The 115,343-nt window shown below is 35.9% G+C and carries 102 protein-coding genes, 1 other RNA gene, 1 pseudogene and 1 riboswitch (2 of these 105 cut by a window edge); of the genes and pseudogenes, 67 read left to right on the top strand and 37 right to left on the bottom strand.

What is annotated here, in order from left to right; all coding sequences use genetic code 11:
• The 7 genes from DEX24_RS02470 to DEX24_RS02440 form a co-directional block, all read left to right on the top strand.
• A protein-coding gene (locus DEX24_RS02470; protein ID WP_109304817.1) for a lyase family protein crosses the window boundary here: on the top strand, positions 1 to 919 show its 3' portion. The gene continues 443 nt to the left of window position 1, outside the view; the window shows 919 of its 1,362 coding nt (coding positions 444-1,362); its start codon lies off the left edge, out of view; it ends in the stop codon at positions 917 to 919.
• A 268-nt stretch (positions 920 to 1,187) separates the two neighbouring features.
• Complete coding sequence (locus DEX24_RS02465; RefSeq protein ID WP_170112813.1) at positions 1,188 to 1,688, top strand: GNAT family N-acetyltransferase; 501 nt, start codon at positions 1,188 to 1,190, stop codon at positions 1,686 to 1,688.
• Positions 1,689 to 1,803: 115 nt separating this feature from the next.
• Entirely contained in the window at positions 1,804 to 4,911 is a 3,108-nt protein-coding gene (locus tag DEX24_RS02460) for an MMPL family transporter (RefSeq protein ID WP_170112812.1), read from the top strand.
• A 315-nt stretch (positions 4,912 to 5,226) separates the two neighbouring features.
• Positions 5,227 to 8,865 (top strand): Cna B-type domain-containing protein, encoded by a 3,639-nt coding sequence (locus DEX24_RS02455; protein WP_109304814.1) that lies wholly within the window; start codon positions 5,227 to 5,229, stop codon positions 8,863 to 8,865.
• Positions 8,866 to 8,972: 107 nt separating this feature from the next.
• Positions 8,973 to 9,347: a hypothetical protein gene (locus tag DEX24_RS02450; RefSeq protein WP_109304813.1), complete on the top strand. Its 375-nt coding sequence runs from the start codon at positions 8,973 to 8,975 to the stop codon at positions 9,345 to 9,347.
• 175 nt (positions 9,348 to 9,522) lie between these two features.
• Positions 9,523 to 11,049, top strand: coding sequence for an AbgT family transporter (locus DEX24_RS02445; RefSeq protein WP_109304881.1), 1,527 nt, complete (start codon positions 9,523 to 9,525; stop codon positions 11,047 to 11,049).
• 14 nt (positions 11,050 to 11,063) lie between these two features.
• The gene (locus DEX24_RS02440) at positions 11,064 to 12,254 is read left to right on the top strand and encodes an amidohydrolase (protein WP_109304812.1); all 1,191 of its coding nucleotides are present in this window, start codon (positions 11,064 to 11,066) and stop codon (positions 12,252 to 12,254) included.
• 47 nt (positions 12,255 to 12,301) lie between these two features.
• Here DEX24_RS02440 and DEX24_RS02435 read toward each other — a convergent pair whose 3' ends face one another.
• Positions 12,302 to 14,032 (bottom strand): helix-turn-helix domain-containing protein, encoded by a 1,731-nt coding sequence (locus tag DEX24_RS02435; RefSeq protein WP_109304811.1) that lies wholly within the window; start codon positions 14,030 to 14,032, stop codon positions 12,302 to 12,304.
• A 153-nt stretch (positions 14,033 to 14,185) separates the two neighbouring features.
• The gene (locus tag DEX24_RS17090) at positions 14,186 to 14,356 is read right to left on the bottom strand and encodes a hypothetical protein (protein ID WP_170112811.1); all 171 of its coding nucleotides are present in this window, start codon (positions 14,354 to 14,356) and stop codon (positions 14,186 to 14,188) included.
• A 188-nt stretch (positions 14,357 to 14,544) separates the two neighbouring features.
• Between DEX24_RS17090 and DEX24_RS02430 the strand changes: the two genes are divergently transcribed.
• The 6 genes from DEX24_RS02430 to DEX24_RS02405 all read left to right on the top strand — a co-directional run bounded on the left by DEX24_RS02430 (position 14,545) and on the right by DEX24_RS02405 (position 20,415).
• Positions 14,545 to 15,102: a cupin domain-containing protein gene (locus DEX24_RS02430; RefSeq protein ID WP_109304810.1), complete on the top strand. Its 558-nt coding sequence runs from the start codon at positions 14,545 to 14,547 to the stop codon at positions 15,100 to 15,102.
• A gap of 208 nt (positions 15,103 to 15,310) precedes the next feature.
• Entirely contained in the window at positions 15,311 to 16,270 is a 960-nt protein-coding gene (locus DEX24_RS02425) for a DNA/RNA non-specific endonuclease (RefSeq protein ID WP_186819585.1), read from the top strand.
• Between the two features lie 175 nt (positions 16,271 to 16,445).
• A complete protein-coding gene (locus tag DEX24_RS02420; RefSeq protein ID WP_109304809.1) occupies positions 16,446 to 17,414 on the top strand; it encodes a DUF4822 domain-containing protein in 969 nt (322 codons plus the stop codon).
• Positions 17,415 to 17,453: 39 nt separating this feature from the next.
• Positions 17,454 to 18,905 carry a sensor histidine kinase gene (locus tag DEX24_RS02415; RefSeq protein ID WP_109304808.1) on the top strand — a complete coding sequence of 484 codons (1,452 nt, stop codon included), beginning with the start codon at positions 17,454 to 17,456 and terminating at the stop codon, positions 18,903 to 18,905.
• Between the two features lie 19 nt (positions 18,906 to 18,924).
• Complete coding sequence (locus tag DEX24_RS02410; RefSeq protein WP_109304807.1) at positions 18,925 to 19,614, top strand: response regulator transcription factor; 690 nt, start codon at positions 18,925 to 18,927, stop codon at positions 19,612 to 19,614.
• Positions 19,615 to 19,641: 27 nt separating this feature from the next.
• Positions 19,642 to 20,415 (top strand): ankyrin repeat domain-containing protein, encoded by a 774-nt coding sequence (locus DEX24_RS02405; protein ID WP_109304806.1) that lies wholly within the window; start codon positions 19,642 to 19,644, stop codon positions 20,413 to 20,415.
• A gap of 333 nt (positions 20,416 to 20,748) precedes the next feature.
• Here the strand turns inward: DEX24_RS02405 and ssrS are convergent.
• Together ssrS and DEX24_RS02395 are read right to left on the bottom strand one after the other, a co-directional pair.
• Positions 20,749 to 20,939: non-coding RNA, 6S RNA (gene ssrS / locus DEX24_RS02400), on the bottom strand.
• An 82-nt stretch (positions 20,940 to 21,021) separates the two neighbouring features.
• On the bottom strand, positions 21,022 to 21,651 hold the full coding sequence (locus DEX24_RS02395; protein ID WP_109304805.1) for an HD domain-containing protein: 630 nt from the start codon (positions 21,649 to 21,651) through the stop codon (positions 21,022 to 21,024).
• 229 nt (positions 21,652 to 21,880) lie between these two features.
• On the opposite strand from DEX24_RS02395, the gene DEX24_RS02390 reads away from it, so the two are divergent.
• Positions 21,881 to 22,318 carry a hypothetical protein gene (locus DEX24_RS02390; RefSeq protein WP_109304804.1) on the top strand — a complete coding sequence of 146 codons (438 nt, stop codon included), beginning with the start codon at positions 21,881 to 21,883 and terminating at the stop codon, positions 22,316 to 22,318.
• Between the two features lie 57 nt (positions 22,319 to 22,375).
• Here the strand turns inward: DEX24_RS02390 and DEX24_RS02385 are convergent, their stop codons facing one another.
• The 4 genes from DEX24_RS02385 to pbp4 form a co-directional block, all read right to left on the bottom strand.
• Positions 22,376 to 22,831 carry a hypothetical protein gene (locus tag DEX24_RS02385; RefSeq protein ID WP_109304803.1) on the bottom strand — a complete coding sequence of 152 codons (456 nt, stop codon included), beginning with the start codon at positions 22,829 to 22,831 and terminating at the stop codon, positions 22,376 to 22,378.
• 17 nt (positions 22,832 to 22,848) lie between these two features.
• Positions 22,849 to 23,484: an HAD family hydrolase gene (locus DEX24_RS02380; RefSeq protein WP_170112810.1), complete on the bottom strand. Its 636-nt coding sequence runs from the start codon at positions 23,482 to 23,484 to the stop codon at positions 22,849 to 22,851.
• Positions 23,485 to 23,633: 149 nt separating this feature from the next.
• Positions 23,634 to 24,443, bottom strand: coding sequence for a Cof-type HAD-IIB family hydrolase (locus tag DEX24_RS02375; RefSeq protein WP_170112809.1), 810 nt, complete (start codon positions 24,441 to 24,443; stop codon positions 23,634 to 23,636).
• 13 nt (positions 24,444 to 24,456) lie between these two features.
• Positions 24,457 to 26,457 carry a penicillin-binding protein PBP4(5) gene (pbp4, locus tag DEX24_RS02370; protein WP_109304800.1) on the bottom strand — a complete coding sequence of 667 codons (2,001 nt, stop codon included), beginning with the start codon at positions 26,455 to 26,457 and terminating at the stop codon, positions 24,457 to 24,459.
• Between the two features lie 316 nt (positions 26,458 to 26,773).
• Between pbp4 and DEX24_RS02365 the strand changes: the two genes are divergently transcribed.
• The 6 genes from DEX24_RS02365 (at position 26,774) to DEX24_RS02340 (ending at position 34,697) form a co-directional block, all read left to right on the top strand.
• Positions 26,774 to 27,163 (top strand): helix-turn-helix domain-containing protein, encoded by a 390-nt coding sequence (locus tag DEX24_RS02365; protein WP_109304799.1) that lies wholly within the window; start codon positions 26,774 to 26,776, stop codon positions 27,161 to 27,163.
• A gap of 161 nt (positions 27,164 to 27,324) precedes the next feature.
• Positions 27,325 to 29,901 carry a bifunctional lysylphosphatidylglycerol flippase/synthetase MprF gene (gene mprF / locus DEX24_RS02360; RefSeq protein ID WP_109304798.1) on the top strand — a complete coding sequence of 859 codons (2,577 nt, stop codon included), beginning with the start codon at positions 27,325 to 27,327 and terminating at the stop codon, positions 29,899 to 29,901.
• A gap of 26 nt (positions 29,902 to 29,927) precedes the next feature.
• Positions 29,928 to 31,025 (top strand): amidohydrolase, encoded by a 1,098-nt coding sequence (locus DEX24_RS02355; RefSeq protein WP_109304797.1) that lies wholly within the window; start codon positions 29,928 to 29,930, stop codon positions 31,023 to 31,025.
• 505 nt (positions 31,026 to 31,530) lie between these two features.
• Positions 31,531 to 32,967 carry a Na+/H+ antiporter NhaC gene (gene nhaC / locus DEX24_RS02350; protein ID WP_109304796.1) on the top strand — a complete coding sequence of 479 codons (1,437 nt, stop codon included), beginning with the start codon at positions 31,531 to 31,533 and terminating at the stop codon, positions 32,965 to 32,967.
• A 144-nt stretch (positions 32,968 to 33,111) separates the two neighbouring features.
• Positions 33,112 to 33,417 carry an ArsR/SmtB family transcription factor gene (locus tag DEX24_RS02345; protein ID WP_109304795.1) on the top strand — a complete coding sequence of 102 codons (306 nt, stop codon included), beginning with the start codon at positions 33,112 to 33,114 and terminating at the stop codon, positions 33,415 to 33,417.
• Positions 33,408 to 34,697: an arsenic transporter gene (locus DEX24_RS02340; protein WP_109304794.1), complete on the top strand. Its 1,290-nt coding sequence runs from the start codon at positions 33,408 to 33,410 to the stop codon at positions 34,695 to 34,697. The genes DEX24_RS02345 and DEX24_RS02340 overlap by 10 nt, the downstream gene beginning before the upstream one ends.
• Positions 34,698 to 34,745: 48 nt before the next feature.
• On the opposite strand, the gene DEX24_RS02335 is transcribed toward DEX24_RS02340, so the two are convergent.
• Positions 34,746 to 35,960, bottom strand: a complete 1,215-nt coding sequence (locus DEX24_RS02335; protein WP_109304793.1) for an HTH domain-containing protein — start codon at positions 35,958 to 35,960, stop codon at positions 34,746 to 34,748.
• A gap of 79 nt (positions 35,961 to 36,039) precedes the next feature.
• On the opposite strand from DEX24_RS02335, the gene DEX24_RS02330 reads away from it, so the two are divergent.
• The 3 genes from DEX24_RS02330 to DEX24_RS02320 all read left to right on the top strand — a co-directional run bounded on the left by DEX24_RS02330 (position 36,040) and on the right by DEX24_RS02320 (position 38,887).
• Positions 36,040 to 37,152, top strand: a complete 1,113-nt coding sequence (locus DEX24_RS02330) for a mandelate racemase/muconate lactonizing enzyme family protein (protein WP_109304792.1) — start codon at positions 36,040 to 36,042, stop codon at positions 37,150 to 37,152.
• Between the two features lie 14 nt (positions 37,153 to 37,166).
• Positions 37,167 to 37,847: an N-acetyltransferase gene (locus tag DEX24_RS02325; protein ID WP_109304791.1), complete on the top strand. Its 681-nt coding sequence runs from the start codon at positions 37,167 to 37,169 to the stop codon at positions 37,845 to 37,847.
• Positions 37,848 to 37,921: 74 nt separating this feature from the next.
• Entirely contained in the window at positions 37,922 to 38,887 is a 966-nt protein-coding gene (locus DEX24_RS02320) for a nucleoside hydrolase (protein WP_109304790.1), read from the top strand.
• Positions 38,888 to 39,099: 212 nt separating this feature from the next.
• On the opposite strand, the gene DEX24_RS02315 is transcribed toward DEX24_RS02320, so the two are convergent.
• The 5 genes from DEX24_RS02315 to DEX24_RS02295 all read right to left on the bottom strand — a co-directional run bounded on the left by DEX24_RS02315 (position 39,100) and on the right by DEX24_RS02295 (position 44,681).
• Complete coding sequence (locus DEX24_RS02315; RefSeq protein WP_109304789.1) at positions 39,100 to 40,380, bottom strand: Nramp family divalent metal transporter; 1,281 nt, start codon at positions 40,378 to 40,380, stop codon at positions 39,100 to 39,102.
• A gap of 111 nt (positions 40,381 to 40,491) precedes the next feature.
• Positions 40,492 to 41,202 carry a siderophore-iron reductase FhuF gene (locus DEX24_RS02310; protein WP_109304788.1) on the bottom strand — a complete coding sequence of 237 codons (711 nt, stop codon included), beginning with the start codon at positions 41,200 to 41,202 and terminating at the stop codon, positions 40,492 to 40,494.
• A 592-nt stretch (positions 41,203 to 41,794) separates the two neighbouring features.
• Positions 41,795 to 42,739 carry a DMT family transporter gene (locus DEX24_RS02305; RefSeq protein WP_109304787.1) on the bottom strand — a complete coding sequence of 315 codons (945 nt, stop codon included), beginning with the start codon at positions 42,737 to 42,739 and terminating at the stop codon, positions 41,795 to 41,797.
• Between the two features lie 27 nt (positions 42,740 to 42,766).
• On the bottom strand, positions 42,767 to 43,990 hold the full coding sequence (gene pepT / locus DEX24_RS02300) for a peptidase T (protein WP_109304786.1): 1,224 nt from the start codon (positions 43,988 to 43,990) through the stop codon (positions 42,767 to 42,769).
• Between the two features lie 34 nt (positions 43,991 to 44,024).
• Positions 44,025 to 44,681 carry a lysoplasmalogenase gene (locus DEX24_RS02295; protein WP_109304785.1) on the bottom strand — a complete coding sequence of 219 codons (657 nt, stop codon included), beginning with the start codon at positions 44,679 to 44,681 and terminating at the stop codon, positions 44,025 to 44,027.
• Between the two features lie 119 nt (positions 44,682 to 44,800).
• Between DEX24_RS02295 and DEX24_RS02290 the strand changes: the two genes are divergently transcribed.
• From DEX24_RS02290 to DEX24_RS02275, 4 genes are all read left to right on the top strand, one after another.
• Positions 44,801 to 46,513, top strand: a complete 1,713-nt coding sequence (locus DEX24_RS02290; protein WP_109304784.1) for a hypothetical protein — start codon at positions 44,801 to 44,803, stop codon at positions 46,511 to 46,513.
• Positions 46,514 to 46,635: 122 nt separating this feature from the next.
• Positions 46,636 to 47,172, top strand: coding sequence for an alkaline shock response membrane anchor protein AmaP (gene amaP / locus DEX24_RS02285; protein WP_109304783.1), 537 nt, complete (start codon positions 46,636 to 46,638; stop codon positions 47,170 to 47,172).
• Between the two features lie 8 nt (positions 47,173 to 47,180).
• Complete coding sequence (locus DEX24_RS02280; protein ID WP_109304782.1) at positions 47,181 to 47,393, top strand: DUF2273 domain-containing protein; 213 nt, start codon at positions 47,181 to 47,183, stop codon at positions 47,391 to 47,393.
• A gap of 12 nt (positions 47,394 to 47,405) precedes the next feature.
• Positions 47,406 to 47,864: an Asp23/Gls24 family envelope stress response protein gene (locus tag DEX24_RS02275; protein WP_109304781.1), complete on the top strand. Its 459-nt coding sequence runs from the start codon at positions 47,406 to 47,408 to the stop codon at positions 47,862 to 47,864.
• 67 nt (positions 47,865 to 47,931) lie between these two features.
• Here DEX24_RS02275 and DEX24_RS02270 read toward each other — a convergent pair whose 3' ends face one another.
• Positions 47,932 to 48,771, bottom strand: a complete 840-nt coding sequence (locus DEX24_RS02270; protein ID WP_109304780.1) for a hypothetical protein — start codon at positions 48,769 to 48,771, stop codon at positions 47,932 to 47,934.
• Between the two features lie 244 nt (positions 48,772 to 49,015).
• Between DEX24_RS02270 and DEX24_RS02265 the strand changes: the two genes are divergently transcribed.
• From DEX24_RS02265 to DEX24_RS02230, 7 genes are all read left to right on the top strand, one after another.
• Positions 49,016 to 49,702 carry a GTP cyclohydrolase II gene (locus tag DEX24_RS02265; protein ID WP_373863545.1) on the top strand — a complete coding sequence of 229 codons (687 nt, stop codon included), beginning with the start codon at positions 49,016 to 49,018 and terminating at the stop codon, positions 49,700 to 49,702.
• 27 nt (positions 49,703 to 49,729) lie between these two features.
• On the top strand, positions 49,730 to 50,842 hold the full coding sequence (gene ribD, locus DEX24_RS02260) for a bifunctional diaminohydroxyphosphoribosylaminopyrimidine deaminase/5-amino-6-(5-phosphoribosylamino)uracil reductase RibD (protein ID WP_109304778.1): 1,113 nt from the start codon (positions 49,730 to 49,732) through the stop codon (positions 50,840 to 50,842).
• Complete coding sequence (locus DEX24_RS02255; RefSeq protein WP_109304777.1) at positions 50,835 to 51,920, top strand: FAD-dependent monooxygenase; 1,086 nt, start codon at positions 50,835 to 50,837, stop codon at positions 51,918 to 51,920. The genes ribD and DEX24_RS02255 overlap by 8 nt, the downstream gene beginning before the upstream one ends.
• A gap of 12 nt (positions 51,921 to 51,932) precedes the next feature.
• On the top strand, positions 51,933 to 52,496 hold the full coding sequence (locus tag DEX24_RS02250) for a 5' nucleotidase, NT5C type (protein WP_109304776.1): 564 nt from the start codon (positions 51,933 to 51,935) through the stop codon (positions 52,494 to 52,496).
• A 467-nt stretch (positions 52,497 to 52,963) separates the two neighbouring features.
• Complete coding sequence (locus tag DEX24_RS02240) at positions 52,964 to 53,185, top strand: hypothetical protein (protein WP_109304774.1); 222 nt, start codon at positions 52,964 to 52,966, stop codon at positions 53,183 to 53,185.
• Positions 53,186 to 53,231: 46 nt separating this feature from the next.
• A complete protein-coding gene (locus DEX24_RS02235) occupies positions 53,232 to 53,612 on the top strand; it encodes a hypothetical protein (protein ID WP_146192957.1) in 381 nt (126 codons plus the stop codon).
• Positions 53,613 to 53,820: 208 nt separating this feature from the next.
• A complete protein-coding gene (locus DEX24_RS02230) occupies positions 53,821 to 54,579 on the top strand; it encodes an IclR family transcriptional regulator (RefSeq protein ID WP_109304772.1) in 759 nt (252 codons plus the stop codon).
• Positions 54,580 to 54,621: 42 nt separating this feature from the next.
• On the opposite strand, the gene DEX24_RS02225 is transcribed toward DEX24_RS02230, so the two are convergent.
• From DEX24_RS02225 to DEX24_RS02215, 3 genes are read right to left on the bottom strand one after another with little or no spacing between them, the layout of a single operon-like run.
• On the bottom strand, positions 54,622 to 55,395 hold the full coding sequence (locus DEX24_RS02225) for a putative hydro-lyase (protein WP_109304879.1): 774 nt from the start codon (positions 55,393 to 55,395) through the stop codon (positions 54,622 to 54,624).
• Positions 55,396 to 55,426: 31 nt separating this feature from the next.
• Positions 55,427 to 56,647: an NRAMP family divalent metal transporter gene (locus DEX24_RS02220; RefSeq protein WP_109304771.1), complete on the bottom strand. Its 1,221-nt coding sequence runs from the start codon at positions 56,645 to 56,647 to the stop codon at positions 55,427 to 55,429.
• Positions 56,648 to 56,665: 18 nt separating this feature from the next.
• Positions 56,666 to 57,424 carry a 5-oxoprolinase subunit PxpA gene (locus DEX24_RS02215; protein ID WP_109304770.1) on the bottom strand — a complete coding sequence of 253 codons (759 nt, stop codon included), beginning with the start codon at positions 57,422 to 57,424 and terminating at the stop codon, positions 56,666 to 56,668.
• 227 nt (positions 57,425 to 57,651) lie between these two features.
• Here DEX24_RS02215 and pxpB point away from each other — a divergent pair, with 227 nt between their 5' ends.
• Both pxpB and DEX24_RS02205 read left to right on the top strand, forming a co-directional pair.
• Positions 57,652 to 58,410, top strand: coding sequence for a 5-oxoprolinase subunit PxpB (gene pxpB, locus DEX24_RS02210; protein ID WP_109304769.1), 759 nt, complete (start codon positions 57,652 to 57,654; stop codon positions 58,408 to 58,410).
• Positions 58,391 to 59,425 carry a 5-oxoprolinase subunit C family protein gene (locus DEX24_RS02205; RefSeq protein WP_109304768.1) on the top strand — a complete coding sequence of 345 codons (1,035 nt, stop codon included), beginning with the start codon at positions 58,391 to 58,393 and terminating at the stop codon, positions 59,423 to 59,425. Before pxpB ends, DEX24_RS02205 begins: the two co-directional genes overlap by 20 nt.
• A 436-nt stretch (positions 59,426 to 59,861) precedes the next feature.
• On the opposite strand, the gene DEX24_RS02200 is transcribed toward DEX24_RS02205, so the two are convergent.
• The 3 genes from DEX24_RS02200 to DEX24_RS02190 all read right to left on the bottom strand — a co-directional run bounded on the left by DEX24_RS02200 (position 59,862) and on the right by DEX24_RS02190 (position 62,584).
• The gene (locus DEX24_RS02200) at positions 59,862 to 60,599 is read right to left on the bottom strand and encodes an NADPH-dependent oxidoreductase (protein ID WP_109304767.1); all 738 of its coding nucleotides are present in this window, start codon (positions 60,597 to 60,599) and stop codon (positions 59,862 to 59,864) included.
• Between the two features lie 138 nt (positions 60,600 to 60,737).
• Entirely contained in the window at positions 60,738 to 62,240 is a 1,503-nt protein-coding gene (locus DEX24_RS02195) for an SLC13 family permease (RefSeq protein ID WP_109304766.1), read from the bottom strand.
• Between the two features lie 158 nt (positions 62,241 to 62,398).
• Positions 62,399 to 62,584 carry a hypothetical protein gene (locus tag DEX24_RS02190; RefSeq protein WP_109304765.1) on the bottom strand — a complete coding sequence of 62 codons (186 nt, stop codon included), beginning with the start codon at positions 62,582 to 62,584 and terminating at the stop codon, positions 62,399 to 62,401.
• A gap of 186 nt (positions 62,585 to 62,770) precedes the next feature.
• Positions 62,771 to 62,880: riboswitch (SAM riboswitch) on the top strand.
• Between the two features lie 120 nt (positions 62,881 to 63,000).
• On the opposite strand from DEX24_RS02190, the gene DEX24_RS02185 reads away from it, so the two are divergent.
• Together DEX24_RS02185 and DEX24_RS02180 are read left to right on the top strand one after the other, a co-directional pair.
• A complete protein-coding gene (locus DEX24_RS02185) occupies positions 63,001 to 64,287 on the top strand; it encodes an O-acetylhomoserine aminocarboxypropyltransferase/cysteine synthase family protein (RefSeq protein ID WP_109304764.1) in 1,287 nt (428 codons plus the stop codon).
• Between the two features lie 298 nt (positions 64,288 to 64,585).
• Entirely contained in the window at positions 64,586 to 65,569 is a 984-nt protein-coding gene (locus tag DEX24_RS02180; protein WP_109304763.1) for a homoserine dehydrogenase, read from the top strand.
• Between the two features lie 69 nt (positions 65,570 to 65,638).
• Here DEX24_RS02180 and DEX24_RS02175 read toward each other — a convergent pair whose 3' ends face one another.
• Together DEX24_RS02175 and DEX24_RS02170 are read right to left on the bottom strand one after the other, a co-directional pair.
• Positions 65,639 to 66,082 carry a hypothetical protein gene (locus DEX24_RS02175; RefSeq protein WP_109304762.1) on the bottom strand — a complete coding sequence of 148 codons (444 nt, stop codon included), beginning with the start codon at positions 66,080 to 66,082 and terminating at the stop codon, positions 65,639 to 65,641.
• A 153-nt stretch (positions 66,083 to 66,235) separates the two neighbouring features.
• Complete coding sequence (locus tag DEX24_RS02170) at positions 66,236 to 66,466, bottom strand: MerR family transcriptional regulator (protein ID WP_109304761.1); 231 nt, start codon at positions 66,464 to 66,466, stop codon at positions 66,236 to 66,238.
• Positions 66,467 to 66,567: 101 nt separating this feature from the next.
• Between DEX24_RS02170 and DEX24_RS17440 the strand changes: the two genes are divergently transcribed.
• The 4 genes and pseudogenes from DEX24_RS17440 (at position 66,568) to DEX24_RS02155 (ending at position 70,595) form a co-directional block, all read left to right on the top strand.
• Complete coding sequence (locus tag DEX24_RS17440) at positions 66,568 to 66,753, top strand: EamA family transporter (protein WP_246131348.1); 186 nt, start codon at positions 66,568 to 66,570, stop codon at positions 66,751 to 66,753.
• 191 nt (positions 66,754 to 66,944) lie between these two features.
• Positions 66,945 to 67,393: pseudogene (locus tag DEX24_RS17805) on the top strand (DMT family transporter).
• 176 nt (positions 67,394 to 67,569) lie between these two features.
• Complete coding sequence (locus DEX24_RS02160; RefSeq protein WP_109304760.1) at positions 67,570 to 68,280, top strand: response regulator transcription factor; 711 nt, start codon at positions 67,570 to 67,572, stop codon at positions 68,278 to 68,280.
• A gap of 137 nt (positions 68,281 to 68,417) precedes the next feature.
• Positions 68,418 to 70,595 (top strand): sensor histidine kinase, encoded by a 2,178-nt coding sequence (locus DEX24_RS02155; protein WP_246131345.1) that lies wholly within the window; start codon positions 68,418 to 68,420, stop codon positions 70,593 to 70,595.
• Between the two features lie 523 nt (positions 70,596 to 71,118).
• Here DEX24_RS02155 and DEX24_RS02150 read toward each other — a convergent pair.
• The 6 genes from DEX24_RS02150 to DEX24_RS02125 form a co-directional block, all read right to left on the bottom strand.
• The gene (locus tag DEX24_RS02150; RefSeq protein WP_109304759.1) at positions 71,119 to 72,414 is read right to left on the bottom strand and encodes a helix-turn-helix domain-containing protein; all 1,296 of its coding nucleotides are present in this window, start codon (positions 72,412 to 72,414) and stop codon (positions 71,119 to 71,121) included.
• A gap of 162 nt (positions 72,415 to 72,576) precedes the next feature.
• Positions 72,577 to 73,215: a response regulator gene (locus DEX24_RS02145; RefSeq protein ID WP_109304758.1), complete on the bottom strand. Its 639-nt coding sequence runs from the start codon at positions 73,213 to 73,215 to the stop codon at positions 72,577 to 72,579.
• The gene (locus tag DEX24_RS02140; RefSeq protein WP_109304757.1) at positions 73,212 to 74,249 is read right to left on the bottom strand and encodes a sensor histidine kinase; all 1,038 of its coding nucleotides are present in this window, start codon (positions 74,247 to 74,249) and stop codon (positions 73,212 to 73,214) included. Before DEX24_RS02140 ends, DEX24_RS02145 begins: the two co-directional genes overlap by 4 nt.
• Positions 74,246 to 74,935, bottom strand: coding sequence for a cell wall-active antibiotics response protein LiaF (gene liaF, locus DEX24_RS02135; RefSeq protein WP_170112808.1), 690 nt, complete (start codon positions 74,933 to 74,935; stop codon positions 74,246 to 74,248). Before liaF ends, DEX24_RS02140 begins: the two co-directional genes overlap by 4 nt.
• A gap of 140 nt (positions 74,936 to 75,075) precedes the next feature.
• Entirely contained in the window at positions 75,076 to 75,723 is a 648-nt protein-coding gene (locus tag DEX24_RS02130; protein WP_109304755.1) for a PspA/IM30 family protein, read from the bottom strand.
• A 24-nt stretch (positions 75,724 to 75,747) separates the two neighbouring features.
• Complete coding sequence (locus tag DEX24_RS02125) at positions 75,748 to 76,101, bottom strand: lmo0954 family membrane protein (RefSeq protein ID WP_109304754.1); 354 nt, start codon at positions 76,099 to 76,101, stop codon at positions 75,748 to 75,750.
• 177 nt (positions 76,102 to 76,278) lie between these two features.
• On the opposite strand from DEX24_RS02125, the gene DEX24_RS02120 reads away from it, so the two are divergent.
• On the top strand, positions 76,279 to 77,364 hold the full coding sequence (locus DEX24_RS02120; RefSeq protein WP_246131344.1) for a metallophosphoesterase: 1,086 nt from the start codon (positions 76,279 to 76,281) through the stop codon (positions 77,362 to 77,364).
• A gap of 65 nt (positions 77,365 to 77,429) precedes the next feature.
• On the top strand, positions 77,430 to 78,257 hold the full coding sequence (locus tag DEX24_RS02115) for an undecaprenyl-diphosphate phosphatase (protein WP_109304753.1): 828 nt from the start codon (positions 77,430 to 77,432) through the stop codon (positions 78,255 to 78,257).
• Between the two features lie 63 nt (positions 78,258 to 78,320).
• Here the strand turns inward: DEX24_RS02115 and DEX24_RS17085 are convergent, their stop codons facing one another.
• On the bottom strand, positions 78,321 to 78,494 hold the full coding sequence (locus DEX24_RS17085) for a hypothetical protein (protein WP_170112807.1): 174 nt from the start codon (positions 78,492 to 78,494) through the stop codon (positions 78,321 to 78,323).
• 153 nt (positions 78,495 to 78,647) lie between these two features.
• On the opposite strand from DEX24_RS17085, the gene DEX24_RS02110 reads away from it, so the two are divergent.
• From DEX24_RS02110 to DEX24_RS02075, 8 genes are all read left to right on the top strand, one after another.
• A complete protein-coding gene (locus DEX24_RS02110; protein WP_109304752.1) occupies positions 78,648 to 79,340 on the top strand; it encodes a response regulator transcription factor in 693 nt (230 codons plus the stop codon).
• Positions 79,341 to 80,693, top strand: a complete 1,353-nt coding sequence (locus DEX24_RS02105; RefSeq protein WP_109304751.1) for a HAMP domain-containing sensor histidine kinase — start codon at positions 79,341 to 79,343, stop codon at positions 80,691 to 80,693. It abuts the gene before it with no gap.
• Positions 80,680 to 81,360: a PepSY domain-containing protein gene (locus tag DEX24_RS02100; RefSeq protein ID WP_170112806.1), complete on the top strand. Its 681-nt coding sequence runs from the start codon at positions 80,680 to 80,682 to the stop codon at positions 81,358 to 81,360. The genes DEX24_RS02105 and DEX24_RS02100 overlap by 14 nt, the downstream gene beginning before the upstream one ends.
• Positions 81,361 to 81,369: 9 nt before the next feature.
• Positions 81,370 to 82,731 (top strand): PepSY domain-containing protein, encoded by a 1,362-nt coding sequence (locus DEX24_RS02095; protein WP_109304749.1) that lies wholly within the window; start codon positions 81,370 to 81,372, stop codon positions 82,729 to 82,731.
• 515 nt (positions 82,732 to 83,246) lie between these two features.
• Positions 83,247 to 85,475: a ribonucleoside-diphosphate reductase subunit alpha gene (locus tag DEX24_RS02090; protein WP_109304748.1), complete on the top strand. Its 2,229-nt coding sequence runs from the start codon at positions 83,247 to 83,249 to the stop codon at positions 85,473 to 85,475.
• A 26-nt stretch (positions 85,476 to 85,501) separates the two neighbouring features.
• Complete coding sequence (locus DEX24_RS02085; protein WP_109304747.1) at positions 85,502 to 86,542, top strand: ribonucleotide-diphosphate reductase subunit beta; 1,041 nt, start codon at positions 85,502 to 85,504, stop codon at positions 86,540 to 86,542.
• Between the two features lie 195 nt (positions 86,543 to 86,737).
• On the top strand, positions 86,738 to 86,920 hold the full coding sequence (locus tag DEX24_RS17800; RefSeq protein ID WP_109304746.1) for a transposase: 183 nt from the start codon (positions 86,738 to 86,740) through the stop codon (positions 86,918 to 86,920).
• Positions 86,921 to 87,262: 342 nt separating this feature from the next.
• On the top strand, positions 87,263 to 88,225 hold the full coding sequence (locus tag DEX24_RS02075) for a 2-hydroxyacid dehydrogenase (protein WP_109304745.1): 963 nt from the start codon (positions 87,263 to 87,265) through the stop codon (positions 88,223 to 88,225).
• Between the two features lie 314 nt (positions 88,226 to 88,539).
• Here DEX24_RS02075 and DEX24_RS02070 read toward each other — a convergent pair whose 3' ends face one another.
• A complete protein-coding gene (locus tag DEX24_RS02070; RefSeq protein ID WP_109304744.1) occupies positions 88,540 to 89,523 on the bottom strand; it encodes a zinc-binding metallopeptidase in 984 nt (327 codons plus the stop codon).
• Between the two features lie 330 nt (positions 89,524 to 89,853).
• On the opposite strand from DEX24_RS02070, the gene DEX24_RS02065 reads away from it, so the two are divergent.
• Genes DEX24_RS02065 through DEX24_RS02055 form a run of 3 tightly spaced genes read left to right on the top strand, consistent with a single transcriptional unit; the run spans position 89,854 to position 93,733 of the window.
• A complete protein-coding gene (locus tag DEX24_RS02065) occupies positions 89,854 to 91,332 on the top strand; it encodes an aldehyde dehydrogenase family protein (RefSeq protein WP_109304743.1) in 1,479 nt (492 codons plus the stop codon).
• 22 nt (positions 91,333 to 91,354) lie between these two features.
• A complete protein-coding gene (locus DEX24_RS02060; protein WP_109304742.1) occupies positions 91,355 to 92,530 on the top strand; it encodes a saccharopine dehydrogenase family protein in 1,176 nt (391 codons plus the stop codon).
• Between the two features lie 9 nt (positions 92,531 to 92,539).
• Complete coding sequence (locus DEX24_RS02055) at positions 92,540 to 93,733, top strand: acyl-CoA dehydrogenase family protein (RefSeq protein WP_109304741.1); 1,194 nt, start codon at positions 92,540 to 92,542, stop codon at positions 93,731 to 93,733.
• Between the two features lie 78 nt (positions 93,734 to 93,811).
• Here DEX24_RS02055 and DEX24_RS02050 read toward each other — a convergent pair whose 3' ends face one another.
• Positions 93,812 to 95,257 carry a polysaccharide deacetylase family protein gene (locus DEX24_RS02050; RefSeq protein ID WP_170112805.1) on the bottom strand — a complete coding sequence of 482 codons (1,446 nt, stop codon included), beginning with the start codon at positions 95,255 to 95,257 and terminating at the stop codon, positions 93,812 to 93,814.
• A gap of 118 nt (positions 95,258 to 95,375) precedes the next feature.
• Here DEX24_RS02050 and DEX24_RS02045 point away from each other — a divergent pair, with 118 nt between their 5' ends.
• Positions 95,376 to 96,131 carry a threonine/serine exporter family protein gene (locus DEX24_RS02045; protein ID WP_109304739.1) on the top strand — a complete coding sequence of 252 codons (756 nt, stop codon included), beginning with the start codon at positions 95,376 to 95,378 and terminating at the stop codon, positions 96,129 to 96,131.
• A gap of 12 nt (positions 96,132 to 96,143) precedes the next feature.
• On the top strand, positions 96,144 to 96,602 hold the full coding sequence (locus DEX24_RS02040) for a threonine/serine exporter family protein (protein WP_109304738.1): 459 nt from the start codon (positions 96,144 to 96,146) through the stop codon (positions 96,600 to 96,602).
• 70 nt (positions 96,603 to 96,672) lie between these two features.
• On the opposite strand, the gene DEX24_RS02035 is transcribed toward DEX24_RS02040, so the two are convergent.
• Positions 96,673 to 98,685: a bifunctional diguanylate cyclase/phosphodiesterase gene (locus DEX24_RS02035; protein WP_109304737.1), complete on the bottom strand. Its 2,013-nt coding sequence runs from the start codon at positions 98,683 to 98,685 to the stop codon at positions 96,673 to 96,675.
• A gap of 204 nt (positions 98,686 to 98,889) precedes the next feature.
• On the opposite strand from DEX24_RS02035, the gene DEX24_RS02030 reads away from it, so the two are divergent.
• The 5 genes from DEX24_RS02030 to DEX24_RS02010 all read left to right on the top strand — a co-directional run bounded on the left by DEX24_RS02030 (position 98,890) and on the right by DEX24_RS02010 (position 105,249).
• Positions 98,890 to 99,816, top strand: a complete 927-nt coding sequence (locus DEX24_RS02030; protein WP_109304736.1) for a DMT family transporter — start codon at positions 98,890 to 98,892, stop codon at positions 99,814 to 99,816.
• Between the two features lie 179 nt (positions 99,817 to 99,995).
• Positions 99,996 to 101,711, top strand: coding sequence for an ABC transporter ATP-binding protein (locus tag DEX24_RS02025; protein WP_109304735.1), 1,716 nt, complete (start codon positions 99,996 to 99,998; stop codon positions 101,709 to 101,711).
• Positions 101,704 to 103,527: an ABC transporter ATP-binding protein gene (locus tag DEX24_RS02020; RefSeq protein WP_109304734.1), complete on the top strand. Its 1,824-nt coding sequence runs from the start codon at positions 101,704 to 101,706 to the stop codon at positions 103,525 to 103,527. The genes DEX24_RS02025 and DEX24_RS02020 overlap by 8 nt, the downstream gene beginning before the upstream one ends.
• 214 nt (positions 103,528 to 103,741) lie before the next feature.
• Positions 103,742 to 104,605 (top strand): GNAT family N-acetyltransferase, encoded by an 864-nt coding sequence (locus DEX24_RS02015; protein WP_109304733.1) that lies wholly within the window; start codon positions 103,742 to 103,744, stop codon positions 104,603 to 104,605.
• 38 nt (positions 104,606 to 104,643) lie between these two features.
• Positions 104,644 to 105,249, top strand: a complete 606-nt coding sequence (locus DEX24_RS02010) for an SGNH/GDSL hydrolase family protein (RefSeq protein ID WP_109304732.1) — start codon at positions 104,644 to 104,646, stop codon at positions 105,247 to 105,249.
• Positions 105,250 to 105,319: 70 nt separating this feature from the next.
• On the opposite strand, the gene helD is transcribed toward DEX24_RS02010, so the two are convergent.
• Positions 105,320 to 107,536 carry an RNA polymerase recycling motor HelD gene (gene helD, locus DEX24_RS02005; protein ID WP_109304731.1) on the bottom strand — a complete coding sequence of 739 codons (2,217 nt, stop codon included), beginning with the start codon at positions 107,534 to 107,536 and terminating at the stop codon, positions 105,320 to 105,322.
• A gap of 183 nt (positions 107,537 to 107,719) precedes the next feature.
• Between helD and DEX24_RS02000 the strand changes: the two genes are divergently transcribed.
• Complete coding sequence (locus tag DEX24_RS02000) at positions 107,720 to 108,445, top strand: glycerophosphodiester phosphodiesterase family protein (RefSeq protein WP_109304730.1); 726 nt, start codon at positions 107,720 to 107,722, stop codon at positions 108,443 to 108,445.
• Positions 108,446 to 108,715: 270 nt separating this feature from the next.
• Here the strand turns inward: DEX24_RS02000 and DEX24_RS01995 are convergent, their stop codons facing one another.
• Both DEX24_RS01995 and DEX24_RS01990 read right to left on the bottom strand, forming a co-directional pair.
• A complete protein-coding gene (locus tag DEX24_RS01995) occupies positions 108,716 to 109,744 on the bottom strand; it encodes a DUF2804 domain-containing protein (RefSeq protein WP_109304729.1) in 1,029 nt (342 codons plus the stop codon).
• Between the two features lie 113 nt (positions 109,745 to 109,857).
• On the bottom strand, positions 109,858 to 110,484 hold the full coding sequence (locus DEX24_RS01990; RefSeq protein ID WP_109304728.1) for a TetR/AcrR family transcriptional regulator: 627 nt from the start codon (positions 110,482 to 110,484) through the stop codon (positions 109,858 to 109,860).
• 122 nt (positions 110,485 to 110,606) lie between these two features.
• Here DEX24_RS01990 and DEX24_RS01985 point away from each other — a divergent pair, with 122 nt between their 5' ends.
• From DEX24_RS01985 to DEX24_RS01970, 4 genes are all read left to right on the top strand, one after another.
• Positions 110,607 to 112,808: an MMPL family transporter gene (locus DEX24_RS01985; protein ID WP_109304727.1), complete on the top strand. Its 2,202-nt coding sequence runs from the start codon at positions 110,607 to 110,609 to the stop codon at positions 112,806 to 112,808.
• A gap of 252 nt (positions 112,809 to 113,060) precedes the next feature.
• Entirely contained in the window at positions 113,061 to 113,633 is a 573-nt protein-coding gene (locus DEX24_RS01980; protein ID WP_109304726.1) for a nitroreductase family protein, read from the top strand.
• A 91-nt stretch (positions 113,634 to 113,724) separates the two neighbouring features.
• Positions 113,725 to 114,114, top strand: coding sequence for an AraC family transcriptional regulator (locus tag DEX24_RS01975; RefSeq protein ID WP_109304725.1), 390 nt, complete (start codon positions 113,725 to 113,727; stop codon positions 114,112 to 114,114).
• Positions 114,111 to 114,641 carry a MepB family protein gene (locus DEX24_RS01970; RefSeq protein ID WP_211310107.1) on the top strand — a complete coding sequence of 177 codons (531 nt, stop codon included), beginning with the start codon at positions 114,111 to 114,113 and terminating at the stop codon, positions 114,639 to 114,641. The genes DEX24_RS01975 and DEX24_RS01970 overlap by 4 nt, the downstream gene beginning before the upstream one ends.
• Positions 114,642 to 115,101: 460 nt before the next feature.
• On the opposite strand, the gene DEX24_RS01965 is transcribed toward DEX24_RS01970, so the two are convergent.
• A protein-coding gene (locus DEX24_RS01965) for a dipeptidase (RefSeq protein ID WP_109304724.1) crosses the window boundary here: on the bottom strand, positions 115,102 to 115,343 show its 3' end. The gene runs 1,132 nt beyond the window's last position; only the last 242 of its 1,374 coding nucleotides appear in the window; its start codon lies beyond the right edge, outside the window; its stop codon occupies positions 115,102 to 115,104.

Genomic DNA, 115,343 nt, shown 5'->3' with positions numbered 1-115,343 from the left:
ATATAGTGAAGCTTTGATTACACAGTTAGAAAAACTAGTAGTTGTATTCACTAACTTGGAAAAAGAGCATGCTCAAACAGTAAAATTAGGACGTACTTGTTTACAAGATGCAGTTCCTATTACATTTGGTCAAGGCTATTCTGGACAAAAGGTATTTGTTATACGTCAAATTGAAAAGCTACGATGCATACAAAATGAGTCGTTAGAATTAGTCGTTGGTGCAACAGCAGTCGGAACATCCATTGGTGCTAGTGCCGTCTATACGTCTAATTTTTACTCAGAAATCAGCAAAAATATGGCCTTGCCAATTCGTTGTGCCCCAAATTATTTTGACGCGCTACAACATGCCGATTTTTATGTGAATGTATCAACAATTTTAAAAAATTGTGCTTCAGCATTTTCTAAATGGTCCAGTGACTTGCGTTTTTTATCTTCTGGACCGACAAGTGGCATAACGGAAATAAGTCTTCCAGCTGTTCAACCGGGCTCCTCCATCATGCCAGGTAAGGTCAACCCTTGTATCCCTGAAATGATGATGCAAATTTCCTTTGATATTTTTGGCAAAGATACAGCGATATCGCTTGCAGCAGAACGTGGAGAACTTGAGTTAAATGTTTGGGAAATGATTATAACAAAAAATTTATTTGAGAGCTTTGAATTATTAAGCAATGCCATTCCCTTATTCATCGATAAATGTTTAAATCATATCGTTATTCATGCAGAGCGCAATGAGCAGCACGCTTCAAAAAGTGCAGCGCTCAGTGCGGTCTTAACAAAACAATTTGGTTATGTAAAAGCATTAGAATTGACGACACTTGCTTTGAAAAAGAATATGACTATTAAAGAAGTTGTCATTCAACAACAATTATTAGATGAACAGCAAGCAAATAAACAATTCAATCTGAAAAATTTCATTTAAATTTCCCTTTCGAAAACTAGTTTAACGTTTTCGAAAGGTTTTTTATTTGCAAAATATAGGAGCAAGATTTTTTTGATCCGATTCACGAAATTTATAGAAGGACTGTGATTGTTGAAGGTATCCTATTACTTAGTCACTAATACATATTGGTTGTCTAAAAAAGAATTATTCAGTTATGTTATTTGGTAAAAATTATGTAAAAAGATACTTTTACTTCCATAAAAAAACAATTATAATAGAGAGAAATATAAAAAAAGGTGGCGTCATCGTGAAAATTCGACAGGCAATCATTGAAGATGCATTTGGTATTGCACAAGTACATATCGCTAGTTGGAAATCAACGTATCGAGGCATAATTGCAGATGAAATTTTAAATGAATTAAGATTGGAACAACGCATTAGTCAGTGGCAGCAACATATTGAAAATCCATATAAAACGATTATTGTATTGGAAAATAATAATGGCATTATCGGTTTTGCAGATGGTCAAAAAGTAGAAGATGACGTATATATGCATTATGAAGCTGATATGACATGCCTTTATTTGTACGCCGAACAACAAAGACAAGGGTATGGTAGACAATTAGTAGGAGAACTTTTTGAAAAGTTTAAACAGCAGGGGATGACGAGCTGTATCGTAAAAGTTTTAACAGGTAATTCAAGCCATCTTTTTTATGAAAAACTAGGTGCTAAAAAAATAGATTCTTTTCATGCTACCGAGTATGGAGAAGGCAATACAATTGATGTTTATGCATGGGATAAAATATAACTAAAAGGAATTTATTATAAAATTGTCGGGTCTTTTCTCATATGTACATAGCCTTTTGTATCGTTTTTTTATTGCTTTAAACTTAAAGGTAATGAAAAAAATGCAGGGGGACAATATGATTACCATCTTACGCTCAAAATGGACGACTATTATTGCTCTATTAGCGATGCTAATAGGGCTTTATATAGTGGCGCCGAATTTAAGTAGCTTAGTACAACAAAAAGGTCAAATAACAGTACCAGATCGTGCAACTTCTCAGCAAGCTAAACAGTTGCAACAACAGTTTGATGAACAGTTAGGACGAGATAGAAAAGGTTCTATGATTCTAGTGTTTCATGATGAAAAAGGTTTGGATAAAAAGCAACATCAAGCGATTTCACAAGCTGAAAAATTATTGTTAGCCAATAAAAAAGAATGGCATATTTCAGCACTTCATACGAGTCGTGATGAAAATTATCGTCAGCAACTTGTCGCGAAAAATGGTCAAACAGAGATGATGCTTTTGCAATCGACTTGGCAACCGAATGATAAAAAAGAATTAAAGATACAACTAAAACAATTGCAAGAAGCGACGAATAATCTCGCTTTAAAACCAATGTTTACAGCAGAATGGATGGTCAATGACGCAATTAATGACAATGCACAACAAGGGTTGAAGAAGACCGAGATGTTCACTATATTGTTCATTATTATCGTCTTGCTTATTATTTTCCGTTCGATTGTAACAGCTATTATTCCACTTGTGATCATCGGAATTGCCTATTTTATGTCATCACAAATAATTGCTATTTTAGCGTATTATTTTAATTTTCCATTATCAAGCTATACACAGCTATTTTTAGTCGTCGTATTATTTGGTATTGGTACGGATTATTGTATTTTATTGTTGAGTCGCTTTAAGGAAGAATTGGCGCATGGTCACACATTAGAAGTGACTGTACGAACCACTTTTAAAACAGCGGGTAAAACAATTTTATTTAGCGCAATAACGGTTATGGTTGGTTTTGCGGCAATAGGAGCATCCTCTTTTAAATTGTATCAATCTGCTGTTGCCGTATCAGTTGGCGTCGCAGTACTTCTTTTTATAATTTGGATGTTGCTACCAGCAGTCCTCCTCATTTTAGGTCAAAAAATATTTTATCCAGTAAAAAAAGTACAATCACCAGCACCAAGTCGTTTTTGGCATTTTTTAGGGCGGTTTTCTACAACGAAACCACTTCGAACACTTCTTTTATTAGCGACTTTTATCATTCCAGCTCTTTTACTGTATAACGATCAAGTATCTTATAATTCTTTGAATGAAATGCAGCAAAAAAGTGAACCGATTAAAACCTTTGACATCATTTCACAGTCATTTAATGCGGGTGAAGTGTTACCAACGACTATTTATATAAAAAATGATGATGTAATGACAACAGCAGATTATTATACATTGATTGAAAAAATAGCTGTAACACTACAAAAAGATAAGGGAATAGAAGAAGTTCGTTCTTTAACAAGACCAATGGGTTTACCGATTCAAGCATTGTACATTCATAAACAAGCAGCCTTACTTAATGAAGGATTACAAAGTGGACAAAAGGGACTCACTACAATTCAAAATGGCTTGGCCACAGCAAATGACACGATAAAAAATACACAACCTTCCATGACAGAAGCTACGTCAGGTATTGAGAAATTACTTATAGGAACAGAGGAATTACAAAATGGAGTAGGTACTTTGAGTAACAGTCTAGAAGGAATTCAAACTGCCATGCATGAAGGAAAAAGTAGTACGGAACAAATGACAGTCGCTTTAGAAAAAATATATGCTGGAGCGATAAAGTTACAAAATGCACACCAACAATTACTAGCTGGCTATAAAGAAGGCGCAACGGCTTTACAAACGGTGACATCAAACTATGAACAAATGACGGATTCTGTAATAATTTTAAGTACGCAAATGCAATATATGTCACCGACTGCTTTTCGTTTATTAGAAATGAAGCACCCAACACTGCGAGGCGATAAAAAATATATAGAATTAAAAGAGGCTTTTTTAGCTGCTAGACAGCAAATGCCAACAGTTGTTGAAAATGTAGAACAGTTAAATACGGGACTTCTTCAACTTCAAAAAGCGATTGGACAGGCTAATTCTAATTATTCAGCAGCGTTGAAAAAACAAGAGTTGATTACGGACGGCTTACAGCAGCTTATGATTGCCACAAAAAATCAAATGGCTGGCTTACAAAAACTATCAACAGGACAACAACAGATTTTACAACAATTACCAAAATTATCGGGTGGTTTATCAGCAATCAATGAAGGTCAAACGACTGTATTGGTTGGCTTTGAAGTATTAAATCGTCAAATGACAAATTTGTCACAGGGTTTACAATCCAGTGTGACAGGGCTAACTAAAGTGTCGGGGGGAATGGCAGATGCACGAACTTATTTGAGTGATCTTGCCAAGGCAGATAAAGAAGCTTTTAATATTCCTCCCCATGTGTTAGACAGTAAAGAATTCAAAGGAATTTTAGCGCAGTATATGTCTGTAGACGGTAAAATAATGCGCATGGATATTATATTAAAAGCGCACCCCTACTCACTCGAGGCGATGGATGATATACGATCACTAACAAATCTGTTGCAACAAGCGACAAAAAATACCAAACTTGAAAATGCTCAGATCGAAATTGGCGGTGTTACGAGTCAAAATGTCGAATTAGCAAAATTATCAAAAGAAGATGTTATGAAGACAGCGATTATTATGATGATCGGTATTTTTCTCGTTTTAGCACTCGTTTTTAAAGAATATATAATGCCACTATACTTGGTGTTATCACTTGTCCTCACTTATTTCTTGTCGATGACAATCAATGGCTGGCTTTATACGTCAGTATTTGGTTTTGAAGGCTTAAGTTGGCTGAGTCCCTTCTTTTCATTCGTTATTTTGTTAGCATTAGGTATCGACTATAGTATCTTTTTAATGATGCGTTATAGAGAGAATCGATTGCTTCAGCAAGAGGCAGCTATGCATGCCGCAATGACGCAAATTGGTAGTGTGATTTTATGTGCTATCTTTATTTTGGCAGGAACATTTGCGGCACTTATTCCTTCAGGCATGATGTCTCTTATTCAAATAGCAACAATAGTCATTACGGGTTTAATCATTTATGCAGTCCTTATTTTACCGCTTTGTATTCCAGCGATGAATCAATTAAGCATGAGAAAAAAACTATAAAAACACCCCCCTTATCACTTTAATATAGCGATAAGGGGGGGTTTTTTCCAAATTGTTCCACGTGAAACAACTAGTAAAGAACAATTATTTGAAGTAGGAACTAGCGCCAGTTCCTCTTAATTAATTAGAGGCATTCTATTATTTAAATAGTAGAAACATGCTGAAAGTCATGATTTTTAATGACAAAATATACACAGGGCATTATAAAAAAATAATATTTAAGATGCGTTTTATTTCCTTATAAATAAAAAATAGGTAGTTTCAAACAAACTTACACGGGTAATTTTAGTATAAATCATTGAATGGAGGTATGAAATGTATAAATATAACAAAAAAATATTAACTATACTACTTTCTATACTATTTTCATTAAATATGTTAGTTACTCCATTTATTGACTTTCCTAATGGAGAAAATGAAGCAAAAGCAGAGATACCAGGAGAAGGTGGTATAGCTGACTCTAATAGAGAAAATGATCATAATACCTCATCATGGAAATTGGAAGAAGAAAAAGCTATAGCAGTGAAAAGTAATGCGCCGGCTAAAGCTGGCGCAATGGAAGTTTCTCAAGATGTAGACATTAAGCAAGTAAAAGTAATGAGAATGATTGCTAATGACTGGGTCGATTTAGCTGATGGTGACGAAATCAGCCTAGATAGTAAAGTTAAATTTCATGTAGGTTGGGAAATATTAAATCTTAAGGATTTAAATATTAAAGATGGTGATTATTTCGATATTAACTTACCAAGTAAATTTTTTAGATTTACGCCTCTGCTAGAAAATAAAGATGTTGTAGCAGAAAATGCTGCAGGTACGAAAATTGTTATTGGTCAAATGATGGTTATAGCAGAATCCAACAATACACCTGCAAAGATTCGTTTTGTATTTAATGCAGATGGGGCAAAACAAACGAGTTTAAAAGATGGCTTTTTTGAATTAATTGGCTATGCATCTGAGGTGAAAGATAAAGATGAAGAAGTTACTGTTGGTAATGAATTAATTCCGTCAATTATTATTAATCCAAGTCCAGAAATACCACCTACGGCCTATGAGAATACTAAAAATGGCGTGATTACAAAGAGTTTTTGGTCTACAGCAAACACCAATTTAGTAAATTGGTTTATTCAAATAAACTATGAAGACTATATTGATGAATTCAATGAGGGTAAAAAAAGTACAGTAAAATCAGATGTCTATTTTATAGATGAATTACCATTGGGTATTGAAATGTTGAAATTTGATGTTATGTCACCTATTTTTATAGCTACAGAAAATGGGAAAATGTCGAAGAGTATTGTAAGTTTGGATACATTTTCAACTCAATCCTATGAAGTGAAAAATACCACTACAGAAACATGGGAAGATTTCAAAACTAGAATTAAAAGTGAAAAAACGGGCGCGCCAGCCTTTGGTATTTATGAAGATGAAGATACGGGTCAAACAAAACTTATATTTAAACTGGGGGATTTACCAGGGTCAAAGATTACAAATAAAAAGTTAGCAGATGTTAATGAAAAAATTGATAAATATAATACGACGAATGAGATTAAAGATTTGACAAAAGAGGCCTATAAAAAAATATTAGATACAAATAAACAACCGGGTGTACCAGGCGTATATATTGCTGTGTACTCAAAAATTGTTGGTGGTACAAAAGCATACCAAAATACAGCTACATTGAATTGGGGAAATACGAATAGTAGTGATCGCTCGAGTACAATCAATTTTGATTCGATGGATGGTGGCGCAACAATTAATGGTGATGGGATCCTTATTATTACAAAAAAAGATACGGATAGTAAAAAAACTTTAAAAGACGCATCTTTTAAATTACAAAAAAAGGACGAAAATGGTGAATTTGTTGACTACAATACCACAGATACCCCATCAAATACGAGAAAAACAGATGAAAATGGACAGGTAGAATTTAAAAAACTCGGTGCAGGAACATACAAAGTCGTTGAAGTATTAGCACCTAATGATTATGAAGGTAACCCGACATTCAGTGTGACAGATGGGATAGTAACATTTGTCGGAACTGAAAAAAAGGAAAAAGAAATTGATGTTTTTAATAAGAAAATAGAATCAAAATCAGTTACTAGTTTCAAAGTGTTGAAAAAATGGGATGATCAAGATAATATTGCTCAAAAAAGACCAGAAAGTGTCAAGGTACAACTCTATGGAGATGGAGAAAAAGTTGGTGAAGAAGTCGAATTGGACGGCTACAACAATTGGAATCATGAATGGGAAAATTTAGATGAAAAAAAAGAGGGGAAGAAGATTAAATATGAAGTAAAGGAAGTTGATATACCTGGAAATTATTATAGTTCAAGTATTGCTGTTGAAGATGGTGTAGAGTGGAATACTTGGTACGAAGAAAATGGATGGCATTTGAATAATAAAACTATTGAAGATGGTGTCCATGTAATTACAAATTCACCGAAAGTAGCATTAACGACCATATCAGGTACAAAAACATGGGATGACAAAGATAATGCCGATAATATGCGTCCATCGTCTGTAAAGATAAATCTATTAGCGAATGGTGTAGTAGTCCAATCGAAAACAATATCTGATAAAGAACTATGGCAATATGAATTTATCGATGTCCCACTAACAGATAAAGGGGAAAAAATAAATTATACGGTCACAGAAGATCGTATAGAGGGCTATATTACAATGATTGATGGCTTTGATATCAAAAATAGTTATGCACCAGATAAAAGAAGCTTAAGTGTAACAAAAAACTGGGATGATTACGCAAACCAAGATAATTTGCGTACGTCAGCGATTCAAGTGCAATTATATGCTGATGGTGTAAAGTCAGGAAATGTGATCGAGTTGAATGAAGATAATAAGTGGACATACAATTGGCATGATTTATTATTGAAAAAAAATAATAAGGACATTAGTTATACAGTAAAAGAGGAAAATATATTGTTTGGATATGATTCTTCTATTGAAGTAGACAACGGAAATATAATAATTAAGAATAAACATATACCAGAAAAAATAGATGTGACAGGAAGTAAAACATGGGACGACAAAGATAATAATGATGGAAAACGTCCAGATAAAATAATAGTAAATTTAGTAGCTGATGGTAAAATTTTAGACACAAAAGAAGTAAAAGAAAGTGATGACTGGTCCTATAGTTTTAAAAATTTACCCAAATTTAAAAATGGCATTGAAATTAATTATTCCATTTCAGAAAATAAAATTTCAGATTATACACTTAAAATGGATGGCTATAATCTAAAAAATAGTTATACACCAGGAAAAACATATCTCTCTGTTGAGAAAGTATGGATGGACGAAAATGATGCAGATTTAATACGTCCTGAAAGTATTGAAGTACAACTATATGCAGATGGAGAAAAACAAGGTGATCCAGTTGTGCTTTCCAGCAAAAATGAGTGGAAAATGATTTGGGATAATTTAGATAATCTAAAAAAAGGAAAGAAAATTGACTACTATACAAAAGAATTAAATGTTCCAAAAGGATATGAATACAAGGAATTTACGATTAATGGTCATACAATTATTACAAATACACATAAAGTTGAACCTAGGATACCACCAGTAGACCCAACAGACCCAACAGACCCAACAGACCCAACAGACCCAACAGACCCGGTAACTCCGGTAGATTCGATAAATCCAAACATACCATCGAATCCTATGAAGACATTATTTACAACACCTAAAGAAGCAGGCAATCCACTTACACGTAATTTGACGACATCAAATATGTTAGATGATCCAATTAAAACAGATCTGCTGACATCACCAATTACTAAACCAACTGTAGATAAAGAAGAACCGGCTACATTCACAAGCAAGTTAAAAGGAATGCTCCCACAAACGGGAACAGGGCGAACAATAGTAGGCGTGGTAGCTGGTTTATTATTAATTGCATTAGCAGCTGTATTGATTTATAGAAGAAAAAAGTAACTTAAATAACTGTAACAGAGATTAGTTAATCAAACTAATCTCTGTTTTTCTATGTAAAAAATTGTATAATCAGCATAATACATAATTTTAAAAAAGGAGATTTTTTTATGCGTTTTTATCATGTTAGTAACAATCCACATATTGCTGAATCGGTCATCTATCCGCGAATACCTTCACGTCGCCTTGTAACGGAAGATGATAAAAAAGCACGAATATGTGTATCGTCATCTATTATTGGTTGTTTAAGTGCATTATATCCACTTGAAAAAGGACAGCATATGTATATTTACGTATGTGATGCTGAAAAATTTATACAACCTACACTTGAACAAGTTGCAGATGTTGCATATACTGGGGAGATTTGGTTAACCGAGGCGACCAAAATTGAATATTATGAGGAAATTCGCATTTGTGAAAAACATATTATGGTAGTGGAAGAATTTGAAATTCCATTTTATGAGTATATTGTTATTGATAGATAAAATTCTTTTTTTAGAAAAAATATAATGTTTACATTCATTTTTACTATGTAAAGATTAAAAATTAGAATTTTATCTAAAGATCCCACGTCATAATTAGAATTTTCTCTATAGGTTATTGGATTTTTCTCCTATATAATTTAAAGAAAATTCAGACAAAGGGGTTGCTGCAATGAGTATGAATCAGCTAGAAATACCGGGCAAGAAAAAATTAACAGATCGATTTTTAGATTTTATCGAAAAAGCAGGAAATAAATTACCAGATCCAATTACATTATTCGTTCTTATGGCTGCGTTGATTTTACTACTATCATGGTTAATGTCTTTAATTGGTATTTCAGCGGTTAGACCAGGGACTGCTGAAAAAATTGAAGTAGTTAATTTACTTAACCAAGATGGTATTATTCGCATATTAACAGAAATGTTAACGAACTTTACATCATTTCCACCGCTTGGCATGGTAGTCGTGTCTATGTTAGGCATTGGTCTAGCAGAGCAAACCGGTTTAATATCGGCATTGATGAAAAAAACAGTGATGAGTGCACCACAAAAATTAGTTATACCCGTTATCATTTTGACAGGCTTAGTAGGAAATGTAGCAGCAGATGCTGCATTTATCGTTTTACCTCCAATTGCCGCACTTATTTTTATGAGTTTAGGTAGAAATCCACTCGTTGGATTGATTGTTACATATGCAGCGATTGCTGGTGGTTTCAGCGCCAATCTATTAATCAGCTCATTGGATGTTTTATTATTAGGAATTACAGATTCAGCGGCGGTAATTGTCGATCCATCATATACAGGACGAGCGACGATGAACTATTATTTCCTAATCGTATCAACATTTATGTTGATGATTTTAGGTACATGGGTTGCTAAAAAATTCACGGAACCACGTTTTGGCTCATATACAGGTAAGTTAGAAAAATTAGAAACAATTACGGAGAGTGAGAAAAAAGGATTAAAATGGGCTGGTGTCGTGACAACCATTTATATTATTTTATTATTAATAGCGGTTGTACCAGAAAATGGTTTGCTACGAGATCCTGAAACAGGTGGTTTCTTATCTTCACCATTTATGTCAGGGATTGTACCGATAATGTTATTTTTCTTCCTATTACCAGCTTTAGCATATGGTATTACGACTAAGGGCTTAAAAAGTGATAAAGATGTTGCCGAAAAACTGTTCAAATCTATTGCAGACATGGCACCATTTATTGTTTTAGCATTTGTGGCAGCGCAGATGATTGCGTACTTCAATTGGAGTAATATCGGCTCAATAATGGCGATCAAAGGGGCAGAGTTGTTACAGGCATTAAATTTCACGGGATTACCGATGGTTATTGGTTTTATCATTATATGTGCGATGGTCAATTTATTAATTGCCAGCGCATCAGCAAAATGGGCGTTGTTAGCGCCAATATTTGTGCCAATGTTCATGTATTTGAACTATTCACCAGCACTAACGCAAGCAGCATATCGCGTAGGTGATTCAATTACAAATCCAATTACACCAATGCTTGCATACTTCGCTATTTTACTGGCTTTTGCGAGACGTTATGACAAAAATATTGGAATCGGGACACTTATTTCAGCATTACTACCATATTCCATCGTTTTTGCAGTCGGATGGATTGTACTATTTGGTATTTGGTTCTTATTTGGTCTACCACTGGGTCCAGGAGATTCTATCTATCTTAAATAAAGGGGGAAGAAAATATGGAATTATACACATTACTACAGCAACATTTTGATGAAATGGTCGATTTAAGAAGGTATTTACACGAAAATCCTGAATTATCTCACGAGGAAGTAGAAACACCAAAGTTCATCACAGAATACCATGAAGCATTAGGGCATGAAGTAAGAAAGAATGTTGGTGGTAGAGGTGTTGTTGCAACACTAAAAGGTGGAAAACCAGGTAAAACTGTTGCATTACGTGCAGATTTTGATGCGTTAGCAATTAGTGAGCAAACAAATTTGTCATTTGCATCAAAAATACCGGGGCGTATGCACGCCTGTGGGCATGATGGTCATACGGCGACATTGCTTGTTTTAGCAAAAGTATTCAATCAGTTACAAGCAGATATTGAAGGAACAATTATTTTCATCCATCAACATGCAGAAGAAATTGCTCCAGGTGGGGCGATCGCCATGATAGAAGATGGTTGTTTAGATGGCGTTGACGCTATTTACGGCACACATCTCTGGGCGCCAGAACCGCTTGGGAATCTATTGGTGACGGGTGGTCCTATTATGGCAGCCGCCGATGGTTTTTACATTCGTATTAATGGCAAGGGTGGACATGGCTCGGAACCACAGTTGACGAAAGATTCGATTTTGATTGGGGCACAATTTGTTACGAATTTACAGCAAATTGTATCACGTCGGATTAATCCTTTGAGACCAGCTGTAGTTTCCATTGCACATTTTGAAGCGCTGAATCCATTTAATGTGATTGCAGACTCTGTTTATATTAAAGGCACATCAAGAATGTTTGATGCACAAACACGTGATTTAATCGAAGCAGATATTGAAGCTGTTTTACGCGCAGCTTGTGATTTCTATGGAGCGACATACACATACGACTATATTCGTGGTTATCCACCAGTGGTCAATCATCAACAACATGCCGATGCTATTTATAAACTTGCACAAGATGTGCCGGGTATTACCAATGCAATCATTTGTGAACCAACTATGGGGGGAGAGGATTTTGCATACTATTTAGAAAAAGTACCAGGTGCATTTTTCTTCACAGGTGCAAAAAATCCACAGTGGACAGAAGTTTATCCACATCATCATCCCAAATTTGATATAGATGAGCGAGCGATGTTAACAGCTGCCAATACATTAGGTGCTGCAGCGTTACAATTTCTATCTGTGAAAGAAACGGTTCACACAAAGTAAAAAAGTATGGGAGCCCTCTTCTCTTTGAAGAAGGCTCTCATACTTTTTTACTGTATTACATGTAGCTGTTTTTTCTTATGGTATACATATTTTTCTAAAAATAATGCACTGTATAAATTAATATTATTTTGAAAATCGGCCAAATCAATTTGTAGAAGGGTCTCAATTTGAGTGAGACGATAATAAATTGAATTAATATGTAAATGTAAATATTGAGCTGTTAATGCAGCATTTTTTTTATGCTCAAAATAAGTTAATAAAGTATCGAGAAGTTCACGGCTATTTTTTTCTTTCATTAATAAAGCTAACTCATCTTCTACAAAAATTATTTTTTCATCATCAGATAGCTGTAATAAGTATCGAAAAACACCTAAATCTTTAAAGGAAGTGTATGAAATTTTATTGTCTATTTTATTTATAAATAAAATAAATTCAATATCCATATAAGAAAGATACAAATTATCAAATGATTTTACCGAACGACCGGTAAAAAATCGACACTCAGGTAAAAAATTATTAATGACATTTTGTACGGTACTATTTTGTTTGGTTGTGCTGCCTATAATACAGTAAATTCTATTTTTAGTCGGGATTAAAATAATTTTAGTATGTGACAATGTGTCATTCAATCTTTTTTCAAAATTCAACAGTGAAGTAAAATCACTGGAAATTAAAAAATGATGTTCAATTGTCATGATGGATAAAAAACGATCCGTTTCAAAATAATAAGTACAAAGAGTTCGAAGTTCAATCGATTGATTATAATCTGTTAGTAGTGCTAGCAAAGACTGTCTCTTTTGTAGTTCACGCTCGAAGGAATTTCGCTGCTTCATCTGTGCCATAGCAATAATGGATGCAGCATGGGTAATCGTTAATTGTGTCATAAGAGGTAGATGTGGTTTATTGGTTTTAATAACTAAAAACCCGCTGATATATACAGAAGATGACACTCTGAAAATATGTAAATAGCAATTTTGACCATCATAAATAGATATATATTGTTGGTTTTTCCAATTTTCATGGAAATTTGCATCTATTAATGAAGAAATAAAATTGAGTGCCCTATCAAAATTTCTAGAAGAAAACTCCAAGTTCCCAACAGCATTTAATAAAAAATAGGGGTCATTTGTAAGGGTATCTAAATAAAGAATGAGTTGTTCAATCGAATGACCTTCTAATATATGTTGGTTTAATTTTTGATGGATGGTAATACTATTTTCTAAATCACGTGTGCGTTGTTGGCTTTTTTGAATATCACAAGATAAACGAATAGCAATCGCCACTTGAAAAGCAATCGCTTGGAGGAAGTTAAAATCATCCATAGAAAAATCGCCGTCATTTAAAAAGTTATCCACAGTAAAAACACCAAAACGTTCTTCATTGTACTCAATTGGTACAGAAATACAGTTTTTTGGTTCACCATAATGGACGAACGAATCTAAATAATATTTTTTATTTGGTTTACGCATATTGCCCATTAAGTAATCAATTTCAGCTGCGCTATTTAACATAACACCTTGACCACTAGTATAAACTTTACCGCTTATACCTTCATTCTGCTTTAAACGTGTATTCATATAATGTTGTTGTTGAAAATTAACAGCAGCATCAATAGTTAAGCACTGTAAGTCATCTTTCCACAATAAGAAAAATCCAGCATCTGCTTGTGGAATACTGTCGACGATGATTTCGATTATTTTATGTACATTTAATTCAATCGATTGATTAGTATCCAGCATTTTTGAAATTTGATTAAAGGCAGTCCACTGTTGATTCAATAAGGTTTCCTCCTTGTTGTAAAAGGTTGTAATTGATTGTAACAGACTTTGAGATTTTAATCGTATCAAATCGTTTTTTACTTAACGATAGGTAAAAAAATACGGAAAAACACTCTTTTTATTATAAAGATATGAGTAATTAAAAAAGTGTTTTTACTGATCTAATAAATAGCCATAGTTGAACCATAGTGGTTTGAGTAAGTAAAAATATAGTGGTACTGCAATTAATAGTAATATAAAAAGTTTAAAGATGATTTTGAAAAATACTTTAAATAGTAAAATAAATAGTAATATGGCAATACCTACTGCAATAAAACTAGCCATAATGTAAACCCCCTTAACTCTATTTATTAGGACTATTTTAAATAGTAAAAGTTGCTTTATAACAGCAATTTTTACTGTGAAATCTAAAAAGTAACGTAATATAGCTTTAAAGATAGCAAATTAAGCGTAAAAATTATCTATACGAATCGTAAATACTACTCTAGAATAGTATGTAGAGGTGAGTAGAAATGCTAAAACGTAGCGTTCAACATAAATATACAAAAGAACAAATTACTTTTGTAGAAACAGCAAAAGATACAAATGGAGCGTACTTATTAATCGAAGTATCGCTACCACCAAACGGTGATGGACCCCCTTTGCATGTTCATGATGAATTCGTGGAAGAATTCATGGTATTATCTGGTGTTTTAACCGTAACAGTCGGAAAAATAGAGCATCAACTAACCGCTGGTCAGTCGATCACGGCACCAATCGGAACGGATCATACATTTACGAATAATTCGTCTGACCAAGTAGTATTTAATGTTACATTAACACCCCCTTCACAATTTGAGGAGTCCGTACGCATTCATTACGGTTTAATGGATGATAATTTAACAAAAAATGATGGCACACCTAAAAATATATTCCATTTAATCGCCATTTTAAAATTGCAAAATACGTATATTGCAGGTAAATCTATTAGCTCACAACGTCGTCTGTTTTCCATTATCATTGGACTTGGGAAATTATTTGGTCAGTATAAAAAATTAGAAAAATATACGGAAGAAAAAATTAATATTTAAAATGATAAAAAATTAAAATTAGTTAATTCTTTTAATATACAATCAATATGCCCGTTTGAATGCTCGATAAACACAGCGATTAGTTCTTTTAGTAGAAGAAAAATTATTTGTCATAAACTACTTTGTTTTCGTATTCCGAATGTACTTTAAAATTACATGTTAAACTAGATACTTATATGAAGAATATTAAATAGAGGAGTATTACGCGATGATGAAGAAATGGAATTACGTGATTGTGCTATTAGCTCTTTTAGTAGTAACGGGTTGTACAAATAATGAAGTAACATCAATTGAAGATGAAACAATCTCATTACAAGAAACAAAATCAGAGAAGGCGAAGGTAGAAGAAGACTCTGGCATAGAAAAAGAACTAGAAGCACAACCACAAAAAAAAATAGTGGATAAATCAACAACAGAGAAAAAAGATATATTTGCTGGGTACAAATTAATTCAAGTAGCTGGTGGTAATTTATCGGGACACCGTGAAGCGAATGTCGTCGTTAATATTGGTTTTGGTAAGCGTCAATATTGGGCATTCACGAATGAATATGGTCAATTAGTACGCGTAATTGCAGATAAAATCATCCTGCAAAATGATAAACGCGAACCGGTTACATCTACGGGAAGATATTATTCTGATGAAGCAAAAGTTCCTGGCGTAGAGCGCTCAGATTTAGATGAAGGGCATATTATTGCAGATTCACTTGGTGGAGTGTCCAATGCCTACAATATTACACCACAAGATAGTACACTTAACCGACATGGTGATCAGGCTTATATGGAAAGAGTAATACGAGATGCAGGTACAGCTACTGATTTTGAAGCGATTATTACCTATCCAAATAAAAAAACACAAATTCCATCAACATATAAATATACGTATACGATCAGAGGTAATAAAGTAGTCGATACTTTCAGGAATGGTAACCCAGATCAGGCAAATGCTGAAATGGGGTTAACTACACAAAAACCTTCAGGGAGTACATCAACTTCAAAATCCTCAAATAAAAACACGAAAAATGATATCGCTAGTGTGGATATAAATGGGAATGGTATGGTGACAATCGCAGAAGCAAAAGCTGCTGGCTATGCAATGCCGATTACAAAAGACCATTGGTTATACCCATATATGCGAGATAACGATCATGATGGTTTAGTGGGCGAATGACGAATTGATTTTTAGATAAATAGAGCACCTTTCATTGAAACAGGGTATTGTACATCATACATTTTCAATGAAAGGTGTTTTTTGAATTTATAATTTGTTTATATTTAAGATATAGGGTGTTTAGAATTATCCTTCATACTTAAAATTAAGCAAATCATAAAGGAGAGAAATCATAATGAAAAAAAGTATAAAATTCGCTTCACTAGCAATTTTCAGTTCAATTACATTACTAGCAGCTTGTGGGGAAACATCAAAAAATGAAACAATGAATTCAACAGAAAAAAGTCAACAGGTTGAAAATGAAAAGACTGAACAATTAACAAAAGGTCAAAAAATGGCGCATGTTTTAAATGATACAAATTGGCAAGGAACGCGCGTTTATGATAAAGATCAAAATGATTTAACGAAAGAGAATACAGATTTCATTGGTTTGGCAAAATATGATTCACAAACAGGTCAGTATGAGTTTTTCGATGCCAAAACAGGGAAAACACGTGGTGATGAAGGGACATTCTTTATTACAAATGATGGTACAAAACGCATCCTAATTTCAGCGACAAAAAAATACCAAGCAGTTGTTGAAATGACGGAACTAAATAAAGATGTGTTCACATATAAACGCATAGGTAAAGATGCAAAAGGGAAAGACATAGAGGTATTTGTTGAACATAAACCGTATACTGAAAAAGAACTTGAATTCACTAATACTAATGAAGCACTAACAACGACTACCGGTGATATTAATACGACTGAAAACGGTGATTTCATTCTTGGTAAAACATTATGGCAAGGTACAAAAGCTGTGGATGAAGAAGGTAAGGATGTAACAAAATTTAATGAAAATTTCTTAAGTATCGCGAAATTTGAAGAAGGTACAAATCAATATGAATTTTTCGACATAACTAGTGGAAAGAGTCGTGGTGATTTTGGTTACTTTGATGTACTAGATCACAATAAAGTACGTGCACATGTATCCATCGGTGATAATAAGTATGGTGCTGTATTAGAAATTACAGAATTAAATGATAAAAAATTCACATACAAACGTGTAGGTAAAGACGATCAAAATAAAGATATTACAATATTCGTCGAACATACACCTTATACCGGTGATTTTAAACCATCATTTACTTTTAATCATTAATCGTAGCAAAACTTAATGAAATGTGAGAAGGGAGAAAAAATGACAATCAAAAATAGATTTTTAATTTCATATTTTGGTGGTATCGTCATTGCAAGTCTCTCCATTCTCACGATTTTATGTATTACTTTTTATATTATAACGGGTTCAATTCCAACACCAAAAATCTTATATCAATCATTTACAAATCAACGTTCCCTTAGTCCGGAAGAAGAAATGGCCTATGTAGAATTACGTAATATTGCGAAGACGGAGCCAGATGAACTTCTGTCAACAGCGAGGTATAAAGAATTACAAAAATTGGATAATCAATCACTTGGTGTTGTAATTCGTCAAAATGATGAGATTGTCTATTACTCGGAGAATCTAGTAGAAAAATCATTAATTGCTCATTTTCCAAGTTTTAATACAAATAATATTGAGACGAAGGGGACAATTGATAATGATGGTGGATTTTACCGATATATGAAATTTGATTTTTATTATAGCGACAAATCAAAAGGTAGTATTCTTGTTTTGAAAAAAGAAAATAGTTTATTAGAATTTCTTACAAAATGGGGCTTCCTCATCATCTTATTAATTGTACTCATATCTATTGCAGCAATGTTATTGTCTACACAACTTTTGCGAAAAACGATTATTAAACCCTTAGAAAATTTAGGTCGGGTTATGTCTAAAATGAGCGATGGTGATTTGGAAATTAAAACACCAACCATACCTACAAATACAGCAAAAGAAGTAACTGAACTCACACAAGATTTTCAGAGCATGCAACAAGCACTAATTGCATCAATTAAAGAGCAGAAGAATCTTGAAAATAATCGTAAAGAGTTGATTGCTAGCATTTCCCATGATTTAAAAACACCCATGACATCAATCATAGGTTATGTGGAAGGATTATTAGATGGTGTTGCTGAATCACCAGAAAAAAGAGAAAAGTATTTAAAAACGATTCATTCTCGTTCGCTTGCGCTGAATAAATTAATAGAAGAGCTTTTTTTATATTCAAAATTAGATGCAGAAGCTGTTCCGTTTTATTTTGAACGATTACAAGTTGTAGATTTTCTATCTCATATAGTAGAGGAGTTTAAATTGTACACAAAAAATGTTCAATTTATAATACAGGCGCATCAAGATGTTTATGTGAATATTGATCGTCTGCAAATGAATCGTGCAATTTCAAATTTAATTGAAAATAGTATGAAATTTAAAAAGAAAAATGAAGCTTTAGTGATAATGATAAAAGTTGAGGTTATAGACCAAAAAGTGCAAATCACAATTCAAGATAACGGTGAGGGGATTTCAGCATTACAGCTACCCTATGTTTTTGATCATTTTTATCGTGGTGAAGAAGCACGTACTTCGACAACTGGTGGCAGTGGTTTAGGTTTAGCTATAGTGAAGCAAATTATTGAAAAACATCATGGTCAAGTGATGATTCACAGTGAATTAAATGATGGTACAACAGTTGTAATTGTAGTGGATAAAGCATAGGGGATGTGACAGCGACAAGATGAACTCACGCATACTGATTATAGAAGATGATATTAGTATTGCCGAATTGCAAAGAGATTATTTGGAAATCAATCATATCGCAGCAGAAATTGTCATGGATGGAGTGGAGGGACTAAATCGTGCATTAAGTGAACCTTTTGATTTAATTGTTATTGATTTAATGTTGCCTTCAATGAATGGTTTTGAAATTTGCCGACGTATTCGGGAAAAGAAAAATATCCCGATGATGATTGTATCAGCTAAAAAAGAAGACTTTGATAAAATTAGAGCACTTGGCCTTGGTGCAGATGATTATATGACAAAGCCATTTAGCCCAAGTGAGCTTGTTGCGCGTATACAAGCTCATATCAAACGCTACAAACAGCTGACAGGTACAGAACAACAGGATCTAATAGAAATGAATGCTATTAGAGTGGATAAAGCGGCGCGTAAAGTGTTTGTATTAAATGAAGAAGTAATTTTTACAACGAAGGAATTTGATTTACTTGTATTTTTTATGGAACATCCAAATCGTGTCTGGACAAAGGAACAGCTTTTCCGTCAACTATGGTATATGGATGATTTAAATGGTGATGTTTTCACGGTCGTTGTACATGTGGGCCGTATTCGAGAAAAATTAAAAAAGGGTAAATTATCAGAGTTGCCAATAGAAACAATTTGGGGCAGCGGCTATCGTTATAATAGCTAAGGGTCACCCTGTGAAAGGATTGTTTATATGAAATATTTTATAGGAATTATGATTAGTTCCTTATTAGTCGTAGCAGGATGTTCGAATGATACTGATAAGGTAGAACAAAATGAAAAAATAGAGAAAACAGAAGCAGTTGAAAAAACAGGGTCTGTTGAGGTAAAGGAACCAGTAGAAAAGATTGAAACAAAGGAGAAATCGACGATGAAATCACAGCCGGGAGATCTTATAAAAGCAGTTGAAAATAATGATGTTACAAGCGTTCGAGAAGTTTTAGAAGATCAATCTTATTCAATTGATGAAACAAATAAAAAAGGAGAAACTCCATTGCTTATTGCTGTACATGGCAATCATCCGATTATGTCAAAATTATTAATTGATGCGGGAGCGGATATTAATAAGCAAGACACTATTTCTGATAGTCCCTATTTATTTGCTGGTGCTGAAGGAAGAGCAGAGATTTTACAATATATGATTGAAAATGCGAAACCCAATCAAAAAATAGTAAATCGTTACGGTGGTAACACCTTAATACCGGCAGCTGAAAAAGGACATTTAAACAATGTGAAAATTCTTTTAGCAGATGGTAGCGTAGATATAAATCATCAAAATAATTTTGGTTACACAGCATTAATCGAAGCGGTAGCCTTAAATGATGGTTCAAAAGTGTATCAACAAATCGTCCAAGAATTAGTAGATCATCATGCAGATAAGGCATTGCGTGATCAATCAGGTAAAACTGCTTTAGATTATGCGCAAGAAAAAGGCTTCACCAAAATAATAGCAATACTAGAGAAATAGCTTATTCATAATAATTATGATAATAGGCAAACAGTAGAATAACAAAATTCTTGTAAATTTGGGTGAATGAAAAGGCGTGTCATTTAAGTGTGCGAAGTCGGCCATTTTAATGTTAATTTACTTGTTGTCTGTTAGTTGATCTTAAAATCATATCCCTGAAATTTTCACACGCATCTCTTAATTGATGCGTGTTTTATTTTTTCTCAAATGAGTTAATTTCATCAATAATTCTTTCATAAAGAAGAAAATCTCTTCAACTTTTCGATAGAAACAAAAAAACATCTACCTAGTAGGTAGATGTTAAAAACGTTATTCACGTTGATTATAAAAAATAATAAAGCCGCGTATGCCGTAACTTCTTAATATTGAAAGTTTTAAACCACCACTTCTAAAAGTGGGTGTTCGCAGAGTAATTCATGTATGTCCTCTTAGCTTAGAGGCTTGCCAATCCTTGCTCAATCTAAAACTCCCTATTACAGCTTAAAGGTTAAAACTTAATATTATTACGAACAATGCAGCTTGTCTTATTACTATACGACACAAATGAATTGTATGCAAATAAAGTGATTTAAAAAATGTATAAAAAAAAAGCGAGTAGCATCTTTGCTACGCGTCCTTTATTACTTCTTTTGTTAATTCAGTTAAATCAATCGTTGTATTTTCATTCATAACATCTCGAAGCATTGTATTTTTGAAATAATCTACACTAGTAGGTAGAGGGATCTCTAAAATTTTCTTCAAGGCTATTTGATACATATTTACGAATTCAAAGTCAGTGTTACCGCGTTTTAATTCTGCAAATGATTCATAAAACTGATCTAGTTTATCACTTAATTCTAGTAGGCGACCTTCAATTGTGCTGTCTTTTCCTTCTTTCATTCGATTTTTGAATACCGCTTTAAACTCTTCTGGTATTTCCATATCAATGAAATTCTCAACCATTTTTTCTTCAACTGTTGCGATCATAGACTTCAGTTCGGGTGAAGCATGCTTGACTGGCGTCTTAATATCGCCGATAAATATTTCACCATAATCATGATTAATAGTTTTCTCATATAATATTTTCCAATCGATCCTTGCACCTTTCATCTCCTCTAGTGTTGCGAAAAACATCGCATACTGTGAGACTTTCCATGAGTGTGCAGCAACATTATGTTCTTCAAATTTGAAACGTCCTGGTGCACGATTTATTCTTTCTAAATCATTTAAACTAGTGAAAAATTTGTGTATACCCATATTAATCCTCTCCTAACTCTCTCTTTCTATTCTACTTATAATATACCCCATAATTGAATGGAAAAACGTTGATTTACGAAGGCTTAACAAAGACTTTAAAGGATTTTAACATAGCTTATTGTGAGAAGTCACGTGATATGAATTGTCATATATGATGATTATTACGATACCCAATTAGTCTCTTTCTTCGTTATAATAGTGACGAGAGCAGGGAAAAAGAGGGGTTTTGATGTTATATTCTACAATCATTTATATTCATGTAATTAGCGCCATTATATCAATTGGACCATTTTTTGTGCTGTTTCCTATTTTACGTAAAATGGAAAAAACATCAAATATGGATGCTTTTGGCGCGTATGTCAATGCGTTTCAAGCAGGTATTACAGTGGTGAAGCATGCGGGGCATGTTCTTGTTGTCTTTGGGGTGTTTGCTGTGTGGTTTGGACCGTGGCAATTTCAGACTTCATGGGTACTTACCACAATTGTGTTACTAGTTATTTCAGTCGTCTATTTAGCACGTGCCTTTAAGCCAACAATTCGCACATTTGGTACATCAAAATTTCAGCAGTCTAGCTTCGTAAAAAAATTACGTCTAGCCGTCTGGATTTATACTGTTTTATTGTTGATTATGTTATGGTTAATGGTTGTTAAACCGAATTTATGGTAAATAAAATAGCGGATAAAACACTTTTTTTTTCAGTGTTTTATCCGCTATTTTTAGTTACTAATTAGACGGGAAAAGTTCATAATATTGACCCTTTTGTTTGATGTAAAAACCCGTTAATTGTTTGGGTAGTTTTTTTCTTTGTGCTGCTGTTAGTTGCAGAATAATTTCACCATCACCATTCAAAAGTAATAAGTAATAATTATGTATTTGCAATGCTTCTCGAATTTCTAAATAGAGTAATTCTTCACGCTTGTACGGTGAATAATTAGTCGACTTGTTGAATTTGAAATTTTGTGTAGCATGAGCGATTTCATGGCGATATAAATAAAGTGAAAAGAGGGCGAGTCCCTTTTTTAGTGCCAATAGAGCTAGAAGTATGAAAATCAAAAAAAGAATGGAGAATTTTTTTGATAATGAAAAAAATAAAATACTACTCAATGCTATACATGAGTAGGCGCCGTATTGCGCAATTTTAATACGAAAATCAACTTTTGATACATGTGTAAATTGCATGGTGAACACTCCTGTTACTAGTGTGCTCGATGCGGAATATCAGAAAAATAGTTTACGCGAATAGTTCCTTGTGGAAAAGTTGAATGTTTGGTCACTTCATTTGGAACGATATAGCACAGTATTTTAGCTGATAATGCTGCAAGCGAGCCGTTAATTGAATCCTCTATGGCAAAACATTGTTCTGGTTGTAAGTTTAATGCTTGAAGAGTAGCTAAATAGATATCTGGATGTGGTTTAACATTTTCCACGTCATCAGCACAGCAAATTTCTTCAAAATAAGTATTTAAATGATGCTGTTTCAAAAATAAATCTATCCATTTCCGCTGACTTCCAGAAGCGATTGCTAAACGGTAGCCACTATCGCGTAAAGAAGTTAAAAGTTCAATGACTCCTTGACGTGGCATTAATTCACATAGCTTTTTGTCGACATTTTTTTCTGCAATAGGCGAAAGTTGCTGGCGTGTAATAGTCGCATCTACAAATGTCACTAAATAGTCGTAAAGTGCATCATCAACTGTACCGACACATGCTTCAAAAATACTTATTGGTATGGAAACATTGTACTTTTCTTTAATAATTTCTTGATAAACGTCAACCCAAAGTGTTTCGGTATCGACGATTGTCCCATCAAAATCAAAAATGACTGCTTTCAAATTAAACCCTCCAATTAATAATAATTAATCGTGAATGCTCTATATAGCTTACCATGTCATCGTACTCTTTAACATGAGAGTAATTGCCAAAAATCAGTTTTGAAAAATGAAATGACCTCAACAATCAAATTGATTGTCGAGGTCATTTTTTAGTTAGTTAGTTCACCATAAATTTCTTGGAGATGAATGAGTAAACCTTGTTCATCATTTGTATATTTTGTCACTTCAGTCGCTTGTGATTTCACCCAATCTGGCGCATTTTGCATCGCTACTGAACGACCTGCTTTTTTGAATAAGGGTAAATCATTACCGCCGTCGCCAAAAGCAATAATATCAAAAAACTCTAAGCCAACACGGTCCAGAATTTCGTTTGTACCTGTCGCTTTCGTTATTAATTTACCACTAATATCAATGAGGTCGGGTGCTGAAATGGCTGCATTAAAAGCCAAGATTTTTTCTAATTCCACTAATTCTGTCATCCACATGGCAATTTCATCTACTTCACTTTTGAAGAATAATATTTTTTCGACATTGTCAGTGACAATTTCTTCAGTCCATTTCGGTCTAAAATAACCATGAACGGTCAATTCATGCGCACGATCACGCAAAGGTGAAATTTTTGCTGTCGTCGAACCATCGTGATGATGGATTTCGTGATGAATATCACGAGCAAGTGAGGCTTCAATCAATTTTTCAACGGTATAAGGATGAATCGAATGGCGTGAAATTTCCTCACCCTCAAGCGTGACGCTCATGCCATTCGAATTGATGATGCCATCCCATTGGAAATGTGCGTCGAGCGATAGATTCATTTCTAGCATGGTACGTCCAGTTGCTACACAAACAAGTACACCTGATTGTCGCAGCTTTTGTAAATAATGCGCTAATGCTGGTTCCAATTCTTTTTTATTGTTTAAAGTTGTACCATCTAAATCTAAAACAACCATTTTCGGTAACATAAAAATCGACCCCTTATTTTTCATTATATGTCAGTTTTTCTAGCTCTGGAATCAAATCTTTTGCCAATTCAGTGGCTGTTGAACCAGTTTTTTTATGATTTTCTACAACTGAAACACTTATATAATTTTTCTTTTGTGCATCAAATACCATGAGGAAACTATTTTGAATACCTTCTGTACCTTGTTCAAGTTTTAATTCAGCGGTCCCTGTTTTTGCAGCAAGTGTATATTGATTACTTGCTAATAAATGAGCTGTTCCTTTTTTACTCGATACGACTTTTTTCAAGGCAGTATTCACTTGGTTGATCGCTTTTTTAGAAGCAGCCTGAGAAGTTACTGATTTTTCCCCATATATAATATGTGGACGCACAATTTTACCATCATTAGCAAAGGCACTATAAGCGACAGCTTGTTGGATAGGTGACATCAATAGCTGTCCTTGTCCATACGCTGTATCTGCTAATAATATATCATTATTAAATTTTTTGTCGCTAGAAATTTGAGCTGGTTCCATTGCAAATGGTAAATCATAGTCTTGTCCAAAACCAAATTTTTCAAAACCTGCACGCAGTTTTTTCTCTCCGAGTGCTAAGCCTTCTTGAGCAAAGAAAATATTATCTGATTCGACGAGTGCCATCTCAAAGTCAACTACCGGATTGGCCGTGACACGCGTTACTTTATATTTACCCCAAGAAGCATTTTTTTGCCACTGTAACCCAGAAATTTTCCGCTGTGTTTTGGTTGTTAATATGCCGCTATCTAAACCAACTGCTGCTGTAATAGCTTTCATCGTTGAACCAGGAGCATATCGTTGAGCAAAGCGACTCATGAACGGATTGTTTTTGTTATTGGCATATTGATCATATGCCTTTTGTGAAATACCGCGAACCATTTGATTAGGATCAAATGATGGCTTTGATACGAGTGCTATTAAAGCACCGGTCTTTGGCTGCATAATGACATTTGAACCAGCAGCTTTTTCTAAATCATGATAGGCCCTTTTTTGTATGAATGCATCGATGGTTAATTTGATCGTTTGGCCATTTTCCACTTCAGATTTTAAGAGCACGTCCTTCACTTTACCAGCTTCATCAGTTAAAGAAATGGTACCACCATCCATACCACGCAGTTGTGCATCATATGCACGCTCAAGCCCCGCTTTACCAATGATCGCTTCGGTGTTTAGAGATGGCTTTTTCTTGATGTCTTCGGCTGTTACTTTACCAGTGTAACCAATTAAGTTTGCCGCGGCCTCTCCAAGTGGATAATAGCGTGTTTCAGTCGCTTTATATTGCAATCCAGTTACTTTGCGCACATCTTCATCTGCTACAACTTTTAACGGTACGAATAAAAATTCTTTTACCCAAGCTTTATTTAAATGAGCTTCAATTGTTGTGACAGGCATGTCTAAAAAGCGAGAAATGGCTGCTATATTTTTTTTTCGTTCTGCTCCATTCCCCAGTTCCTTTGGAATAATTCCTGCCTGGAATGCTTTTTGTTGTGTAGCCAAAGCCATATTATTGGCATCGACTATACTGCCTCGTATTGCAGCTTTATTAGACAATGATATCTTGTCTGTAGCCTTCATATTTGGGAAGATTAGATTAGGTTGCCAGGCAATTTTATAATCAACATCTTCTTTTACGATTTTTGCTCTATAGTTAAATTTTGTTGTTTTGCCGATGGTTGTATGGAGTTGCATCGAATACGTAAGTACCATATTTTCGACATGAATATTAGAAATTTTTACTTTTTCAACACCTAGGCCAGAAAAAATAGTCGTATATTTAGCCGTTAATTCTTCGGCGGAATAATTTTGTTTTTTTAATGAACTTGCTGTTGTTAAAGTAGCTATTTGCTCAAACTCTTGATTTTTTAAAGAAGAAATCCATTGTTGAGCAATTTTTTCTTGGGCATTATTATTTTTTTCATGCGTCAAAATAAAATAGCCTCCAATGAGTAGTACCAATGCAAAAATGGAAGAAATAGCTATTATTAATGTACGTTTATTCATCTAGACGTACCTCCTTTAATTGTATTATGAGGGAAAAAATTTATTTATGCACAAACAAACTTCATGTCTTTTTTATAAAATTTCGAAAAAAATAAAAAAATAATCGAAAAATGCGTTATTTTCTTCAAAAGTATATTATAATTCTATTTAAGGAATAAAAACTGTAAAAATGACATATGCATATTTTTGCTTATTTAGGAAAATATAATAATGAGACTGTTGGGGAATGGGGTTCATTAGTGTTTTTTACTACATATTTATATCCTATCAATTCACCTGTTAAATTTTGAACTTAAATAAGAAAGGGGGAGTAATTATGTTTGATCAATATGCTTTTGGTGAACAGTTAAAATTATTGCGTGAGTTAAGTAATCATTCGATGTTGTCTTTAGCAAAAGAAATTGGCACTTCGGCAAGTCGTATTAAGAGCTGGGAGGTGGGGGAAAGCGTGCCTTCAGCAAAATGGATTGTACGTTTAAGCCAAGCTTTAAAAATTTCAGCAGACGATTTACTACTCAATATTATGAGCGATGTACCAATGCCGCAAAATGATATTGAATATAGTAGAAGAAAAAATGTATTACTTCGAGATTTAAGTTCCATCTTACCGGAATTAACGAAGCAAGATTTGCTAGAATTATATACGCTTGCTGAAATTAAAATCACCGTTAAGAAAGATCTAGTAGAAGACGCTGTACGAGCATAAACGGAAAAGCCTTTGATCTCCAGTAGATTAAAGGCTTTTTAAATGCCAAAATTACATAGCCAGAAAAATTAAATAGTATAAAAATAGCGAACGACAAGAGCATTTTTTTCGTCATAACTGTATAGTAGTTACTATAAGTAAATTTTGAGTGGGTGAGAAGAGTGAAAGTAAATCGTACGAAAATTTTTCAGTGGTTGAAAATAATATTACCAATTCTATTAATGCTCTTTGCAATCCATGAAATCGGGAAAATTATAAAAGAAGCAAACGGTGAGAAAATTGCCAGTGAGCTGGGTGCTATCGATGTAAGAACCTTAGCTTTAATTGCAATCATTCCACTGATTTTAGCTTTCCCTATGTTTTTCTATGATTATTTCATCGTAAAGAAACTTCAATTAAAAATACCGATCAAACGCTTATTAAAAGAATCTTTAATTATCAATTCTTTTTCAAATTTAATTGGTTTTGGTGGTTTAGTAGGGGTATTATTGCGAACGCATTACTTCAAAAAACCAGAAATGGATAATACAACATTTTTTAAAATGATTGCTTCTGTTACGCTGTATTATTTAGCTGGTATTTCATTATTTGCTGATTTATTACTTCTTTTCTTCTGGGATTTAAAACTGTTTGCTGAGCATCCATTTTTATTGGCAGTGGCTGGTTTTATTGGCTTATATACGCCCTTCCTTTTTGTAAAGGCTGCTATTCAATTTTATAGAAAAAAAGCAACTGGTAAGCAAATACTCGGTGACTTTGCATTAATTGGCGTGTCCGTTATTGAATGGTTAGGTGCTTTTTGTATGCTCGTTATTTTAACGAAATTATTGCATATCGATGTTGCTCTAATTGAACTATGGCCGACATTTGTCATCGCTTCAGCGGCTGGAATTGTCAGCATGATTCCGGGTGGATTAGGTTCCTTTGACCTTGTATTCATTTGGGGAGCTACAAGTTTGAATATCCCATCTGAATCCGTGTTAGTTCTACTTTTATTTTATCGCATCGGCTATTATGTAATTCCATTTATTGCAGGTCTTTTACTCTTCATCAGAGATATCTGGGGTTCCTTTAATGTTGGGTACAATAAAATTCCGAATGCTCTACTTGAAAAAACAACGCATATTGTCTCGACAGCATTGGTGTTTTTAGCGGGAATGGCGTTATTGATTTCATCAGCAGCACCAGGAGCAGTAGAAAAGCTAAAATATGTACGTGAAATTATGACCTTGCCCTTTGTCAATATGTCGCATCAGATTTCTGTTATAACAGGCTTTTTATTATTAGCATTATCAAATGGTATTTCGTATAAGGATAAGCGCTCCTTTAAGTTAACCTTGTTTGTACTCATTTTTGCTGCAGCACTTTTTATTTTAAAAGGGGTACAATATCGTCAAGCTCTCTTTATGTTATTCATAGCAGTGTTGCTCTATTTATCAAAAAATCGTTTTTATCGCAAAAGCTATGTTGAAACATGGGGACGTAGTATTTTAAATACAGTGATCATTGGTATGATTATAGTCGGTTACCTTATATTGGGCATTTTAGCGCATGAAGATTCAGCATTTAAGCTATCGGATAAAATTCAAGCCTTGCTCATTACTGACTCTGGAGATCTATTTAGAAGTGCCGCCATCGGTATCGCAGTCATTATTATAGTTGTAATCGTAGAAGGATGGATGCGTCGTCGCGCACAATTTAAAAAAACATCGATGGCAAGTATTCAATTGGAAGTAATCGAACATATTCAAAGATATGGTGGCAAAGAATTGACCAATTTCATACAATATGAGGAACAATTTGTTTTTTGGAATACGGAACGCACCGTGCTATTTCCGTATAGAGTATCCGCAGATAAATTAATCGTTCTCGGCGATTTGATTGGTGAACAACAACATTTTAAAAAAGCGGTAGAGGAATTCATTGATTTCGCAGATTTATATGGTTATACACCTGTTTTCTATGAAGTTAGCGATCAATTTATTCCTTATTTATATGGTTATGGCTACAATTTCTTTCGATTAGGTGAAGAGGGGTATGTTGATATAAAGGGAGAATTTATGGACGATTTTTCGAAATTTAAATTCGAACGTATTTCGACTGAGATGGCGGAAGCGGGTTATCAGTATGAATTGTTAAAAGCCCCATTTACGCATGAATTTGCTTTACAATTGGACGAGCTTTCTAAAAAATGGCGTAAATATGAAAATCAATCGACGCAAATATTTTTAGATGAAAATACGTTGAATCATAGCTCTATAGCAATTATTCGCAATAGAGAACATCAAATAGTAGCATTTGCAAATTTGACGCCATATTACGACCATATGGAAACAATCTCAATTAGTGTATTGCGTTCTATGCACTCAGAATTACCGCAACAAGCAATGGATTATTTATTGACGAATATACTACTATCAGCAAAAGAAGAAGGATACAGCCGTATTAATGTTGGTATGACCTATATGAAACATGTCGGTGTATCCAAATATGCTGGTGTTTCTGAAAAGATTGCTGCTCAAATACTAGTAGATGGACAGGAACCACGTTATCAACATGATATGCAAGATACGAAAGAAAACTATGCTAATAGTTGGTCGCCAAAATATATTGCGTATCGCAAGCGTGTTTTCTTACCATTTACGATGATTCAGATTATGATGTTAATTGGAGATAATAAATTTTCTAATTTTAGAAATCAAATTACCGCTGCGCGCAATTCGAGAAAGCGCACATAAAAGTAAGAAATGTATGAGGTGTAAATATGTTAATTGATGAACAAATAGTTGCCTGGTTCGATCATTTCCATGCGAATCCAGAAGTAAGTTGGAAAGAGTTCGAAACGACGAAAAAAATTGCCTCAATCATGGAGGAACTTGCTATTCCATATCGCTTATTCGGCGATGTACCGGGTCTTGTTGCGGAAATAGGCGAAGGCGATGAGGTTGTTGCTGTACGAGCTGATATAGATGCTCTTTGGCAGGAAGTTGATGGTGTATGGCAAGCCAATCATTCATGTGGACATGATGCCAATATTACAATGGTTTTAGGTGCATTATTACATTTACGCCAACAAAAACTAACGCATAAAGTCCGCTTTATATTCCAACCAGCTGAAGAACTAGGGAACGGTGCTGTTGCTGCTTTTGAACATGGGGCAGTCGATGATGTATCTCATTTATTTGGTGTCCATTTAAGACCCATTGAAGAACTTCCTTTAGGTAAAATAGCACCTGCTATTCATCATGGAGCAGCGTATTTCTTAGAAGGAATTATAAAAGGCGATGATGCTCATGGCGCTAGGCCACATCAAGGAAATAATGCAATCGATCTAATCATGGCTGTAAACCAAATGATACACAGTTTACATTTCTCGCCATTTGAACCACATTCAGCAAAACTAACAAAAATTATTGCAGATGGTGGTAGTACAAATATTATACCTGGCGGTGCCGTGTTCGAAATGGATATTCGTGCTCAAAGCAATCAGTTATTAAATGATATGAAAATAGCTATTGAGCGTGGATTAACAGCCATTTCACAACAGTTTAATAGTGATATTACTTGGCGTTTTTATGATTTCACACCAGGAGCAGAAGTGTCTGCTGATGCTACAGCTATGGCTAAAGAAGCGATTATTGAAGTATTAGGTGAGCCATATTTAGCACCGGAAATTCATACACCGGGCGCAGATGATTTCCATTTTTATACAGTTAAAAAACCACAGTTAAAAGCGGCGATGATTGGTATAGGAGCTAATCTTTCTCCTGGTTTACATCACCCGAAAATGACTTTTGATCGTACAGCTTTATTAGATGCAGCTCGTGTTTTAGCACAAATTTTAGCGAAAACACCTCAATAAAAAATAACCTCAGAAATCATAATGGTTTCTGAGGTTATTTTTATGGTTCTCTACTATTTGCGAAAGCTATTATTGTAAAAAATCCTTTTTAATTTATCCAAGTTAATTTTTTTGCACTGCTATTCAAGAGCAATTAAAGTAGGTAGTTGCTATTTTTATGCAAAGATAGTAACTGGCACCATCAAGAGATTATCAGCTGTTATAGTATGAATAATTATTGCTATATATGTATTTTAAAGTAATTAATGAAAGCGTATTCATTAATGTGGATAAAAAAACAATACAGAAAAATAGGTTTTAATTGTTTTTTTATTATATTAAATGAATTTTTATGCATATAGATAGAATGATTGAAATAGCTACTTTAGTGCAAAATATTCTTATTTGTAATCGCTTAAATGCTATTTTAATGCAAATTTTTTGCATTGACGATTTTAAAATTTCACTATAAAGTGTATAAAAGATGATGAATTTGATTTTTCTGACAAACTAAAGGGGTGTTTTCATGAAAAAAACAATAAAAGCAAGATGGACAATTATTACGTTTCTTATTATGATGACGACAATGTTAATATGTGTTGCGGTATTGAAACAAAGTCCGCATATACCATTACTTGTCGGAACAGTTGTAGCAGCAATTGTTGCATTGGCTCATGGCTTTAAATGGCGAGAAGTAGAAGAGATGATGTATAAAGGGATTAAACTCGCACTACCAGCAATTGTTATAATTATTTTAGTTGGATTAACGATTGGTGCTTGGGTAGGCGGAGGCGTTGTTGCAACGATGATTTTCTACGGTTTAAAATTAATTTCACCAGGGTGGTTTCTTGTAACGATTTTATTGCTCTGTGCCATTGTATCTTTAGCAATTGGTAGTTCGTGGTCGACGATGGCCACAATTGGTGTAGCAGGAATGGGTATTGGTTTATCAATGGGGATACCAGCACCAATGATTGCTGGAGCGGTCATCTGTGGTGCTTATTTTGGGGATAAAATGTCACCGTTATCAGATACGACTAATCTAGCAGCTGGTTTAACGGGCACAAATTTATTTGAACATATACGACATATGTTATATACAACAATACCTGGCATACTCATCTCGATCATCGTCTTTGCTATTTTAGGACGTCAGTTTGCAGGGATTGATATGAAATCAGAAAATATTTCTACGACTTTAGCGGTATTACAGGATTCATTTACGATTTCACCATGGCTATTACTTGTACCCTTAGCTGTTATTGTCATGGTTGCTAAAAAGGTGCCAGCAATACCCGCGTTAGCGATTGGTATTGTTGTCGGTTTTACACTACATATTTTTGTGCAAGGTGGTTCACCAGCAACTGCATTAAATACATTACAAGAAGGGTATGCTATTGCTTCAGGAAATGCGATGGTTGATCAGTTATTCCAACAAGGTGGCTTAGATAGTATGATGTATACAGTATCGATGACGATTGTTGCGATGACCTTCGGAGGGATACTAGAATTTTCAGGCATGCTCAAATCTTTGTTGGCTATTATTATTAAATTTGCAAAATCGACAGGCAGTCTTGTATTATCAACAATTAGTGCAAGTATCTTTACGAATGCAACCTGTTCAGAACAATATATTTCAATTGTTGTACCATCACGAATGTTTGTAAAAGCATATCGTGATAAAGGGCTACATTCTAAAAATCTTTCACGCGCTTTAGAAGATGGTGGAACATTAACCTCTGTGTTCTTTCCTTGGAATACCTGTGGTGTCTTTATATTTGCTACTTTAGGGGTTAGCGCTTTTGAATATGCACCATATGCTATTTTGAACTTTATCGTACCAATTATTTCAATTATCTACGCATATATTGGTTTTGCAATCGTAAAATTGTCACCAGAGGAATTGGCGCAGGCACAAAAAGATGCCGAAGAAGAAGAAAAATTAGAGGCGAGTTTAACTTAATAAGAACAACGCTTTGAAATCAAATTGATTTCAAAGCGTTTTATTTTTTTTCAGAGTGAATAAAAAAATTAGACAAAGACCCATACGTCATTAAAAATACTGTGGTATTATATAAGTAATCACTTATATATTAGGAGGGGTATTATGTCATTGGAAATTTTAGAACAACAATTAAAGGCTGTAGCAGATGCTAATCGTTTGAAAATAATGGCAGCATTAAAAAATGGCGAGCTTTGTGTGTGTCATATCGTCGAATTTTTAGAAATTTCACAGCCAGCAGTCAGTCAACAAATTAAAAAATTAAAAGAAGCAGGTATTATTGAAGAGCGTAAGGAAGGTACTTGGAAATATTATCGCTTAGCAGATTTGCAACAGCCAGTCATTCAACAAGTACTTGATGAACTGCAAATACTCGAGTTGAAAAGAGGTAGAGCAAGTTCATGTTCATAACAGCTGCAATGCTATTTTTATTCACAATTATTTTAGTTATTTGGCAACCAAAAGGATTGAATATAGGTTGGTCAGCAACAATTGGTGCTGTCATTGCATTAGTGCTTGGCGTTGTAGATTTTTCTGATGTGTTTGACGTTATAAATATTACATGGAACGCAACCTTGTCTTTTGTCGCTATTATTTTAATCTCCTTAATTTTAGATGAAATTGGTTTATTTGAATGGTCAGCATTACATATGGCCAAAATCGCACGTGGTAGTGGTATCAAAATGTTTATTTTTGTTAGCTTATTGGGGGCTATTGTCGCTGCACTCTTTGCCAATGATGGAGCTGCACTAATTTTGACACCAATCGTCCTTGCGATGGTACGAAATCTAAATTTCAATGAAAAAATGATTTTTCCATTTATTATGGCCAGTGGTTTCATTGCTGATACCACATCTTTACCTTTCACAGTTAGTAATCTCGTCAATATCGTATCTGCAGATTATTTCAATATTGGTTTTGCACAATATGCCAAAGTAATGATATTGCCAAATCTATTTTCGATTATCGCAACAATTTCCATTTTATTACTCTATTTCCGCAAATCTATCCCACGTCAATACGACGTAGACAAATTGAAAAAACCATCTGATGCCATACGAGATCATAAATTATTCCGTTTATCATGGTTTATATTGGCGTTTTTAGTGATCGGGTACTTTTTAAGCGAACCGCTGAATATACGCGTATCCTTCGTTGCTTGTACGATTGCGGTACTCTTCTTATTAATTGCAAGGCGGAGTAAGGCTGTTAATACGACAGCCATTATCAAAAATGCACCTTGGAATATTGTTGTTTTTTCAATTGGTATGTATGTCGTTGTCTATGGACTAGGAAATGCTGGATTGACAGAACAACTCGCAAAATTTATCGAATGGTCCGCGGAGCATGGTTTATTTGCAGCAACCATTATTATGGGCTTTTTAGCAGCTATTCTCTCTTCTATTATGAATAATTTACCGACTGTTATGGTTAATGCACTTGCTATTGCAGAGACACATACTTCCGGCGCTACAAGAGATGCGCTCATCTATGCTAATATTATTGGTTCTGATCTTGGTCCGAAAATTACGCCCATTGGTTCACTCGCTACTTTAGTGTGGTTATATGTACTAAGTCTAAAAGGAATCAAAATTTCATGGGGTACTTATTTTAAAACAGGCATTATTTTAACCTTACCGATTTTATTTGTGACGCTCATTGGTTTATATATCACGCTACGCATACTCTAAAAAAAGAGACGAACTACGCCATTTTTTGCTGGAATAGTTCGTCTTTTTTTAGGTGAAATTTAATGTGTAAATGGCACGGGGTCTTCCTTGTTGATAGGTCATTTCTTCACCAATCTGCAAGGCATAATCATTTGCAAGAAGTTTTTTTATCGTTCGTTCCGCGGTACGTCGCGTTACGAATAAATAGTCAGCCAGGTCCTGTGCAGTAAACTGCTCCGATTGGCGATGTTCATTAAAGGCCATTATTTTGGCGATATTTAATGCGCTAAGCTTAGTACGACTTGAAATAATCGCTATTTTGGGATGATCGGTTTTTAATACGAGTGACTGTGCACCATTTGGATAAGGTCCAGTGAGTATGCTTTGGGCATTCAATAAATAAACTTGATTGTTTGTTGAAAATTTAGTCGCTTCATTCGCATGATGTAATGCCTCAACAATCGATTCACCATAACCAAAACCAAGTGTAAATGTATATTGAAAGTTGTCTAAAATAGTTTTTAATTGCTCACTTGCTAGTAAGTACTGTAAACGACCTGAAGTAGTATAAATCTCATAGTTATGGTCATCCAGCTGTTTGTAGCTCGCATGAATTTCCTGTGTAAGTGTCAAGAAGGAAGGTGTATCATCAATATGAAGCGTTATTTTCCCTGCGGCTGCTCGATTGGCATTTGATTTATTTAACAAAGCCATTGATTTAATATCGCTTAATTTTTGAAGTAATGCAGACCTTGAGTCTATGACACGTACTGCCGGAATCTGAGCTTTTTGTAATTGCGTATAAACATGATGAACGCTCGTAATCGCCATATCGATTTTTCTTTCTCTATATAATGTTGCATGCTCTTCAAAAAGAGTCGGAGAAGTGGTTTGTAAAACGTATGGAGAAACCTCTTCTAAATGAATATCAGATAGAATATTCGATACAAATTCGGGTTTCACGACATCGATGGAGAGACGCCCTAAACAGATTTCATGACGAGCAATAGTAGCCAGTAAAGTAGTTGATACAGATGATTCATCTTGCTCTAAATAATAGTAAGGGGTTTGCCATATTTTTAAACGTTCAGCTACTTCTAAATAGGGAAGTAGACCTCCGATTACTAGGACGTCAGCAGGTTGTAATTCATCTAATAAGTTATTTGCATCCTGCGGCTGACTATAAATATAAAAATCTATTTGAAAATCACTGATTGTTTGTGCGATACTAGAAACATATTCTTTATAGGCTTGGGAGCAAATGAGTGCAATTTTAATGTGCATATTAAATCATCCTTTGAGCTTTTTATTTAGATTATTAAACGACTAATTAACGACATTATAACATAGGAGTGTATTATACATGAAAATCAAAGAAATAGAACTATTCGCAATCAATTTACCTTTAATTGATCCCTTTATTATTAGCTATGCAACCTATGATTCAATCCAATCAATCATTGTAAAAATGACAACGGATGATGGTTATATTGGTTTTGGTGAAGCAGTACCAGATGAACATATTACGGGTGAGACATGGGAAGGGACATTCCAAGTATTGAAAAATCATTTGGCACCAGCGGTTATTGGTTTAGATCCACGTCAATTTGAAAAATTACACGATCTGATGGATCATATTGTAAAACCAGCACCAGCGGCAAAAGCCGCAATCGATATTGCCTGCTTTGATATTGCAGGGAAATCGATGAATGTGCCAGTATACCAACTATTAGGTGGACGCTACCATGAAAAGTTCCCGATTACGCATGTTTTATCAATTGGTGAACCACAAAAAATGGCAGATGAAGCAGCTGCTAAAATGGCAATGGGTTATGATTCTTTCAAAATGAAGGTTGGCACGAATGTGAAAACCGATGTAGAACGTATTAAAGCAGTGCGAGCACGCGTAGGAGAAGATATCGCGATCCGTGTGGATGTCAATCAAGGATGGGGTAATGCAGCGACGACACTGACCGCTTTACGCGGTATGGAAGAGTTAAATATAGATTGGCTGGAGCAACCTGTGATGGACAATGATATAGATGGTTTAGTAGAGATTAAAGCAAAATCAGCTATTCCACTCATGATCGATGAAGGTTTACGCAACGAACGTGATATGCGTGAAGTAATCGCTAAGCGAGCTGCAGATAAAGCAAATATAAAATTGATGAAATGTGGCGGTATTTATCCAGCAATGAAGTTAGCTGTAATGGCAGAGATGGCAGGTATTGAATGCCAAGTCGGCTCAATGGTAGAATCATCAGTTGGTTCAGCAGCAGGATTTCATGTAGCATTTTCAAAAAAAATTATGGGTAGTGTCGAATTAACAGGTCCGTTAAAATTCTCTAAAGATATTGGCAACTTAAAATATGATGTTCCATTTATCGAATTAACAGATAAACCCGGACTAGGTATCGATGTTGATGAAGCCGTTTTAGCTGAACTTACAGTATTCTCAGAAAAAATTACAGCGTAAGAGGTGCAAAAATCATGACAATTATTACGGAGGGATTTTTAGGTGATACAGCCTATTCTGTCCGCCATTTATCCATGCAAGATTTAGTTGATATTGAAGCATTACAAGAAAAAGTATATGCCGCTTTGCCAGATCAAAGTGTATTACAACCACTTAGTACGAAAGAATTTGAAGAAATTTTACTTCAAGAGCGTATGATGCTTGGTGTGTTCGTTGACGATGATATGATTGGTTTTCGTGCGTTGGTAGAACCACCAGTTGATGCTGAACATTTAGGTTATGATTGTGGAATTGCAGAGGCAGATTTTCCACGCGTATTATATCAAGAAATATCAAATGTATCACCAGATTTTAGAGGTTTTGGTTTACAAAAGAAAATGGCCAAATGGTCGATGGAGCATATTGATATTTCCCGCTATGATTATATTTGTTCAACTGTCAAACCGGGTAATATTCCAAGTTTAAAAGACAAATTTTCACAAAATTTAATCGTGCGTGCTTTAAAGATAAAATATGTAGATAAGCTACGCTATGTCTTTTTTAAAGACTTAACAGCCACGCCAAAAACATATGAATTTCAAGTGATGATGGATATGAATGATATAGCAGGACAGCAACAATTACTGCAAGATGGCTATGTTGGAACAGGGATGGAGTCGTTTGAAAACCAGTGGTTTGTCCGTTTTGAAAAATAAATTGTTTTTTCTAGTGAAATGCGCTCGTAAAGAAGATACAATGAGTGTATTCAATGGATAGGAGTGTTTCATAAATGACTAAAATCCCTATAATAATAGATTGCGATCCAGGTATCGACGATACGATGATGCTAACATTGGCTTTTGCCCGACCAGAATTAGATATTAAACTAGTAACGGTGGAAGCTGGTAACTTAACAATTGATAAAACAGCATATAATACACTAAGTTTTCTATCATATATTAAGGAAGATAAAGTGGAAGTAGCGTTAGGTTTAGAAAAACCAATGTTCCGCGTCCAAGAAGTTGCTGAAGATATTCACGGTGAAGGTGGGCTTGGCAATGTGAAATGGGCGGATCCGACTTTTGAGGCAAGTAAACGACCAGCTATTCAAGCGATGTATGAAACATTAATGACCGCACAACAACCAATTACTATTGTTGCTACAGGACCTTTAACAAATATTGCAGCATTATTACTTGCCCACCCGGAAGTGAAACCATTTATTAAAGAAATATCATGGATGGGTGGTGCAGCTGTTGGTGGTAATATGTCAACAGTAGCAGAATTCAATGCCTATGTAGATCCACATGCAGTCGAGCTTGTATTCCGTTCAGGTGTGCCAGTTATTATGAGCGGTTTAGACGTTACACATAAAGCATATATTACAAGAGAAGAAATGAATGAGCTAAGCCATTTAGGAACAGATTTTGCAAAAAAAGTTGCTGAAATGATGAATTTCTATACGTTTACACAATCGCAAACTCCTTTTAACGCACCAGATTTTGAAAAACAAATTCGTGTCCATGATGTTTGTGCCATTGCTTGTCTGATTGAACCTACGATGTTTACAGGCGATGATTATTTTGTTGAGGTCGAACTAGAAGGCAGACTGACACAAGGTACAACACTTGTTGATTATGCGAAAAAGACAGGTAAAACGCCAAATGTCCATGTCTTACATTCAGTAGATCGTGCAGCATTTATTACATGTTTCTTTGATGCGATTACGACAATTGGTAAAAAAATAGCGCAATAAATTAGTTAGAGATTATGTTGACTTGGTAGATTTGTTTCATGTGAAACGTAAAAAGGCGATACGATCTCAACAAATTGACAGGAATTTCTGTGTCAAGACGCATGAGTACAACGCTAAATAAACTATAAAACCCGTATGATGCCAAAAAATCATACGGGTTTTATAGTATTCAAAATAGATCTTTTTTATATGGGTACTGTAAGTTGATTCAGTTAAGAGAAAAATAAATCTTTTATGGATGTGTAGAGTAAAAATAAATTAAGTGCAATTGTGATCGTAGCAATTATCCATCCAAGAATTGTTGTGATCTTACTGTTTACAAGTCCGCCCATCAGTTTTTTATTACTTGTGAAAATAATGAGTGGGACGAGGGCAAATGCGATACCAAATGATAGAATAACTTGACTCCAAACAAGTGCTGTCGTCGCATTCAAACCAAGTGCAATAATAACAATAGGTGGTAGCATTGTAATTGTTCTGCGTAAGTAAATAGGAATCCGACGATTGATGAAACCTTGCATGACAACATCACCAGACATTGTACCAACAGCTGAACTCGCTAACCCGGCAATTAATAAGCCAAGACCAAATGAAATAGCTGCAAAAGGTCCTAGTATATTGCCAAGTTCCGTATAGGCAACATCCAAATCTTTAACGTCCATACCTTTTGAATGAAAAATAGCAGCTGCAATAATAAGCATGGCCATATTTATAGCACCTGCAATAATCATTGCGATTACAATATCAATAAATTCAAATTTAAATATTTTTTTCTTTTCTAGATCATTGCGCCCAACTACGCGATGCTGTGTCAATGATGAGTGCAAGTAAATTGCATGTGGCATAACTGTAGCACCTAAAATACCAGTAGCAAGCAAGATTGAATTGACGTCACCAAATTGTGGTAGAAATCCGCCAATGATATCGCCAGCACTAGGTTCCGCTAAAAATGTTTGGAAAGCAAAAGCTAATACGACGATTAATACTAGACCGGAAATAAGGGCTTCAAATGTTCTGACGCCTCGACGTTGTAATTCTAAAATGCCAAATGATGCGATAGCAGTAATGATTGCAGCAGGCAACATGGGGATATTAAATATCAAATAGAGTCCAAGAGCCGCACCGATAAACTCAGCCAAGTCGGTGGCTATAATGACGAGTTCTGCTTGAATCCACAATAAAACGGCTGTTTTTTTTGAAAAGCGATCTCGCGAAACTTCCGGTAAATTTCGACCAGTAGCTATACCAAGTTTTGCCGACAACGATTGAATTAATACAGCCATTAAATTTGATACAACAATCACCCATAACAGCATATAGCCGTACTCTGAGCCGGCTGTTATATTTGTAGCAAAATTACCTGGGTCTATATAAGCAACGGCTGCGATGAAAGCAGGGCCTAAAAATGGTAGTATTTGTCTGAAACCTCTAATTTCCCCTTTTAAAACAGCATCAGCTGATAGCGGCACAGTATTTTTTTTTGTGAAAAACATAAAAATTCCTTCTCTCAATCTAATGTATACTTTAAAATGTTTCCTTCGAGAAACTTATTGTCGTTAGTATAACTTCTGAGCGTGATTTTGTAAAGGAAATGGTCGTTGTTTTTAAATAAGTGGGCAGAAACCACAAGCCATCAAACCAGGTACATCTTTTGAAAAACAACAGCTCTTTCGCACAGGTATATGAATGAGTGTAGAAGGATGATTCCCACCAGTATATTTATGGAAACGTGAAAAGGTACTGAAGTCAGTCCACGTTTTATCATCTTCTAAAAACTTCACATATTCTATGGCTTCTTCTTCAGTAGCTGGATTACTCAATAAAGTATGATAATGCCATAGCAAATAACCAAAAACATTTTCCCAATGTGTTAATGGAGATACTGTCCCCATTTTACGCAGTTGTTGAAAAACATCATCACATTGTGTTTTTAAAATACCTGCAACGGTTTCTTGACGATCTTCTTCGTCAATCATGGTCCAATGTTCGCTACGTGTAAACATACATAAGGAAGGTCTACCATATTCTTCACGAACCCCAAATTCAAGTGCATCAAAAGGCCCGTCCCATAACTCATCATAGACTGTGAGCATATAAAACTGCATGGCAATAAACATACCATATCGTCTTGTAAAATAAGATAAAGCGACAGCATCATTATTATTTTGACTAATAGCTTTTAAGATGTTTTTAGTATCATCTAGCCGTTCTACGTCAAATAATTGTGCTAAATTAAATATTTTTTTTTGTTCATCATCAATATAATTACTATAGCTATTTAGTTGCTGTAGCTGATCTTGTGATAGATTACTCAAATTATGTTCACCCCTTGTACATAATATACACGAAAAATAACGAGGATATCTATTGACTATTTAAATGATAACGATTATCATTATCATATAAACAAAAACTCCTCCTCAAACATGGAATAATACAGAGGAATTATTAGCCGCTTTTCTCCAAAAAAAACGCTAATAAGCTACTATTCATAACCCCCCTCAAATGTTATTGAATAGAACGGCAACCCAACGACAAGATTTCGCCATCTTGTCGTTTTTTCATTTGTACAAATAAAATGAGTATCTGCTAAATAATATAAGACACTTCTTATATGAAGGTGAATGGTCCGTATTAAATGAATGGCAATGCTAAAAATCTTTATTCATTGCCATTATCACAACATAACTCAAGTTCGAACAGAAAAAAATGAGCCTGGGACAGAACAAAAATAGTATATTTCCAATACGAATAATCAAATCAATTGAACGTGCAAAAAACCCCACAGAAATGCAGTGACGAGGCGTTTGAAGCCATGTCTGTTGAAAATATCTTTGTCTCAGGCTCTGGATGATATTTTTTTACAATTCTTAAGTATGGCATCATTTTTTTGAAAAATAAATGCTATTAGGTAGCGTGTTTTTTCCCTGCGAGCATCGTATGGTAGCTATGCAAAAGCATGCCAATCACAATAATAGCGAGCCCAGTTAATGCAAGTGGTGTAGGTAATGGAACACCTAGTAATAACATTTCTCCGATAATGACAAACAGAATTTCCGCTGATTGTGTCGCTTCAACTGCAGCGAGCCTACCTTGATCATGATGGACACGATCTGTTGCAATGAAAAATAATACTGTCGCAATGATACCAGAACTAATACCGACGATAAATGATTGGAATACTTGGCTGCCACTAGGTGCTCCGACAGTAAAGCCGGCATAAATGGCCATAAGAATCCAAGCGGGCATCGACATAATGGTCATACCGAGAACGCGTTGAAAGGTATCCAGACGTCCATCACAAATAGCCATCATTTTACGATTGCCAAGTGGGTAAGCAAAAGCAGCGACCAATACGGGCAAAATACCAAATAGTAAGGATTTCGCTGTAATGGAACTGGCACTAGGGATTTGAATGACAATAATGCCGAGTAAAATAATGCTCGAAATCAACAATGACACAAGTGGGATTTTCTGCCGAATTTTTTGTCCTTTAATATGTAGAAAAAAGAACGGAGCCAATAAAACGCCTGCTATTATTGTAAATTGCCATGTTCCTGATACGAGCCAACCTGGCCCATAGGCCGCAGCAAAGGTTAAGGGAGCATAGAAAAGCACAAAGCCGACAAAACTCCATATTAACCAAGCGCTCGTATTTTTTTTAATCTCTTTTACCATATAGGGCAGCCCTTTACGACTAGCCACGATAATTAACAGGAAGGGAAGCATGAAGAAATAACGTAGCGAAGAACTCCAAAGCCAGCTCCCGCCATCCAGCTCCATTGAATGGTTAAGGATGAACGTCACTGCAAAAAATAAGGAGGCTAGTATGCCAATAGCAATTTCTTTCATCAAATGCTCCTCTCTTAAGGGAAAAGATTAATTTTGTTCGTATAATTTGACGATTTCGATCAGCACTTCAGTTGCTTTTTCCATTGTTTCGCCTGAAACATATTCGTACTTACCGTGCATATTTTCACCGCCAGCAAAAATATTTGGAGTAGGTAGTCCCATGAATGATAATTGTGAGCCGTCCGTGCCACCACGTATTGGTTTAATATCCGCTTTAATATTTAGGTTTTTCATCGCTTGTTCAGCAATATCAACAATGAATTTTACCGGTACAATTTTTTCAGCCATATTGTAATATTGATCATTCATATCAAGTTGAATAGCATCTTCACCATATTCTGCTTGAATGGCAGTGACAGCTTTTTTGATTAATTCTTTTTTGGCTTCGAATTTTTCACGATCGTGATCACGTACGATATAAGATAAAGTTGTTTTTTCAATTGAACCATCAAAATTCATTAAATGGATGAAGCCTTCATAACCAGAAGTTAATTCTGGTACAGCATCTTTTGGCATCATCTCTTGGAATTTGATTGCGGCAGTAATCGAATTTACCATTTTATTTTTTGCACTACCTGGGTGAACATTTGTACCAAAAGTCGTGATTGTAGCACCGGCAGCATTGAAGCTTTCAAATTCTAATTCACCGAGTGGACCACCATCCATCGTGTATGCATAATCCGCATCAAAACGTGCAACATCGAAGGCATGTGGACCACGGCCAATTTCTTCATCGGGTGTAAATGCAACGCGGATTTTACCGTGTTTAATGTCAGGGTTTTTGATGAAGTATTCCATCGCTGTCATAATCTCAGCAATTCCTGCTTTATCATCGGCACCTAAAAGAGTAGTACCATCTGTTGTAATAAGTGTTTGTCCAATATAGTTAGTAAGTTCGGGAAATTGTTTTGGTGATAAAGTAAGATGTTCATTTAGTTTAATATTGCCACCATCATAGTTATCGATACGCTGTGGTTTGACATTTGTACCCGTAAAATCAGTTGTCGTATCTACATGAGCTAAAAATCCTACTGTAGGAATTGCTTTTGTAGTATTTGCAGGCAATGTAGCAAATAAATAACCGTGATCATCGACAGAAACATCAGACATACCAATTTCTTTTAGTTCGGCTTCAAGTACAGTCAATAAATCCCATTGTTTAGCAGTCGATGGTACTGTATTACTTGTATCATCTGATTGTGTATCTATTTTTACATAACGTATTAAGCGTTCAATTACTTGTTCTTTCATATTCATAATCCTCCTAATTGTTTAAGCATTGCTACTATTCTAACATTTTCTTACGGTTTGCGAAATGTTTTGAGACGCTTATTGTAAATAAAATTTGCGCGGTATAATACGTCGACATAATGAGAAAAGATGAATAGTGAATATCTGTCACAAAGCGATTTAACGCTAAAATTGAATCGGATAATAAAAAGAATAACGCGCCAAAAATAACTGTTAATGATGCCGTTTGGAATGAGGCCCAAGCCATTGTTAAAATGATAGCAATATATGTAATGACAGCTACGCTCAATAGCAGATCACCACTTTTAATAATATTTCCAACTACCCACCCACATATGACAATACCAAAAAGCAAGAGAAGCAAGGTTGCTGTTTTTGGAGTAGGTACTTTTTTGATTTGTAAGAAGGCGATAATATAAAAAATATGACCAATTAAAAAACTTGATAAGCCAAAAATAAACCAACGTAAAGTTACATCGCCAATGGTACAAAATATCAAGCCGATTAATAGCCATTTTTTATAAGCGTCATTTGAACCACGATCTGTTAACGCAACAAAAACGATAAAACAGATCATCGGAATAACTTTGAAGAATAAAGTGAGTGTTTCCGAAAATAGTGGTGGAAGGAAAAAAATATAGTAAATTGCGAAAATAACAGCTGTAAATAGTAGATAAATATACTTGATCAAAATACACCTCCTCTATAAAGTAATTCTCGATGTTATACCCTAAATCCTTGTATTTAACAATCGTTTGAAACTTTTTGTGTTGTAATGCGTAAATTAATAAATAGGGAGGACGAAAAAATATGACAATGACATTTTTATTAGCTGCAATTATTGCAGCAATTGCAGGGATATTACTTGTTCCAATAACGGGGAAGATGCAAGATGGTGGTTTTAATCTAAAATTTAAACTGCTATTTTTCATCGTCGTATTTGTTTTAGCATGTATCGTTACAGGGGTAATTTTGTACATAACGATGATCGATTTAAACTGGACGGCGGTATGGCCAGCAATCGCTATATTAGCGCTTTTAGGTGCGTTTTTAACGGGTGGAGTGGAACGTAAGATAAAGGGAATCATCGCCTTTGCAGGAATTGCTATAGCAGTTTATATGCTATCTGCACCTGTTTTTAATGCAGATAAAAAATATGATTCTGCAAAAATGACAGTAGCAACGGAATTAAAAGCTTTTGATGAAACAAAAACACCTGCAAGTGTACCACCAAAATATGCACGAAATAAAATGAACAAAGCATTTGGACAAGTACCAAATACAAGTTATTTCGAGTTAGGTAATTTACAAATTCAAAAAATAAATGATGAATTCGTTTATGTAGCACCAGTTGAGTTTTCGGATGTTTTTAAATGGTTCAAAGGGGATACGACACCAGGGTACTTTGTTGTCAGCGCAACAGATTCATCAGCGAATCCTAAATTTGTGAAGAAGGATATGAAGTATATTCCATCGGCTTTTTTAAATGATAATGTTGTACGCTATATGCGCTTACATAATCCGTTGAAAATATTCAATGGGGAAGTTCAATTAGAAATTGATGATGATGGTACACCCTATTATATACGCACATATGGTAAATTCATATCTGCTCGCAACGGTTTTGAGCCACAGGGAATCGTGATGGTAAACGCGCAAAATGGGAAGATTAAATCCTATAAAATAAAGGATGTACCTACGTTTATAGATGGTGCTATTTCACCGGAAGCTGTTAGCTTACAAAATAGTTATTATGGTAATTATATACATGGCTACTGGAATACCATCTTCGGTAAAAAAGATATAAAAATCCCTTCAGATGAAGGCGTAGAAGCAAATGTCAGTCCTGTATTCGATGAAGAAGGTACGATGTACTACTTTACAGACTTCACAAGTCCTAAAGAAGGTGTAGAATCGATGCTAGGATACTCATTGACGAATGCACATACTGGTGAGGCAACTTACTATACAGGTAGCGCAGAAGAATCATATATGGATTCAGCTGGTGCACTGCAAGTTGTCGAGAAAAAATTCGTCGAGAAAAAATGGTCTGGTTCTATGCCGTTACTCTATAATTTTTATGGAGAGACAAGTTGGTTAGTACCGGTACTTGATTCGAATGGTTTCTTACAAAATTACTATATTGTATCAGCGGCAAATCCTGAAATTGCCGTATCGGGTACTTCACCAAAAGAAGCATTGCGTTTATATAAAAATGTCCTGAGTCGTTCTGGTTCTACAACGGTGAATGGTAGTTCTTCGAAGGAAGAAAAAACAACCCAAGGTACAGTAATGCGCGTCTATAAAGAAACTGCGGGCGATTTTACCAATGTTTCATTCTTATTGAGTGACGAGACAAACTATACTGTAAGTTCAGAAGTATCACCATTAGCTGTGTATTTACAAGAAGGAGATACAGTGAAATTTACGTATCTCAATACAACAGAAACATTTTTACAAGTAAAAGATTTAACGATTACTTCATTAAATAAAAAAGAAATTATAAAAAAAGATAAAAAATAGTAGTTTAGCGAACACCACAGATTTCTGTGGTGTTTTTTTTATGGAATTCTAGTATGAATGATGGGGATTAATGCATTTTAAATGGGGAATACTACTAGAACAGAGAGAATGGAGGCAGAAATATGAAGCGAATTCTAGCTTTAAGCTTTGGATTACTAATTGTTGTTGTCGTAGGTGTCTTGTTGTATTTTAATATGGAAATCCCTCGAAAATGGAATTATAAAAATGAACTGTTGCAATATAGCTGGTTCGAACCAACGCTCTATACATTATCGACACTCCTATTCGTCATTGCATGTGCGCTGATTATTTTCGCCTGTAAGCCATCCAATAAAAAACGGGGCCTTTATTTAAAATATGGTGATGGAACAATTTATATAAATAAAAAATCTATTGAAAAAAATGTCTTACACACGATTGCCAAGTATGATGGAATTCGTCAACCATCGGCGACTGTTATCTTATATCAAAAGAAAAAAGCATCATTTATCGATATACATGTCGATTTATTTATTGCTGAAGCAACGACTATTCAACGTTTATTGACAACGATGCGTACAGACATAAAAAAAACGACAGAGCATTTTTCAGAGCTGCCAGTCCGCAAGGTGACAATCAATGTCCTCGATCAAAAAATACTTAAAAAACGGGTTATTTAGGAGGGAAAATGATGAATAGTGAAAGAAATAGGCGATTTCTAGACGATTATAAATGGCGTATAGTAGGCTGTCTCAGTATGTTACTCATCAGCATTTTGTTTTTAACAATCGGTTTTTGGAAAACAATATTAATCATTATGTTGTGTGCAATCGGTACCCTGATTGGGTACGCTAAAGATCGCACGGAGCAATTTTTAATATTCATAGACAAACTTAGATAGGAGAGGTTAAATATGGATGAAAATTCGACAGAGCAATACAATCGTCAAACAGGTGTCAATGATAAGGAAGCGGAGAAAGCAGAAGTCTTCGAAAATAAATTAACTTTTGAAGATGCAGTTGTAGAGAAAATAGCTGCTATTTCTGCAAGGGAAGTAAATGGTATTTTAGCGATGAAGGGCGGTTTTGCATCTGGTTTGACCGGTCGTTTCGTCGGTGAAGATATTACGAAGGGCGTATCTGTAGAAGTAGGAGAGAAGCAGGCGGCTATTGATTTGAAAGTAATATTGGAATATGGTCAAAGTGCACCTGATATTTTCAGAAAAGTAACATCAGTTGTGAAAGAACATGTGAAGCATATGACAGGCTTGCAGGTTGTAGAAGTGAATATGCATGTAGATGATGTTATGACAGCAAAAGAATATGCACAATCTAATACGCCATCTAAGGATAATTCTGGTGACTTAAAATAAGAGTTGATTAGCCGTTCTCCCCATACAAAAAACGAGGTATATGGACTACCTCGTTTTGTATGGGGAGTTATTTTTGTATGAAAATTTCATTTAGTTTATTGAAGGATATAATTATTTTCCCCTGTTGATTAATAGCAATCCCTTCTGGTTCACGTTTTGTATTTAAATGGATTATTTTTTTGCTTTTACCAGTCTTAGTTATCGTCATATATTGTCCATTCGATAAAATATAATAACGTCCATTACCATATGCAAAACCTTGCACCACATGATCAGCTGTTGTGCCAATTAAACCGGTAACGACTATTTTTTCACGCCAATCTCGAGTGGCATTTTGTTTAGAAGTTAGATGAATTTTATTGATTTCATAACCAGTTGCTGTTTTAGATACTGCAGCAACCGTCTGGTCATCTAACATAGCGATTACATTTGGATGGATTTCAGCAGGTATCGTCCAATTTCGTATAGATTTTAAAGTATGTGGATCAATTTTTTGTAATTTGTATTGTTTATTTCCGCGAATATCTGCTAATTGATACAAAAAACCATCCATATAAGAAATAGCTTGCCCATGCCCAATTAGTTGTTTGTTACTTTTTTTCAGCACTTTCCCTTTTGACGAATATTTATAAATATAACCATAGCGATTTTTATCACCGGTAGCATAGGTTAAATAATAATTGTTTTTTTGATCAATTGTCAGACCTTGTAAACCCTTTGCTTTTAAAGTAGGTGTATGAGGGGCATCGCGATAAGGGTAGAATAATGTATTGACGGTAATTTTATTGCTGAATATTATTTTATGAGGTGGATTTTCAATAGTTTTTGCTTGAACTGTTGCAGTAGATAGCAGACTATTAAAGAAGAAAATAACCGTTAATAATAAAATAAGAAAATTCTTAATCATTCCATTCACGCCTCTCTAAGGTAGTTTATTACTATAGTATATAGGAGTTAAGAAGTTTTACTAATTTATTTTATTCATAAATAGGGAATACTATAAAATCATCAAATTTGACGTGAAATACAAGATATTATATACTACTTTTTGTCAGTAACTTACGAAAAGTAAGTGAATAAGAACGTAGTTAATTATAGAAATGGGTGCAAATATGGAGAAAAAACATACAAAAGAAATTTTATATAAAAAAATGCAAATGATTCATCATGAGAGTGAAGGCGATATTTGTTTAGTAGGTCCTGTTAATTTGCCGATTAAACAAGGCGAATTCGAAGCGACTTTCCAATGGTATACATGGTTGAAATTAGATCAACCAAATCGGACAAAAGAGGAAGTCTTGGCTTCTCTAGTTGATGCGGATCTTGCGGATAAGCAACAATCTTCCGTATTAGTGTATGGTGATTTTGAAGAACAAGAGGAAGCAATTATCCGCATGCATTCAATCTGTCATACCGGTGATATTTTTGGTAGCCAACGATGCGACTGTGGTTATCAACTCCATGAATCAATGAAAATGGTTGCTGAAAATGGTACGGGTGCTATTTTCTACTTAGCAAACCATGAAGGACGCGGCATTGGTTTATTTTCTAAGTCTCTAGCATACATTCTACAAGAAGAGGGCTTTGATACAGTAGAAGCAAACCATGCATTAGGTTTTGAAGATGATACGCGCTCATATGAAGATGCGATACGCGTTTTAGAAACATTGCGTCAAAAACCAACGACGCTTATTACAAATAATCCAAAAAAATTGCAAGCATTAAAAGAACATGGAATGTTAGCGCATGATCATATACCTTTATGGGGAGGCGCAACGGAAACAAATCGTTTTTATTTAAATACAAAAATTAAAAAATCAGGACATATTGCTGAATAATAATTAGTTACGAATGGGGTGAATTATATGAAAACAGATGAACAATATATGCAATTGGCACTCGATTTAGCAGCAAGTGCCAAAGGGAAAACGAATCCGAATCCACTTGTCGGTGCAGTTCTTGTAAAAGATGGTGTCATCGTTGGATCAGGTTTGCACCGCAAAGCCGGAGAACCACATGCAGAAGTACATGCCTTTAATATGGCGGGGGACCATGCAAAAGGGGCAACATTATACGTCACACTTGAGCCATGCTCACATTTTGGTAAAACACCCCCCTGTGCCAATTTAGTGAAAGAATCTGGTGTAGCACGTGTTGTTGTCGCTACACAAGATCCTAATCCGAATGTTGCTGGTAGAGGCATTGCGTTAATACGCGAAGCTGGTATCACAGTAGATGTTGGGATACTTGAAAAAGAATCATTGAAATTGAATGAACGGTTCATCCATAATATGTTAACATCTCGACCATTTGTCGTGTCAAAATTTGCGATGACATTAGATGGGAAGTTGGCAACACATACGGGTCATTCACAGTGGATTACTGGTTCAGAAGCACGTCAACATGTTCATGAACTTCGTAATGAAATGGATGCTATTTTAGTTGGAGTAGGCACAGTATTGGCGGACAATCCCTCTTTGACAACTCGTTTAGACAATCGTCAAGGTAAAAATCCGATCCGTATTATTTTGGATAGCCAATTGCGCACGCCTCTTGATGCGCATGTTATGAATACAGAGGAAGCACAAACTATTATTGCCGTATCAAAAAATGTCGATCTTCATCGTCTGAGTGATTATGAAGAAAAGGGTGTCAAAATCCTCATTATTTCAAAGGATGAACGCGGCTTAAACTTAACGGAACTATTAACAGAACTTTATAAAATGGGCATTACTGATTTATTGGTGGAAGGTGGAGGTATTGTGAATGCTTCCTTCTTACGAGCAGCGCTTATTGATAAATATTTTGTCTATATCGCTCCAAAAGTATTAGGTGGTAAAAATTCAGTAACTCCTTTTGCTGGTGCAAATGTTGAGACAATGGATGCTGCCGAACGCTTATATTTTGATGATGTATCAAAATTTGGAGACGATTTATTGATTATTGCCTACCCTAAAAAGGTGACGCCAAATGAGTAGCAAACAAGTAGATATTTGTGTTGTAGGAGCAGGTCCTGGTGGTGCGCTCCTCAGCTTGTTATTAGCTAGACAACATATGTCTGTCTTGTTATTGGAAAGTCATAGCGATATAGCAAAAGCGTTTAGAGGCGAGCATTTAAATGAAGAAGGCGAGGCCATTTTAAGGGCGCATAACTTATTTGAAGCAGTTGAAGAACAAGGTTTATTACGAATGGAGACATTAGAGTATTGGCATAATGGCGAGATTTTTAAAACCATTTTACCCGATCCAACAGTAGGACATCTAGGGATTCATGTCCCGCAAATTAATTTATTGACGGCCATTTTAAATGAAGCGCAAAAATATCCGAATTTTACATTGATGACAAGTACAAAGGTCAAACAGTTAAAACAAGATGATAATGGTCGTTACTGTGGCGTTAAGGCTATCAATCAAGGACAAGAACTTGATATTACTAGTCTATTTGTTATCGGTGCAGATGGACGCTTTTCAACAATTCGTAAAGAAGCGCAGCTAGATCGAGAAGTGCACAATCACGGCTTTGATTTATTATGGGCGAAAATACCAGCACCAAAAAACTGGAGTCCATCGATAAAAATGGCGCTAGTAGGTGGTTCACAAGTATCACTATTCACGCAGGCAAAGGGCTTTGTACAAATTGGCTGGAATATTGAAAAAGGTTCCTATCCAACATTGCGTAAACAACCTTTTGAACCATTCATTGATTTATTAGCACAGGCTTTCCCTACTTTAGCCGACTCTGCAAAAGCATCGATTACTTCTTGGAAAGATTTTGTCGTCCTCGATGTCTTTAGTAGCAGTTCAAAAAACTGGAGTAAGGATGGTGTTATTTTAATAGGGGATGCAGTTCATACGATGACGCCTACCGGTGCATTTGGTTTGAATAGTTCGATGAAGGATGCCGAAATACTCGCGCAACTGATTACCTCCGAAAAGGTGTCCCAGCTTGAATTGATGACATGTGCAACAGAGCGAAAGAAAGCAGTAGCAAAACTACAGGCGATTCAAATTGAGAAGGAACAGTCCTTCGCAGATCAATTTGTCGTTTTAGCATAAAGGAGCATGACGGTGAAATTTGGTTTTGATATTGATGATACGCTGATTAATTTACGGCAGCACGCCTTTCATTTATACAATGAAAAATTAAATGAAAATAAAAGTATAGAACAGTTTCATGCAATTCAAACAGTTGAAATTCATGAAATTTTTGGCCTCAATCAAGAGCAGGGAAACGCAATGTGGACTCGTTTGATGCCAGCTATTTATTTTACAGATTGTCCTCCTTTTGAAGGGGCATTAACATTGCTAAATGAATTGAATGATAAGGGGCATGATGTATTTTATATTACATCGCGGCCGAAAAAATATTGTGTACAAACCAAGGATTGGATGATGGCAGCAGGTTTTCCTGTTGCAGATGGTCACTTCTTTTGCGGTATGCAAGATGATGAGAAAATCATGACTATTCGCGATTTAGCATTGGATTATTACTTCGACGATAAACCCGCGGTATTAGAGACATTAGGTAATACGAAAACGGCGGTTTATATCGTCGATCAATCGTATAATAAACAAGTAGAAGGTCAGCGTATTACAAGTTGGTCAGACTTTCATAAATCATTAAAAATCTAATAAAAAAGCTATCTTAACCTGTCAAAAATGACGGCGGCACAGACCTAAAATATGGAACAAATTAAAACACCTTTCATTAAAATCAGGTATTGAAATAATACCTAGTTTAATGAGAGGGCACTGAAAAAGTCCACTTATGCACAGATAAGCGAGGACAGGAACGAATTTCGTTCCTGTCCTCGCTTTTTCTCGTAGCCGTTGATTCCGTTCCGGCGGACGCTTTTCGCGGGCACGGCTCCAGCCTTCTCCCTCGCTTCGCTCAGTCCGGGTGCTTCCGCTCGTGCTGTTCCCGCAGAAGTCGCCGCCTGCACTCCATCAACTTGTACTATTCATGGGTTAAAATGTGGTCTCGCCCGGTCACGGACCATCTTGTATAATAAATGGTGCTGCTATCGAATAGAAGCACTCTGAAAAAAGAATGCTGACCTAGGGTTTAAACGAGCGAGGCTTATTGGTAAGGCGAAAAAATGACAGGGAGAGGAGGAAATTGTTTCGTTTATCAGACAGAACAAGCATTAAAAGAGATTCAGCAATTTGATCGCTCGAAGCGAGAAGCAAGAGCGATGGGGGAAAAGCGAGTTCACTCTGTGGCCACCATGGAAAAAGCTGTATCCGTTTCACAAAATTTTGTGAAGTGGGCTAAGGATCAAGGTGTAAAAGATTTGTACCAGCTGAAGAGAGCACTATAAAAATTACATAGAACAAAAACAGAGTGAAGGGGTTTCTACAGGGCATTTGATCAATATAGAAACCAATTTAAGATTGCTAGGAGAAGGAATGAAGCAGATTTCTATAGCTAAAGGTAAGCAGGAGCGTGTTTGGATTCCTAAACAAAGAGTCATCAAAGTGGCGGAGCGAGAAAAACCAGTGGATTGGTCTTTGAAAGAGGACCGACTGAAAGAAGTAAAGGAGCGTCTATCTGAGAATGGAAAAGAAGCTGCGCTGTTGCAAGAAGCCTTTGGTTTACGCATTATATCCAAGAACGCGATGGCAGATTCTATTGGGGTAGCTGATAGCACAAAATGGGTTTTAAACGCCTCGTCACTACGTTCCTGTGAGGTTTTCAGCTCATGCTATTCCCGCAGGAGTCGTTTTCTGCGCGTTCAATTGATTTGATTATTCATATTTGAAACATACTATTTTTATTTTGTCCCAGGCTCGCTTAAAATAAGGTGTTTTATTGTTGTCTCAAAAAAGTAGTACAGTGCCGACCTCTTATTCATAGATATAACAAAAAAATCTATTTATTTTTAGTCAGCTGTTAAAATGTGGGATGCATGTTAGAATGAAGGGACTATGAACAACAAAAGGGGAAGCAATCACTATGCAAAGTAAAAATAAAACAGTTATGCGCTCCATGGAAATTTTAAATTTATTTATCAATCATGCCAAATTAACTTTTAATGAAATTATAGAATTATCGGGTATTCCAAAAACTTCTGTCTATCGTATGTTGCAATCACTTGAAGAAATGGCGTTAATTGATAAGGATCAACATGGTAAATATAGTTTAGGTATTTTATTTTTACGATTTGGCCACTTAGTATCAGAGCGTATTGATATACGCCAAGTTGCACTACCTTCAATGGAGAAAGTACATAAAGCAACAGGGGAGGCCGTCAATTTAATCATTAGAGATGGCGATGAATCGGTTTATATCGAAAAATTACAGTCGATTCAACCTGTTCGATTGTATACGACGATTGGACGTCGAAGCCCGTTATATGCAGGTGCGTGTCCTCGTGCCATCCTCTCTTTTTTACCAGCACAAGAGCGGGAAGATTATTTGGCGCGTGTTGAGCTTATACCATATGCTAAAGGCACGATTTCTACAATGGAAGCACTAAGACACTCTATTTCAGAAGCACGCAATAGAGGCTATACAAAAAGCTTTTCAGAGTTAGAAGATTATACCGCAGCCATCGCTGTCCCCATTTTTGATCATCGCGGTGATGTAGTTGCTGCATTGAGCGTGGCGGGTATTGAGACAAATTATACAGAAGAAACATTAGATGACTTTATCGCACTCGCTAAAGAAGCAGCAGCAGAAGTTTCCTTGAAGCTTGGCTATAGCGACTCATAAAAAAAGTAACCCCTGAATGTCTGGCATTCAGGGGTTACTTTTTTAAATGATGCCAAAATGTTCGTCACGAATATCTGTGATGAACATATGGCCAGGTGCGTGAGTAATCATTAGTTCTGGTTTTACATGCATAGCAATTGCTTGTGGTGTAACACCACAAGCCCAAAATACAGGTACTTCTCCATCATGGATCGTTACAGAATCACCAAAGTCTGGTTTACTAATATCATCGATCCCAATAGCTTGTGGATTGCCGATATGAAGAGGTGCACCGTGAACGGATGGAAAGCGTGATGTCACTTGGACAGCACGTACAATATCTTTTTCTAGAATAGGTCTCATGGATACGACAGTAGGCCCTTCAAACATACCGGCTGGCGTTGTTGCAATATTCGTTTTGAACATTGGGACATTGCAACGCTCTGTAATATGTCGCACATCTATATCGTTATTAAGTAAAGCATTCTCAAATGAGAAGCTACAACCAATGAGGAAACAGACAAGATCATCTGACCAGTAATCAAGAATATCCGTTACTTCGTCCACAAGTTCACCCTGTTTATAAATACGGTATTTTGGAAGGTCAGTACGGATATCAGCACCAGAGGAAATCCCATTTGGTGCGAAATCACCGGGTTCAATCACATCTAAAATGGGGCATGCTTTTGGATTTCTTTGAGCAAATAATAGAAAATCAAAAGCATGCTCTTTTTTCAAAATAGCTAAATTAGCTTGCGCGTAACCTAATGCGTGACCTGCAGTAGGTCCTGTCAGCTGTCCATCACGAATCATAGTACGGATATCAGCTGGTGACATTGTAGTTAATGACAATCAAATTACCTTCTTTCTATTTAAAAAGTAGTGGAATTTGTTCGATTAAAGTCATGACGCTCAACACACCCATTACAACAACAACCAAAATACCTGGTATTGTTAACCATAAGGGATGTTTATATTCGCCCATGATTGTTTTCTTTTGAGCAGCGATTAATAATGTACCTAATGCAATCGGTAAAATAATACCATTTAAAGCACCGACTAATAATAGAATGGTTACTGGTTTGCCGACAGTAACAAAAACTAGAGTTGAAACAACGATGAAACTGATAATAACCCAGTTTTCATACTTGGCAATATTTTTATGGAATGTTTTGATAAATGATACAGATGTATAGGCAGCACCAATAATTGATGTAACGGCAGCCGCCCACATAATAACACCAAATACACGATAACCTGCATTACCTAAAGCATGATGAAATACTGAAGCTGCAGGGTTATTTGGATCTAATTTTATACCTTGAGAGACAACACCTAATACAGCTAAGAAAAGAGCAATACGCATAATACCTGTTACGGCGATACCAGTAATTGAACTTTTATTAACTTCTGGAATAGAGGCTGTACCTTTAAGTCCGGCATCTAGTAGTCTATGTCCACCAGCAAAAGTGATATAACCACCAACCGTACCACCAACCAGTGTTACGATAGCGAAAATGCTGATTTCTGATGGGACAAATGTACGAGCAATGGCTTCACCAACAGGCGGAGCAGTTGAAATCGCTACATACATCATAAGAAGAATCATCACCCCACCAGCAATTTGAGCGGCACGGTCCATTACTTTACTTGCTTCTTTGAAAAGGAAAATAATAATAGCAAAAATCGCACTTAATATAGCACCAGTCGTCGTGTTCAATCCGAGCATAGCATTTAAGCCAAGACCGGCGCCGGCAACGTTACCAATATTAAAGGCAAGACCACCAATGACGATGAGTATAGCCAAGAATATACCGAGACCTGGTAGTACTTTGTTTGCGATTTCTTGGCCGCGAAGACCAGATACGACAATTATTCGCCAAACGTTCATTTGAGCAAATACATCTAACAACAACGACATTAAAATAACAAAACCAAAACTTGCAAGTAATTGTTCAGTGAAAACAGTCGTTTGTGTTAAAAAACCAGGCCCAATCGAAGATGTGGCCATTAAGAAAGCAGCGCCTAACAAGACGCTTCTGCTTACCTTAGCTTTACCTGTTTTATTGTTTAACTTTACTTCCTTCATGTGGAAGCCCCCTTTGTCCTAACGGAAAGGCACTATAGAAATGCTGTTTTCTGTTAATGTCTGATTGATATATTGAGCAAATTTAAGTGCATGTAGGCCATCCCCATGGATACAAACTGTATCTGCTAATATAGAGTATTTCGTTTGTTGTTGTGTTTGTACAAAACCACTTTTAATCATCGTCATTACTTGTGATACAGCAAGACGATCATCTGTAATTAATGCATCAGACTGTGAACGAGCTGTCAACGAACCATTCTCTTGATAAGTACGGTCAGAAAAAACTTCGCTCGCTGTGGTGAGTCCGATTTTTTCACCTGCGCTAATTAAGGCGCTTCCTGATAGACCATACAATACTAACTCAGGATTGATGGCATAAACAGCTTCAGCGATGGCTGTTGCGAGCAACGGATCCTTAGCAGCCATATTATAAAGTGCACCATGTGGTTTAACATGTTCAAGTTTACCTCCAAGTGCTGTTGTAAAGCCATTTAGAGCGCCGATTTGATAAACGACAATATTGAAAGCCTCCTGCGGTGAAATCGCTATATTTCTACGACCAAAACCTGCCAAATCAGGCATTCCTGGGTGAGCACCAATTTTGACGTTTTTCGCCAAAGCGAGCTCGACAGTATCTTTCATAACAGTTGGATCGCCAGCGTGAAAACCACAAGCAATATTGGCTGATGATACGAAATCTAAAATTTCTGCATCATTGCCCATTTTATGTGCACCAAAACTTTCACCTAAATCGCAATTCAAATCAACTTTAAACATGAAATTCCTCCTTTATGTATTGGAAATGATTAACAGTACCGTTTTTCAGTTCACTCATTCCGTAATAAGGAACTCGTATTTCGAATAATAACACAAAATGAAAACGCTGTATAGATTGAATTGTGCGATTTTTTTGAAATAATTATTGCGAAAATAGGCTGTGGAAATTATACTTATTCCTATATTCAGAATTAAAATTCCGAAATTCGGTAATCAGGGGTGATGACATGATTTTAAATGAATACGCACGAATATCTCCAGTAGGCGATTCAGCAATACGTATCGAGTTCGGAAAAGATATTGATTTAACGACGTATCATCGGATTCAAATATTTATAAAACTTTTTCATGATGCAAAAATAAATTTCCATAAAGAAATGATTCCTTCATTCGCTAGTGTAACAATCGAATTTGATGCTATTACGATTATGAGGAAAATCGCAGAGCAACATACAATTATCGATATCAATCCTTATGACTGGGTTCGTCAACAAATAGAACCGCTACTCACACAGGAAGTAAATGAACTAGTTTTAGAAAAAACAATCATCGATCTTCCAGTATGTTATGGTGGCGAGTACGGCCCTGATTTACAATATGTTGCGGATTATCATCACATGACGGTGGAAGAAGTGATTAAAAAGCATGGCGAAGCAGAATATTTAGTATATATGCTTGGTTTTGCTCCTGGGTTTCCATTTTTAGGTGGCCTAAATCCAGAAATTGCAACGCCACGTAAACAAGCACCACGTTTGAAAATTGAAGCGGGTTCCGTAGGGATTGCCGGCTCTCAAACAGGTGTTTATCCAATTGAAACACCTGGTGGTTGGCAAATAATTGGTCGCACACCAATTGACTTATTCCGACCGGAACACAAAGAACCAACCTTACTTAAAGGTGGCGTATGGCTGCGTTTTAAAGCTATATCAGTAGAAGAATTTAACACTATTAAAGGAGGATTAGCCAATGTCGATCACATGCGTTAAGGGCGGAACACTGGCTAGTTTTCAAGATGAGGGACGAATCGGTCATCAAAATCTCGGTATCATCGTTAGTGGTGCAATGGATTCATATGCTTTAAAAATAGCAAATATAATCGTAGGAAATACGCGTAGTAGTGCTTGTCTAGAAATAACAATGCGTGGTACGATTCTTAGAGCTGACAAGGATATGTTAATTGCAATTACTGGTGGCGATTTGCATCCAGTAATTGATCATATACCCGTTCCACAGTGGCGACCAGTATTTATAAAAGCCGGAAGTATTCTTAAATTTAAAGGGGCAATTACAGGTTTACGTAGCTATCTAGCTGTCAGTGGTGGTTTTAGTTTAGAAGATTTTCTTGGTAGTCATAGTACGTATTTACGTGCAAAGGTTGGTGGATTTAAGGGAAGAGCATTACAAGTAGATGATCGGATTGAAATAGGTCAAGTGACATCGCAACGTCTTGCTATGACACAGCAATTGGCAACGGACACGATTGGTGCATTTAATGGAACCTCTTGGCATGTAAGACCAGATTTTTATAAAAAAAATCGTTCAACTTTTATGATTCGTTTTATAAAAGGGCCTGAATATGATTGGTTTAATGAAGAGAGTCAGCAGAAATTCACTTTGCAACAATATACAATTGCTTCATCGTCAGATCGTATGGGTTATCGGTTAGAGGGTCAGTCATTAGAGAAAATAAGCGATAGCGAAATGGTGTCAGAAGCGATTGCTAATGGTACTGTCCAAATCTCAAATAATGGGCTGCCAATTGTGTTGTTAGCAGATAGACAAACGACAGGTGGTTATCCTCGAGTAGCACAAATTTGTACAGCTGATTTATATAAGTTCGGTCAAATGAAGCCTGCAGATAAAATTCATTTTAAGGAAATTTCTTTGAATGAAGCCTATAAAGAATTAGCAGAGCTGGAACGAACACTACGCCAAATTGAATTAAGTATTACCTTTAAAACAAATCGAGGTAGCGTTAGAGAAAATCAAGAGAAACCTTGAAGTAAATCAAAAGAGGAACATAAGAAGTGATTTTCTTGGAGAGTAGCTTTCGTGTACAAGGCTAATTTATGAAACTGCATTAGCTGTCGCTGTTTTTAAAGTTGAAATTGATACTTTTTATATTTTCTGCAAGCATTTGCATCAGAATCAAAAAGAGTCTGAGACAAACGTATTTTCAACAGAGAAAATCCCGTATGATTTTTCGAAATCATACGGGATTATTTATTTCAATCAATTTCTGCTTCGAAAAACGCTTTCCGCGGACATGACTTCAAACGCCTCGTCACTGCTTTCTTGTGGGGGTTTCAGCTCATGTTATTCCCGCAGGAGTCGTTTTCTGCGCGTTCAATTGATGTGATGATTCGTATGGGAGACATACTATTTTTGTTCTGTACCCGGCTCAACCATTTTTAATTTTGTTTAGAGGCTAGTAGAATTATTTCCAAGTAAATCCTTGTTTTGCAAGATAATCTTTGATAAATGGTCGCTTTTGTTCTACTAAATAGTCGGCCATTTGTTTTGTCCAACTAGAGACTTTTTGATTGGCATTACGATTTAGATAATAATTTCCTAATAACTCATCGTATTGCGTTAATAATTGCTCATACTTCGCTTCATCATAACCATTTTCATGGATGATTGCTTCAACAGGTAGACGTGGTTTTGTATCATTGACTTTGGTAGGTGTACCAATCGTCATAGCGAACATTGGAAAAACATAGTCTGGTAAATCGAATAATTCACTAATTTCGGTTGGGTTATTACGAGCGCCCCCAATATAGCAAATGCCATAGCCCTCTGATTCTGCTGCAATGACAAAATTTTGTGCAAATAAGCTAACATCTGCGACGCCAACTAATAGATTTTCTGCAGAGTCTGCAACGATATCAATTGCGTGTTTTTTTGCAGCTAGTTGTAGACGTTTGAAGTCAACACAAAATAAAAAAGAAGCCCCGGCTGTTTTGAATTGGAAATCATTTTTTGTTAATTCACCAAGTTTCATTTTTTTTTCTTCATCGGTTACATAAATGACACTATATGCTTGTACAAAATGTGATGTAGCAGCCATTTGTGCTGTTTGTACGAGATCATACACTACTTCTTTTGGAATTTCTTCCCCCGTATATTTTCGTACTGATGTGTGATTTCTTTGTAAGGCTTTCACTTCATTCATTTCATCCAGCTCCTAACTAAGTAATAAGATACTATTACTATAGCTGATTATCACTTACTATGCATAGACAAAGCTATTTATAAATGCAGTGGAAAATGGCTCATCAGCAACTTGAAATAAGTTGAAAAGAGCCGTTTTTTATAGTAAGCCCAGCCATTTCCAATAGGTTGCACTGAATAATAGTACGAGTAAGTAAGCGGCAATTGTCAAAGGAATACCAGACTTTAGGAAATCTTTGACTGTGAATGCCCCAGTACCGTAAGCAAGCATATTTTGAGGTGCGCTAATCGGCAGCAAGAAACCAAAACTGATGACAAATTGTTGGATAATGACGAAACCAATCGTTTGATCGCCAAGGTTTAATGTTGTCGTTAAAGCGATAAATATAGGAATAAGCGCGGATGATAAACTTGTCGCGCTCGCAAATCCCAGGTGAATAATAATGTTAAAAGCTGATACGAGTGCGATTGTAGCGAGTAGAGGCATCGTATCCAAACCAAGACTACCAAAAACGGTTGTTGATAACCATTGAGCGCCTTGCGTATCGAGCAACAACGTTCCGAGTGCAATGCCGACAGCAAAGACAATGATTGTTCCCCATGGTATGGCTTTTTCAGCTTCTCCCCATGAAGTGAATACACCAATTTTTGGCGTTAGTAAAATGGCAATAGCAATAATTGTTACAGTCGTTGTATCTAGCGGATGAACGATTCCTTCAGTAGACCAGAAGAATAGTAATAATATTGCAACGATAATGAGGCGTATTTCAGCTGCACTTAGCTTTCCAAGTTCATGCAACTGTTTTTTGATGAGCTCTTTTCCACCATCAATACGATTTGTTTCTGGTTTAATCAAGTTAATCATTACAAAAAATAAAATAATCGACATAATAACAGAGAACGGTGCTGCGTAGGTAAACCATTGTAGCCAGGTAACATCAATATTGAATTCTTTATTGATAAAGCTCAATGCAACCATATTTTGAGCAGCAGCTGTTTTGATACCTATATTCCATATTGAAACGGATTGTACAGCAGTAATAATGAGTAAAGCGGCTAATTTACTATTTTTTTGAAGACCAAAGGCGGCAACCATACCGAGTAATATCGGCACGACGGTGCCAGCACGAGCTGTAGCACTTGGGACAAAAAATGCGAGAACAATTGATACGATAATAGCACCAAAAACGATGCTTTTTGTATTCGTTCCAACCATAGATAATACCCAAAGCGCTAGGCGTTTATGAAGATTTGTTGCTTGCATGGCAGCTGCTAAAAATAATGCAGCTGCCACTAAAGCAACAGCAGAGTTTGAAAAGCCATCAAGCCCCATTTTCAGTGCCTCAGTAGAGCCGTATATTTTTGAAGGATCGTCAATCATTGGTGCTGTTCCGATAGATATAGCAATAATACCGATAATCATTGCGGAGCTAATTGGATAAGAAACAGCTTCAGTAACCCATAGTACGACGGCAAATGCTAAAATAGCGAGTGCTCGTTGACCAGCAACAGGTACACTGCCGTCATTCGGTAAAAAAGTAATAATTATAAGAGCTAAAAATGCGATAGCAATTGCGATACTTTTAAATAGTACTTTGTTTTTTGTTTCTTCTTTTTTATCAGCTTTTGTCAATTTATTCATCTCCTTCTAGAGTAATAGTTCCTCTTTTAAAAGAAGAAAAAACATTAATTGGTTACTAGTAGGAATTAAAGGAATAAGAGAGCTATTTAACAGAAAAATCAAAATAAATGTACAACAAGGTTCCGAAATAGTTATTATTCCGGAACCTTGTTGTACATTTATTTGTTTCTTTTTTTATTAGTGAGCTGACGCTTCACAAATTCGATTAGTAAAACAACAAGTCCACCGATAAAAAAGTAGAAAAATAGTTTTAACATTTGGACAAAGCCATCTGTAATCGCAGTATATGCACCACTACCAATGATAAATAACAGTAGGATGATGACGATTGGATTTTTAAACAAGAAAATCCTCCTCAATCTATTGTTCATTTTGACATAAGTTTATCATGATTCGAGAAGGAAATGATAAAATGTCTGCGGTAATTGTAAATTGATATAAAAAATTAAATTTTCAGAAAACGGTTGACGTTTTGAACAAGCTATCTTATACTAAGAAACAATTGATGGAACAACATAATCGAATAATTACCTTTATCAAGAGTGGCGGAGGGATAGGCCCTACGATGCCCAGCAACCAGTATGTTTTTATACATGGTGCTAAATCCTACAGATTTTTTATCGGATCTGACAGATAAGGGGAGGACTATACATATACAACCCTCTTCTTACAAAGAAGAAGGGTTTTTTATTTTATCATAAAAGACCTTCTCCTAAATGTCCGATTGCCATCATTTATAAATAATTAGGAGGAATTTCAAATGACAGAATTCAAAAAAGAAACAGTAGCAGTACATGGTGGTCAAACGCCGGATCCAGTAACAGGAGCAATTGCAGTACCGATTTACCGTACAACTGCCTATCAATTTAATGATTCAGAACATGCGCGTAAATTATTTGCTTTAGAAGAGCCGGGGAATATTTATTCACGTATTATGAATCCAACTGTAGATATTTTTGAAAAACGAGTAGCATTACTGGAGGGTGGTGCGGCAGCTGTAGCACTTTCTTCAGGTATGGCAGCCATTTCATTTTCAATTTTGAATAGTGCGAGAGCAGGCGATCATATCGTTGCAGCAGCTAGCTTATATGGTGGAACATACAATTTATTTGCCAATACATTGCCTCGTTATGGAATTACAACTACATTTATAGATGAGAAAAATATAGAAGCCTTTGAGACAGCTATTCAAAAAAATACAAAAGCCATCTATGCAGAAACAATCGGCAACCCTAGTTTGACGATTATCGATATTGAAAAATTGGCAGCTATTGCGCATAAACATGAAATTCCACTGATAATCGACAACACATTTGCTTCTCCTGTAGGCTGCAATCCAATCGATTTTGGTGCAGATATCGTCATCCATTCGGCGACGAAATGGATTGGCGGTCATGGTACGACAATTGGTGGTATCGTAGTGGATGCCGGGAAATTTGACTGGACGCGTGGGAAGTTCCCAGATTATACAGAGCCGGATGCTTCATATCACGGTATTCGTTACGGAATAGATACGGCATCAGCAGCATTTGCTACACGTTTACGGGTTCAATTATTACGTGATTTTGGTCCAACTCTAAGTCCTGATGCAGCATTCAACTTCATCCAAGGGTTGGAGACGATTAATCTACGTGTGGAACGTCACAATGAAAATGCTAAAAAAATTGCTGACTATTTAAGAAATCATCAACAAGTGGCATGGGTAAATTACAATGGTTTTGAAGACAGTGAAAATGCCCATCTTGTAGAAAAATATTTAACGAAAGGTGCAGGTTCTGTACTAACATTTGGTATTGTCGGTGGGCGTGATGCAGGACGTGAATTGATTGATGAAATCGAATTATTTTCACATGTTGCCAATGTAGGGGATGCCCGTTCACTCATTATTCATCCAGCATCTACTACACATCAACAATTGAGCGCAGAAGAATTAATTACATCGGGTGTACCAGAAGAATTAATTCGTTTATCGATTGGTCTTGAGAATAGCGATGATCTTATTGCAGCGCTTGAAACTGCCTTTGCGAAGATTGCGATTTCTGTTTAATCGCAAGATCAACATGATGGGACTGTTCTAGTTATGTGACTTTTGTATACAGGACATATAAGCGCTATGAAAATCCTCTATTCAGGATTTTTCACAGCAATAATTGTCGATGAATTCAAAAAAACATAGCCTGGATCAGTCTCTTTTTGTCACGAAATGACCTTCTGAAAAAAACATTTGTCCTTCTAAGGAAGATTTTCCTTGAAATTGCCTATCATATGAGCTAAAATCTTCTTTAAGTTGTTAAATAGATGAACGAATAAGAAAGAGAAAGAATGATCAAATGGAGGCGAGCAAAATGACAGTAGTTAAAGTGGCAATCCTGGGATTTGGTACAGTAGGACAAGGTATTTACAATATTTTGAAAGACAAGCGTGAACATTTTAAAACAACTTTAGGCGTAGATATTGAAGTAGCTAAAATTTTAGTGCGTAATTGCTCTAAGCAACGCGATAAAATTGACGCAGCTCTATTAACAGACAATATGGAAGATGTTTTGGCGGTCGGTGGCTTGGATGTAGTTTTTGAGGCGATTGTCGGGGATGAACCAGCATACTCTTATTTAGATCAAGCTATTGAAAAAGGTATCAATATTGTTACTGCCAATAAAGTAATGTTCGCTAAGTTTGGCTTAACGTTACAACAAAAAGCAGCTAAATATAATGTGCGAGTTGGTTATGAAGCGACGACTGCAGGCGGTGTACCAGTCATTAAGACGATGGAAAATATTTTACGTGTCAATGACGTCCAACATATTCAGGGTATTTTAAATGGTACATCCAACTACATTTTGACGCAGATGCGTACGGAAGGTATGTCGTTTGAAAAAGCGTTAAAAGCCGCGCAAGACTTAGGCTATGCGGAAGCAAACCCATTTGATGATGTTTCTGGGCATGACCCATTCAATAAATTGATGATTTTAAGTGCATTGGCTTTTGGTAAGCAGCCGCGGTGGTCAGATGTTGAAGTAGTTGGCATTTCTGAAATTACACTGCAACAGGTGAAAGAAGCAGATGCTATAGGGAAACGCTATCGCCATATAGCAGAGGTAGCGATTGACGAAACAGGTGTGATTCGTGCGAAAGTGGGACCAGAACTAATTGGTCAAGAGCATCCTTTATATGCAATTGATGGCGTCAACAACGCGGTCGCATTGGACACGAATTTTATCGGCACGCTTACGCTAGTAGGACCAGGGGCTGGTATGTACCCAACGGCATCTGTCATGATAGAAGATTACGCTGATATGCTCGTGAAAAAAAGTGCACTCGTTACGGTTTGAAATTTTTTTACATGACTGCATATAAAAAAACGTGGAAATTGTTACGATTCCCACGTTTTTTTTATTTTATTATTCGGCTGTAATGGCTGCTACTAATTGGTCTACAAAATCTACAATCAAAGCATTTGCTTCTTCAATCGTTTCTTCACCTGTAAAGCCTTTGATTGCATTTAATGCAATATTAATTTCCCAAATACCTTCATTCGCTTCGAATATAGCACTTGAAGAACCAAGAAGATCTGTTAGATTTTCTTTGAAAAAATTTTGCATCGCGGCACTATACATTTTTTTGAGTCTTAAGCCAAATAAGGCGCTGTAAACATTAAACATTTCATCATATTCAAAGACGATGGCGTCAATTTTATGAGCCTCATATTCTGCTGATTCAATGTAGATAAATTCTTCGTTTTTTTCTTTTAAGCGGGATACTTTTTCAGTTAAAAAAGCAGCACCTTCAGTAGCGATTAATTCTTCGGTTTCTTTATTGCAAATTTCAATTGATGTAATATTCATGTAAAGCCCTCCAATAGTTTATTTCTTAAAAAATAAACTGAATACCTTCTATTATACATGAAGAATATGCCACGCCAAATAAATCGAAAAAATAATCTATAAATGAAAACGATGAATACCTAGAGCTATCTAGCATATTCATATGATGTATCGTTAGTCTTCGTCTTTAATATCGATATCCTCAGGAATGGGTGTATTTTTCCAAATATCTATTTCATGTTTAATTTGTTCGAGTTGTTCGAAGTATGTGTCGAACTGTTGACTATTAATTAAAAATTGTTCACCATCATGTACGGAGTGAATACGCCCTTCAATAACATAACGCATAACTTGAGACTGAGGCATATTGATAGCAATTGCGGTTTCTTCGATTGTTTTATACATATTTACGCCTCCTTTTTTTTAGTATAATCGAAAATTCAACTTGCTACAACGAACATGAAATGGGCATAGTTGGTAAAAAAGAAGATGAGGTATGCTTTAGTATGAAGATGGTACCCTATATTTTCGTCCTATTAGCTGCTATTTTATGGGGCACAGTAGGAACGACAAAAACGTATTTAAGCGTAGAGGCAGGTTCGCTGTCTATTGCCATGTTACGCTCCCTATTGGGTGGTGGTTTACTACTCATAGTGGTACTAAGTTTACGTAAAATACAACTTAAAAAATAGTCATGGAAACTTAGTATATATGCTGCTATTTGTATGGCATTATTTCAACCATTGTTTTTCACATCTATTCAATTGGCAGGTGTTGTAGTTGGAACGGTCGTGACCATTGGAAGTTCACCAATTTTTGCTGGTATTATTGTATAGCTATTATTGGTTGTAGTTTATTATTTGTAGATCAAGGTGATACACGGATGGATCAGCGAGGAGTCATACTGGCTTTATATGCTGGAACCACCTTTGCAGCTTATACAAATGTTAGTAAAATATTATTATATAAAGAGGCGTCGCTACCAGCAGTGGCAGTGATTTTCACGATCGGAGGCCTCTTGTTAGTCCCTATTTCATTTTATGAAGGAATAGCTTGGTCGACAAAAACAGCCAATTGGTTTCCTTTAATGAGTATGGCTGTTTTTGGCACGAGCATTGCCTATTTTTTAGTGGGTTGCGCTTCATGGATTCTTCGTCTGCTGTGACATTATCATTAGGTGAACCATTAACCGCCGCCATTTTGGGTGTTTTTTTAGTCGGAGAGTATATGTCACCACAAGCATGGTTTGGCGTTATATTACTATTAGGTAGTATTCTTATCGTGACATTGAAAAAAACATCTCCTCTAGAAATAGAACGAACTGAAATCTGAAAAAATGAGAAACCCGTGTGATGATTTTGAAAATTATACGGGTTTTGTAGTGTTCAAAATAGCGTACTCGAGCCTTTGTTAATGAAATTTCTTAAGGAAATCTTCATTAATATGCTAAGGTAGTCTTAATAATTAATCGGTATAGTTAAAATAAGCTAATTAATAGGAGGGTAAAAATGGAGTACACAATTTTAGTAGTGGATGATGATCAAGCAATTCGAGATGGTATAGAAATCTATTTGAAAAATGAGGGGTATTCAGTTGTGAAAGCATCGGATGGTCAAGAAGCCATTACTATTATTTCAAAAAAACAAATTCACCTCATAATTTTAGATGTGATGATGCCAAACTTAGATGGAATCGGTGCTACTTTTAAAATACGTGAAGAACATAATATTCCTATCATTATGCTTAGTGCAAAAGTGGAAGAAACAGATAAGATTTTAGGGTTATCTGTTGGGGCAGATGATTATATTAGTAAACCATTTCATCCATTAGAATTATTAGCTCGCGTAAAGTCACAACTACGCCGTTATATGACTTTTGGCAATTTTGCTGGACAGACAGAGCAACAAAAAGAAAATAGCGATATCGTTGTTGATGGTTTGCGCTTAAATAGTCACTCGAAGCAAGTGACTGTTGAAGGCGATGAAGTTAAATTAACGCCGATTGAATTTAAAATTACGCAGTTATTGATGGAGAATGTCGGACGGGTTTTTTCAATCGACGAAATTTATGAAAGAGTGTGGAGAGAAACAGCCTATAATGCAGACAATATTGTTGCCGTACATATTCGTAAAATACGCGAAAAAATAGAAGTGAATCCTAAAAATCCAAAATACGTGAAGGTGGTGTGGGGAGTTGGCTATAAAATCGATAAATCTTAATCGAACAGTATGGTCGCTTATTGCCTTGGTCCTTGGAATGATTAGTATTATATATTGTATGCAAGCTGTATGGATTCAATATGATTGTAGCTTTACCGTGATTTTTGCCAAACTGAAAATGCTAGGAGCCGTTTAAAATGGATAAAGTTTTGAAATATATTATTTCACTATGTGCCACGATCGTTGTATTGGGAAGTATAACATTTTTGTTTTTCCAAGAAGACTATTTAACGACAAAATACGAAGAATCAGAAGAATTAACGAATGAAGTAGACGATTTTATTGCTAAGCTAGGTCTCTATATTTTAGATATCCCTAGCGAAAAAGAGGCATTAAAACGACTAACTGTTACTGCAACAGATATAAAAGAATATAGAGAAAAATACGGTTCGATGGAAGAACAGATTAGTTCGATTAATTATCAATATCAAGATAAAATAGAAGAAGCAAAAAATTCAGACTTTAAAAAAATGTATAAGGTGCTCATAGAAGAAAGAGACAGTAAAATGGATAAAATTACGCGTAATTTTACAGATAAAAAATATGTGACAGCAAAAGTATTGGCACTTAAGCAAGCAGGTGTGAAGAAGTTTTATAGAGAATTACCAAATACAATTGAAAATTTCGAAGAGAATACAAATTATTTTTCATATGATTTGACAAATAATACGACAGGTAACCAATTTAAAAAAGGGGAAATTGACCGGCAGACGGTATTCAAAAAAGAGTATGGTCTAAATGACAAAAAAGTACTTAAAAAAAATGATACAACGGCTTTTATAATCAGTGATTTAGCTAGCTTTTATAGTATGAACAATATTACTGAGAAGTCACCTTTCTTTAATGAAGGCTATAGCGGTACGATTGCGATCAATAAAAAAGCAGTGATGGACGAACAAAATACACTTTCTGCCGTCAATTCATTTCATAAATTTACGATGATGCAAAATATGCTGTTCGGCTTATGGGTGGCTAGTGTAATCGCATTGATTATCGGCTTACTTCTACTGTGGTTTAAACGAAAATGCTATCGCATCTATAAAACGCCGATTGAAATTCAACTAATTGTATTAATCGTATTAGCGATTACCACAATTGTCTGTACTCTAGTTATTTTAGAACAAATTCGCACGGATTTTACTACACAGATTATTACGAACTTGTTCTTTTTAATGTTGAGTGTATGGATTTTATTGACATTCTGTATGAATCTACTCGTATCAATCTATTATAATCTACGTGATATATCAACAGTTTGGCAACGCTCGTTAACAAAAAAAATGGTTTCACTAGTCAACCATTTAATGCTTAATATGCCATTGTTTTTAAAAGTAGTAGCCTACCTTATTATTATTTTCTTAGCAGGATTTGGCTTCTTTATCATGCTAAGTCATAGTTATAATTTCGGTGTTTTTCTGTTTTATTGGTGTCTGTTCATCGTTATTGTCATGCCAACTACCTATATATTCTTTAAAAACTTGGCGGATTTAACAAAAATTTTAAAAATGACAGACCAAATGGTACACAATCAAAGCAAAGAAGTGATCCATATTAATGGCGATTCAGCTCTTGCAAAGCATGCAGAAAATTTAAATCACATGCGCAGTGGTGTCGAACACTCAGTTTCGGAACAACATAAGAGTGAAAGATTAAAAACGGAGCTTATTACAAATGTTAGTCATGATTTGAGAACGCCTTTAACTTCTATTATCACCTATACAGAACTATTGAAAAAAGATGATTTAAGCGATAAAGAAAGAAAAGAATATGTTGCTGTATTAGATAAAAAATCGCAAAGACTGCGCGCTTTAATCGACGATCTTTTTGAAGTATCTAAAATGACTACAGGTAATGTGGAACTTCAAAAACAACAGGTTGATTTGGCACAATTAGTGCAACAAGCGATGGGGGAGCATGAAAGTGAAATTGAAGAAGCCTTATTACGTGTTCATATATCGATACCAGACCATGCAGTTATGGCGAATATCGATGGTCAAAAATATTGGCGTGTAATTGATAATTTAATTGGTAACGCAATTAAATATTCGCTAGAAGGTACGCGAATATTTGCCACACTACAAGATGAAGCTACCTATACAGAATTAACGATAAAAAATATTTCTAAATATGAAATTAGTGAAGATGTTGAAGAACTTTATGAGCGCTTTAAGCGAGCTGATGCTTCAAGACATACGGAAGGTTCCGGTTTAGGCCTGGCAATTGCGCAATCCATTGTTGAACTTCATGGAGGTTCAATGAAGATAACAATTGACGGTGATTTATTTAAAGTAACAGTTGTACAACCTAAAAAATAAAGCATTCGCTGCCAGTGTCCATAGTAAATCAAATAGATCGTTTATAACTAGATGTATTTCATTTCAATATAGCTAATAACCTAAACTGTCCCTTATTCTAATAGATAATCGGACCAATTTAAACAGGTCGTCATGATAAAATTCATGACGACCTGTTTAAATTGGTTCGATACTAATACCACTTCTGCTCGACGCTTTCCGCGGGAGACACGATCTTGTGGTATGTAACGCCAAAAAGCACAACGCCACCGAGTCATTTATACTTGAATTACTGAGAAAAAAGGAATGAAAGGTGAGTTGAGCGCTATGAATGTTATAGCTGTTCTTGTGGAAAGCGATTCGTGCGAAATGAACAAATAGAAAAAGTGGGGTGATTTGAAAAATGCAAATCATCCCACCCCAATAGTTGACGTAGAGTCTGAATTTTTAAGATGTAAAACGAAATTGATTGTGCATGAACCATCACTAATTGAAAATCTACTAGAAACTGTCTGGTGTCTCAGTGGCATTCGTTTGTTCTCTTTTACGATAAATCTTGCCAATTCATACGTTCTTGGACAGTAAGTGCTGTTTCACTAGATAGTTCAAAATAAAGTGCAGACATTTCAAAATAGTCCATTTTAAAATAGAATTTTGCTAAAATAAGTGAATATTTTTGAACGTTTAGTAAATCAGAAATACCTTGGAAATAGTCAATCGCTTCAAGTATTAACTCGTCATCAAATGCTGTAATAGCATGGTACATTTCTAAAATTGAGAAATGATAAAAATACTTACGATTGCTAGTTGGTTTAGCTGAATCTGCAATTAGTTTTTTCCCTTTTGAGCACCATGCTCGTATATGCGTAATAGCATCCGTTTTGGAATATTCTTTGGCGATGGAATGAATAGAAACAAGTTTTGGTGTAAGGGTATTTTTATAGTATAAACTTTTTTTGTAGTAAGTGATTGCTAGTTTGGAGTCACCCATTAATGCTGCATTATAACCTAAATTTTGCAAAATTCGACCATAAAATCCAACTAGTTCATACTGTAATGCAAAACGATAAGCGGTATCGAAATTTGTCTTGGCATATTCAAAAAAACCATTACGATTATTTGAAATCCCAATACGTAAATAACAATTGATAATAGGAATATGTAAATTGAGGCTTTCAAAAATATTCAAGGCTTTAAATGCCTGTGATACGGATGCAGAATGTTGGTAAATGGCATGATTGACCGAACTTACAAGGAGATGATAATCACCAATCATCCATTTTTCAATGGTTGGATCATCTATCCATTTTTGCGCTTGTTTAATATAGATTACAGCATCATCATATAAATGTTTAGCGTAGCAATAATGACAGCAGTTTACATAGTATAAAAAGAGCTCTCTCGGATGAAGATGATCTACAATTGCGAGAAATGCTTTTGAAATTTCATCGATTTCTAATACGGGTTGTTCAGCAATAATAGCGATTCTTTGCAAATATAAATTGCATTTATAAAAATTTTCTCGTGAGGAAAATTCAATTGTGAAATTATTGAAGTGACTCCAGATTTTTTGTGCTTGTTCACTATTGTTAACGAGCACACAATTTTTATATTCTGCATAAAGTTCATCAAGGAAGTTTGCTTCTTGTGATATTTTAATGGATCGTGTATCCAACTTTAAGCGATGTAAGAGTGCTTCTTGGATATGAGGTCGAGCTATCACATTGTTTTTTTCTATTTTACTTAAATAAGAAGTAGAGCAAATTCCTTTGGCCAGCGACTGTTGCGTCAATTTTTGATTGATTCGTTCGTTTTTTATAATCTGACTAAAGTTCAACATACATACCTTTCTATAAAGAAGATTATCATAATTATAATACATAAACGTCTTTTCTACGACAGCAGTTTATAAAATTATCTGTATTTTTAGGGAAAAATAGACAAAAAGGTATTTTCAAGCAATGTCATCTTGTTTGAGGACAAAACTGAAAATACCATTAATTTATTGTTGATCTACAATATTATTGGAAAAAGCATAGACGACAGCTTGTGTTCGATCCTGGACTTCAAGTTTTGATAGTATATTACTCACATGTGTTTTCACTGTTTTTAGCGCAATAAATAATTCATCGGCAATGAGTTGATTTGACATACCTTGCGCCATTAACTGCAGTACTTCATGTTCACGTTCGGTTAGGTCTTCATGTAATGCTCTTGTTTGTGCGGTACGCATACGTTCCATTACTTTGTGTGTGACCTCAGGTTCAAAAACAGGTGTACCCGCATATGTTTGTCGGATTGCTTCAGCAATTTGCTTGGCATTTGTTGTTTTCAATAAATAGCTGACAGCCCCTGCTTCAAGAGCTGGGTATACTTTATCATCTTCTAAAAAACTAGTAACGATCATAATTTTTGCTTCAGGCCATTGTTTAATAATTTCTGCAGTCGCTTGTGCCCCTGTCATAATAGGCATAACCATATCCATCAAAATAATATCAGGACGCTGTTGTAATGCGATTTCAACAGCTTGTTGACCATTCTCAGCTTCACCAACAACTTCCATATCAGCTTGTGCATCCAAATAAGCAGAAACACCAATGCGTACCATTTCGTGATCATCGGCTAGAATAATACGTATCATATTGTAGATTCCTCCTGTTCTACTGGAATTTGGACTTCAATTATTGTCCCTTCATGTGGCAAAGAAATAATTTTGCAACTACCACCAATTTCAATTGCACGCTCTTCAACATTACGTAATCCATAAGAACCAGCATGTTCATCTTCTTCTAGCATGGAAAAACCGATACCGTTGTCTTGCAGCCGGAAAATGACACGGTTATCACGTTGGACGAGTAATAATTGGACTTCGGTTGCTTTTGAATGGCGTAATGTATTTGACAATGTTTCTTGAGCTATGCGGAAAACATGGTCTTCCGCCCCTTTTGGGAGCGATACTTCTTCTAACTTTTCTTGAATATTAAAATACACTTTTTGACGAAGTTCATCGATTAAATCTTGCAAACCCTGTGCCAATGATTTGTTTTTTAAGGCAATTGGTCGCAAATGAAGCAATAATGCCCGCATTTCAAGTTGAGCTTGTTGTACAATTTTTTCTGTTTGCATTAACTGTTTTGCATTATGTGCAGGTAAGCTATCACCCATTGTTTCGTTTGTTGCGGATAATAGCATAGAAGCAGCAAATAGCTGTTGTGATACGGAGTCATGTAGTTCTCTAGCAAGTCTTTGACGTTCTTGAATCAAGCGTTCTTGTACTTTTTTTTCTTGTATATTTGCTTTATCATTTGTGATCCGTTGTAGACTTTTTTTCTGTGATTGAATTAAATCATCGATGGCCATTAAAGCTTTTTTATTTTTCTTTGGCATTTGACGATATTTATGAATCGCATGGTCATTATGCAAGAGTTCTTCTAAATATTTAGCGATTTGGCGATCTTTTTGTGTTGCAATTGAAACAGACCAGAGTGCAATAACAAAACTTAATGCGATAAAACAAAGTAAAATCCAACCACCTAGTGGAAGATTATAAAAATAATCATTCATTAATTTTTCCCAATTACTTACTTTTTCTCCCCAGAGTATATAGAGGATAAAGGCGGTTAATGTGAGCATATATATGGCCAATACAAGCGTGCGCCAAATTATTTTTGTCATTTACGTGTCACCTCAAGATCTCCGAAAAAAGAGGATGCAATAATAACCAATTCACGTTCTGGCAGTTGACCATCGACGTAACCATCACGTAAAGCAATACGATCATTCCACAACCTTGAATAGGATTCACCCATAATTTTCGCTTCGCCCACCATTGTATTGTAATGAATACGTACAGGAACTTCATACGGAACAGTGATGACTATTTTCCCGAAAACTTGTCGGATGGAGATGAATGACGTACCTTTTGGTAAAATAGTGGATGTTGTATCTACAGCCGCTTCGCCGACAAAATTTTGAACATGGACATCCTGCCAAGTGTAGGTATCCGATTGAGGATCATCAAATACAATGAGTTTATTTGTTTTCGAACCTTCGCTATTTTTTTGGAAATTATTAATATTAATTTGTACGGGAGACCCTTGCTTCATTTTCCATAAAATATAGACGAGTGTCAAAATAAGAAGAAGGCGTAGGCTCCACATGGATAGAAGGGCGATGAATAACATAATTACCCCAACCCAAAATAATTGTTTACGTTGTTTTTTTATTGCAAGATATACTATATAAACACCTACTAATGCGAAAATAGCCATCGCGTTGCCGAATATAAATCCTTCAATTACAATTAGCGTAATCGCGAGAAGTAAAAGGCTCGTTACTGTATTGGTTGAAATATTTTTCATTAGAATCCCTCCTATCATTTATGTAATAAATAAAAAGAGAAGGCATTTTACAAAGGCCCTCTCTTCTTTGTTTTGTCTATTGTACAATAAACAGAACTTATTTATGAACTATGACACATAACTTTCTTATGTGTTATTCATTAATCAATTGATTTATTCATTGGTACGTCTTTTTTTTCAAGTAACGCAAGACGTTCTTCCATTGATGTGATTTCATGCTCATGATCGATTTTTTTACCTAAATTATCGATATAATTTTCCATCACTTCGAAAGTATCTAAACGTTCATTGTGTTTGTTACGTGACTCTGGAGAAAGTACGCGATCCATCTCTGTGTTTGCACGGACAACATTTTCTTTACCCATCAATTGAAGTTGTCGTACTTTCATATCTTTAATTTTATGTTTCATTTCTTCATATTTACGTTCAAGATTAAATAATTCTTGTGTAACTTGTTCAATACTGGCAGATAATGCGGTTTGACGTGTAACATAAGCAGTTACTTCATCTTGTGCAAATTCTACCAAATCCAATTCACCACTCGCTTGAGCTAAAGTAAGTTGGTTTTGACGTTTTTCTACCATTTCAGTTGCATAGACAAATTCTTTTTCAAGCTTATATTTTAATTGGCTTTGACGCTCCAAATATTTGCCTGTTTCTTCCGTCTGTTTTTCCGCTTCACGAATATATTGATTGAGCATAGCAATTGGATTTTTCTTTTCTTTTTTATCGAAGAATTGATGTAAATCTGCTTCTATTGAATATTTTAATCGTTGTAGTAGTCCCATGGAACACTACCTCCTCATATTTTTTTATTTTTTAATTTCTGACCATTGTTTTTCAAAATTAGTAAAAGGGTCATTTGATTTTCTTTTGAAATTGAATACGGATTGATCTTTACGATCCCATTTACGATAAACCATATAAATCACTGCTAATGCGATAATTGCTATCAATCCAGGAATATTTGTAATTGCTGAAATGATACCGATTAATCCAACGACAATGGCGATAAATTTAGCAACAGAAGAAGTTGCTTTTAAATACAGGTGAAGACCCGCGTATGTGATGGCTGCTGAAACTGCTAAACCTACTAGAGGTCCTAATAAACCTAATACGATACATGCGGCGATAATCCCTAAAATAATTAGTAGAGCTTTTCTCATGTGAAAAGCGCCTCCCTTCATTTGTTAACCTAATTATAAAAGATAATACATCATTTCATAACGGTCTTGATATGGACTTTTCACTAGGTCTTGAGGCTGACATTATCTAAAAAACGAATAGTTTTTAGTTTATATGCAGTAAAAAATATGCCAATATAAACAAATGGAGGTGAGCAAATGAAGAAAATACCAGCAATTATTTTAGTGTTTCTTCTATATAATAGTGTCGTCTATTATTTAGGGTGGAATATACAACAGTTTTTACATGATGTCTGTCATATGGACAGCGTTTTACCATTTGCTATCATATGGGTAATTATTGCTTATAGCATCCTCATTGGTCGCATCAATCATTCTTTTGATCTGTTCACGATAATCGGCTATTATTGGATGGCTGTTTTACAATATGGATTAATGATATTTCCATTAACAAACTTAGTGATTTGGTTGACGCCAACTACGATGAAAATACCGATTGAAATCATTGCGGCACTATTATTTGTCGGTGTGATCGCAATTGGGGTTTATTTCGCCTATGCACCAGTTGTTCGCAGACAGCAAATTACGATTCCAAATAATAAGTTAGCGGGTCAATCATTACGTATCAGTATAGGTAGTGATTTTCATTTTGGATTAGTTATGCGCAAAGGCATGTTGAAGAAATTTGTCGAATTATCCAATGCAGAAAATCCAGATATTGTATTGCTGGCAGGAGATTTAGTAGATGATGTACCATACTGGTATGGTAAGTACAATATGGCGGAAGAGATGTTGAAATTACGTGCAACCTACGGTGTATATGGTATTTTAGGTAATCATGAATACTATGGTAAACAACTAAAGGAAACAATTTATCAAATGGAACAATCAAATATTCGTATGCTTATTGACGAAACAATTGAGATTCCTGGTGTCTGTCTATTAACGGGACGTGAAGATGCAACGAATAAAGCACGCAAAAAGTTAGAGGATCTACAACAACCATCTGAACTACCCTGGTTAATCATGGACCATACACCAGATGACATTGAGACACCAAATGCACTTGGAGCTAATCTACAAGTTTCTGGACACACACATCGTGGTCAAATGTGGCCCAATCAATTTATTACCTCTAAAACTTTCCCGCTGGATTACGGATATAAAAAAATGGCGCATTTACATGCGATTACAACATCTGGTTTTGGTTTTTGGGGCCCACCAGTACGTACAAATAGTCGCTCTGAAATGTGGGTTGTCGATATAAAATTTACAGAGCTGTAATTCTTTTTGCCGCCTGTTCATGCTATTATTTGGGTATTAGTAAATAAATAGAGCATAAAGGGGAATTGCATGTGATAGAAATAATGAAGGCCGTCATTTTAGGAATCGTAGAGGGCTTAACGGAGTTTGCGCCTGTGTCGTCTACGGGACACATGATTATCGTCGACGATATGTGGCTGAAAACACAGGATTTTTTAGGCAGCTCGTCTGCAAATACATTTAAAATAGTCATCCAGCTTGGGTCCATTTTAGCTGTCGTTGTGGTCATGTGGAAAAGATTGCTGAGTTTAATTGGTCTTTATCATATTGAAGGGCAGACAAAACACCATAAATTTAATTTACTTCATGTAATTGTCGGTATTATTCCAGCTGGGGTATTCGGTCTATTGTTAGAAAGCTATATAGATGAAAATTTATTTAGCATTAAAACAGTGATTATTGGCTTATTTATCGGGGCTATTTTCATGATGATTGCGGATAAATTTGCTTGGAAAAAACCACGTGTCACGTCATTGGATGATCTGACATATGTACAAGCGTTTCAAGTCGGTTTAATCCAATGCTTGTCCTTATGGCCAGGATTTTCACGTTCCGGTTCAACCATATCTGGTGGTGTATTACTAGGCTTAGATTATCGTACAGCAGCGGACTTCACGTTCATTATGGCAGTACCGATTATGGCGGGAGCATCCGGTGTTTCATTATTGAAACATTATAAAGATATTAATCCAGACGATATCGGTTTTTATATTGTCGGTTTCATTAGTGCCTTTATTTTTGCTTTACTATCGATTAAATTCTTCTTGAAACTCATTTCGAAAATCAAACTTATGCCATTTGCCATTTATCGGATTGTCTTAGCAATTATCTTAACGATCATTGTCTTTTTCTAAAAATGGAAAAAAAAACCTTCAAAGAAAGTACTTACTTTCTCTGAAGGTTTTTCATTTTTACGATTAGTTTTGTTTTTCTAAGTCATTTTTACGTTTTACAAATGACCATAAAATTAACACAACTCCGACTAGTGAACCGAGTAAAAGAAAATATAATTTACCGGCAACTATTGAAGTCACTAGCGTTACAAGGAAGATTACTAACGCAATAAATTGAATTCCAATAAAGCTTGTCATTGTTTTCACCTCGTTCAAAAAGATTAAACTATTCACTATTAAGTATACATCGTATACAAGTAAAAATGTTGAAAAGAGTATTGAAATTTCTCACGGTAAATTCATAATTAAATGGTAATATTTAAAGTAATAATGAAAGAAAAGGTGAATACTTTGGCCGAAAGCATATTAATAATTGAAGATGAAGAGAAGATTGCACGTGTATTGCAACTTGAACTAGAATTTGAAGGGTATCAAGTAGGGGTAGCACATACAGGTACAGATGGTCTTATAAAATATAGAGAAGGTCAATGGGATATTGTATTGTTGGATGTGATGTTACCCGGTTTAAATGGTTTAGAAGTATTGAAGCGCATTCGTGCTACTGAAGATCATACAGCTGTCATCATGCTGACGGCAAAAGATGATGTCGCCGATAAAGTAAGGGGTTTAGATTTAGGGGCAAATGATTATATGACAAAACCATTTGAAATTGATGAATTATTTGCGCGTATTCGTACTATACTGCGATTTAGTAAAAAAGAAAATATTGTGGAAGCTGATGAATATTTACATATGTATAGCGGTTTATCATTGCATGAAAAAACACGTGAAATTTATCGTGATGGTCAATTGATTGAATTGACACCAAGAGAATTTGAACTCTTATTATTTTTGTTGGAAAACACGAATCAAGTGATGACACGTGAACAAATTTTGAATTCCGTGTGGGGCTTTGATTATTATGGTGATACAAATGTCGTCGATGTTTATATTCGCTATGTGCGTCAGAAAATTGATCAAGGACAAAATAAAACATTAATCCAAACAATCCGAGGGGTTGGCTATGTTTTACGTGAACAATAAATGAAGCTGAAAACGAAAATACATTTTTTTTCAACTTTGTTGATGCTCGTCATTTTAGTCATAACAACAGTGGGTGTCTTTACGCTTTTCAAGGATATGGCCTATGATGCTGCTTACGATCAATTATCACGAAACACGGATAACTTAATGACTTCGATTAGTCAAACATCAGGCGTGACAAATCCAGAGGATATTTTAAGAGCCTACTTGCCAAATAAGAGTATGATTCAAGTGAAAAATGATCAAGATGAAGTGATATTATCTGTACAATCAACAGATGGTTTAAGTCAGCTAAAACAAGGTGAACTAAAAGAACGATATATGATCACACAAATTGAAGGGACGGCTATTTTATCGACGGTGACACCTGTTATTTGGTCAGATGGTTCAATCGTCAATCTGCATATTAAACAAAAGCTTGAGGATGTTACGACAAGTTTGAACACGCTGAGCCTTGTCTTGCTCGCTATGTTACTTGCTGGCAGTTTACTCATCATTTTATCGAGTATGACGTTGGCACGTATTGTAGTACAACCTATTAAACGACTCATTGACACGATGCGTAAAAATAGCCAATCGAATTCTTTCGAACAAATTGTTGATGGTAGCGAATCCAATGATGAACTGGGGGAGATGACAAAAACCTTCAATGAAATGATTTTTCATATTAAACAAAACTACGATAAGCAACATAGCTTTGTATCGAATGCCTCACATGAATTACGCACGCCATTAACTGTCATCGAGTCGTATACAAGCTTGTTACATCGCAGAGGTATAGACAATAAGGAAATCACAGCGGAGGCCTTGGAAGCTATATTGAGCGAGTCTGAAAGAATGCGCGATCTTATCGAACAAATGTTGGATTTGGCAAAAAGTAACCAAGGTCGTTTATTAAAATTTGAAACGCTTGAACTACAGGAAATGATGCAGAAAATTAATCGTAAAATGGAATTATCTTACAACAGACAAATTATTTTGTCATCGAAAGAAAGATGGGAAATAATATCAGATGATAAACGACTCCATCAATTATTCTTTATTATTTTAGAAAATGCAAAAAATTATAGTGACGGACCAATTGAAATTCATTTGCGTAAAAAATTAAGGCAAATTGAAATTAAAGATTTTGGTGAGGGGATCGCTGAGAAAGATTTACCACATCTATTCGATCGTTTTTATCGTGTCAACCAAGATCGCAATCGAAAAACAGGGGGAACCGGTTTAGGTCTTGCTATCGCTAAGAATATCGCCGTGCAATTAAATATTGAGTTGACAATTGAAAGTGAGCTAACTGTTGGTACAAGTGTTTTCTTGTATTTTAAGGAGGATGATTTGTATGCTGAAAAATAAAATGATGCATGCAATTTTAATTACTTCAGGGGTCGTGCTTATGATATGCATATACTATTTATGGTCTCATTTTACTGGGGATACGAAACCGACAACAGCTAAGGTATTTGCACGAATAGAATCAATTTATGGGGGAGAAATTACCGATTTTGCTACTGTAGGGCATACCTATGAAATTGTATTGCATAAACAAAATGAACAGTATAATTTAACGATTAATGCAGCTACCGGTGATGTAGAAAGTTTAGCATATCTCGAAAAAACCATTGATAAAAAAAATATAAAAACTAAAAAACATATGTCAAAAAAAATAAAAAAACTTTATCCGAATAGTGAATTTAAAGTGCACTTGACGGAGCAAGCAGGGGCCGTTGTTTATCGTGCAACTATTTCCCAGGATAATGGAGAGGTAGAAATTATTTTAAATGCACGAACAGGTGAAGTGATTTCAGAAAACCAAGCAGTCAAACATACAGCGCTTATTTCTACGAAGGAAGCATTGCGAATTGCTGCTGAACAGGAGGCTGGTAAAGTAGAGGCGACTGAATTTATCAAGACTACAAGCGGAGGCTATTATTTAATCACATTGTCAGAAGGTCAGACGAAAATTGTTTTACAAATTCATGGGACATCGGGTGAATTAATCTCTAAAACAATCAAGGAGTAGAAAAGTGCTATGAAAAAGATAATAGGATCAATGCTCATCGTCGTTCTGTTGTTGTCTGCTGGTATAGGGGTTATGGCGGTGAAGTCTAGTACAGGTAAATTATTGTCAAAACAACAAATCGGCAAATATGTGCAAAAATATGTCGCGGGTGATGTTTTAACCATTCAGTTAAATGATGAACTTTATCATGTTGAAGTAAAAGGGCGAGATAAAATTATTTACGACTTGCAGTTGCATGCAAATACAGGTGAACTTATAAGCAAAGTGGCAAAAAATGCTACTAGTATGCATAGTAAAATTGATTTAACGTTAAATGATGCAAAAGTAATCGCCCTAAAAAAAATAAAGGGTACCATACACAATGTTCGATTGGATCGTGAAAATCAAACATATGAAATTGAAATGGTGCGAGGAAAATACGATTATACGTTTATTATTGCCATCACCACAGGCAAAATAAAATCACGAACGAAAAATAAAATCGAATATTTGGCAACACCGCTTACAGCTAAAGAAGTAAAAGAATTAGCATTAACAAAACAGCAGGGAACGCTCAAAAAAAGCCGATTAGATTCACAAGAAGGTATATATTATGTGACGATTCAAAAGAAACGGACAGTGTATACGCTTCAAATAGACCCATATGAAAAGGTTATATTAGCTTTGACTAGTTATCAAAAGAAAAAAATAACAGAAAATGATAATAAAAAGAGTAAAGCAGTACAAAAAACAACAGCAACTAAAATTGCATTAAACAATTTACCAGGGAAGATTGTTGATTCGTCTTTGAAAAATGGTGTTTATCACTTTTCTATCAATACATCGAAGGGGACGCAACATATTCGAGTGGATGCTTCGACGGGGACAGTTCTCGATCAGAGTAGTGTAACTAAACCGAATAATGAAAATTTAATCGATGAAACGAGAGCTAGAACGCTTGCATTAGAAAAACAAAGTGGCGATATACAATCAATGGTGTACAACGGCAACGAAAAACGATATGATATTGTGATGTTGTTTAACGATATGAAGATTACAATGTTCGTCGATGCGATTTCTGGAGTAGTGACTATTTCATCAGCGAGTAATACAGAACAGCTGGAAGAACCAAATGATAAAGATATGACACCGCTACCGGAAGAACCTTCGACCGAGCTGGTACAGAAACCAGAACCTATAGTGAAGAAGCTTTTAAGCGAGCAAAGTGTATCATCTATAGCCCTTGCTCGAGTAGGTGGTACGGTTACAAAAATGATCTTGTCGAATGCTATCTACGAAGTGGAAGTGCGCGATGGTACGTATGAATATGCATTAACAATTGATGCGTACACTGGTGTAATCCTCAATTTTACGAAAGAATATGAACAATAGATTACAAAATATTATGAGGTTGAGTGGCAATTTGCCCCTCAACCATTAAATATCAAAAATACAGCACCTTAAAAATAGAAAATCATCCTAAAGAATATAAAAGCTAGATGACCATAATTATTTATAGGCCTTTTGCTATGATTTTCTTCAATTTTGACTTTAATCTTGAAACAACCATTTCGATTATGTTAGATTAAATATAGGTCAAAAACACAAGATAGTTGAAAAGGTAATAAATACAAACACTATATATAGTGTATGGTTGAATTTAGCACTTGTTTTTAGGGTAAGAGATAAATGGCTCATTTTTCTTTTGGTCTGTCAACCCAATATCAGTAAAAAAATAGTTTTTTTCTAAAAAAAGTATAAAATTCCATTCGAAAATTGAGAAATTGTAGCAAATACCTAGGGCAGTGAATCGTATCGTTACGATATGTTTTTTACTGTTATTTTATTTGCAGCTATTTTTGAATTTATTTCGAAATTATTAAATGTTAAAAGGGAGACGTGAGGAAATGGTACAAATGATGACACAGGGTAGAGAAGCTCTATTAAAGAAACTTGAGGAGAAGTACGGTCGAGAAGAAATTAGTCCTTTAGTTCGCAAACATGAGCGTTTCATGACAAAACATCCAGATGCAGATGATGCAGAATGGACGAAAGCAATGAGTTTAGATGCTCTTGGTTTACTGGATGAAGATGAGTCATTTTGGACTTTTGTTGCTGCACGTCTTTTAATCGTGGACACATACCGTGAAGCTGCTGATAAACGTAATATTACAGATTTTAACGAAGTATATAATGGTTTTTCAAATCAAATTACAAAATTAGTAGATCGTGGTTTATATAGCGATTTCCTCGTTACAAAATATACGGAAGAAGAACGTCATGCAATCGGTGCTTTAATCGAGCCTGAAAGAGATGAACTATTCACATATATCGGTCTTAAAACATTATTAGACCGTTATGTAGCACGTGATTTTGATAAATCATTACTGGAGCTTCCACAAGAGCGTTGGATGATTATCGCAATGACATTAATGCAAGATGAAAAAGAAAATCGCTTTGAGAAAATTCAAGATTCATATTGGGCAATGAGTAGCCTGTATATGACGACTGCTACACCAACATTATCAAATGCGGGTAAAACACATGGTCAATTATCGTCATGTTTCATCGACACAGTAGATGACTCATTACAAGGTATTTATGATTCAAATACAGATGTTGCAACACTATCTAAATTCGGTGGCGGTATCGGTATTTACATGGGTAAAGTACGTAGCCGTGGTTCTTCAATTCGTGGCTTTAAAGGTGCATCAAGCGGTGTCATTCCTTGGATCAAACAATTAAATAACACAGCGGTATCAGTAGACCAATTAGGTCAACGTCAAGGTGCGATCGCAGTATACTTAGACGTATGGCATAAAGATATTTTCCCATTCTTAGATTTAAAATTAAATAATGGTGACGAGCGTATGCGTGCACATGATATTTTCACGGGCGTATGCTTACCGGATATTTTCATGGAAGCAGTAGAAAGTCGTAGCGAATGGCATTTATTTGATCCACACGCAGTTCGCACAATCATGGGCTTTGATTTAGAAGATTCATATGACGAAAAACGTGGAGAAGGCTCTTTCCGTACGAAATATATGGCTTGTGTAGACAATCCAGCTCTTGAAAGAGATACGGTACAAGCAATCGATATTATGAAACGTATTATGCGTTCACAATTAGAAACTGGTGTGCCATTTATGTTCTATCGCGATGAAGTAAATCGTCAGAATGCCAATAATCACCAAGGTATGATTTATTCTTCAAACCTTTGTACTGAAATTATGCAAAATATGAGTGCAACAACTTTTGAATCGGTAACGATCGAAGATGATGTCATTGTTACGCGCCGTAAACCAGGGGATTTCGTAGTATGTAATCTTTCTTCAATCAACTTAGGTCGCGCAGTTCCTGCAAATGTTCTTGAACGCTTAATCCCAATTCAAGTACGTATGTTGGACAATGTTATCGAATTAAATTCGATTCCAGTGGCACAAGCTGAGCGTACGAACTCACGCTATCGTGGTATTGGTTTAGGGACATTTGGTTGGCATCACCTATTGGCTCAAAAAGGAATTACATGGGAATCAGATGAGTCTGTAGCGTATGCAGATTCGCTATACGAGCAAATTGCTTACTTAACAATTAAAGCTTCTCATGAATTATCAAAAGAAAAAGGTGCTTATCCACTATTTGAAGGTTCAGATTGGGATACAGGCGCTTACTTTGATAAGCACGGTTACGATAGTGCAGAATGGAATGAGTTGCGTGAATCGATTGGCAATTTAGGTATGCGTAACGGATATGTAATGGCTGTTGCTCCAAACTCATCAACATCTATTATTGCGGGTAGTACGGCGAGTATCGATCCAATCTTCCAGAAGAGTTACTCTGAAGAGAAAAAAGATTATAAAATTCCTGTAACTGTTCCAGACTTGAATGAAAAAACAACATGGTTCTACAAATCAGCATACTTCATCGATCAAAATTGGACGATTAAACAAAATGCTGCACGTGCTCGCCATATTGACCAAGGGATCTCATTGAATTTATATGTACAAAATACTGTAAAAGCAAAAGATTTATTGGAATTACACTTAAACGCTTGGAATAGCGGCATCAAAACAACTTATTACGTGCGCTCAACATCTGTAGAGTTACTTGAATGTGAATCTTGCGCAAGCTAATTAGTAGATAGAGAGGATATGTAATTATGACTGAAATTCAAAAACGAGTATTGATGGACAAAGATGCACCAAACCGTTCGACGGCTATCGTCAATGGTCGTTCTTCAAATGTTCTAAACTGGGATGACGTCCGCTTCAGTTGGGCGTATCCAAAATACAAGAAAATGCTTGGAAATTTCTGGACACCATTTGAAATTAATATGGGGACCGATGTTAAACAATTTTCAAACTTAACGGATGAAGAGCAAAAAACATTCAAAAAAGTAATTGGTCTATTAGCTTTACTTGATAGTGTTCAAACAGACTATGCAGGTAAAGTAGCCGATTACTTAACGGATTCAAGTTTAAATGCACTTATGATCATCCTTGCACAACAAGAGGTTATTCATAATCACTCGTATTCATATATTCTATCGAGCTTAGTATCAAAGGATGAACAAGATCGTATTTTTGATTTCTGGAGAACAGAGCCAGTATTAGAAAAACGTAATGAATTCGTCTTAAAAGGTTATGAAAAATTCTCTGAAAATGCAACAATTGAAAATATGTTAGATTCAATCGTCTACGATGTTATTTTAGAAGGGTTATTCTTCTATTCTGGCTTCAGCTTCTTTTATCACCTTGCACGCAACCAAAAAATGGTTGGTACAAGTACGATGATTAACTATATTAACCGTGATGAACAACTTCATGTTGATTTATTCGTGAAAATTTATAAAGAATTATTAGCTGAATATCCACAATATGATACGCCAGAGCGTGCTGAAAAAGTAGCAGGTATTTTCCGCGAAGCAGCTGCATTGGAAATCGAGTGGGCTCATGATGTAATCGGTACTAAAATTGATGGTTTAGATGTAGAAGATGTAGAAGATTATATTTATTTCTACGCAAATGTACGCTGTAATCAATTAGGCTATGAACGTCCATTCGAAGGCTACCGTAAAAATCCACTTAAGTGGATTAATGCTTACGAAAATGTTGATGCAGGTAAAACAGATTTCTTCGAACAAAAATCACGTCAATACGTAAAAGTAAATGTAAAAGACAATGGTTTCGACGATTTATAAATCGCCAAACTACAAAAAGACCGAAAATCTCTAGTAGATTTTCGGTCTTTTTTACGTTCCACCTAGATTTCCGGTTCTATAATATTTATTAGGGTTTTCAAACAATACTATCTCTGCTCAACGCTTTCTGGGGACCTCGCTTCAACTAATTCCGCAAGAGAAGCGAACTTGTAGTATGTAACGCAAAAAAGCACAATGCCAGCGATTCATACGTTTAAAAATGGGCAAGTAGAGATTTTAAATGGCTTGTTAGAAGGTATTCATCATAAAATAAAGGTTTTAAAACGCAATGCATTTGAATGTAGACGCCTTGATCATTTTCAAGCGAAGATTTTGTTGAATAGGAAGGATCCAGAAATTGGTTTGCATTTAGAGTGAATGATTGGTGTAGTAAAGGACGAGGACTCCTGCCAGAAAGCACTCCTCCAAAATGAACAAGTAGAATAAGTGGTGTGATTTGAAACATCCAAATCACGCCCCAGCTCAATAGTTGACTTGGACATCGGAATTAGCGTAAGAGATGATTTTCGTAAAAAAATATGCAGTATTTTTGGATATTTATTCATCTCGCTTATTATTTCCCAAAACATTTACACAGAGGGTGTGGATAACTTTTTCGAATATTGAAAGGATGACAAAATAGTTATTCACAATCCTATAAATTTTGGTAAAAATACGAATCATGATACAATTTAAAAAAATAATAAAGGGGTTTTTGGATTGAAACCAGTTCTGTGGATTACATGTAAATTGCCTGAAGAGGTAGTAGCGCCATTAAAGGAGTGGGCAGATGTTAGGCAATGGCCTACAATAGAGAAAAATATGCCTCATATGCGTTTGCAAGAAGTGATAAAAGAAGCGACGATTATCTGGACAATTATGGGCGATCAAATGGATCGTGAATTGTTAGCATCGGCGCCTAATTTAAAGCTCATTTGTAATTTAGCAGTCGGCTATAACAATATTGATCTAGTGGCTGCGAAGGAATTGGGTATTGCTGTAACAAATACACCCGGTGTTTTAACGGATACAACGGCAGATTTAGCGTTCACTTTAATGTTAACAACGGCAAGAAGAATTGTGGAAGCTTCGGATGAGCTTCGCAGTGGACAGTGGACTTATTGGGGAGTCAATCAGCTAGCGGGCATGGATGTTTTTGGTGCTACTTTAGGTATTATTGGTATGGGGCGTATCGGTGAAGCAGTTGCGCAACGTGCTAAAGGTTTTGATATGGATGTTATTTATCATAATCGTAATCGCAGGATGGAGGCCGAAGAACAGTATGGTGTTTCCTATCGTCAGTTAGATCATCTATTGAGCGAAGCCGATTTCATCATTGTGCTCACACCTTTAACTGCTGAAACAAAAGGGTTAATTGGTTCAAGAGAGTTAGCTTTAATGAAAAGTACGGCGACAATAATTAATGTTGCAAGAGGGGGAATCGTACAAGAGGACGCTCTTTACGAGGCACTGTTAAACAATGATATATGGGCTGCATCATCAGATGTTTTTGAACAAGAACCTGTTTCTGTAAAACATCCGTTATTAACGCTTAAAAACTTTGTTGCAACACCGCATATCGGCAGTGCCACGCTTCGTACCCGTAAGAAAATGATGGAGATGAATATTCAGTCTATGACAAGTTTTTATAAGGGAGAGCCGATTGAACATCGTATTATTTAGGAGAGGGTGGCGTATGCGACTACTAAACAGTAGTACTGATTTTTACTGAGCAGTATAAATTATTACTAGTAAAAGAGCTAATTGCCGCCCTTGATATAGAGAAATATGGCGCTATAATCACATAGCCAATACCTACAACTAAAACAGTGGTCCATATGTACTATTGAGGCAACAATCTTTAATACATGGATCTAAACTGGCTGACTAACAATAGACAAAAATATAAGTAACCAAAAAGACCTGAGTTCCATATTCTACTGGACTTAGGTCTTTTTTTGCTTGGGCAATTTTACAAGAATAGTTCACTTTTTATATTAATAACGTTTCACGAGATTTGTCAAAATGGTATTTCGTAATTGAATGAGTTCGGGAAAGTTATAAAAAAATAAAATTTTATCATCGGATAGTGTGTAGCGTTGAGGTTTTTCAGATAATACGAAATACATCCAGGATTCTGCAAAGTCTTCAACAGGATGACTTGTAGCATACTCTGTGACAAATTCTCCTGGGTGTGTTGCGAAAAATGCGGATTGTATATCACTATCATCTGCAATTGTTGAGTCTTCGCGCCATTCACTGATGGTTGTACCTTTCCAAAAATCATCGTAGTACATATTTAGATACGATGATTTCTTTAAGCATCCTTCATCTGGAGCGTAGTTTTTACACCCGGTTTGTTGCAGACTTGAAAATTCATATGAATTTAAAGAAAAAAGATGACCATATTCATGGACAATTGTTGCGTACAACGCGTTTAAATTAGCAGCATCTTTATAATCGAGCGCTAAGGACCATTGTTGCGGGTTATTTAATTGTTGAACATAACCTAATATGCCATCGATTCCATCGGTAATAATTTCAAATTGGACAATCATTTGACGATTTTCAGCAGGAATAATTGCTGTGAAATTCTGCCAAAGTTGTTGCTGTAGCGCAGTATCTGCAACGACAGAATTGAATTGATTACTCCGCGATGTCTTTTTGACGCTCAATGTATTTTTCTGTACGGAAAATGTAACGATTTTTTTAATGTTAGTGGATGTATTGTCCATTTCATATGATGTAGCATTATAGCCTTCGTAGAGTAGATCACCATGTCTCTTTTCGAGCTTCTGAATAGCTTGGTCACCAATTTTATAGGAAGGTGTATCATTTGATTGAATTTTTTTGATGGGAGGTTTAGAAGGGCTCTGAAGCGTTTCTATATCATCGGCCCATAAATTTGTATAATTGAAACCAATTAAAAATGCCAAAACAAAAAATAAAATAATGACAATGCTTATGACAACTTTTTTCATTGTCGCACCTCCTTATGTGAATATAACAAAAACAGTCATAAACATCAAATTAGTACTAAAAAAGTAAAATAAATAAATAAATTACTTTTTAAAGTAATACTAAAAATGCCCTATATAGTATAAATAATTTTTAGTATACCATTTTAACCTAAATGAACATGTATCTTTTTAAAAAAATGAGCGGAATTTGATGAGAAAAACGTTTCGATTTCACTTTTAAAGGAAAAACATATTGTAGAAAAATAAAACATAAATAAAGGATAATTGCGTTTTTAAAAGAATATATGTATATAGGTACTACTTTTAATAGGACAATGAGGAGGGATTTGTATGAAGCTTCAGCATTATATAAATGGTTCTTGGACATCGATTGATGACATGAATTTTATACCCGTAATTAATCCCGCTACGAATGAGGAAATTGCGCATGTTCCGATGGCATCAAAGGATCTTGTAAATGAAGCGGTGGCATTTGCTAAAGCAGCACAGAAAAAATGGGCTTTAGTACCCGCACCAAAGCGAGCAGATTATTTATTTTCCATTGGTCAAAAAATGAAAGAAAAAAAAGAACAGTTGGCACAAATTTTAACAAAGGAAATGGGTAAGGTCATAGAAGAAGCACGAGGAGAAGTACAAGAGGGAATTGATATGGCTTTTTACATGGCAGGTGAGGGGCGTCGTCTATTTGGTGAAACGACACCGTCGGAGCTGGAAAATAAGTTTGCGATGAGTGTCCGATCACCCATTGGTGTGGTTGGATTGATTACACCCTGGAATTTCCCTGTAGCAATTGCCACGTGGAAATCATTTCCTGCAATTGTCGCGGGTAACTGTTTCATCTGGAAGCCATCTTCAGAGACACCAATAATGGCCTATGAGATGTCAAAAATATTCGATGAAGTACAATTGCCAGCTGGTGTGGCGAATATTGTTTTTGGCTCGGGAGGGGATGTAGGTACAACGCTTATTGAACATCCCGATGTGAAGGTGATTTCTTTCACGGGTTCAACGGATACAGGCAGCAAGGTAGCTGAGCTAGGAGGGCGTCATCTGAAAAAAGTATCATTGGAGATGGGAGGTAAAAATGCCATTATCGTCATGGATGATGCGGATATTGAGTTGGCTGTTGAAGGGATTGTCTGGAGTGCGTTTGGAACAGCTGGTCAACGTTGTACAGCCTGTAGTCGTGTCATTGTTCATGAAGAGGTCAAAGCGATATTAGAAGAGAAGTTGCTCATTGCGATGGCTAAAATGACAATTGGAAATGGCGCTGATGAGTCGGTGAAAATTGGACCAGTTATTCATAAAACTGCTTTGCATAAAATTCATAGCTATACACAAATTGGTATTCAAGAGGGCGCTAAACTTTTGAAAGGTGGCATGATTTTAACAGAGGGAGACCTCGCATATGGGAATTATTATGCGCCGACATTATTTACGGATGTTGCTGCTCATTCAAGGTTAGCTCAAGAAGAAATATTTGGGCCACTCTTGTCTCTTATAAGCGTATCTTCTTTGGAAGAAGCGATTGAAGTGAATAATAGCGTAAAATTCGGACTGTCTAGTTCCATTTTCACAAAGGATATAAATCGAGCATTTCAGGCACAGCGAGACTTGGATACGGGTATCGTTTATGTGAATGCGGGAACAACGGGTGCTGAAATTCATCTACCTTTTGGAGGAACAAAAGGTACGGGGAATGGTCATCGAGATTCAGGGATAGCAGCGTTGGATGTTTATACAGAATGGAAGAGTATTTATATTGATTATAGTGGCAAGCTACAACGAGCTCAAATTGATACTAACTAAATTCGCATAGGGGGACAATTCGATGAAAGTAACAATACTAGGTGCAGGTTTAATGGGAAAAGAAATTGCGAGAGATATGGTCAATAGCCCAAAGGTGGACAAAATCTATTTAGCCGATCTTCATCTTGATGAGGCACAAGCATTTGCCGAAAAATTAAACAGCGACAAACTAGAATTACTAAAAGTTGATGCCAATGACGAAAAGCAGTTAAAAGATGCGATGAGCAAAGCCGATGTAGTCGTCAATGCGCTTTTTTATTCATTTAATGTACAAGTAGCAAAAATGGCTATTGAAGTAGGCGTGCATTCAGTCGACTTAGGTGGTCATATTGGCGGCGTTACAGATGAAGTATTAAAGCTTGATGCCCAAGCAAAGGATAGAGGAATTACGATTATTCCTGACCTTGGAGTTGCTCCTGGCATGACAAATATTTTAGCAGGATATGGTGCATCTAAATTGGACCATGTTCGTCAGATTAAATTATATGTGGGTGGCATACCATTAGTGAAAAATCCACCATTAAATTATAATGTCGTCTTCTCGTTAGATGGTGTTTTTGATCATTATACGGATCCTGCAGTGGTTATTCGACATGGTCGTCAAAAAGAATTGCAATCGCTAACTGAAATTGAAAATTTATATTTCCCTGGTTTTAGTGGCTTGGAAGCCTTCCATACGAGTGGTGGCTTATCGACATTGCCACAGTCCTTCCCAGAGTTACAAACATTGGAATATAAAACAATACGCTACGCAGGACATGCCGAAAAATTTAAGCTGTTAGTGGAGTTAGGTTTAACGAAGCGTGGGAATAAAGTAAAGTTGAAAACGGGTGAAACAGTTGATATACGCGATGTATTACACAGTTATTTAGATGAACAATTGCAGCTTGGTGACAAAACGGATGCGATATTATTACGTGTAGAAGTACATGGTGAGCTACGCGAAGAACGAGCATCTTTTGAATATGATATGGTAGCGTATCGCGATGCAGATAGTCGCGAAACAGCTATGGCTTTAGCAACAGCTAGTACTATTTCTGTTGTGGCACAACTAGTTGGTGATGGTACGATTAAAAAACGTGGTGTAGTACCACCAGAAATTGCTGTACCAGGTGAAGTATATATGTCGGAGATGAATAATCATGGAGTGACCATTCGTGAGACGCAGCTAATGTCGACAAATATTATTAAAGGATAGGTGGTTCGTATGGACTTTCGCTTTTCTGATGAGCAGCAAATGCTTCGACAAACTGTAAGGCATTTTGTAGATGACGAAATTATTCCATATATTTCAAAATGGGATGCGGCGGGTAGCTTTGATCCAGCAATTTGGCGAAAATTGGCGCATCTTGGGTTACTCGGTATTTGTATACCAGAACAGTACGGAGGTAGCGGTATGGACTATAATTCCTTGGCTATTGCTTGTGAGGAGCTTGAAAGAGGCGATACAGCGTTTCGGACAGCTGTATCCGTTCATACCGGGTTAAATAGTATGTCACTACTGCAATGGGGTACAGAAGCGCAAAAACAACGCTATTTGGTGCCGCAAGCTAAAGGTGAAAAAATTGGTGCATTTGGTTTGACAGAACCAGGTGCTGGGTCAGATGTTGCTGCTTTGACGACAAAGGCTCGTTTGGAAGGAGATCATTATCGACTTAACGGCCAAAAAACATGGATTTCATTATGTGATGTCGCGGATCATTTTATCGTATTTGCTTATACGGATACAACGCTCCAACATCGAGGGATTTCAGCATTTATTGTTGAAAGGACGATGCCTGGTTTTTCTTCAAAAGCGATTAAAGGAAAATATGGTATTCGAGCGGGCAATACAGGTGAATTATTTTTTGATAATATGCTAGTACCTAAGGAAAATCTACTTGGTCAAGAGGGAGAAGGTTTTAAAATTGCAATGGCTTCTTTAGATAATGGACGCTTTACTGTGGCGGCTGGAGCCGTTGGATTAATTGATGCATGTCTTGAGGCGAGCGTGGCCTATTGTAAAACACGCCAGACTTTTGGTAAACCGATTGGTCAGCACCAGCTCGTCAAACAAATGTTGGCGAAAATGGCAGCCGGCTATGAGATGAGCCGTTTACTTGTTTATCAGGCGGGTGAACTAAAAAATCAAGGTGTGCGCAATACGCGTCAAACTTCTCTTGCCAAATGGCAGGCCTGTGATTTTGCCAATCAAGCTGCGGATGATGCAGTTCAAATTCATGGTGCATATGGCTACTCAGATGATTTTCCAGTTGCTCGTTTTTTAAGGAATTCTAAAGCACCTGTCATCTATGAAGGGACGCGTGAAATTCATACATTGATGCAAGCAGATTATGTATTAGGTGAACGGCAAGATCAGCCGTTAACCAATAGCTTACCTGCTTGGTCTCAGATGAAATAAGACATTTGAATATAAAGAAACAGCCCACAATCGGTAACGACCGACAGTGGGCTGTTTTATTGTCTAGAGACAATAGGATTATTTTGATGATGCAGCTTTAATTTTTCGAAGCTGCGATACTGTTACAAATGAATAGCCTTGTTTTTCTAAATACGTCATAGAGCGATCAAGTGCATCGGCCGTGGTCATGTGAATATCGTGCATCAAAATAATCGAGTGATTACGGGTATTTTTTTTAATATTGTTGAATGTTTTATTGGGATTACGATGTTGCCAGTCCAGTGTGTCAACATCCCATAAAACTGCAGGTAATTGTGCAATTTTATTAATAGAGGCATTCGTTGAACCGTATGGTGGACGGAAAACCGTTGGATTTTGCCCGCTTGCCGCCTTGATGTATTTATTTGTCGATGAAATTTGTAGTTGAATATTTTTAGTTGATAATTTTTTTAAATCAGGATGAGCGAATGTATGATTGCCTAATTCATGTTGCTCAGCAGCAATTTTTTTGACGATGGATGGATTGGCTTTTGCTTGATTACCAACAATGAAAAATGTTGCTTTAGCATTATGTTTTTTCAAAATTGATAATATTTTTACAGTGGAAGTAGTATTTGGACCATCATCAAAAGTTAAGGCCACTACTTTTTGCTTTTTAGTTGCTGTTTTTTTAGCAGCGGTTGCGGTTCCTTTTTTAATAGGTTGCTCTTTTTTACTCGCAGTATTTGATTTTTTAGCGACAATTGCCGTTGTTTTTTTTATGGGTTGTTCTTTTTTAGTAGCGGTAGCTAATACTTGATTAAGCTCTGTTCGTTCAATGATAACTTTAGCTGTACCATTATAAGGGCGTGTAAAATCACCCGTATTAAAATAAAAAATAATACGTTGCTGATCCAATGCAAAGTTATTGAAATGACGAGAATCTGTATCAATTTGTAATTCTTTATGCTGTTCTTTGAAATATTTTTTGCTTGCGTCTTGTTGTTGTAATTTTTTATTGATTAATAGCTGAGCATATTTTAATTCTTTATTTGTCGGAATGATATCTTTTAAAGAAAGATTTACATCGTTTTCCGTATCAAATGTGAAATTTAAAAAGTTTTTTTCCGTAAAGACTATACCTTCTTTGACTTTTTGTGATAAAACAAATGAGTAGGTTTTTTCATTCTTGTATACATCATAATCTATAGATAGTGAGGAATCTTTAGAATGTGTATCAATATAGGTTTGTTTCATGTTATTTATTGCTTTTTGAATGTCGGTATTGAGCTTCTTAGATGATGTTTTAGGGTATTGAATTTTATAGGAGAGATCATCTGTTTTATAAGACAACTCTGCATGCTTGTAGAAAGTGTCTTCAGTTTCTTTAATAATTAAATGATCCTTTGAAGCAGAAGCGTTTTCAAGTTCTTTCTTATGTGTTGAAGAAATATAAAGATAGATAAACGCTATTAGTGATAAAAATAGACAAATTAAAGAAATATCGATAATCATTTTTCTTTTCATAGATGACTTATGATTCAATTGAAAAACTCCTTTGCTACAATAATAGTTTAATCCTACCATTAATTAGTATCTAATATACTATAAAAGCTTTAAAAAATTTGATTTTTTGGAAATTAATACATAGAGAGAGGAGATGATGGCGTTGAAAGGCACAAAAGAAGAAGAATTAGCAATAAGTTGCTTTTTATTAGCGGGTCGTCTACTCGTACAGGCAGGTGCAGAAACATATCGTGCAGAAGATACGATGATGAGAATGGCACAATCGCAAAATTATATGGAAGCCCAAAGTTTTGTTACACCAACTGGCATTATCTTTTCAGCCGGAAATGAAAAACCGACGCGCATTGCCCAGATTCCAAGTAGAACAACGGATTTAGAGAAGATTGCTAATGTTAATAGTATTTCGCGCTCATTGACAGCACATGATATTACTGTAATTGAGGCATATGAAAAACTACAAATTGTTGAAAAAACAAATTTCTTTTTCCCTGTTTGGGTTCAAATACTGGCATCGGCAATAGCAAGTGCTTGTTTTTTGATATTATTTCAAGGTGTATGGACAGATATGCCTGCTGCATTTGTGGCCGGTGGTGTTGGGTTCATCGTTTTTATCGCGATTCATTCCTTGACGAGAGTAAAATTTTTCGGAGAATTCACAGGAGCTTTATTCGTTGGAATTATTGCTTTTTTAGCAGTTGAATGGGGATTTGGAACGCAGCTAGATAAAATAATTATTGGTTCGGTGATGCCACTAGTTCCTGGTTTACCAATCGCCAACGCAGTACGTGATTTAATGGCTGGTCATTTCGTATCAGGCGTTGCAAAGGGTGTAGAAGCTTTTCTAACAGCATCAGCAATTGGAGCAGGAGTCGCATTAGTATTAGCATTTTAAGGAGGGTTCGCTGTGGAATACATCATACAAATTATCTTAAGTTTTATAGCTACTGCGGCCTTTGGTATTATTTTTAATGCACCCAAAAAATCACTATTCCACTGTGGTTTAGTAGGTGCGATTGGTTGGGGCATCTATTTGGGTTTTACAAATCAGGGAGTCGATATTGTACCAGCTTCTTTTGCAGGTTCATTTGTCATTGCAATCGTAGCGCATCTCTATGCAAAACGCTTTAAAATGCCGATGATTATTTTCAGTGTGGCAGGTATTATTCCACTAGTACCAGGAGGAATGGCTTACAATACAATGCGTCATATTGTTGAAAAAGATTATACACAGGGCATCGAATTTGCGGTGAAAACAAGTTTAGTGACTGGCGCCATTGTAATGGGTCTTGTGTTTGCAGAAGTATTTATGCAATTAATTTTTAATGTAATTCGTCGTAGTAAATTAACGAAAAAAACATCATAATATAGTAGTAAATAATAAAAAAGCTGCCAATAGTTGTCGTGTAATCGACGCCATTTGGCAGCTTTTGTTATTAAAATAATTGTGTCACTTCGGAAGCGCTAATCGGTCGGCTAATATAATAACCTTGAATAGCATCGCAGTCATACTCACGCAATACTTTTTCTTGTTCGTCCGTTTCCACACCCTCAGCAATTACACGCATTTCAAGTGATTTACCAAATTGAATCATCCCACGAATTAATGCTTGTGTTTTATTTTGATAGGCAACGGATGAAATAAATGATTTATCAATTTTAAATTCTTCTAGCGGTAGTATTTGCATATAGCGGAAAGAGGCATAACCGGTTCCGAAATCATCTAGTGAGAATTTCACTCCATCTGCTTGGAGTTGTTTCATTTGTTTGACAATCGAACCCTCAGCCTCCGCTTCCAATGCGAATTTTTCAGTAATTTCTATTTGTAATAAATGAGCAGGACAGCCAGTTTTATCTAAAATTTTACGAATAACATCGACCATGTTTTTGTCGCGGAATTCACGAATAGATGTATTGACACTTACTTGAATCGAATGACCAAGGTTTTGCCATTCAACGGCTTGAAGACAAGCTTTTTCAAGCATGAAGTTACCGATTTGGTTAATGAGCCCTGTTTCTTCAGCGATCGGAATTAAAATATCAGGTGTTACGGTACCAATTTCTGAATCATCCCAACGCACGAGCGCTTCAACTGTTTTAATTTTATTTGTTTTTAAATCTAATTGTGGCTGATAGAGTACATGTAAATCTTTTTGATTTAAAGCGATTAATAAGCGTTTTTCAATTACAGAACGGGTACTTAATTCTTTATGACCATCTTTGGACAGGCTTAAAATATTATCGCCACCCTCAGATTGAATCTTTTGGATTACGGTATTTGAGGCTTTGAATAGATTGCTAAAAGTATTTTGATCCTCAGGGAATTTCGTAATACCACCACTAATTGTCATTGGTGTGGACGTATTATTTAAGTAAATGGGATGTTGTTTTAAATAGGTTAGGAAACCTTGTATAAACCATTCTCCTAATGGTGTTAACACGACGAATTCATTGGCGCTAATTCTGGCCATTACACTATCTTGGAAATACATTTTCATGCGGTTGGTAAACTCTAAAACAAGGAGTGCCTCTGAATCATCATCAAAAATTTCTTTCAATGAATAAAATTTATCAATACTTAAAAAGACGAAGGTGAAGTGGTGCTTTTTTTCAATCATTTCATTTACGATTTTTTCAAGTCGGAAGCGATTCATAAGGCCCGTTTCCTGGTCGATGTAAGCAATTTTTTCTAAACTTTGTTGCAATAATCTCTTTTCAGTAATATCGGTTTCCAATAAAATATAATTGGCATCCTGTTGTTTGGCCCTGCCGATTGGAATAGCAGAGAGTTCTACCCAATAAGGTTTACCATCTTTTGCGATTTTTTCGACTTCTCCATGCCAAGTACGATTATTTTTAAGTGACTGCCATATTTTGTCTGCTTGCTTAATACCGCTCTCCGTTTGAGGAAACATTTGCCAAAAAGTTTTGCCGATTATTCGTTTTGGTGTCCATTTACTATGTTTAAGAAAACTTGGATTTGCCGAAGTGATGAGTCCTTCATTATCGATGGATAGTGACATGAAGGAATCTTCTAAACCAACACGTAAATAAGCCAGTTCTTCTTCAAATGAGGTCTCAGTTATACTACTATCGGGTATAATAAAGCTTAGTGCTAAGTAGTTTTCTCCAGCAATAATAAGCGTATGTGAATAAGTTTTGCACAGGACTCTATTTTTTGTTTTTGAATTATATGAAAATAATCCATGGTTTACAATACCTTGTCCTGTTAGTAGACGTTGGAAAACAGGATCGTCATCTGTAAAATCCATATGCTCGACGATGGGGCAGATTGTGCCAATCGTTTCTTCGGCGCTATATTCAAATAGGTGTTCACACTGTTTATTCCATAACATAACCTCACCCTGTGAATTGAGTACTAAATAGGGATGAGTCAATTCATCTATAATTGTATGTGAAGCTTGAAAAAGATTTTCCATTTCTTTCATAATTGCAACGACTCCTTGAAATTACTATATAAAGTCTATTATAGAGAAAAAAAATGCATCCGTCATTAGTAATAGAAAATGAATGGGAAAATAGTTTTTTTTACTATTTCTTGAAAAATGATTATAAATTGATGTAAAACGAAATTTACATACTATTAATTAGTAAATATTAAGTATAAAAGATTCAAAAATGGAGGTTTGTAAATGAATAGTACGGCTCATAGAATAACAGGAATATTGCTTGTAATAGTTGGTGCTGCCATGTGGGGAGCTACTGGACCGATGATGGAGTGGGTATTATCATCTAGTGACATAACTGTGCCGTTTTTACTAACTGTACGGCTTTTATTGGCAGGATTTGGTTTGCTTGGATTTTTAGCATTATCTAATAGGAATATTTTCGCGATTTGGAAAGATCCCTATTGGTGGAAAAAATTAATCATCTTTAGCATCTTTGGTATGTTAGGTGTGCAATATACATTTGTGGCAGCTATTGAAGCAAGTAATGCCGTTTTAGCGACATTACTACAATTTTTAGCACCAATTTTCATCATTTTATTTGTATCACTTTCCCAAAAGATGCTGCCACCTAAATTTCAAGTTTTTGGCATCCTAGGTACATTATTTGGGCTGTTTCTCTTGTTAACAAATGGTAAATTAGATACTCTTCTTATTAGCCCTACTGCTTTATTATGGGGTTTAGGTGTTGGTTTGGCATTTGCATTCTATACATTGTATCCATCACCAATGATGAATGAATGGGGCGTTCTTGTTGTAGTTGGTTGGGGCATGTTGATTGCTGGATTACTTCTTGGGTTCGCCAAAGGTTTTTGGGAACTTGAACAATATAGTCTTCTTTTTGACCCATCGATCAATTGGATTATTTTCATCATCATTATTATTGGCACACTCGCTTTTATATTATTTTTGAGTAGTTTAAAATATATTTCCCCAGTAGAAACAAGTATTTTATCGAGTATGGAGCCACTTACAGCGATGGTGATTTCGGTTATTTGGCTCGGTCAAACACTAGGTTTTTGGCAACTAATTGGTAGTATTATTATGTTGGCCTGCGTTACTTGGTTGTCCATTGCAGGCGATCGCGAAAAAAAAATGATGCAAAAAGAGTAACTCATCATAGAGATACTCTTTTTTTAATAGTTACATAACAGTATGTGTAAAACTGGAAGTCTTCTAGGGTGTTCCGGAGTGCCTTCTATATAATTCGGATATCGAAATATTAGTGCGTGCAAAGAAACATAGTAATATGTCATAATAGTATGAAAATAATAGTCGTCAGGAGGAATAATATGCGACGAGTCTTACAATATATAGCACCTTATAAATGGATTGCCCTCATTGGCTTTTTACTGATGTTAGTCGAATTGACTGTCGAATTAGTCCAGCCATTAATAATTGCGAAAATAATCGATGAGGGGATACTGACCGGTGATGTACAAACGATTTGGTTATGGGGGGGCATTTTATTAGGTTTAGGTGTTTTGGCATTTATCGCGGGCATATCAAATGGTTTTTTTGCAGCACATGCAGCACAAAGTTTTGGTTATGATATTCGTGTAGCGCTGTTTAAAAAAGTCCAGGCATTGTCGATGGCCAATTTTCTAAAAATACCCACATCTAGTTTGATTACGCGGATGACGAATGATGTTATACAAGTTCAAAATGTATTCTTTATGTGTTTACGCTTTATGCTACGAGCACCACTCGTTGTAGTGGGTAGTTTAATACTTGCTTTTTTCGTCAATATTCAATTAGCTTTATATTTAGCGATGGGTATCCCATTTCTTATACTCTTTTTATGGCTAATGACTAAAAAAGGGGCTAATGGTTTCAGCCTCGTTCAAAAAAGTGTTGATGCTGTTAATAAAAAAATACAAGAAAATCTGCAAGCGAGCCGATTAGTGAAAGCGTATATGCGTGGCGTATATGAGGCAACACATTTTAATAAGCTCGTACATAGATTGAAAAATGATACGATGACAGCTTTGCGTTTAATGGAAAGAATTCAACCTGTATTATTAATTGTTATGAATATGTCATTGTTAGTCGTGCTGTGGTTTGGGGCTAAAAAAGTGGCTTCTAGTGATTTGCCGGTTGGCGATATTGTCGCGATTTTTAATTATGCTATGCGAATTACTGGTAACTTTGGTATGTTTGCTTTCTTGATTACTTTTCTTTCTAGAGCGAGTGCTTCAGCAAATCGTATGGCAGAAGTGTTAGATATGGACAATGGCGAGATGACTATGAAACAAACTATTGCAGAAACTACTCCTTATCTTGCAGTAAATAATATCTCTTTTCACTATCCAATGACAACAGAAGCTGTACTGACAGGGATTACTTTTTCCGTGGAGCGTGGTCAAACAATCGCTATTATGGGAGCGACTGGGTCAGGTAAAACTTCTTTGATGCAACTCTTACCAAGATTATATGATGTAAGCTCTGGCAGTATTGTTTTTGATGGTCGAGAGATCAATAGTTGGCCAGTAGAAGAATTGCGACAGAAAATTGGCTATGTGCCACAACGTTCATTGCTTTTTACCGGCTCTATTTATGACAATATTACATGGGGGAAAAAAGATGCGACGATGGCAGAAGTGATTGCTGCTTGTCAGGCCGCACAAATTCACCAATCAATCGAGCGATTTCCAGACGGTTATCAGACACGAGTCGGTCAAAAAGGTGTCAATTTATCAGGCGGACAAAAACAAAGAATTGCGATCGCACGAGCAATAATCCGTCAACCAGACTTATTATTATTCGATGATAGTATGAGTGCATTAGATATTGTTACAGAAAAAAAACTGTGGCAAGCACTGCAAAACTACCATGCAACGATGCTCGTCGTGACTCAAAAAGTATCGACAGCACAAACAGCTGCTCTGATTTTATTAGTAGACAAGGGTCAACTTATTGCTAGTGGCAGTCATGACGAACTCATAAAAACAGCACCACTATATGCACAAATTGTTGCGTCACAACAGGAGGTGTTAGCAAATGTTTAAACCCTTTGGCTATGAGCCAGTACTAACAAGGGAAGAAATCCATCAACATAAAAAGAAAAAAAGTGACAAAGTATCCAATATGTCATCGACATTAAAGCGTGTCTGGTTGCTTGTAGATGAACAGAGAATAGGATTGCTCATCGTGTTTGCATTGGTTTTTATCAGCGCTTCCCTGATGCTGTTAGCTCCTTTTCTTATCGGACTATTAATCGATCGTCATATCGTACCAAAAGAACTGGAAGGTGTAGGTGCGATTATTCTGACGCTTGTACTGATTTATGCCCTATTATCACTAACGCTTTTTTTACAAAATTATTTAATGATTGGTATTGCTCAGCAAACCGTGTATCGCATGCGTACTTTATTATTCGGTAAATTTCAACGCTTACCTGTATCTTTTTTTGATAAGAAACAACATGGAGATTTGATGAGTCGTATGACAAATGACATGGATAATGTGAGTACGACATTGAATACGACATTTATCGAAGTATTTTCGAGCGTTCTGATCATCATCGGAACAGCAGCGGTAATGTTGTATTTAAGTCCAATTTTAACATTGATGACGATGATAATTATTCCAATGATGTTTTTTGCAACAACGTGGATTACAAAACGTACAGGTCCGTTATTTAAAAAACAGCAGGCTACACTCGGACAGTTAAATGGTATGGTTGAAGAAACCGTATCTGGACAATTAGTCGTCAAAGCTTATTCTCAAGAACAGCGCATGATTGAAGGTTTTGAAAGACAAAGTTTCCAACTGCGAAAAACAGGTTATTGGGCTAATATCTATTCAGGTGCTATTCCAAAGGTTATGAATTTTTTAAATAACTTTAGCTTTGCTCTTGTGGCGGGTGTTGGTGGAGTTTTAGCATACAATGGATATGTAACTATTGGTACAATCGTCATTTTTGTCGAATATTCACGGCAGTTTACACGCCCTCTCAACGAGCTTGCCAACCAATTTAATAATGTACTGTCAGCGATTGCTGGTGCAGAGCGTGTTTTTGAATTGTTAGATGAGGACGATGAGATAGAGGGACATACGCTACCACTGCGCACTAAATTACAAGGAGATATACGCTTTTCTCATATTGATTTTAAGTATAATCAAGAAGATGAACAACAAACAATTCATGATTTATCCTTCCATATTCCAGCAGGGAAAACAGCGGCTTTTATCGGGGCGACAGGGGCAGGAAAAACAACGGTCATGCAGTTGATTGCTCGCTTCTATGATTATGATCGTGGCTCAATTACAATCGATGGACAAGAATTGAAGACGATTTCCCGTGCGGATTTGAGAGCACAGATGGCATTTGTCTTACAAGATTCATTTTTATTCGAAGCATCTATTTATGACAATATTCGTTATGGACGGCTTGATGCCACAGATGAAGAAATTATAGAAGCTTGTAAACAAGCGAATGCACATAAGTTTATTGAACAATTATCAAACGGGTATGAGCATGTCTTAACAGCGGAGGCAGGCGATATTAGTCAAGGTCAAAAGCAATTATTATCTATCGCGCGAGCGCTTATCGCCAATCCAGCGATTTTATTGTTAGATGAAGCAACATCAAGTATCGATACAGTGACAGAACTAGAAATACAAAAGGCACTTGATCAGTTGATGGTTGGTCGTACGAGTATTGTCATTGCTCACCGCTTAAATACAGTGAAAAAAGCAGACATCCTTTTTGTTTTACAATATGGACAAATTGTAGAATTTGGTTCACCAAAAGAATTAATAGCAGCTAAGGGTCAATATTATAAAATGGTGACTCAAACAGAAACAAGTGATTTAGATTAAATGACCGTATCTAGTTGAAGTCCCACTTCTACGGGGAGCGATGCCTTCCAATCTGTGCAAGACCCCTAGACTTGATAACTGCCTTTTATGTCCACTTTACAGCATATATATGTTCAGAGAAAAGAACCCATTGCTGACAGGATAAACAGAAAAATAGATAAGTGCTATAATATGCTCCATAGCAACTTAATACTAAATATAAGGTGGAGAAAATATGAATCTTTTTGCAATGAAAATTTCATATCCAATAGATGCAGAAACGGAGCAAGAATTACAGGCATTATTAAAGATGTGTCAGCTGAAAGATGCAGTTGAATACGGTGAATTAATGCATGAAAAATATTGGCAACAAGCATCTGCAGGGAGTTTTATTGTGGTCATTTATGACGAAGATCAAGATAAATTAGTGGGTGCACTAAGCGCGTATGATTTGTTGGCAATTAACACGTATGAATGGTCTTTACTTGTAGCACCTGATTACCGTCAAATTGGTATTGAAGAAGGTCTGATTGAAGGGTTAAAACATGGTTTAATGGAAAGAAATGCTAATGGTGAAATGGCTGTGACGTTACACAATGCAGATATGACGAAAATTTTGACTGATAATGGTTATGTTTATAGTTCGTCTGAAATAGAAATGCGAGCTTTACCCGAAGCGGCAAGTATTAGCAGTATTGTAGTGCGACCATATATAGCAAGTGATTTGAATGCACTAGCTGTGATGATGGAAGATGGTTTTGGCGATGTACGCGAGGAAACCGTTGAAATGGCCGACTTGATTGCAGCTGAGCAAAACAGTCAAATTTGGATTATAGAGCAAGCAGATGAAGTTGTTGGTACGATGACGACGGCTTCAGAAGGACAGGTATTGTGGATTACTGCTTTTACAGTTGCAGCTGCTTACCGTCAACAGGGCATTGCTTTAACTTTATTAAAATGGGTAAAGAATTATGCGACGGAAAAACAATTTTCTACTTTATTAGTAGAAGTAGAAACAGAAAATCCAGCCGCGTTGTCACTTTATCAAAAAGCTGGATTCATTAATAAAAAACAATTTGATTTTTTTGTGGTCAAATAATAAGTTCAATAACTAAGTTTGAAATAGAGGTGAGAAGTATGAAAATTCTATGCTTCGGTGATAGTAATACAGGACGAATGGAAGGGTACCCAAAACCCATGTTGACGCTGATGTTATCGGATAAATTTAAAGGTCATCGTTATGTGAATATCGGTATTGCCGGCAGCACGACTGCTTCGGCAAGAGAGACTTTTAAAAAAGATGTTATGGCAGAACATCCAGACATCGTAACGATGATGTTTGGTACGAATGATGTATCGGATACTAAAAATATCCCCATCGATGTATTTGCAGATAATATTGAGTTTTTTATTAAGAAAATTGGCTATAAAAAAGTGATTCTCATTACACCAGCGCCAGTTGATGAAACAAAAGAAAAGCACCGGAAAAATAGTGATATTCAATATTTTAGCGAACGTATTGTGAAAATTGCTCACGAGCAAAAATGTACGATTATCGATTTTTTCACGTATGTATATGAGCAAGACAATTATGAACGATTATTAGTAGGGATGAAAGACGATGGGTTGCATTTTGGTGAAAAATTATACGATGAATTATCAGATTTAATCGCCAAGGAACTAAAACGTCGTGAACGCCTTGCAGAACAACCAATATGGAAGAAAATTCGTGATATTTTATAAAGAAAAAACAGCTATCTGGCAGCAGATAGCTGTTTTTAATTGTGTCGGCCAGAGGAAAAAAGCTGATTTCTTATAATAGAAAATCAGCTTTTTCTCGACCAACTAAATGAAGTTCGTGCATGGCACGTGTAATCGCAACATATAATAACTTGCGTTCAAGTGCATTATTATGAAAAGGTGTATGATCGGCAACGATTAGTACTGCATCAAATTCTAGACCCTTTGAAAGATGACTGGGAACGACTAGGATGGCGTTTTGGTCTATTTCAGATGATTCATCCAATGTTTGTGCGTACAGATCCGCATCGTTCAGCAAAGCCGTAATACGCTGTGCATCGGATGTTGATTTACAAATAAGTGCAATTGACCGATGACCATTTTTACGAATCTCTGTATAAATAGTTTGAATGGTGGCTGCATTGAAATCAATCATTTCATGGAACTGCGGTTGCAAGCCATGGCGTACTACAGGTTCTACCAGAGGCAAGTCCTCGTCCATACTGACTAAAATTTGATTGGCGATCGCCATAATTTCAATGGTTGTACGATAACTTTTTTGCAAGGTTTTGTACGTGGCACGCGGGAATAACTCTTGTACAGGAGCCCAATCAGTGAGGGAACGATAGCTATGAATCCCTTGTGCTAAATCACCGACCATCGTGAACATATCTGTATCAAGTGCATCTTTTAGTGCTGCAAGTTGAAAGAGACTATAATCTTGCACTTCATCTATGAAGACGACACGCATTTTCCATTGTTCTGGAATCCCTTTTAGCGCTGCGAATAAAAAATAAATGGCAGCCAAATCTTCCGTAGTCCATTTTTCTTTTTTATGCAAGCGTAAAAAAGTAGCCTGTTGTTTCTTCGACCAATCTGGTGTTAGGGCGTGTAAAAGATTCGCGTCCGTTAAAAATGCACGATATAATTTTTTCGTAGCATATTTAGGAAAACGTTTCATGTAGGCAGGTACAACTTTTTTTGCTTCTGCTTCTATTTTAGGTATACGTTCATCGCGTTCATCAATCCACCGTGTTACTTCTTTTTTACGACGTGCATCATCAAAAATATTAAGTGCGCGACCGAGTAAATCATCGTACTTAATTGCAAGGTCATAGACAATTTGTTTTTTCTTTTGGCGTACATGATTTTGAATCACTGCCCGTATTTTTTGTAGTCTTTTTTCTAAAGGCAAATAAGCGTAATCAATGAGAAATAATTTTTTTAAACTAGAGCCACGTAAAATACGATATTTTTCAATATAAATATCTTCGAATAGCTCACTATATTGTGTGGCGATATATGCAATATACGCTTGCATAATTGCTCGATATTCGAGAGACCCCTTTAGTTTAGTCAGCCAAAGTAAATCTGTATTAGCTACACCACTTACAAGGTTTTCTAGCGTATCGTTTGGGTTGGCGAGTTTTAGTTTAATTTTTGTAGCATTTTGTACATATTCTTCGAAAGTTGTCTGCTGGATTTGGCCTACGCCAAGTTCTGGAAGAACATCAGAAATATAATCAATGAATAATTTATTTGGTGCTAAAATCATTAGTTCTTCGGCATTAAAATGTTCGCCCATCGTATATAAAAAATAGGAAATTCGATGAAGTGCAATGGTTGTTTTACCGGATCCAGCAGCGCCTTGAACAATAATAGGTTGTTTGAGATGTGCTCGAATAATCTCATTTTGTTCAGCTTGAATTGTGGAGACGATTTCTGTTAAGCGTACATCTGCTTTTCCTTCTAGCGCATCTTGCAATAATTCGTCATTTGTTGTCAAATCGATATCGCGTACTTCGAGTAGCTGGCCATTATTGATTTTATACTGACGTTTTGAATAAAGATGTCCTTTGTTGATTTCTTTATTTACTTCATAGGTAATATCACCTAATCGCCCATCGTAATAGACGTTTGCTACAGGAGAGCGCCAATCGACAATCACAGGTTCCTGCGTGTCACGATCGAATAAGGAAGTTTTCCCTATGTATAATTTTTCAGCAGGTTCGCCCTCTTTTTCAAAATGAATACGCGCAAAATAAGGCTTTAAGCGTACTGCTTCGAGCCCTTCAGATTGATTTGTCGCCATATCGAAAAATCGTGTATTTGTTAATATATTTTGGTAGCCGAGACTGGAATCTAAGTAATCCAGATCGGCCATCGAATTATGGATGACTGCTTGCGCATCGGCAAGGTCTTGCTGTGATTCAGCTAACAACTTTTTCATAAAATGTTTCACATAAGAAAGATGCTGTTGTTCTTCTTTAAAATCAGGATGTTGCGTCATAAAATATCCTCCAATCAAAATTACGTTTTGTGGGCGTTATGCCGAACTGTTAAAATGATTTTTATAACGCGGAGTGACAACTATTATCATACTTTTTTTATAAACAATTTGCAAAATTGGTGATTAGCATGGATACTTTTTGCATAGGTTCGAGTAGCATGCGCGGATAAAGGAGGAACTCGTATGAAAATTTTTGCACATCGTGGTGCTTCGGCTCATTACCCAGAAAATACTTTACCATCCTTTATTGCCGCTTCAAAATTAGCGGTTGAAGGTGTTGAATTAGATGTCCAACGTACTGCCGATGGTGTACTTGTCATCCATCATGATGAACGATTACATCGCACTTCAAATGGTAGCGGTTTTTTACGTGACTATACTTTTGATCAATTGCGTCAATTGGATTTTGGTAGTTGGAAAGATGATCAATTTGCTGCTACCGAAATACCAACATTACGAGAAGTATTGGCTGTATTCAAAGATACGCATCATATGATTAATATTGAGTTGAAAACAGATGTATTTGAATATAAAGGAATAGAAGATACGGTATTGCAAATAGTGTCAGAAATGGGCATGTCGGAGCGGATTATATATTCGTCATTTGATCATTGCATGGTGGAAACGATGCTGAAAAAAGCACCGAAAAATGAAATTGGTGTTTTATTTGAAAAAATCCTCGTCAATTTACATGACTATGGTGAAAAAATAGGTTCGAATCAATTGCATATCTCATTGGTAGCAGCAAAGCGCGGCATTATGGCGGCAAGCATGGCAAAAGGAAGTATATTTCGCGTATATACGGTCAATAAAATTGCAGACTATGATGCGATGGAGGAACTAGGTGTGGAAGCTATTTTTACAGATCATCCAGAAAAAATGCTCGCGCATCGCCATCGTAAAAAATAATGGTTCTGTGTCATGGATGTTTCTCAATGATACAGAACCATTATTAAGATTCTACGCCAAGTCACCTGACTTTTGTCGCTTCGAATGAGTGCTTTTCGCGAGCGAATCGATGAGTCCTTTCGTCTGTGATGGATGGCATATGTCACGCTAATTCCATATCTATTTCCTTTTCTGGTATACAACTATTCTTTAGAACGATGGATTTAATAATATGACAAAAACGACTAAACCAACTCCTATTGACGGAGCTAGTTTAGTCGTTTTATCGTATTACCATTTGGCATGATGCACTTCAGAAGACCCTAGCATCTGACGAATGGATAATATACTGCCATCCGTGAAGCGAACATAACCATTAAAATAACCAAATAGCTGATGAACAGAGGATTGTACAAGTTTAGCATCCGTATCTGACACACGTTCGAAAAATGGTTTGAACGTTAAATGAACATCATCTGAAAATTTCGTTTTGATTGACCAATTTTTCATCAAATCGTGATCATCGTATTCAAAAAGAACATCCTCATGAATTTTTGTCATTTTACCATCATAAAAGAAAGCATTTTCTGTCATGCCAGTACCATCCGTCCATTGTCCACCAAAATTGAGACCAATGCGGTGATTGCGACATTTTTGAGAGGCCATTGCCCAATTCCAAGTCGATTCACGTGGCCAAATACCTCGACCAAAATCAAGGACAGCATAGGAATCTTTAGGTTCAAAAGCATATCGTTTATCGCCAATCTTAACATAACCGGATGTCGGCAAAATATGATGTTTTGCTGTATGTTGAAATGTTTGACGATTCCATGGAATGACTACATTTAACGATTCGTCCTCGCTTGGATGATGAATCGTCAAGTCCGCATGCAGTAAATCGCCGTCAAAATCAGGAACGGTTACCGTCAATTGTGTTTCGCTAATACCATCGTATAAAATTTGGATTTTCATATCTGAATGATTGCATATAACAGGGTCTAATACATGCTCCGACATCTTCACCTTTTTGCCAATCGGCGGCAGTGTAATGGACTTTTCGTAGAAGCGTTGCGTTTCATAATCTAAGAAATAGACAAAACATACCGCGGCATAATCGAGATGACTGATCGTAGCAGAAAACATAATATCATCGCCATATATACACCAATAATTCCATTTTTTCTTACGCATGAAGTGACCCTTTAAATTACTTTGAATCACTGGCTTTCGAGCGTATCCAATAGCTGCTGGGTTTAAATTCCCTTTTGCATCACATAATTTTATCGCGTTAAAAATCTCTTTTTCCGCATGTTGAGTCACTTCATAACATCCTTTCTCATCTTCTCCGGTCGAGCGTTACTCTATTAAATATATTGTAACAAATTAAAAGGGCAAATTGCCTGTTTCATTAAAAAATAAAAAGGGATATTTACTTAATTATTTTCAATTTGTAACCCATTCCAATAAAAATCAACTAAATGACATGCGTTTTCTTCAACTGTTGGGAAGAAGCTATCGCCATTTTTATCTTTATACTTGCTTAAATTTAATAAAGATAAAAATAAATGCGTCATATATTTTGTGTTTTTTTGGGGCAGTGTACCCTCTTCGACTGCAAGGATAAAGCATTGTTCGATTGCTGCATGCATGTCATCCTCGGTATTGGTGATTTTATCGTATTGCTCAGCAGAAAGGCTTGGTGCGGCTTCACGAATAAAATTATTGACGTCAATATCAACAGTTGCATAAGAAAAAGCGATGATTAACTGCACTAATCTTTCACGAAAAGGTAATTCACTGCTTAAAATTTTAACGGAACTTGTACGTATGCGCATCATTAATGTATCAATGGCTGCGGTAAAAAGGTCAGCCTTTGTTTTATAGTAATAGTAAACTGTCGCTTTTGTTACATTGCAACGTAGCGCCACTTCATCCATTGAAGCTCCTTTATACCCCTCTTCAACAAATAATTTTGTTGCGGTCAATAGTATTTTTTCCTTCGTTGGAATATCTTGTTGCTGTAGGCGAGGTCTGCCTAAATTTTTTGCTTGTTCACTCATTTTTAAAACCTCATTTCGATGCTTGATTACTCGATATTATAGCATATTATAATTTAATAGTTGATTAATTAACCCTTGAGTATATATAATTAAGGGGAAAGTAAATAAAAGGGAGGCGTAACATGAAAAAACATCCATTTGAAGTATGGGGAAGTCTAGTAGCAAGTAAGAAGGGCCGTTGGGTGACATTAGGTTTTTGGGTCTTATTAGTAGCGGTACTATCATTTACGTTGCCACAAATAAATAGCGTTGAAAATAAAAATGCCGAGAATTTACCGGCAACGGCAGCGTCAAATAAAGCAGAAAAAATTATCGAAAAACAATTTCCAGACAACTCAGGTATCCCTTTACTATTAGTTTGGCATCGTGAAGATGGTTTAAATAATGCGGATTACAAAAAAATTCAGACATTATATGCTAGTTTAGAAAAAAAACCTGTGGAGAAACAATCACTTGTACCACCACTTAGTAAAGTGCCTCCTACAGCTTTAGCACAGTCGGCTTCAGAAAATGGATCCACTATCGTGACACCCGTATTTTTTGATGAAGCGGCAACGACTGAACAGTTAGAAAAAGGTTTGAAAAATATTCAGAAGCAAGTAAAGGATTTAGAGATTGTCACGACGGGTGATTATTCACAAGCAGATCAGTTAAATCTTCGTTATTCTGGTCCTGTTGGTATTTCAATTGATGCAACAGGATTATTTAAAAATGCAGATTTCAAATTAATGGCTGCAACTGTTCTTCTCGTCCTTGTATTATTAATCCTGATCTATCGTTCACCACTATTAGCGATTATTCCATTACTCGCAGTCGGTTTAGCATATGGGGTTATATCACCGACACTAGGCTTTATGGCTGAGCATGGTTGGATTGATAAAGATGCCCAAGCAGTTTCCATTATGACCGTACTGTTATTTGGAGCAGGTACGGACTATTGCTTATTCCTGATCTCTAAATACCGAGAAGTATTGTTGAGAATCGATGATCGCTTTGAAGCGATGAAAGTCGCGATGAAGGAATCAGGCGGCGCTATTTTAATGAGTGCCCTCACAGTTGTTATTGGTCTGGCAACATTAGCATTGGCAAACTATGGTGCATTTCAACGCTTCGCCGTACCATTTAGCTTTGGTGTGTTATTAATGGGTATTACGGCGCTTGTTGTATTGCCAGCAATGCTTGTTATATTTGGTCGCGTAGCATTTTATCCATTTGTACCACGTACTGAAAAAATGGCCTTGGCACGAGCTGAAAAAATAGGAAAACCGGTTAAACAGCATAAACCAAGTCATAAAATAAGCCGTAAAATTGGGCATTTCGTTACATCAAAACCATGGACAGTTATTGCTGTGACCGTCATCTTTTTAGGTGGATTAGCAACATTTACTCCGAAAATTAATTATACATTTGATTTATTATCATCGTTTCCAGAAGATATGAGCTCGCGAGAAGGGTTTACTCTAATAGAGGATAATTTCTCAGCAGGCGAATTAGCACCGATGAAAGTAATTGTTGATACAAAAGGCAAAGAAATCAATTTAAAAGATGATTTGAGTAAACTAGATTATATTGCTTCAGTGAAGGAACCTCAAATTGGTAAAGAAAATAAAGATATTCAATTATATGAAGTAAGCTTAAAAGTAAATCCTTATTCACCAGAAGGACTGGAAAGTGTTCCTCAAATTACCAAAGATACGAAAAAAATGATGCAAGAGCAAGGCGTATCAGCAGCTCATGTAAATATCGCGGGTGAAACAGCATCGCAATATGATGAAAAAACGACGATTGAACGAGATGAATCAATCATTATGCCAACGATTATCGCTTTAATTGCATTGTTGTTATTCGTTTACCTACGTTCCATTACGGCAACATTGTACTTAGTGTTAACTGTTGTATTATCGTATGGTGCAGCATTAGGAGCAGGTTGGATTGTACTTCATTACATGTTAGGCGTCGATGCCATTCAAGGTTCCATTCCACTTTATGCCTTCGTATTCCTAGTTGCGCTAGGAGAAGATTATAATATCTTTATGATTTCGGAAATTTGGAAAAATCGTAAAGAAGGTAAGCCACTAAAACTAGCAGTGGAAGAGGGCGTTGTGCATACAGGAAGTGTTATTACGTCAGCTGGATTGATTTTAGCAGGTACATTTGCTGTACTAGGTACGTTACCGATTCAAGTATTAGTACAGTTTGGTATCGTCACAGCCATTGGTATTTTAATGGATACATTCATCGTGCGTCCATTGCTTGTACCGGCATTAACGACTGTTTTAGGTCGCTATGCTTTTTGGCCAGGTAAGCTCTTCAAAAAAAAATGAAAAATCTAATGTAAATGAAACCTCGAATAATGGACATATATATGTCCCTATTCGAGGTTTTTTATAGGAAAATGGATTTATATGCTAAAGGTCATTTGTTAAATAAGGATAATAGTCTCGTAACAAAGTAGAATGATGAATTTTAGTGCTAAAAGTCCTGAAATAGTAGGAAAATATACAAAGGAATTCGTCATGTGGTACGATGGATACGATGAGTGAAAAAACAATAGTATGATATATAGGAGTGAGAAAATGAATTCACAATCTTTAACTGTAAAAACAGCAATTCGTGAACGTCGTTCGATTAAACTATTTAATGGTCAACCTGTTGATCCTCAAGATTTAATGGAGATTTTTGATGATGCAAAATGGGCACCAAATCATGGCAACCGCCAACCTTGGCGTATCGTATTGGCAACGGGTGAAGGATTGACTAAACTCGTAGAAGTAATTCGTGAATTTGCCGTACCAAATTGGAAAGAGATTTCGGAAGATGAGTTGTCAAAAAAACTAGCAAAATTTACAGCGCCTGGTGCAATGGCTATCGTCATTGCAGCTGAAGACTTACGCCAAAAAGAACGTCTTGAGGATTATGCTGCAGTAAGTAGTTTTATTCAAAATAGCCAACTTTTAGCATGGGATCGTGGGATTGGTGCTTGTTGGAAAACACCAGGTTTCTTGGAGAAACCTGAATTTTCAACAGCATTAAATATTCAAGCGGGTGAACGCCCTATCGCATTGTTACAATTTGGTTATTTTGATGTCATTCCAAAAGAAAAAGCAAAAAAAGCAGTTGAAGAATTCGTCACAATTTTTGGCGAATAGGGTATAGAGCATCGATTATTTTATCGATGTTTTTCTTTTTGCTTGTTTTAGAACATTTGTTCGTGTATGGTAGTAGAAAGGAGATGAGCGTATGCAATTACAAAAAACATTGGCAATTCGTACGAATAATTTTACTGATCCACAAATGGCTGGAAAGTTTAAAATGCTCTGGTCCGAGGCGATGGTGATCACCCCTCCAAATACGACAATATACGGTGTATATAGCGATTATCAAAGTGATTATATGGGTGATTATACGATGGGGATTTATGATGAATCACAAATAGCCAGACTTCACATTTCTAGCACTGCAAATTATGAAATATATTCAGTAAACTCTTCTGATGAAGAAGGCGTTCTAGCAATGTGGCGACGTATATGGGAGCAAGAAGATTTAGGGAAAATTAAACGAGCGTATACATATGACTATGAGAGGTATGATGCGAATGGCGAAATTACAATTCATGTGGCTGTTTTATGATGAATACACCTGCTAGCAACCATTTCATCGATATTTTAAATTGTTTAAACAAAACATTATTCACCGAACAAAAATTAAACTTAACACATATTGAACATGAATGGCAAAATGCAGAATACGGTGCTGGAATTGCGCGCATTGAAGAGCGTATTATTCGCTTTCGTACGGCAAAAATCACGCCTACTAAAATAGGACAATTTGCTGTTTTTTGGCAAAAAAATGAGCACGGTACAAATGAACCTTTTTCTTGTAACGATCTGGCATCAGCATTAGTCATTCATACATTATCGGCTGATCGTCAATTCATCGGTCAATTTGTTTTCCCAAAACAGCTACTCATCGACAAAGGAATTTTATCGACATCTAAAAAGGTAGGGAAAATGGCGATGCGCGTCTACCCCATTTGGGATAAACCGACATCTAAGCAAGCGCAGGCTACACAGAAGTGGCAGCTGCCCTATTTCTTTTTATTAAATGATTTACACGGCAATGAACTGGAGCGTTGGACGGAGCTATATCGCTTATAAAAGATACTAGCCCAATATTATAGTCGCCGGTCACTTCTAGTAGATAGAAATCGCTCACTCAAATGTAATATAATTGGATGAGCTAAGAATCCTCTTCACGCTCATATGTTTGTTACAATAACGACAAATCAAACGAATAAATATCTGAAAAAGTTATCGAGTAATTAAAAGAGTCGAAAAGAAGGAAATCTTTTCGACTCTTTTGGTACGGAATGAATAGAAGCGATTGATGGGTATGTCACTATAAAATAATAGGAAGTTCATTTTGCTTTTTTAACTGTGTAACTGAATGCATTCATGTCTGCAAATAGGGTATGAAGGGAATCATTTTTCCTAACTAATAATGGTGAAAAAAACATCCATCTAAAATAGATGGATGTAGAAATTTCATCTAACATTATTTTCATACAATAGTATAAAAAATAAGTGAGTATTCCTTGTCTAAACGTTTTAGTAAATACTATTTTTTGATACGAGTAAAGTAATCGCTAACGACGCGTAGACCTTTATCAAAATTATCTAAATGAAAATGTTCGTTTGGTGCATGGAAGTTTTCAGTGGAGAGACCAAAGCCCATTAAAATAACAGGGGCTTGTAAAATTTCATCAAATGTAGAGACGATTGGAATGGAACCACCTGCACGAATATAAGCTGTTTTTTCATCGTACTGAGTTTCATATGATTCACCCGCTGCTTGAATGA

It is taken from the genome of Kurthia sibirica (genome assembly GCF_003143975.1).
Lineage (GTDB): Bacteria > Bacillota > Bacilli > Bacillales_A > Planococcaceae > Kurthia > Kurthia sibirica.
The sequence above is the reverse complement of the archived record's forward strand: the minus strand, read 5'-3'. Positions and strand labels throughout refer to the sequence as shown.

Coding starts and splice junctions, on each gene's coding strand:
- DEX24_RS02460 (WP_170112812.1), top strand. CDS start 1,804: ATGATTACCATCTTACGCTCAAAATGGACGACTATTATTGCTCTATTA.
- DEX24_RS02455 (WP_109304814.1), top strand. CDS start 5,227: ATGTATAAATATAACAAAAAAATATTAACTATACTACTTTCTATACTA.
- DEX24_RS02450 (WP_109304813.1), top strand. CDS start 8,973: ATGCGTTTTTATCATGTTAGTAACAATCCACATATTGCTGAATCGGTC.
- DEX24_RS02445 (WP_109304881.1), top strand. CDS start 9,523: ATGAATCAGCTAGAAATACCGGGCAAGAAAAAATTAACAGATCGATTT.
- DEX24_RS02440 (WP_109304812.1), top strand. CDS start 11,064: ATGGAATTATACACATTACTACAGCAACATTTTGATGAAATGGTCGAT.
- DEX24_RS17090 (WP_170112811.1), bottom strand. CDS start 14,356: ATGGCTAGTTTTATTGCAGTAGGTATTGCCATATTACTATTTATTTTA.
- DEX24_RS02430 (WP_109304810.1), top strand. CDS start 14,545: ATGCTAAAACGTAGCGTTCAACATAAATATACAAAAGAACAAATTACT.
- DEX24_RS02425 (WP_186819585.1), top strand. CDS start 15,311: ATGATGAAGAAATGGAATTACGTGATTGTGCTATTAGCTCTTTTAGTA.
- DEX24_RS02420 (WP_109304809.1), top strand. CDS start 16,446: ATGAAAAAAAGTATAAAATTCGCTTCACTAGCAATTTTCAGTTCAATT.
- DEX24_RS02415 (WP_109304808.1), top strand. CDS start 17,454: ATGACAATCAAAAATAGATTTTTAATTTCATATTTTGGTGGTATCGTC.
- DEX24_RS02410 (WP_109304807.1), top strand. CDS start 18,925: ATGAACTCACGCATACTGATTATAGAAGATGATATTAGTATTGCCGAA.
- DEX24_RS02405 (WP_109304806.1), top strand. CDS start 19,642: ATGAAATATTTTATAGGAATTATGATTAGTTCCTTATTAGTCGTAGCA.
- DEX24_RS02395 (WP_109304805.1), bottom strand. CDS start 21,651: ATGGGTATACACAAATTTTTCACTAGTTTAAATGATTTAGAAAGAATA.
- DEX24_RS02390 (WP_109304804.1), top strand. CDS start 21,881: ATGTTATATTCTACAATCATTTATATTCATGTAATTAGCGCCATTATA.
- DEX24_RS02385 (WP_109304803.1), bottom strand. CDS start 22,831: ATGCAATTTACACATGTATCAAAAGTTGATTTTCGTATTAAAATTGCG.
- DEX24_RS02375 (WP_170112809.1), bottom strand. CDS start 24,443: ATGTTACCGAAAATGGTTGTTTTAGATTTAGATGGTACAACTTTAAAC.
- pbp4 (WP_109304800.1), bottom strand. CDS start 26,457: ATGAATAAACGTACATTAATAATAGCTATTTCTTCCATTTTTGCATTG.
- DEX24_RS02365 (WP_109304799.1), top strand. CDS start 26,774: ATGTTTGATCAATATGCTTTTGGTGAACAGTTAAAATTATTGCGTGAG.
- DEX24_RS02355 (WP_109304797.1), top strand. CDS start 29,928: ATGTTAATTGATGAACAAATAGTTGCCTGGTTCGATCATTTCCATGCG.
- nhaC (WP_109304796.1), top strand. CDS start 31,531: ATGAAAAAAACAATAAAAGCAAGATGGACAATTATTACGTTTCTTATT.
- DEX24_RS02345 (WP_109304795.1), top strand. CDS start 33,112: ATGTCATTGGAAATTTTAGAACAACAATTAAAGGCTGTAGCAGATGCT.
- DEX24_RS02340 (WP_109304794.1), top strand. CDS start 33,408: ATGTTCATAACAGCTGCAATGCTATTTTTATTCACAATTATTTTAGTT.
- DEX24_RS02335 (WP_109304793.1), bottom strand. CDS start 35,960: ATGCACATTAAAATTGCACTCATTTGCTCCCAAGCCTATAAAGAATAT.
- DEX24_RS02330 (WP_109304792.1), top strand. CDS start 36,040: ATGAAAATCAAAGAAATAGAACTATTCGCAATCAATTTACCTTTAATT.
- DEX24_RS02325 (WP_109304791.1), top strand. CDS start 37,167: ATGACAATTATTACGGAGGGATTTTTAGGTGATACAGCCTATTCTGTC.
- DEX24_RS02320 (WP_109304790.1), top strand. CDS start 37,922: ATGACTAAAATCCCTATAATAATAGATTGCGATCCAGGTATCGACGAT.
- DEX24_RS02315 (WP_109304789.1), bottom strand. CDS start 40,380: ATGTTTTTCACAAAAAAAAATACTGTGCCGCTATCAGCTGATGCTGTT.
- DEX24_RS02305 (WP_109304787.1), bottom strand. CDS start 42,739: ATGAAAGAAATTGCTATTGGCATACTAGCCTCCTTATTTTTTGCAGTG.
- pepT (WP_109304786.1), bottom strand. CDS start 43,990: ATGAAAGAACAAGTAATTGAACGCTTAATACGTTATGTAAAAATAGAT.
- DEX24_RS02290 (WP_109304784.1), top strand. CDS start 44,801: ATGACAATGACATTTTTATTAGCTGCAATTATTGCAGCAATTGCAGGG.
- amaP (WP_109304783.1), top strand. CDS start 46,636: ATGAAGCGAATTCTAGCTTTAAGCTTTGGATTACTAATTGTTGTTGTC.
- DEX24_RS02280 (WP_109304782.1), top strand. CDS start 47,181: ATGATGAATAGTGAAAGAAATAGGCGATTTCTAGACGATTATAAATGG.
- DEX24_RS02275 (WP_109304781.1), top strand. CDS start 47,406: ATGGATGAAAATTCGACAGAGCAATACAATCGTCAAACAGGTGTCAAT.
- DEX24_RS02270 (WP_109304780.1), bottom strand. CDS start 48,771: ATGATTAAGAATTTTCTTATTTTATTATTAACGGTTATTTTCTTCTTT.
- DEX24_RS02265 (WP_373863545.1), top strand. CDS start 49,016: ATGCAAATGATTCATCATGAGAGTGAAGGCGATATTTGTTTAGTAGGT.
- ribD (WP_109304778.1), top strand. CDS start 49,730: ATGAAAACAGATGAACAATATATGCAATTGGCACTCGATTTAGCAGCA.
- DEX24_RS02255 (WP_109304777.1), top strand. CDS start 50,835: ATGAGTAGCAAACAAGTAGATATTTGTGTTGTAGGAGCAGGTCCTGGT.
- DEX24_RS02240 (WP_109304774.1), top strand. CDS start 52,964: ATGACAGGGAGAGGAGGAAATTGTTTCGTTTATCAGACAGAACAAGCA.
- DEX24_RS02230 (WP_109304772.1), top strand. CDS start 53,821: ATGCAAAGTAAAAATAAAACAGTTATGCGCTCCATGGAAATTTTAAAT.
- DEX24_RS02225 (WP_109304879.1), bottom strand. CDS start 55,395: ATGTCACCAGCTGATATCCGTACTATGATTCGTGATGGACAGCTGACA.
- DEX24_RS02220 (WP_109304771.1), bottom strand. CDS start 56,647: ATGAAGGAAGTAAAGTTAAACAATAAAACAGGTAAAGCTAAGGTAAGC.
- DEX24_RS02215 (WP_109304770.1), bottom strand. CDS start 57,424: ATGTTTAAAGTTGATTTGAATTGCGATTTAGGTGAAAGTTTTGGTGCA.
- pxpB (WP_109304769.1), top strand. CDS start 57,652: ATGATTTTAAATGAATACGCACGAATATCTCCAGTAGGCGATTCAGCA.
- DEX24_RS02205 (WP_109304768.1), top strand. CDS start 58,391: ATGTCGATCACATGCGTTAAGGGCGGAACACTGGCTAGTTTTCAAGAT.
- DEX24_RS02200 (WP_109304767.1), bottom strand. CDS start 60,599: ATGAATGAAGTGAAAGCCTTACAAAGAAATCACACATCAGTACGAAAA.
- DEX24_RS02195 (WP_109304766.1), bottom strand. CDS start 62,240: ATGAATAAATTGACAAAAGCTGATAAAAAAGAAGAAACAAAAAACAAA.
- DEX24_RS02185 (WP_109304764.1), top strand. CDS start 63,001: ATGACAGAATTCAAAAAAGAAACAGTAGCAGTACATGGTGGTCAAACG.
- DEX24_RS02180 (WP_109304763.1), top strand. CDS start 64,586: ATGACAGTAGTTAAAGTGGCAATCCTGGGATTTGGTACAGTAGGACAA.
- DEX24_RS02175 (WP_109304762.1), bottom strand. CDS start 66,082: ATGAATATTACATCAATTGAAATTTGCAATAAAGAAACCGAAGAATTA.
- DEX24_RS02170 (WP_109304761.1), bottom strand. CDS start 66,466: ATGTATAAAACAATCGAAGAAACCGCAATTGCTATCAATATGCCTCAG.
- DEX24_RS17440 (WP_246131348.1), top strand. CDS start 66,568: ATGAAGATGGTACCCTATATTTTCGTCCTATTAGCTGCTATTTTATGG.
- DEX24_RS02160 (WP_109304760.1), top strand. CDS start 67,570: ATGGAGTACACAATTTTAGTAGTGGATGATGATCAAGCAATTCGAGAT.
- DEX24_RS02155 (WP_246131345.1), top strand. CDS start 68,418: ATGGATAAAGTTTTGAAATATATTATTTCACTATGTGCCACGATCGTT.
- DEX24_RS02150 (WP_109304759.1), bottom strand. CDS start 72,414: ATGTTGAACTTTAGTCAGATTATAAAAAACGAACGAATCAATCAAAAA.
- DEX24_RS02145 (WP_109304758.1), bottom strand. CDS start 73,215: ATGATACGTATTATTCTAGCCGATGATCACGAAATGGTACGCATTGGT.
- DEX24_RS02140 (WP_109304757.1), bottom strand. CDS start 74,249: ATGACAAAAATAATTTGGCGCACGCTTGTATTGGCCATATATATGCTC.
- liaF (WP_170112808.1), bottom strand. CDS start 74,935: ATGAAAAATATTTCAACCAATACAGTAACGAGCCTTTTACTTCTCGCG.
- DEX24_RS02130 (WP_109304755.1), bottom strand. CDS start 75,723: ATGGGACTACTACAACGATTAAAATATTCAATAGAAGCAGATTTACAT.
- DEX24_RS02125 (WP_109304754.1), bottom strand. CDS start 76,101: ATGAGAAAAGCTCTACTAATTATTTTAGGGATTATCGCCGCATGTATC.
- DEX24_RS02120 (WP_246131344.1), top strand. CDS start 76,279: ATGAAGAAAATACCAGCAATTATTTTAGTGTTTCTTCTATATAATAGT.
- DEX24_RS17085 (WP_170112807.1), bottom strand. CDS start 78,494: ATGACAAGCTTTATTGGAATTCAATTTATTGCGTTAGTAATCTTCCTT.
- DEX24_RS02105 (WP_109304751.1), top strand. CDS start 79,341: ATGAAGCTGAAAACGAAAATACATTTTTTTTCAACTTTGTTGATGCTC.
- DEX24_RS02100 (WP_170112806.1), top strand. CDS start 80,680: ATGCTGAAAAATAAAATGATGCATGCAATTTTAATTACTTCAGGGGTC.
- DEX24_RS02095 (WP_109304749.1), top strand. CDS start 81,370: ATGAAAAAGATAATAGGATCAATGCTCATCGTCGTTCTGTTGTTGTCT.
- DEX24_RS02090 (WP_109304748.1), top strand. CDS start 83,247: ATGGTACAAATGATGACACAGGGTAGAGAAGCTCTATTAAAGAAACTT.
- DEX24_RS02085 (WP_109304747.1), top strand. CDS start 85,502: ATGACTGAAATTCAAAAACGAGTATTGATGGACAAAGATGCACCAAAC.
- DEX24_RS17800 (WP_109304746.1), top strand. CDS start 86,738: ATGCCAGCGATTCATACGTTTAAAAATGGGCAAGTAGAGATTTTAAAT.
- DEX24_RS02070 (WP_109304744.1), bottom strand. CDS start 89,523: ATGAAAAAAGTTGTCATAAGCATTGTCATTATTTTATTTTTTGTTTTG.
- DEX24_RS02065 (WP_109304743.1), top strand. CDS start 89,854: ATGAAGCTTCAGCATTATATAAATGGTTCTTGGACATCGATTGATGAC.
- DEX24_RS02060 (WP_109304742.1), top strand. CDS start 91,355: ATGAAAGTAACAATACTAGGTGCAGGTTTAATGGGAAAAGAAATTGCG.
- DEX24_RS02055 (WP_109304741.1), top strand. CDS start 92,540: ATGGACTTTCGCTTTTCTGATGAGCAGCAAATGCTTCGACAAACTGTA.
- DEX24_RS02045 (WP_109304739.1), top strand. CDS start 95,376: ATGGCGTTGAAAGGCACAAAAGAAGAAGAATTAGCAATAAGTTGCTTT.
- DEX24_RS02035 (WP_109304737.1), bottom strand. CDS start 98,685: ATGAAAGAAATGGAAAATCTTTTTCAAGCTTCACATACAATTATAGAT.
- DEX24_RS02030 (WP_109304736.1), top strand. CDS start 98,890: ATGAATAGTACGGCTCATAGAATAACAGGAATATTGCTTGTAATAGTT.
- DEX24_RS02025 (WP_109304735.1), top strand. CDS start 99,996: ATGCGACGAGTCTTACAATATATAGCACCTTATAAATGGATTGCCCTC.
- DEX24_RS02020 (WP_109304734.1), top strand. CDS start 101,704: ATGTTTAAACCCTTTGGCTATGAGCCAGTACTAACAAGGGAAGAAATC.
- DEX24_RS02015 (WP_109304733.1), top strand. CDS start 103,742: ATGAATCTTTTTGCAATGAAAATTTCATATCCAATAGATGCAGAAACG.
- DEX24_RS02010 (WP_109304732.1), top strand. CDS start 104,644: ATGAAAATTCTATGCTTCGGTGATAGTAATACAGGACGAATGGAAGGG.
- helD (WP_109304731.1), bottom strand. CDS start 107,536: ATGACGCAACATCCTGATTTTAAAGAAGAACAACAGCATCTTTCTTAT.
- DEX24_RS02000 (WP_109304730.1), top strand. CDS start 107,720: ATGAAAATTTTTGCACATCGTGGTGCTTCGGCTCATTACCCAGAAAAT.
- DEX24_RS01990 (WP_109304728.1), bottom strand. CDS start 110,484: ATGAGTGAACAAGCAAAAAATTTAGGCAGACCTCGCCTACAGCAACAA.
- DEX24_RS01985 (WP_109304727.1), top strand. CDS start 110,607: ATGAAAAAACATCCATTTGAAGTATGGGGAAGTCTAGTAGCAAGTAAG.
- DEX24_RS01980 (WP_109304726.1), top strand. CDS start 113,061: ATGAATTCACAATCTTTAACTGTAAAAACAGCAATTCGTGAACGTCGT.
- DEX24_RS01975 (WP_109304725.1), top strand. CDS start 113,725: ATGCAATTACAAAAAACATTGGCAATTCGTACGAATAATTTTACTGAT.
- DEX24_RS01970 (WP_211310107.1), top strand. CDS start 114,111: ATGATGAATACACCTGCTAGCAACCATTTCATCGATATTTTAAATTGT.